101 protein-coding genes and 1 pseudogene (2 of these 102 cut by a window edge) are annotated in these 115,343 nt (G+C 57.7%); 73 read left to right on the top strand and 29 right to left on the bottom strand.

Annotated features, from left to right (window positions below; genetic code table 11):
- Positions 1-695 carry the 5' portion of an aminodeoxychorismate synthase component 1 gene (pabB, locus tag USF70_RS08845; RefSeq protein WP_320735603.1) on the bottom strand. Its footprint begins 631 nt before the window's first position, so only the first 695 of its 1,326 coding nucleotides appear in the window; it begins with the start codon at positions 693-695; its stop codon lies beyond the left edge, outside the window.
- Positions 696-756: 61 nt separating this feature from the next.
- Here pabB and USF70_RS08840 point away from each other — a divergent pair, with 61 nt between their 5' ends.
- Positions 757-948, top strand: a complete 192-nt coding sequence (locus tag USF70_RS08840) for a YoaH family protein (protein ID WP_320735548.1) — start codon at positions 757-759, stop codon at positions 946-948.
- 6 nt (positions 949-954) lie between these two features.
- Here the strand turns inward: USF70_RS08840 and USF70_RS08835 are convergent, their stop codons facing one another.
- Positions 955-1,299, bottom strand: a complete 345-nt coding sequence (locus USF70_RS08835; RefSeq protein WP_008500498.1) for a RidA family protein — start codon at positions 1,297-1,299, stop codon at positions 955-957.
- A gap of 133 nt (positions 1,300-1,432) precedes the next feature.
- Here USF70_RS08835 and USF70_RS08830 point away from each other — a divergent pair, with 133 nt between their 5' ends.
- The 5 genes from USF70_RS08830 to rnd all read left to right on the top strand — a co-directional run bounded on the left by USF70_RS08830 (position 1,433) and on the right by rnd (position 7,812).
- Positions 1,433-3,343: an ATP-dependent DNA helicase gene (locus USF70_RS08830; RefSeq protein WP_039263631.1), complete on the top strand. Its 1,911-nt coding sequence runs from the start codon at positions 1,433-1,435 to the stop codon at positions 3,341-3,343.
- Between the two features lie 66 nt (positions 3,344-3,409).
- On the top strand, positions 3,410-4,105 hold the full coding sequence (tsaB, locus tag USF70_RS08825; RefSeq protein ID WP_221702182.1) for a tRNA (adenosine(37)-N6)-threonylcarbamoyltransferase complex dimerization subunit type 1 TsaB: 696 nt from the start codon (positions 3,410-3,412) through the stop codon (positions 4,103-4,105).
- 37 nt (positions 4,106-4,142) lie between these two features.
- Positions 4,143-4,724: a Slp family lipoprotein gene (locus USF70_RS08820; RefSeq protein ID WP_033145820.1), complete on the top strand. Its 582-nt coding sequence runs from the start codon at positions 4,143-4,145 to the stop codon at positions 4,722-4,724.
- A 203-nt stretch (positions 4,725-4,927) separates the two neighbouring features.
- Positions 4,928-6,613 carry a long-chain-fatty-acid--CoA ligase FadD gene (fadD, locus tag USF70_RS08815; RefSeq protein WP_023312189.1) on the top strand — a complete coding sequence of 562 codons (1,686 nt, stop codon included), beginning with the start codon at positions 4,928-4,930 and terminating at the stop codon, positions 6,611-6,613.
- Between the two features lie 71 nt (positions 6,614-6,684).
- Positions 6,685-7,812: a ribonuclease D gene (rnd, locus tag USF70_RS08810; RefSeq protein WP_232937772.1), complete on the top strand. Its 1,128-nt coding sequence runs from the start codon at positions 6,685-6,687 to the stop codon at positions 7,810-7,812.
- A 76-nt stretch (positions 7,813-7,888) separates the two neighbouring features.
- Here the strand turns inward: rnd and minE are convergent, their stop codons facing one another.
- Genes minE through minC form a run of 3 tightly spaced genes read right to left on the bottom strand, consistent with a single transcriptional unit; the run spans position 7,889 to position 9,705 of the window.
- Entirely contained in the window at positions 7,889-8,158 is a 270-nt protein-coding gene (gene minE, locus USF70_RS08805; RefSeq protein WP_008500504.1) for a cell division topological specificity factor MinE, read from the bottom strand.
- 3 nt (positions 8,159-8,161) lie between these two features.
- The gene (gene minD, locus USF70_RS08800; RefSeq protein ID WP_029742160.1) at positions 8,162-8,974 is read right to left on the bottom strand and encodes a septum site-determining protein MinD; all 813 of its coding nucleotides are present in this window, start codon (positions 8,972-8,974) and stop codon (positions 8,162-8,164) included.
- A 23-nt stretch (positions 8,975-8,997) separates the two neighbouring features.
- A complete protein-coding gene (gene minC / locus USF70_RS08795) occupies positions 8,998-9,705 on the bottom strand; it encodes a septum site-determining protein MinC (protein ID WP_023312186.1) in 708 nt (235 codons plus the stop codon).
- A 123-nt stretch (positions 9,706-9,828) separates the two neighbouring features.
- On the opposite strand from minC, the gene USF70_RS08790 reads away from it, so the two are divergent.
- From USF70_RS08790 to USF70_RS08780, 3 genes are all read left to right on the top strand, one after another.
- Positions 9,829-10,104, top strand: a complete 276-nt coding sequence (locus USF70_RS08790) for a YcgL domain-containing protein (RefSeq protein WP_029742143.1) — start codon at positions 9,829-9,831, stop codon at positions 10,102-10,104.
- A 47-nt stretch (positions 10,105-10,151) separates the two neighbouring features.
- On the top strand, positions 10,152-10,811 hold the full coding sequence (locus tag USF70_RS08785; RefSeq protein ID WP_029742142.1) for a fumarylacetoacetate hydrolase family protein: 660 nt from the start codon (positions 10,152-10,154) through the stop codon (positions 10,809-10,811).
- Between the two features lie 93 nt (positions 10,812-10,904).
- The gene (locus USF70_RS08780) at positions 10,905-11,345 is read left to right on the top strand and encodes a YcgN family cysteine cluster protein (protein WP_033145818.1); all 441 of its coding nucleotides are present in this window, start codon (positions 10,905-10,907) and stop codon (positions 11,343-11,345) included.
- 115 nt (positions 11,346-11,460) lie between these two features.
- Here the strand turns inward: USF70_RS08780 and dsbB are convergent, their stop codons facing one another.
- Complete coding sequence (gene dsbB, locus USF70_RS08775) at positions 11,461-11,991, bottom strand: disulfide bond formation protein DsbB (protein WP_023312182.1); 531 nt, start codon at positions 11,989-11,991, stop codon at positions 11,461-11,463.
- A gap of 143 nt (positions 11,992-12,134) precedes the next feature.
- Entirely contained in the window at positions 12,135-13,673 is a 1,539-nt protein-coding gene (nhaB, locus tag USF70_RS08770) for a Na(+)/H(+) antiporter NhaB (protein WP_047061072.1), read from the bottom strand.
- 200 nt (positions 13,674-13,873) lie between these two features.
- On the opposite strand from nhaB, the gene fadR reads away from it, so the two are divergent.
- On the top strand, positions 13,874-14,593 hold the full coding sequence (gene fadR, locus USF70_RS08765; protein ID WP_023336056.1) for a fatty acid metabolism transcriptional regulator FadR: 720 nt from the start codon (positions 13,874-13,876) through the stop codon (positions 14,591-14,593).
- A gap of 112 nt (positions 14,594-14,705) precedes the next feature.
- On the opposite strand, the gene USF70_RS08760 is transcribed toward fadR, so the two are convergent.
- On the bottom strand, positions 14,706-16,238 hold the full coding sequence (locus tag USF70_RS08760; protein ID WP_023293929.1) for a SpoVR family protein: 1,533 nt from the start codon (positions 16,236-16,238) through the stop codon (positions 14,706-14,708).
- Between the two features lie 321 nt (positions 16,239-16,559).
- Between USF70_RS08760 and USF70_RS08755 the strand changes: the two genes are divergently transcribed.
- Together USF70_RS08755 and dadX are read left to right on the top strand one after the other, a co-directional pair.
- A complete protein-coding gene (locus tag USF70_RS08755; RefSeq protein ID WP_032658462.1) occupies positions 16,560-17,858 on the top strand; it encodes a D-amino acid dehydrogenase in 1,299 nt (432 codons plus the stop codon).
- A gap of 9 nt (positions 17,859-17,867) precedes the next feature.
- Complete coding sequence (gene dadX, locus USF70_RS08750) at positions 17,868-18,938, top strand: catabolic alanine racemase DadX (RefSeq protein WP_048979608.1); 1,071 nt, start codon at positions 17,868-17,870, stop codon at positions 18,936-18,938.
- A 97-nt stretch (positions 18,939-19,035) separates the two neighbouring features.
- Here dadX and USF70_RS08745 read toward each other — a convergent pair whose 3' ends face one another.
- Both USF70_RS08745 and ldcA read right to left on the bottom strand, forming a co-directional pair.
- Positions 19,036-20,769: a potassium/proton antiporter gene (locus USF70_RS08745; RefSeq protein ID WP_087822767.1), complete on the bottom strand. Its 1,734-nt coding sequence runs from the start codon at positions 20,767-20,769 to the stop codon at positions 19,036-19,038.
- A gap of 97 nt (positions 20,770-20,866) precedes the next feature.
- Positions 20,867-21,781, bottom strand: a complete 915-nt coding sequence (gene ldcA, locus USF70_RS08740) for a muramoyltetrapeptide carboxypeptidase (RefSeq protein ID WP_320735547.1) — start codon at positions 21,779-21,781, stop codon at positions 20,867-20,869.
- A 107-nt stretch (positions 21,782-21,888) separates the two neighbouring features.
- Here ldcA and emtA point away from each other — a divergent pair, with 107 nt between their 5' ends.
- Positions 21,889-22,500 carry a membrane-bound lytic murein transglycosylase EmtA gene (gene emtA / locus USF70_RS08735; protein WP_023312175.1) on the top strand — a complete coding sequence of 204 codons (612 nt, stop codon included), beginning with the start codon at positions 21,889-21,891 and terminating at the stop codon, positions 22,498-22,500.
- Between the two features lie 37 nt (positions 22,501-22,537).
- On the opposite strand, the gene ycgR is transcribed toward emtA, so the two are convergent.
- The gene (gene ycgR / locus USF70_RS08730) at positions 22,538-23,269 is read right to left on the bottom strand and encodes a flagellar brake protein YcgR (protein ID WP_023312174.1); all 732 of its coding nucleotides are present in this window, start codon (positions 23,267-23,269) and stop codon (positions 22,538-22,540) included.
- A 208-nt stretch (positions 23,270-23,477) separates the two neighbouring features.
- Between ycgR and USF70_RS08725 the strand changes: the two genes are divergently transcribed.
- Together USF70_RS08725 and USF70_RS08720 are read left to right on the top strand one after the other, a co-directional pair.
- On the top strand, positions 23,478-23,732 hold the full coding sequence (locus USF70_RS08725) for a GlsB/YeaQ/YmgE family stress response membrane protein (protein ID WP_320735546.1): 255 nt from the start codon (positions 23,478-23,480) through the stop codon (positions 23,730-23,732).
- 113 nt (positions 23,733-23,845) lie between these two features.
- The gene (locus USF70_RS08720; protein WP_320735545.1) at positions 23,846-25,948 is read left to right on the top strand and encodes a TonB-dependent siderophore receptor; all 2,103 of its coding nucleotides are present in this window, start codon (positions 23,846-23,848) and stop codon (positions 25,946-25,948) included.
- A gap of 492 nt (positions 25,949-26,440) precedes the next feature.
- On the opposite strand, the gene USF70_RS08715 is transcribed toward USF70_RS08720, so the two are convergent.
- Positions 26,441-28,126, bottom strand: a complete 1,686-nt coding sequence (locus tag USF70_RS08715) for an alpha,alpha-trehalase (RefSeq protein WP_058841376.1) — start codon at positions 28,124-28,126, stop codon at positions 26,441-26,443.
- A gap of 102 nt (positions 28,127-28,228) precedes the next feature.
- Positions 28,229-29,185 (bottom strand): AraC family transcriptional regulator, encoded by a 957-nt coding sequence (locus USF70_RS08710; protein ID WP_143346847.1) that lies wholly within the window; start codon positions 29,183-29,185, stop codon positions 28,229-28,231.
- Positions 29,186-29,300: 115 nt separating this feature from the next.
- Here USF70_RS08710 and USF70_RS08705 point away from each other — a divergent pair, with 115 nt between their 5' ends.
- Positions 29,301-30,488, top strand: a complete 1,188-nt coding sequence (locus tag USF70_RS08705) for an MFS transporter (RefSeq protein WP_047647475.1) — start codon at positions 29,301-29,303, stop codon at positions 30,486-30,488.
- Between the two features lie 47 nt (positions 30,489-30,535).
- Here the strand turns inward: USF70_RS08705 and gap are convergent, their stop codons facing one another.
- On the bottom strand, positions 30,536-31,546 hold the full coding sequence (gap, locus tag USF70_RS08700) for a type I glyceraldehyde-3-phosphate dehydrogenase (protein WP_048980942.1): 1,011 nt from the start codon (positions 31,544-31,546) through the stop codon (positions 30,536-30,538).
- A 78-nt stretch (positions 31,547-31,624) separates the two neighbouring features.
- Positions 31,625-32,605 carry a GlxA family transcriptional regulator gene (locus USF70_RS08695; RefSeq protein ID WP_320735544.1) on the bottom strand — a complete coding sequence of 327 codons (981 nt, stop codon included), beginning with the start codon at positions 32,603-32,605 and terminating at the stop codon, positions 31,625-31,627.
- Between the two features lie 149 nt (positions 32,606-32,754).
- Here USF70_RS08695 and USF70_RS08690 point away from each other — a divergent pair, with 149 nt between their 5' ends.
- Positions 32,755-33,726: a fatty acid desaturase gene (locus USF70_RS08690; protein ID WP_320735543.1), complete on the top strand. Its 972-nt coding sequence runs from the start codon at positions 32,755-32,757 to the stop codon at positions 33,724-33,726.
- Positions 33,719-34,477 (top strand): phosphate/phosphite/phosphonate ABC transporter substrate-binding protein, encoded by a 759-nt coding sequence (locus USF70_RS08685; RefSeq protein WP_320735542.1) that lies wholly within the window; start codon positions 33,719-33,721, stop codon positions 34,475-34,477. Before USF70_RS08690 ends, USF70_RS08685 begins: the two co-directional genes overlap by 8 nt.
- Here USF70_RS08685 and USF70_RS08680 read toward each other — a convergent pair.
- Both USF70_RS08680 and USF70_RS08675 read right to left on the bottom strand, forming a co-directional pair.
- Positions 34,456-35,352 (bottom strand): LysR family transcriptional regulator, encoded by an 897-nt coding sequence (locus USF70_RS08680; RefSeq protein ID WP_069302981.1) that lies wholly within the window; start codon positions 35,350-35,352, stop codon positions 34,456-34,458. The genes USF70_RS08685 and USF70_RS08680 overlap by 22 nt on opposite strands.
- Positions 35,353-35,374: 22 nt before the next feature.
- Positions 35,375-37,663, bottom strand: a complete 2,289-nt coding sequence (locus USF70_RS08675; RefSeq protein WP_320735541.1) for an FdhF/YdeP family oxidoreductase — start codon at positions 37,661-37,663, stop codon at positions 35,375-35,377.
- A gap of 1,001 nt (positions 37,664-38,664) precedes the next feature.
- Here USF70_RS08675 and USF70_RS08670 point away from each other — a divergent pair.
- The 36 genes and pseudogenes from USF70_RS08670 (at position 38,665) to USF70_RS08495 (ending at position 78,635) form a co-directional block, all read left to right on the top strand.
- Positions 38,665-39,159 carry a hypothetical protein gene (locus USF70_RS08670; protein ID WP_033145802.1) on the top strand — a complete coding sequence of 165 codons (495 nt, stop codon included), beginning with the start codon at positions 38,665-38,667 and terminating at the stop codon, positions 39,157-39,159.
- A 23-nt stretch (positions 39,160-39,182) separates the two neighbouring features.
- Positions 39,183-39,686, top strand: coding sequence for a type VI secretion system lipoprotein TssJ (tssJ, locus tag USF70_RS08665; protein ID WP_047652274.1), 504 nt, complete (start codon positions 39,183-39,185; stop codon positions 39,684-39,686).
- A gap of 28 nt (positions 39,687-39,714) precedes the next feature.
- Positions 39,715-41,058, top strand: coding sequence for a type VI secretion system baseplate subunit TssK (gene tssK / locus USF70_RS08660; protein ID WP_320735540.1), 1,344 nt, complete (start codon positions 39,715-39,717; stop codon positions 41,056-41,058).
- Positions 41,059-41,075: 17 nt separating this feature from the next.
- Positions 41,076-42,314, top strand: a complete 1,239-nt coding sequence (locus USF70_RS08655) for a DotU family type VI secretion system protein (protein ID WP_033145801.1) — start codon at positions 41,076-41,078, stop codon at positions 42,312-42,314.
- Positions 42,315-42,316: 2 nt separating this feature from the next.
- Complete coding sequence (gene tssM / locus USF70_RS08650) at positions 42,317-45,937, top strand: type VI secretion system membrane subunit TssM (RefSeq protein WP_320735539.1); 3,621 nt, start codon at positions 42,317-42,319, stop codon at positions 45,935-45,937.
- Between the two features lie 16 nt (positions 45,938-45,953).
- Entirely contained in the window at positions 45,954-46,670 is a 717-nt protein-coding gene (gene tagF / locus USF70_RS08645; RefSeq protein WP_033145799.1) for a type VI secretion system-associated protein TagF, read from the top strand.
- Positions 46,671-46,681: 11 nt separating this feature from the next.
- Complete coding sequence (gene tssA, locus USF70_RS08640) at positions 46,682-47,698, top strand: type VI secretion system protein TssA (protein WP_232937779.1); 1,017 nt, start codon at positions 46,682-46,684, stop codon at positions 47,696-47,698.
- A gap of 75 nt (positions 47,699-47,773) precedes the next feature.
- Positions 47,774-48,298, top strand: coding sequence for a type VI secretion system contractile sheath small subunit (gene tssB, locus USF70_RS08635; protein WP_008502644.1), 525 nt, complete (start codon positions 47,774-47,776; stop codon positions 48,296-48,298).
- 3 nt (positions 48,299-48,301) lie between these two features.
- Entirely contained in the window at positions 48,302-49,801 is a 1,500-nt protein-coding gene (gene tssC / locus USF70_RS08630; RefSeq protein ID WP_014884232.1) for a type VI secretion system contractile sheath large subunit, read from the top strand.
- 367 nt (positions 49,802-50,168) lie between these two features.
- On the top strand, positions 50,169-50,558 hold the full coding sequence (locus USF70_RS08625) for a T6SS amidase immunity protein Tai4 family protein (RefSeq protein WP_375372077.1): 390 nt from the start codon (positions 50,169-50,171) through the stop codon (positions 50,556-50,558).
- 179 nt (positions 50,559-50,737) lie between these two features.
- Positions 50,738-51,220, top strand: a complete 483-nt coding sequence (locus USF70_RS08620; protein ID WP_008502640.1) for an Hcp family type VI secretion system effector — start codon at positions 50,738-50,740, stop codon at positions 51,218-51,220.
- 57 nt (positions 51,221-51,277) lie between these two features.
- The gene (locus tag USF70_RS08615) at positions 51,278-51,820 is read left to right on the top strand and encodes a hypothetical protein (protein ID WP_021240381.1); all 543 of its coding nucleotides are present in this window, start codon (positions 51,278-51,280) and stop codon (positions 51,818-51,820) included.
- Positions 51,811-52,218, top strand: a complete 408-nt coding sequence (locus USF70_RS08610) for a putative T6SS immunity periplasmic lipoprotein (RefSeq protein ID WP_064672688.1) — start codon at positions 51,811-51,813, stop codon at positions 52,216-52,218. The genes USF70_RS08615 and USF70_RS08610 overlap by 10 nt, the downstream gene beginning before the upstream one ends.
- A gap of 111 nt (positions 52,219-52,329) precedes the next feature.
- Positions 52,330-52,683, top strand: coding sequence for a T6SS amidase immunity protein Tai4 family protein (locus USF70_RS08605; RefSeq protein WP_064672687.1), 354 nt, complete (start codon positions 52,330-52,332; stop codon positions 52,681-52,683).
- A gap of 188 nt (positions 52,684-52,871) precedes the next feature.
- A complete protein-coding gene (locus tag USF70_RS08600; protein WP_094934696.1) occupies positions 52,872-53,270 on the top strand; it encodes a hypothetical protein in 399 nt (132 codons plus the stop codon).
- A gap of 97 nt (positions 53,271-53,367) precedes the next feature.
- A complete protein-coding gene (locus tag USF70_RS08595; RefSeq protein WP_232937783.1) occupies positions 53,368-53,775 on the top strand; it encodes a hypothetical protein in 408 nt (135 codons plus the stop codon).
- A gap of 86 nt (positions 53,776-53,861) precedes the next feature.
- The gene (tagH, locus tag USF70_RS08590) at positions 53,862-55,625 is read left to right on the top strand and encodes a type VI secretion system-associated FHA domain protein TagH (protein WP_096151589.1); all 1,764 of its coding nucleotides are present in this window, start codon (positions 53,862-53,864) and stop codon (positions 55,623-55,625) included.
- Entirely contained in the window at positions 55,622-56,419 is a 798-nt protein-coding gene (locus USF70_RS08585; protein WP_014884226.1) for a PP2C family protein-serine/threonine phosphatase, read from the top strand. Before tagH ends, USF70_RS08585 begins: the two co-directional genes overlap by 4 nt.
- 16 nt (positions 56,420-56,435) lie before the next feature.
- Positions 56,436-57,434, top strand: coding sequence for a hypothetical protein (locus USF70_RS08580; protein ID WP_033145791.1), 999 nt, complete (start codon positions 56,436-56,438; stop codon positions 57,432-57,434).
- A gap of 9 nt (positions 57,435-57,443) precedes the next feature.
- Positions 57,444-58,256: a type VI secretion system accessory protein TagJ gene (locus USF70_RS08575; RefSeq protein ID WP_232937787.1), complete on the top strand. Its 813-nt coding sequence runs from the start codon at positions 57,444-57,446 to the stop codon at positions 58,254-58,256.
- Positions 58,249-58,812, top strand: a complete 564-nt coding sequence (gene tssE, locus USF70_RS08570) for a type VI secretion system baseplate subunit TssE (RefSeq protein WP_033145789.1) — start codon at positions 58,249-58,251, stop codon at positions 58,810-58,812. The genes USF70_RS08575 and tssE overlap by 8 nt, the downstream gene beginning before the upstream one ends.
- A 2-nt stretch (positions 58,813-58,814) precedes the next feature.
- Positions 58,815-60,686, top strand: coding sequence for a type VI secretion system baseplate subunit TssF (gene tssF, locus USF70_RS08565; protein WP_320735538.1), 1,872 nt, complete (start codon positions 58,815-58,817; stop codon positions 60,684-60,686).
- The gene (gene tssG / locus USF70_RS08560; RefSeq protein WP_048980921.1) at positions 60,683-61,726 is read left to right on the top strand and encodes a type VI secretion system baseplate subunit TssG; all 1,044 of its coding nucleotides are present in this window, start codon (positions 60,683-60,685) and stop codon (positions 61,724-61,726) included. The genes tssF and tssG overlap by 4 nt, the downstream gene beginning before the upstream one ends.
- 38 nt (positions 61,727-61,764) lie before the next feature.
- Positions 61,765-64,380 carry a type VI secretion system ATPase TssH gene (tssH, locus tag USF70_RS08555; protein ID WP_320735537.1) on the top strand — a complete coding sequence of 872 codons (2,616 nt, stop codon included), beginning with the start codon at positions 61,765-61,767 and terminating at the stop codon, positions 64,378-64,380.
- Between the two features lie 24 nt (positions 64,381-64,404).
- Positions 64,405-65,823, top strand: coding sequence for a serine/threonine-protein kinase (locus tag USF70_RS08550; RefSeq protein WP_320735536.1), 1,419 nt, complete (start codon positions 64,405-64,407; stop codon positions 65,821-65,823).
- 65 nt (positions 65,824-65,888) lie between these two features.
- Positions 65,889-68,429 (top strand): type VI secretion system tip protein VgrG, encoded by a 2,541-nt coding sequence (locus tag USF70_RS08545; RefSeq protein WP_320735535.1) that lies wholly within the window; start codon positions 65,889-65,891, stop codon positions 68,427-68,429.
- Positions 68,430-68,487: 58 nt separating this feature from the next.
- A complete protein-coding gene (locus USF70_RS08540; protein ID WP_232937791.1) occupies positions 68,488-68,922 on the top strand; it encodes a hypothetical protein in 435 nt (144 codons plus the stop codon).
- A 76-nt stretch (positions 68,923-68,998) separates the two neighbouring features.
- A complete protein-coding gene (locus USF70_RS08535; RefSeq protein ID WP_224435102.1) occupies positions 68,999-69,553 on the top strand; it encodes a hypothetical protein in 555 nt (184 codons plus the stop codon).
- A 3-nt stretch (positions 69,554-69,556) separates the two neighbouring features.
- On the top strand, positions 69,557-69,997 hold the full coding sequence (locus USF70_RS08530) for a hypothetical protein (protein ID WP_414464674.1): 441 nt from the start codon (positions 69,557-69,559) through the stop codon (positions 69,995-69,997).
- 157 nt (positions 69,998-70,154) lie between these two features.
- Positions 70,155-70,595, top strand: coding sequence for a DcrB-related protein (locus USF70_RS08525; protein ID WP_033145782.1), 441 nt, complete (start codon positions 70,155-70,157; stop codon positions 70,593-70,595).
- Between the two features lie 3 nt (positions 70,596-70,598).
- On the top strand, positions 70,599-74,972 hold the full coding sequence (locus USF70_RS08520) for an RHS repeat-associated core domain-containing protein (protein ID WP_320735534.1): 4,374 nt from the start codon (positions 70,599-70,601) through the stop codon (positions 74,970-74,972).
- Entirely contained in the window at positions 74,957-75,427 is a 471-nt protein-coding gene (locus USF70_RS08515) for an Imm26 family immunity protein (protein ID WP_094934687.1), read from the top strand. The genes USF70_RS08520 and USF70_RS08515 overlap by 16 nt, the downstream gene beginning before the upstream one ends.
- Positions 75,428-75,469: 42 nt before the next feature.
- On the top strand, positions 75,470-75,913 hold the full coding sequence (locus tag USF70_RS08510) for a DUF6386 family protein (protein WP_094934686.1): 444 nt from the start codon (positions 75,470-75,472) through the stop codon (positions 75,911-75,913).
- A gap of 201 nt (positions 75,914-76,114) precedes the next feature.
- A pseudogene (locus USF70_RS08505) lies at positions 76,115-77,500 on the top strand (RHS repeat-associated core domain-containing protein); the annotation flags it as partial.
- Between the two features lie 11 nt (positions 77,501-77,511).
- Positions 77,512-77,994, top strand: coding sequence for an SMI1/KNR4 family protein (locus USF70_RS08500; protein ID WP_048980911.1), 483 nt, complete (start codon positions 77,512-77,514; stop codon positions 77,992-77,994).
- A gap of 470 nt (positions 77,995-78,464) precedes the next feature.
- Positions 78,465-78,635, top strand: a complete 171-nt coding sequence (locus tag USF70_RS08495; RefSeq protein ID WP_232937796.1) for a hypothetical protein — start codon at positions 78,465-78,467, stop codon at positions 78,633-78,635.
- A 58-nt stretch (positions 78,636-78,693) separates the two neighbouring features.
- On the opposite strand, the gene ychF is transcribed toward USF70_RS08495, so the two are convergent.
- Together ychF and pth are read right to left on the bottom strand one after the other, a co-directional pair.
- On the bottom strand, positions 78,694-79,788 hold the full coding sequence (ychF, locus tag USF70_RS08490) for a redox-regulated ATPase YchF (protein WP_010432886.1): 1,095 nt from the start codon (positions 79,786-79,788) through the stop codon (positions 78,694-78,696).
- Between the two features lie 126 nt (positions 79,789-79,914).
- Positions 79,915-80,499: an aminoacyl-tRNA hydrolase gene (gene pth / locus USF70_RS08485; RefSeq protein ID WP_023336005.1), complete on the bottom strand. Its 585-nt coding sequence runs from the start codon at positions 80,497-80,499 to the stop codon at positions 79,915-79,917.
- A 274-nt stretch (positions 80,500-80,773) separates the two neighbouring features.
- On the opposite strand from pth, the gene ychH reads away from it, so the two are divergent.
- A complete protein-coding gene (gene ychH / locus USF70_RS08480; RefSeq protein WP_223560776.1) occupies positions 80,774-81,049 on the top strand; it encodes a stress-induced protein YchH in 276 nt (91 codons plus the stop codon).
- 121 nt (positions 81,050-81,170) lie between these two features.
- The gene (locus tag USF70_RS08475; RefSeq protein WP_320735533.1) at positions 81,171-82,211 is read left to right on the top strand and encodes a MerR family transcriptional regulator; all 1,041 of its coding nucleotides are present in this window, start codon (positions 81,171-81,173) and stop codon (positions 82,209-82,211) included.
- Between the two features lie 3 nt (positions 82,212-82,214).
- Here USF70_RS08475 and dauA read toward each other — a convergent pair whose 3' ends face one another.
- The 4 genes from dauA to lolB form a co-directional block, all read right to left on the bottom strand.
- Positions 82,215-83,894, bottom strand: coding sequence for a C4-dicarboxylic acid transporter DauA (gene dauA, locus USF70_RS08470; RefSeq protein ID WP_320735532.1), 1,680 nt, complete (start codon positions 83,892-83,894; stop codon positions 82,215-82,217).
- Between the two features lie 124 nt (positions 83,895-84,018).
- A complete protein-coding gene (gene prs / locus USF70_RS08465) occupies positions 84,019-84,966 on the bottom strand; it encodes a ribose-phosphate diphosphokinase (RefSeq protein WP_003856663.1) in 948 nt (315 codons plus the stop codon).
- 125 nt (positions 84,967-85,091) lie between these two features.
- Positions 85,092-85,961, bottom strand: coding sequence for a 4-(cytidine 5'-diphospho)-2-C-methyl-D-erythritol kinase (gene ispE, locus USF70_RS08460; protein WP_087822747.1), 870 nt, complete (start codon positions 85,959-85,961; stop codon positions 85,092-85,094).
- Positions 85,958-86,569 carry a lipoprotein insertase outer membrane protein LolB gene (gene lolB / locus USF70_RS08455; protein WP_023312128.1) on the bottom strand — a complete coding sequence of 204 codons (612 nt, stop codon included), beginning with the start codon at positions 86,567-86,569 and terminating at the stop codon, positions 85,958-85,960. Before lolB ends, ispE begins: the two co-directional genes overlap by 4 nt.
- Before the next feature lie 201 nt (positions 86,570-86,770).
- On the opposite strand from lolB, the gene hemA reads away from it, so the two are divergent.
- The 6 genes from hemA to kdsA are packed head-to-tail and all read left to right on the top strand — an operon-like array spanning position 86,771 to position 92,074.
- Positions 86,771-88,027, top strand: coding sequence for a glutamyl-tRNA reductase (gene hemA, locus USF70_RS08450; protein WP_023335999.1), 1,257 nt, complete (start codon positions 86,771-86,773; stop codon positions 88,025-88,027).
- Positions 88,028-88,068: 41 nt separating this feature from the next.
- Complete coding sequence (gene prfA / locus USF70_RS08445; protein WP_021240360.1) at positions 88,069-89,151, top strand: peptide chain release factor 1; 1,083 nt, start codon at positions 88,069-88,071, stop codon at positions 89,149-89,151.
- Positions 89,151-89,981, top strand: a complete 831-nt coding sequence (prmC, locus tag USF70_RS08440) for a peptide chain release factor N(5)-glutamine methyltransferase (RefSeq protein ID WP_143346864.1) — start codon at positions 89,151-89,153, stop codon at positions 89,979-89,981. The genes prfA and prmC overlap by 1 nt, the downstream gene beginning before the upstream one ends.
- Complete coding sequence (gene sirB2, locus USF70_RS08435) at positions 89,978-90,370, top strand: invasion regulator SirB2 (RefSeq protein ID WP_039263588.1); 393 nt, start codon at positions 89,978-89,980, stop codon at positions 90,368-90,370. The genes prmC and sirB2 overlap by 4 nt, the downstream gene beginning before the upstream one ends.
- 3 nt (positions 90,371-90,373) lie before the next feature.
- Positions 90,374-91,183 carry an invasion regulator SirB1 gene (gene sirB1, locus USF70_RS08430; protein WP_320735531.1) on the top strand — a complete coding sequence of 270 codons (810 nt, stop codon included), beginning with the start codon at positions 90,374-90,376 and terminating at the stop codon, positions 91,181-91,183.
- A 36-nt stretch (positions 91,184-91,219) separates the two neighbouring features.
- Complete coding sequence (gene kdsA, locus USF70_RS08425; RefSeq protein WP_029741601.1) at positions 91,220-92,074, top strand: 3-deoxy-8-phosphooctulonate synthase; 855 nt, start codon at positions 91,220-91,222, stop codon at positions 92,072-92,074.
- A gap of 88 nt (positions 92,075-92,162) precedes the next feature.
- Here the strand turns inward: kdsA and chaA are convergent, their stop codons facing one another.
- Positions 92,163-93,263, bottom strand: a complete 1,101-nt coding sequence (gene chaA / locus USF70_RS08420) for a sodium-potassium/proton antiporter ChaA (RefSeq protein ID WP_023312122.1) — start codon at positions 93,261-93,263, stop codon at positions 92,163-92,165.
- Between the two features lie 270 nt (positions 93,264-93,533).
- On the opposite strand from chaA, the gene chaB reads away from it, so the two are divergent.
- Both chaB and USF70_RS08410 read left to right on the top strand, forming a co-directional pair.
- A complete protein-coding gene (gene chaB, locus USF70_RS08415; protein WP_023312121.1) occupies positions 93,534-93,764 on the top strand; it encodes a putative cation transport regulator ChaB in 231 nt (76 codons plus the stop codon).
- Between the two features lie 177 nt (positions 93,765-93,941).
- The gene (locus tag USF70_RS08410) at positions 93,942-94,637 is read left to right on the top strand and encodes a gamma-glutamylcyclotransferase (protein ID WP_047061041.1); all 696 of its coding nucleotides are present in this window, start codon (positions 93,942-93,944) and stop codon (positions 94,635-94,637) included.
- 29 nt (positions 94,638-94,666) lie between these two features.
- Here USF70_RS08410 and USF70_RS08405 read toward each other — a convergent pair whose 3' ends face one another.
- The 3 genes from USF70_RS08405 to USF70_RS08395 all read right to left on the bottom strand — a co-directional run bounded on the left by USF70_RS08405 (position 94,667) and on the right by USF70_RS08395 (position 97,362).
- On the bottom strand, positions 94,667-94,906 hold the full coding sequence (locus USF70_RS08405; RefSeq protein WP_010432930.1) for a DUF1883 domain-containing protein: 240 nt from the start codon (positions 94,904-94,906) through the stop codon (positions 94,667-94,669).
- Between the two features lie 211 nt (positions 94,907-95,117).
- A complete protein-coding gene (locus USF70_RS08400; protein ID WP_047061040.1) occupies positions 95,118-96,902 on the bottom strand; it encodes a methyl-accepting chemotaxis protein in 1,785 nt (594 codons plus the stop codon).
- Positions 96,903-97,008: 106 nt separating this feature from the next.
- A complete protein-coding gene (locus USF70_RS08395) occupies positions 97,009-97,362 on the bottom strand; it encodes a DsrE/DsrF/TusD sulfur relay family protein (protein ID WP_008499522.1) in 354 nt (117 codons plus the stop codon).
- A 72-nt stretch (positions 97,363-97,434) separates the two neighbouring features.
- Between USF70_RS08395 and nasR the strand changes: the two genes are divergently transcribed.
- The 7 genes from nasR (at position 97,435) to USF70_RS08360 (ending at position 109,752) form a co-directional block, all read left to right on the top strand.
- A complete protein-coding gene (nasR, locus tag USF70_RS08390) occupies positions 97,435-98,619 on the top strand; it encodes a nitrate regulatory protein NasR (RefSeq protein WP_320735530.1) in 1,185 nt (394 codons plus the stop codon).
- A 231-nt stretch (positions 98,620-98,850) separates the two neighbouring features.
- Positions 98,851-100,098, top strand: a complete 1,248-nt coding sequence (locus tag USF70_RS08385) for a CmpA/NrtA family ABC transporter substrate-binding protein (protein WP_047061039.1) — start codon at positions 98,851-98,853, stop codon at positions 100,096-100,098.
- A 2-nt stretch (positions 100,099-100,100) separates the two neighbouring features.
- Complete coding sequence (gene ntrB / locus USF70_RS08380; RefSeq protein ID WP_047061038.1) at positions 100,101-100,979, top strand: nitrate ABC transporter permease; 879 nt, start codon at positions 100,101-100,103, stop codon at positions 100,977-100,979.
- A gap of 9 nt (positions 100,980-100,988) precedes the next feature.
- Positions 100,989-101,777 (top strand): ABC transporter ATP-binding protein, encoded by a 789-nt coding sequence (locus USF70_RS08375; protein WP_033145769.1) that lies wholly within the window; start codon positions 100,989-100,991, stop codon positions 101,775-101,777.
- Positions 101,778-101,789: 12 nt separating this feature from the next.
- A complete protein-coding gene (gene nirB / locus USF70_RS08370) occupies positions 101,790-105,776 on the top strand; it encodes a nitrite reductase large subunit NirB (protein ID WP_320735529.1) in 3,987 nt (1,328 codons plus the stop codon).
- The gene (locus tag USF70_RS08365; protein WP_320735528.1) at positions 105,773-108,298 is read left to right on the top strand and encodes a nitrate reductase; all 2,526 of its coding nucleotides are present in this window, start codon (positions 105,773-105,775) and stop codon (positions 108,296-108,298) included. The genes nirB and USF70_RS08365 overlap by 4 nt, the downstream gene beginning before the upstream one ends.
- Before the next feature lie 47 nt (positions 108,299-108,345).
- The gene (locus USF70_RS08360; protein WP_320735527.1) at positions 108,346-109,752 is read left to right on the top strand and encodes a YchO/YchP family invasin; all 1,407 of its coding nucleotides are present in this window, start codon (positions 108,346-108,348) and stop codon (positions 109,750-109,752) included.
- Between the two features lie 3 nt (positions 109,753-109,755).
- On the opposite strand, the gene narL is transcribed toward USF70_RS08360, so the two are convergent.
- Positions 109,756-110,406 carry a two-component system response regulator NarL gene (gene narL, locus USF70_RS08355; RefSeq protein ID WP_008499531.1) on the bottom strand — a complete coding sequence of 217 codons (651 nt, stop codon included), beginning with the start codon at positions 110,404-110,406 and terminating at the stop codon, positions 109,756-109,758.
- Positions 110,399-112,195, bottom strand: a complete 1,797-nt coding sequence (gene narX / locus USF70_RS08350) for a nitrate/nitrite two-component system sensor histidine kinase NarX (RefSeq protein ID WP_033145766.1) — start codon at positions 112,193-112,195, stop codon at positions 110,399-110,401. The genes narL and narX overlap by 8 nt, the downstream gene beginning before the upstream one ends.
- 309 nt (positions 112,196-112,504) lie before the next feature.
- Between narX and USF70_RS08345 the strand changes: the two genes are divergently transcribed.
- Both USF70_RS08345 and USF70_RS08340 read left to right on the top strand, forming a co-directional pair.
- Positions 112,505-113,902 carry a NarK family nitrate/nitrite MFS transporter gene (locus USF70_RS08345; RefSeq protein WP_320735526.1) on the top strand — a complete coding sequence of 466 codons (1,398 nt, stop codon included), beginning with the start codon at positions 112,505-112,507 and terminating at the stop codon, positions 113,900-113,902.
- Between the two features lie 380 nt (positions 113,903-114,282).
- Positions 114,283-115,343: the beginning of a nitrate reductase subunit alpha gene (locus USF70_RS08340; protein ID WP_320735525.1), read on the top strand. 2,683 nt of this gene lie beyond the right edge of the window; 1,061 of the gene's 3,744 nt are visible here — the first part of the coding sequence; it begins with the start codon at positions 114,283-114,285; its stop codon lies beyond the right edge, outside the window.

Raw genomic sequence — 115,343 nt, 5'->3', positions numbered from 1 at the left:
GCACTGAACGGCGCCTTGTTGCTGGCATTAAGACGGGTAAACGCCTGCCACTCATCTCCCCGGTATGTCGACTGGAAGCGCTGGGCGAGGTTAACCTGATAGCAGTCACCGCTTTGCAGATACGCCTGAACGCGCGCGAATTTTTCGGCATACTCCGCTGCGGTCATATTTGAGCGCCAGCCAGAGGTCAACGTAAACGTCTGTGCCGGGGCAGGCCGTTGCGCCTCAAGCCACGCCAGACGCGCCTGCACGTCGTGATGGCTCAGCAGTGAAACCGTTTTTTTCTGATGATCGACAATTAACGCCCAGTCATACAGCCCCACGGCCATGTCTGGCAGGGAAATATCAGCCTGCGCATGCTCCGGCAGCGTTTCGAAACGGCGACCCAGATCGTACCCAAACAGGCCCAGTGCGCCGCCCTGGAAAGGGAGGTCCGGGTTCGGCGCGGCAGATAAGTCCAGCGCGTTAATGGCCTGCTGCAGCTGCTTCAGGGGATCGTCCGTTAACGACAGGTCATCGGTTGTCAGCGTCTTTAGCGGATCGGCCACCAGAATGTCGAAGCGGCTATAGGGATGGTCCGCATGGCCGGAATGCAGCAGCATCGCAAACGGAAGATGGCTCAGGCGGGCAAACCAGAATTCAGCGGCGTCTGCACGCCAGGGCAAGGTAATAACAGTGGGGAAGCGCATGTTCATGTGTGGCATACTACCGGGCAGCGTGAAATAATTAGCGCGAATAATTTAGCAGGAGTTGACGATGTTTGCAGGTTTACCTTCTCTGAGCCATGAACAGCAGCAGAAAGCGGTTGAGCGAATTCAGGAACTGATGTCCCAGGGGATGAGCAGCGGACAGGCGATTACGGTTGTCGCCGAGGAGATTCGCGCCAGTCATTCCGGCGAGCGGATCGTGGCGCGATTCGAAGATGAAGATGAAGATGAAGAAGAGTAATCGGGCTTACACCGCCGCGATAATCTTAATCTCTACCTTATATTCCGGCTTCATCAGCGTGGCCTGTACGGTACAGCGTACAGGCGCGTGACCCGCCACCACCCATGCATCCCAGGCTTTGTTCATCGCCGCGAAATCATCTTTGTTTGCCAGGAAAATCGTCGCATCCAGAATGCGGGATTTGTCGCTGCCCTGTTTTTCCAGCACCGCGTCAATCTGCGCCAGGGTGTTAGCCGTCTGCTCGAACGCATCCGCATCCAGGTTAGCCGGTACGCCGGTGTAGTACAGCGTCTGGTTATGGATCACCACATCAGACCAGCGGGCTTCGGCATCAATGCGCACAATTGTCATAAACGTTTCCTCGTTATTTTCCGTCGTCAGGCGGCAAGACTGCCATATTGTTCTCGAGTCGTCACTATTTGGGGTGGCACAGGAGAGGATGGGCTGACATAATCCCTGTGCAAAAATACAGTGAGAGAGCACCGTGGCAGACGATTTTTCCCCTGAAGGTCAATTAGCGCAGGCTATTCCCGGCTTCAAGCCCCGTGAGCCTCAGCGCCAGATGGCGCACGCCGTTGCACGCGCCATCGATAAGGCTCAGCCGCTGGTGGTCGAAGCCGGAACCGGTACGGGTAAAACGTATGCTTACCTTGCTCCGGCGCTGCGCGCGAAGAAGAAGGTGATTATTTCCACCGGATCGAAGGCGCTGCAGGATCAGCTCTACAGCCGCGATTTGCCCACGGTGGCGAAAGCGCTTAAATACAAGGGGCGTCTGGCCCTGCTGAAGGGACGCTCCAACTATCTCTGCCTGGAACGTCTTGAGCAGCAGGCGCTGGCGGGCGGTGACCTGCCGGTGCAAACCCTCAGCGACGTTATTATCCTTCGCGCCTGGGCGAACCAGACCGAAGAGGGCGATATCAGCACCTGCGCGAGCGTGCCGGAAGACTCGCCTGCCTGGCCGCTGGTGACCAGCACCAACGACAACTGCCTCGGCAGCGACTGCCCGCTGTATAAAGACTGCTTTGTGGTGAAAGCGCGCAAAACGGCGATGGACGCGGATGTGGTGGTGGTGAACCACCATCTGTTCCTCGCGGATATGGTCGTCAAGGACAGCGGTTTCGGCGAGCTGATCCCGGAGGCGGACGTGATGATCTTCGACGAAGCCCACCAGCTTCCGGACATTGCCAGCCAGTACTTCGGTCAGTCGCTTTCCAGCCGCCAGCTTCAGGATCTGGCGAAAGATTTCACCATCGCTTACCGGACCGAACTCAAAGATACCCAGCAGCTGCAGAAGTGCGCCGACCGTCTGGCGCAAAGCGCGCAGGATTTCCGCTTACAGCTCGGCGAGCCGGGCTATCGCGGTAACCTGCGCGAGCTGCTGGCGGACAAAAACATCCAGCGCGCGCTGCTGCTGCTCGATGATGCCCTCGAACTCTGCTACGACGTGGCAAAGCTCTCGCTTGGCCGCTCCGCGCTGCTGGACGCGGCCTTCGAACGCGCCACGCTCTATCGCGGGCGGCTCAAACGGCTGAAAGAGATTAACCAGCCGGGGTTCAGCTACTGGTATGAGTGCACCTCGCGGCATTTCACCCTGGCGCTCACGCCGCTGACGGTAGCGGATAAATTTAAAGAGGTAATGGCGCAAAAACCGGGAAGCTGGATCTTCACCTCGGCAACCCTGTCGGTGAATGACGATCTGCATCACTTCACGGAACGTCTTGGCATTGAGGATGCGGAATCGCTGCTCCTGCCGAGCCCGTTCGATTACGAAAAACAGGCGCTGCTCTGCGTGCCTCGTAATCTGCCGCTGCCGAACCAGCCGGGTGCGGCGCGCCACCTGGCCGCGATGTTAAAACCGATGATCGAGGCCAACAACGGCCGCTGCTTTATGCTCTGCACCTCTCACGCCATGATGCGTGACCTCGCCGAGCAGTTCCGCGCCACCATGACGCTGCCGGTTCTGCTGCAGGGTGAAACCAGTAAAGGCCAGCTGTTACAGCAGTTTGTCAGCGCCGGAAATGCCCTGCTGGTGGCAACCAGCAGCTTCTGGGAAGGGGTGGACGTGCGCGGCGATACGCTCTCGCTGGTAATTATTGATAAGCTGCCGTTTACCTCTCCGGACGACCCGCTGCTGAAGGCGCGGATGGAAGACTGCCGTCTGCGCGGGGGCGATCCGTTTGACGAGGTACAGCTGCCGGACGCGGTGATTACCCTCAAGCAGGGGGTCGGGCGATTGATCCGCGACGTTACCGATCGCGGGGTGCTGGTCATTTGCGATAACCGGCTGGTGATGCGCCCTTACGGAGCGACTTTCCTTGCCAGCCTGCCGCCCGCACCGCGGACGCGGGACATAAAACGCGCGGTGCGTTTCCTGGCAAACCCAACGGCGGAGTAATTTACCCCGGAGTGTGCTAAGATGCGCGCCATTTTGTGACTGACCCTTGCGAGAGCGCGACGACTGATGCGAATTCTGGCTATTGATACCGCGACAGAGGCTTGCTCTGTCGCTCTGTTGAACGACGGTGCTGTTTCTGCTCATTTCGAAGAGTGCCCACGGGAACACACCCAACGCATTCTGCCCCTGGTAAAAGCCATTTTAACCCAGGGCAACACCTCCTTAACCGACCTCGACGCGCTGGCCTTTGGCCGTGGCCCCGGCAGCTTTACGGGCGTACGTATCGGGATTGGTATTGCGCAGGGGCTGGCGCTGGGCGCCGAACTGCCGATGATCGGCGTCTCTACCCTCGCCACCATGGCGCAGGGCGCATGGCGCATGACCGGGGCAACGCGCGTGCTGGCCGCGATTGATGCCCGCATGGGCGAAGTTTACTGGGCCGAATACACCCGCGACGAGCTGGGCGTGTGGCACGGCGAAGAGACGGAAGCCGTGCTCAAGCCGGAAGCGGTCACTGAGCGGCTGAAACAGCTCTCCGGTGAGTGGGCAACCGTCGGCACCGGCTGGCCGGCGTGGCCAGACATGGCAAACGACACCGGGGTGACGCTGGTAGACGGCAACATGCTGCTGCCGGCTGCGGAAGATATGCTTCCGATTGCCTGCCAGCTGCTCGCGGCAGGAAAAACCGTTGCCGTTGAACACGCGGAGCCGGTTTATTTGCGAAACACCGTTGCGTGGAAGAAACTTCCGGGCCGCGAGTGAATCTCAGTAACAGGAACTGAGAAAAAGGAGTCGCATCATGGCGGTTCGAACTAAAGTAGTACGCCTTATTATGGCAGGCGCAGTTGCCATAGCACTGAGCGGATGCGTTTCCGTTCCTGATGCGATTAAGGGCAGCAGCCCGACGCCACAGCAGGATCTGGTTCGGGTGATGAATGCGCCTGAGCTTTACGTCGGCCAGGAAGCGCGCTTTGGCGGTAAGGTCATCGACGTACAAAACCAGCAGGGGAAAACCCGCCTCGAGATCGCGACCGTTCCGCTGGACAGCGGCGCGCGGCCGGTACTGGGTGAGGCCTCTCGCGGACGTATCTATGCGGACGTCAGCGGTTTCCTCGATCCGGTCGATTTTCGCGGGCAGCTGGTGACCGTCGTCGGGCCGATTACCGGCGCCGTGCAGGGCAAAATCGGCAGCACGCCGTATAAATTTATGACCATGCAGGTCAACGGGTATAAACGCTGGCGGCTGGCACAGCAGGTGATCATGCCGCCTCAGCCGATGGATCCGTGGATGTGGGGTCCACATCCTTATCGTTACGGCTACCCGGGCTGGGGCTGGTATAACCCGGGTCCTGCACAGGTTCAGACGATCGTTACTGAGTAACTTACTGTTATTGTTAGAAAAGAGACAGCGGCTCAGCCGCTGTCTCTGTTTTTTTACGGATAAAACGAAAAAAAAGAGTGACGCGCTTCGCAACCTTAAATCTGAACAATTAATAAACTGGTACGCTGAGTTAATATAATGTTAACAAACTGTTTATTATCGGGGTTGTGATGACGACGAACACTCATTTCAGAGGTGATGCATTGAAGAAGGTTTGGCTTAACCGTTATCCCGCAGATGTTCCTGCTGAGATCAATCCTGACCGTTATCAATCCCTGGTGGAATTATTTGAACACTCGGTAAGGCGCTACGCGGACCAGCCCGCATTCGTGAATATGGGCGAGGTCATGACGTTCCGTAAGCTTGAGGAGCGTAGCCGCGCGTTTGCGGCGTATCTGCAGGAAGGGCTGGGGCTGCAAAAAGGGGACCGCGTCGCGCTGATGATGCCGAACCTGCTGCAATACCCGGTGGCGTTGTTCGGTATCCTGCGAGCCGGGATGATTGTCGTCAACGTTAACCCCTTGTATACCCCGCGCGAGCTGGAGCATCAGCTGAACGACAGCGGCGCGGCCGCGATTGTCATTGTGTCCAACTTCGCCCATACGCTGGAAAAAGTGGTCGACAAAACCCAGGTTAAACACGTCATCCTGACGCGCATGGGGGATCAACTCTCGACCGCCAAAGGCACGCTGGTTAACTTTGTCGTTAAATACGTCAAGCGCCTGGTGCCAAAATACCACCTGCCGGACGCCATCTCCTTCCGCCGCGCGCTGCATGCGGGCTACCGTATGCAGTATGTGAAACCCGAAGTGGTGGCGGAAGATCTTGCGTTTCTGCAATACACGGGCGGGACCACCGGCGTCGCCAAAGGGGCCATGCTTACCCACCGCAATATGCTGGCAAACCTTGAACAGGTGAACGCCACCTACGGGCCGCTTCTGCATCCGGGCAAAGAAGTGGTGATCACCGCGCTTCCGCTGTATCACATCTTTGCGCTGACCATGAACTGCCTGCTGTTTATTGAACTGGGTGGTCAGAACATCCTCATCACCAACCCGCGCGATATCCCGGGCCTGGTGAAAGAGCTGGCGAAATACCCGTTCACCGCCATGACGGGGGTGAACACCCTGTTTAACGCGCTGCTTAATAACAAAGAGTTCCAGCAGCTGGATTTCTCCACGCTGCATCTCTCTGCGGGCGGCGGCATGCCGGTTCAACAGGCGGTCGCCGAGCGCTGGGTGAAGCTAACCGGTCAGTATTTGCTGGAAGGCTATGGGCTGACGGAATGTGCTCCGCTGGTCAGCGTGAACCCACACGATATCGACTATCACAGTGGAAGCATTGGTCTGCCGGTTCCTTCCACCGAGGCCAAACTGGTCGATGATAACGATAACGAAGTCGCGCCGGGCGAGCCGGGTGAGCTTTGCGTCAGAGGTCCGCAGGTGATGCTGGGTTACTGGCAGCGTCCCGATGCGACCGACGAAATCATCAAAGACGGCTGGCTGCACACCGGTGATATTGCGGTAATGGATGACGAGGGCTTCCTGCGCATCGTCGATCGCAAGAAAGACATGATCCTGGTCTCCGGCTTCAACGTCTATCCGAATGAGATCGAAGACGTGGTTATGCAGCACAGCGGCGTACTCGAGGTGGCGGCGGTCGGCGTCCCTTCCGGCAGCAGCGGTGAAGCGGTTAAAATATTTGTGGTCAAGAAAGATCCTTCCCTGACGGAGGAGGCGCTGGTAACGTTTTGCCGTCGTCAGCTGACGGGCTACAAGGTGCCGAAACTGGTTGAATTCCGCGATGAGCTGCCGAAATCCAACGTCGGAAAGATATTACGACGAGAATTACGTGACGAAGCCCGTGGCAAAGTAGACAATAAGGCCTGAGCTTCACGCTAATCGCCCAGACGCCGGTTAAGCCGGCGTTTTTTATGGGCGCAAACAAAAGAGAACCCGTTTTGAATTACCAGATGATCACGACCAACGACGAGCTGGCTTCGCTGTGCGAAGTGACGCGCGACTTTCCTGCCATTGCCCTGGATACCGAGTTTGTCCGTACCCGGACCTATTATCCGCAGCTGGGTTTGATTCAGATGTACGACGGTAAACACGTGTCGCTGATTGACCCTCTCGGCATTACCGACTGGACGCCGATGCGTAACCTGCTGCTCGATACCGCCGTGACGAAATACCTGCACGCAGGCAGTGAGGATCTGGAAGTCTTTCTGAACACCTTTGGCATCATGCCTCAGCCGCTGATTGACACGCAGATCCTCGCGGCATTCAGCAATCGTCCGCTCTCCTGGGGCTTTGCTGCCATGGTGGAGGAGTATACGGGCCTGACGCTGGATAAAAGCGAATCCCGTACCGACTGGCTGGCGCGTCCGCTAACCGAGCGTCAGCTGGAGTATGCGGCGGCAGACGTGTTTTACCTGCTGCCGATTGCCGGACAGCTGATGAAAGAGGCAGAAGCCTCCGGCTGGCTCGCTGCTGCGCTGGACGAATGCCGTATGACCCAGCAGCGTCGCCAGGAAGTGGTTGATCCGAAAGAGGCCTGGCGCGATATCACCAACGCCTGGCAGCTGCGCACGCGTCAGCTGGCATGCCTGCAGCTGCTGGCAGACTGGCGCTTGCGTAAAGCGCGCGAGCGCGATCTGGCCGTTAACTTTGTGGTTCGCGAAGAGCATCTCTGGGCGGTCGCGCGCTATATGCCGGGCAGCCTGGGCGAGCTGGACAGCATTGGCCTTTCGGGCAGCGAGATCCGCTTCCACGGTAAAACCCTGCTGGCGCTGGTCGCCAAAGCGCAGGAGCTGCCGGAAGATGCGCTGCCGGAACCGCTGCTGAACCTGATGGACATGCCGGGCTATCGCAAAGCGTTTAAGGATATCAAAGCGCTGGTGCAGGCGGTTGCAACGGAAAGCAAGCTGAGCGCGGAACTGCTCGCCTCACGTCGTCAGATTAACCAGCTGCTGAACTGGCACTGGAAGCTGAAGCCGCAGAATGGCGTGCCGGAGATGATGGCGGGATGGCGCGGGGAATTGATGGCCGATCGCCTGAATACGCTGCTGGACGGTTACCCGCGATAAAAAAAATATGCCGGGCGATATACCCGGCATATTTCCCCGGTGGCGCTGCGCTTACCGGGGCGGCGAAAACACAAACCTACGGACGCGACTCTTCCGCTTCCGGGAGCGTCACGTTCAGCTCCAGAATCGAAATATCCCCGTCTTTTTGTTCCAGCTGCACCGTGACCATCTCCGGGTCAATCTGCACATATTTACAGATCACTTCCAGGATGTCCTTACGCAGCTGCGGCAGGTAGTGAGGCTCGGCGTCGCTACGACGACGCTCCGCAACGATAATTTGCAGACGTTCTTTTGCGATGTTGGCGGTGTTCTTTTTCCGCGAGAGAAAAAAGTCCAGTAATGCCATAACTTATCCTCCGAACAGGCGTTTGAGGAAACCTTTCTTCTCTTCTTCAATGAAGCGGAAAGGACGTTCTTCTCCCAGCAGACGGTCAACGGTATCGGCGTAAGCTTTACCTGCATCTGCCAATGTATCAAGGATCACTGGCTCGCCCTGGTTAGAGGCGCGTAACACGGACTGATCTTCCGGGATAACGCCCACCAGCTTAATGCGCAGGATCTCCAGCACGTCTTCCATGCTCAGCATGTCACCTTTGTTCACGCGGCCCGGATTGTAGCGGGTGAGCAGCAGGTGTTCTTTAATCGGGTCTTCGCCATTTTCCGCACGACGGGATTTAGAGGCGAGGATGCCCAGAATGCGGTCTGAGTCACGCACGGATGAAACTTCAGGGTTGGTGGTGATGATCGCTTCATCAGCGAAGTAGAGCGCCATCAGGGCTCCGGTTTCGATGCCGGCAGGGGAGTCGCAGACAATGAAGTCGAAATCCATTTTTTTCAGATCGTCGAGCACCTTTTCCACGCCTTCACGGGTCAGGGCGTCTTTGTCACGCGTCTGAGAAGCCGGGAGAATGTAGAGGTTCTCGGTGCGCTTGTCTTTGATCATCGCCTGGTTAAGCGTGGCATCGCCCTGAATGACGTTTACGAAGTCATACACGACGCGACGCTCACATCCCATGATGAGGTCGAGGTTACGCAGACCGATATCGAAGTCGATAACGATGGTTTTCTTTCCCTTCTGGGCCAAACCAGTAGCGATGGCCGCGCTGGAGGTGGTCTTGCCAACGCCTCCTTTACCCGAAGTAACAACAATAATGCGTGCCATAGAAATTCCTTGTTAAAAAGGGATCAATTCAACGGTTGAACGGTCAACGCGTCGTCTGCCAGAAGCAGGCGAGCCGCTTTGCCATAAAATTCGGCTGGGATCTTGTCGCTCAGCCAATATTCACCTGCGATGGACACCAGTTCCGCCGTCAGGTGAGTACAAAATATTTGCGCATCTCGATCGCCACTTGCACCTGCGAGCGCACGTCCACGCATCATACCGTATACGTGAATATTGCCATCTGCAATCAGCTCAGCGCCAGCACTGACGTGGCTTGTAACAATCAGATCACAGTTTGGTGCATAAATGCGCTGACCGGAACGAACCGGCACATCAATCATTCGCGTTTTTGTGACGGTAGTAACGTTTTGCACCGCAGGAGGGGGCGTTTGCACGGCAACGGGTGCCGCTCGCGAGGCTTTTTCTTTGCCCTCATTCAGAAGGGGCAGCCCCGCACGCTCAATTTCCGCTTTCAGCTCAGTATCTTTGCAGCCGCTGATGCCCACGATACGCAGTCCGGTCGAGGAGACGGCCTGCTGGAGAAGTTTCCAGTTAACCGGAGCCTCAAGACCGCTGACGTTGATAACAACAGGGGCGTGCTTCAGAAAGGCGGGAGCCTGGGCGATTTTGTCTTCTAACGCCTGACGAATAACCTCGGGTTTTGCATCATGCAAATGTACCACTGATAAGGTGAAGCTACTGCCTTTAAGCTCGATGGGCGTGTTTGACATCCTGGCCTTACTCAATTTGCTATTAACCGCAACCACTCGCTGCGATATTCCGAAGAGTATCAGGCATGTTATAGTCAGGAGTATATTGAGGCAAGCAACCACCCATTAATTCAGAGTAAAAACATGTTTTGTGTGATCTACAGAAGTACAAGCCGTGACCAGACCTATCTTTATGTCGAAAAGAAAGACGATTTTTCACGCGTGCCTGAAGAATTAATGAAGAACTTTGGCCGACCACAGCTGGCGATGCTGCTGCCGCTCGATGGTCGTAAGAAACTGATTAACGCCGATCTGGATAAAGTGAAAACGGCCTTAGCCGAGCAAGGCTATTATTTACAGCTTCCACCGCCACCCGAGAATTTATTAAAACAGCATCTTGAGGCGAACGGTAAAAAATAGTCTCAACTGTTTTTGGGCACAACACATCAACCGTTTAGGGGTCGACCATGTATCAACATCATAACTGGCAAGGTGCATTACTGGATTATCCCGTCAGCAAAGTGGTTTGCGTGGGCAGCAACTACGCAAAACATATTCAGGAGATGGGCAGCGCGACGCCAGAAGAGCCGGTCCTGTTTATTAAGCCTGAAACGGCGCTGTGCGATATCCGCCAGCCGCTGGCGCTGCCCCAGGGGCTGGGTTCGGTACATCACGAAGTTGAACTTGCCGTGCTGATCGGCGCGACGCTGCGCCAGGCCTCAGAAGAACATGTTAAAAAAGCGATTGCCGGATACGGCGTGGCGCTGGATCTGACCCTGCGTGACGTTCAAGGCAAAATGAAGAAAGCAGGGCAGCCGTGGGAAAAAGCCAAAGGGTTTGATAATTCCTGCCCGATTTCGGCGTTTGTGCCGGTGAGCGAATTTACCGGCGATCCGCAGGACACGCCGCTCAGCCTCAAGGTTAACGGTGAGATCCGCCAGCAGGGCACCACGGCAGACATGATCCATAAGATTGTGCCGCTGATTGCCTACATGAGTCGCTTCTTTACCCTGAAGCCGGGCGATGTGATCCTGACCGGAACCCCAGAAGGCGTTGGCCCGCTACTCAGCGGTGACGAGCTTGAGGTCGGTTTCAACGGCCTGTCGCTGAAAACCCGCGTGCTGTAACCCCATCTTGCCGCCTGAAGAGGGCGGCAAAACTTGCAACAACGTGCCAGACTCGTTATAAGGTGCGCTTTCTTTTGACGTGTGGACATCCTGATGAACGACATCCCTTTCTGGCAAAGCAAAACTCTCGACGACATGACTGACGCGGAATGGGAATCATTGTGCGACGGCTGCGGGCAGTGCTGCCTGCACAAGCTGATGGATGAAGATACGGACGAAATCTACTTCACCAACGTTGCCTGCAAGCAGTTAAACATTAAAACCTGCCAGTGCCGCAACTATGAGCGCCGGTTTGAATTTGAGCCTGACTGCATCAAGTTAACCCGGGATAATCTGCCGACGTTTGAATGGCTGCCGCATACCTGCGCGTATCGCCTGCTGGCGGAAGGGAAAGGTCTGCCTGACTGGCATCCGCTGTTAACCGGTTCAAAAGCGGCGATGCACGGTGAACGTATCTCTGTGCGCCACATTGCGGTGAAAGAGTCCGAGGTGCAGGACTGGGAAGATCACATCATGAACCACCCGACCCGTTAAGATTAAAAAACCCGCCGAGGCGGGTTTTTTATTGTGCGCTGTTGTGTCGGGTGGCGCTGCGCTTACCCGACCTACAAAACCGTAGGCCCGCGCAAGCGAAGCGCCGCCGGGCAAATTAGCGCCCAAAAAGATCGCGTTTCTTCGGTTTGAACGGCTGGGCAATCAGCACCAGCAGCGCCACGACGAAGTAGGCGGCAAAAATGCCCACCAGCCACTGCGGCATCTCCAGCGTCAGGAATTCCCACTGGCGAACGGAGCAGTCACCGGATGCGACAAACACCTGCGGCAGCCATTTGTCCAGCGGCAGCCAGCTTGGGAAGCGGGCGGCAAAATCACAGGTCATAAACGGTGACGGATGCAATTGCATCATGGTGTGCTGCCAGGAGAGTTCAATTCCTTTCCAGGCGCTGTAGATCCAGATGGCAATACCGGCATAGCGAAGCGGCGATTTTGGGGCAATCGCACCCACCAGGCCCGCACCCATAATGCCGAACAGCGCGCTGCGTTCGTAAATACACAGTACGCAAGGTTTCAGTCCCATTACATGCTGGAACCACAGCGCGACCATTTCCAGCGCAAAGGCGGTCAGGGCCATTAACAACCACGCTCCGCGACCGCGGGAGCACTGGTTTAAAAATCTCAACATAATCATTTCCCTGGAACATGCTTAGAAAGCGCAGTGTAAACGAATTCGTTTTTCGCGCCACCTGTACCTGGCGAAATAAAACGTAATTGGATGTTTATCGTGCGAAAAGGCAAACGGGCAGCGAACTGCCCGAGATGCATAGTTTACTGCGCCGCAAGTATACCCGCTTGTACCAGCCATTGCGTACAGGGAATGAGGGTAATTTTGACGCAAAGCAATCCGACGATCGTGAGCACCAGCGTATAGGGCAGCGCCATCCATACCATCCTGCCATAAGAAAGACGTATGAGCGGCGCGAGGGCGGAGGTCAGCAGGAACAGGAAGGCGGCCTGGCCATTTGGCGTCGCCACCGACGGCAGGTTGGTGCCGGTATTGATCGCCACGGCCAGCAGCTCAAACTGTCCGGCGCTGATAACGCCTTGCTCCATGGCCGCTTTGGCCTCGTTGATGTAGACCGTCCCGACGAAGACGTTATCTGAGATCGACGAGAGCAGGCCGTTAAACAGGTAAAACAGCGAGAGCTGAGCATCCGGTGAGGCCTGTAATACAAAGGCAATAATCGGCGCGAACAGGTGCTGGTCGATAATCACCGCCACGACGGCAAAGAACACCGCCAGCAGGGCGGTAAACGGCAGAGCTTCGGTAAACGCCTTGCCAATGGCATGTTCGTCCGTCACGCCGGTAAAGGTGGTGGCGAGAATAATGACTGACAGGCCAATCAGCCCCACTTCGGCAAGATGGAACGCCAGCGCCGCGATAAGCCAGACGCCAATGATCCCCTGAGCAATCAGTCGTAGCGTCTCCTGGCGCGTCCGCTGGCTTCGGCTCTGCACATCGAATTTATGCAGCTCCTGACGAACCGGCTCCGGGAGCTGCGCCCCGTACCCAAAGAGGCGAAACTTCTCCACCAGCAGACAGGTCGCCAGCCCGCAGATCAGCACCGGTACGCTCACCGGGGCCATTCTCAGGAAGAAATCACCGAAGTGCCAGCCCGCCGCTTTGGCAATGATCAGGTTTTGCGGCTCGCCGACCATGGTCATCACGCCGCCCAGCGCGGTACCCACGCCGGCATGCATCATCAGGCTGCGCAGAAACGCGCGGAATTGTTCCAGCACGTCACGGTTATGCGCCTCAACGTGGCTGTCATCCTGCAGGTCCTCATTTGGGCGAGAGGAGGCCACGCGGTGATAAATTCCGTAAAACCCAACCGCGACGCTGATCACTACCGCAACGACCGTCAGCGCATCCAGGAACGCCGACAGGAAGGCGGCGGCAAGGCAAAACGCCAGCGAGAGGAACATTTTCGACGGAATGCTGAGCAGCAGGCGCGTGAAGATGAACAGCAGCAGCTGTTTCATAAAGTAGATGCCGGCCACCATAAAGATCAGCAGCAGAAGCACTTCGAGATTAGACGCCAGCTCTGCTTTGACATGCTCGGCGCTGGTCATACCGACGACGACGGCTTCAAACGCCAGCAATCCGCCCGGCAGAAGGGGATAACATTTCAGCGCCATGGCCAGGGTGAAGATAAACTCCGCCACCAGCAGCCAGCCGGCAATAAAGGGATTCACGCTAAAAATGATGGGATTAACGACCAGGAAAACCAGCAGTATCAGTTTATACCAGTCAGGAGACTGACCTAAAAAATTGCGCCATAGCGCGCGCCCAAAAGAAATTTCCACAACAGACGTCCTTCCCGTCAAGTAAGACAAAACATCAGTATACGCAAAAATCACGGCCTGGAGGCGGATAAGGCTGCATTGTAAATTTCACAAAAATGAAACGGCGATCCCTCTTTTCTCTCTTTGCCGCGCTACCTGCCACTGCGTGCCTCTGGTATGATGAGTCCAATTTGCTAAAGCTGTGTAATGGAAATCTCACTATGGTCATTAAGGCGCAGAGCCCGGCGGGTTTCGCGGAAGAGTACATCATCGAAAGCATCTGGAATAATCGTTTCCCTGCGGGGTCCATTCTTCCGGCTGAACGCGAACTCTCTGAACTGATTGGCGTCACTCGCACCACGCTGCGTGAAGTGCTTCAGCGGCTGGCGCGCGATGGCTGGTTGACGATCCAGCACGGTAAGCCTACGAAAGTGAACAACTTCTGGGAAACGTCCGGGCTGAACATTCTTGAAACGCTGGCGCGTCTTGACCATGAAAGCGTGCCGCAGCTCATTGATAATCTGCTCTCCGTTCGCACCAACATCGCGACGATCTTTATTCGTACCGCTTTCCGTCAGCATCCGGAAGACGCCCTTGCGGTGCTGGCCAGCGCGAACGAGGTGGAAGATCACGCCGATGCTTTTGCCACTCTCGATTACAACGTGTTCCGCGGCCTGGCGTTTGCCTCCGGCAACCCGGTGTATGGCCTGATCCTCAACGGTATGAAAGGGCTTTACACCCGCATTGGCCGCCACTACTTTGCCAATCCGGAAGCGCGTAGCCTGGCACTGGGCTTCTACCACAAGCTGAGCAAGCTCTGTACCGAAGGTCTGCACGATCAGGTTTATGAGACGGTGCGCCGCTACGGTCACGATTCCGGTGAAATCTGGCACCGTATGCAGAAAACGCTGCCGGGTGATTTAGCGATTCAGACTCGCTAAAAGAAAAAACCTCTCATACGAGAGGTTTTTTTTCGCCCGGTGGCGCTTCGCTTACCGGGCCTACAAAACCCGTAGGCCGGGTAAGGCATAGCCGCCACCCGGCAAAAAAACACTACAGCGTATTCAACCGCGCCGGGCAACGTTCCAGCAGCTCGACGCTCCCGTCTTCATTCTGCTGCTCCAGCTGCACGTCAAAGCCCCACAGACGATGCACGTGCTTCAGCACTTCTTTACGCCCTTTATCCAGCGGCGCGCGATTGTGCGGGATATAGCGCAGCGTCAGGGAGCGGTCACCGCGCAAATCGACGTTCCATACCTGAATATTCGGCTCAAGGTTGCTCAGGTTGTACTGGGAAGAGAGGCGAGAGCGGATCTCACGGTATCCCTCTTCGTTATGGATTGCGGAGATCTCCAGATAGTTGTTGCGGTCATCGTCCAGCACGGTGAAGAAGCGGAAATCACGCATGATCTTCGGCGACATAAACTGGCTGATGAAGCTCTCGTCCTTAAAGTCGCGCATCGCAAAGTGCAGCGTTTCCAGCCAGTCAGAACCGGCGATATCCGGGAACCAGTACTTGTCTTCTTCCGTCGGCGACTGGCAGATGCGCTTAATGTCCTGGAACATGGCGAAGCCAAGCGCATACGGGTTTATTCCGCTGTACCACGGGCTGTTGTAGGGCGGCTGGAACACCACGTTGGTATGGCTGTGGAGGAATTCCATCATGAACCGCTCGGTCACTTTCCCCTCGTCGTACAGATGGTTAAGAATGGTGTAGTGCCAGAAGGTCGCCCAGCCTTCGTTCATGACCTGCGTCTGCTTTTGCGGGTAAAAATACTGGCTCACCTTGCGCACGATGCGCAGGATCTCACGCTGCCACGGCTCCAGCAGCGGGGCGTTCTTCTCCATAAAATAGAGCAGGTTCTCCTGCGGCTCGGACGGATAGCGACGCGCTTCGGCGATCGTTTTTTCCTCCTCACGCTTCGGCAGGGTCCGCCACAGCATGTTCACCTGGCTTTGCAGGTACTCTTCGCGGCTCTTCTGCCGGGCTTTCTCCTCCTGCAGGGAGATTTTCTGCGGACGTTTGTAGCGGTCCACGCCGTAGTTCATCAGCGCGTGGCAGGAGTCGAGCAGTTTTTCCACTTCGTCCACGCCGTAGCGCTCTTCGCAGTCGGTAATGTATTTACGGGCGAAGATCAGGTAATCGACGATGGAGCTGGCATCCGTCCAGCTGCGGAACAGGTAGTTATTCTTGAAAAATGAGTTGTGCCCGTAGCAGGCATGCGCCATCACCAGCGCCTGCATGGTAATGGTGTTCTCTTCCATTAAATAGGCAATACACGGATTGGAGTTAATCACAATCTCATACGCCAGCCCCTGCTGGCCGTGCTTATACAGCCGTTCCGTTTCAATAAATTTTTTACCAAACGACCAGTGCGGATAGTTAATCGGCATCCCGACGCTGGAGTAGGCGTCCATCATCTGTTCGGACGTAATGACTTCAATCTGATGGGGATAGGTATCCAGGCGATATAGCTTTGCGACCCGGTCGATTTCGGCGAGGTAAACATCCAGCAGCTCGAAGGTCCAGTCGGGTCCATCGCTCAGACGTGTGTTGTCCTTGTTCAGGGAATCAATAGTAGCCATTAGCGCGCCCTCGTTGTGGGTGCTCTCTCTGTCTGGAGAGCCTCCTTTCAAGCATAGATCAACGTGTTAAAAAGCGTGCTGGGGTAGAAATTTTTTCTTTGCGATTTCGCGTTTTTGATACGGCAAAAAAACGGTATGTCTCAGCATATTATGCTGGTTAAAAATAACGCGCAGCAGGAGATCCCAAATTAGCACTATCCCCTGATGCTGGGGGATGTGTGAGGTAAGTCACCATAAAAAAGTCATATGTTGAATAATATTTTCAACTAGGTTATCAATCTGTAATTAGAAGATTGTTCTTTTGCACATAATGGAGTGGCTATGCGTGTTGTCATACTGGGAAGTGGTGTCGTTGGGGTAACCAGCGCCTGGTATTTAAGTCAGGCGGGACATGACGTAACCGTTATCGATCGTGAATCTGGTCCGGCGCTTGAAACCAGCGCGGCGAACGCCGGGCAAATCTCTCCGGGGTATGCGGCGCCGTGGGCTGCGCCGGGCGTTCCGCTGAAAGCGATTAAATGGATGTTCCAGCGCCATGCGCCGCTGGCCATTAGCCTTGACGGCACGCAGTTCCAGCTGAAGTGGATGTGGCAGATGCTGCGCAACTGCGACACCCGCCACTACATGGAGAACAAAGGGCGCATGGTGCGCCTGGCGGAATACAGCCGCGACTGTCTGAAAGCGCTGCGCGCGTCGACGGGGATTGAGTACGAAGGCCGCCAGGGCGGGACGCTGCAGCTGTTCCGCACCGAGCAACAGTACGAGAATGCCACCCGCGATATCGCCGTGCTGGAAGATGCCGGCGTACCGTACCAGCTGCTGGAAGCCAGCCAGCTTGGTCAGGTTGAACCGGCGCTGGCGGAAGTGGCGCATAAGCTTACGGGCGGCCTGCGCCTGCCGAATGACGAAACCGGCGACTGCCAGCTCTTTACGCAACGTCTGGCGCAAATGTGCGAGCAGGCGGGGGTGAAGTTCCGCTTCAACACCTCCGTCGACAAGCTGCTGTCGGAAGGGGAAAAAATTTACGGCGTGAAGTGCGGCGACGAGGTGATCAAAGCCGATGCCTACGTGATGGCGTTTGGTTCGTACTCCACCGCCATGCTGAAAGGCATTCTCGACATTCCGGTTTATCCGCTGAAGGGCTACTCGCTGACCATTCCGGTGAAAGAAGAGAGCGGCGCCCCGGTGTCGACCATTCTGGATGAAACCTACAAAATCGCCATTACCCGCTTCGACAACCGCATTCGCGTAGGCGGCATGGCGGAGATTGTCGGCTTCAACACCGAACTGCTGCAGCCGCGTCGTGAAACGCTGGAGATGGTGGTGGGCGATCTCTTCCCGCGCGGCGGTTTTGTTGAGCAGGCGACGTTCTGGACCGGCCTGCGTCCGATGACCCCGGACGGCACGCCGATCGTGGGCCGCACGCCGTTCAAAAACCTGTGGACCAATACCGGACACGGCACGCTCGGCTGGACGATGGCCTGCGGATCGGGCCAGTTGCTGAGCGACCTGATTTCCGGGCGCACGCCGGCAATTCCGTTTGACGATTTAAGCGCCGCGCGCTATCAATCGGGGTTTACGCCTTCGCGTCCACAGCACCTGCACGGCGCGCATAGCTAAGGAGTTGTCATGTCCCGTCCTGTTCTGGCCCAGCTGAACCTGCAGGCCCTGAAGGATAATCTGCAAATTGTTCGTCGGGCGGCTCCGGGGTCGCGCGTCTGGTCGGTGGTGAAAGCGAATGCCTACGGCCACGGTATCGATCGTATCTGGAGCGCGCTGAGCGCGACCGACGGTTTTGCGCTACTGAATCTGGAAGAGGCCATTCTGCTGCGCGAGCGCGGCTGGAAAGGGCCGATTCTACTGCTGGAAGGGTTCTTCCATGCGGACGATCTGCCGCTGCTGGATAAGTACCGGCTGACCACCAGCGTTCACAGCAACTGGCAGATTAAGGCGATCCAGGATGCGAAGCTCCATGCTCCGCTGGATATCTATCTCAAGGTGAACAGCGGCATGAACCGCCTGGGCTTCCAGCCTGAGCGGGTGCATACGGTCTGGCAGCAGCTGCGCGCCATGAAAAACGTGGGCGAAATGACGCTGATGGCGCATTTTGCCGACGCGGAAAAACCCGACGGTATTGCCGATGCCATGGTCCGCATTGAGCAGGCGGCAGAAGGGCTGGATTGCCCGCGCTCGCTGTCGAACTCGGCGGCAACGCTGTGGCATCCCGAGGCGCACTATAACTGGGTGCGTCCGGGGATCGTTCTGTACGGTGCGTCTCCCTCTGGCGAGTGGCAGGATATCGCCAACAGCGGCCTGAAGCCGGTCATGACCCTGCGCAGTGAAATCATTGGCGTGCAGACGCTGAAGGCTGGGGACACGGTGGGCTACGGCAGCCGCTACCGGGCAAAGGGCGAGCAGCGGATTGGCATCGTGGCGGGCGGTTATGCCGACGGCTACCCGCGCATCGCGCCGACCGGCACGCCGGTCTGGGTCGATGGGGTTCGCACGGGAACGGTGGGCACCGTATCTATGGATATGCTGGCCGTTGATCTGACGCCATGCCCGCAGGCGGGCATTGGCTCACCCGTCGAGCTGTGGGGTAACGAAATCAAAATTGATGACGTGGCTGCCGCGGCGGGCACGGTGGGGTATGAATTGATGTGCGCGCTGGCACCGAGAGTGCCGGTTGTGACGGTGTAACATATATTTATGTCGGGTGGCGGCTTCGCCTTACCCGACCTACAAAACCCTCGAACGTAGCCCGGGTAAGCGTTAGCGCCACCCGGCAAAAAAACAACTACTCGGTTTCCTCTTCCATCGGTCTTAAACCGACTTTCCGCACCGCGTTATCTTCTTTTTCGGCAACGGTCCAGATCATCCCGGCAAACTCTACCTGATCCCCCACGACCGGGGCAGCGCCAAGCCGCTGCTGGATGATTTCGCCCAGCGTTTGCGGGTTATCACCGTCTTCAGCACCTTCATCCAGGCCGTAAATCAGCGCCACATCCGCAAATTTGGCGCTGGCTTCCAGAATAAAATCGCCGAAGAAGCGCTGGTCCAGGGCCACCGGAGGCGACTGGCTGAACAGCTTGCCCAGCGCGGGCAGGTCGCGCTCGCGACCAATCACGCAGAGAATATCCCCCTCGCGCAGGCGGGTGCTGCCGGTAGGGTGCAGCAGGACATTATCGCGGAACAGGGCGGCAATGCGCGTTTCGGTCGGCATGTGCAGATCGCGCAGCGAGGCCCCCACGCACCATTTGTCGGCGCTCAGCTGATAGACAAACTGTTCCCACGGGTTCTCCGGATGAATATCGAGCCCCACGCGGGAGACCGGCCAGCCCACGGGCGGGACCACCACTTTGGCTTTTTTCGCCGCCCACCCGAGCGAGGTTCCCTGGAACAGCAGGGAAATCAGCACCACGAAGAACGCCACGTTAAAGAACAGCCGCGCGTTATCCAGACCGGCCATCATCGGGAACACCGCAAGGATAATCGGCACCGCGCCGCGCAGGCCTACCCAGCTGATAAAGACCCGCTCGCGCAGGTTGAAGCCGCGAAACGGCAGCAGGCCTGCAAATACCGACAGCGGACGGGCGAAGAAGATCATCCACGCGGACAGCAGCAGCGCCGGAACGGCGATCGGCAGCAGGTCCGATGGCGTAACCAGCAGGCCGAGCACCAGGAACATGCCGATTTGCGCCAGCCACGCCAGGCCGTCAAAGTTCTGCAAAATGGCATGGCGGTTGCGAATAGGGCGGTTGCCCATCAGGAACCCGCAGAGATAGACGGCGAGAATGCCGCTGCCGTCCAGCGCCGTGGTGACGGCAAAAATGAGAATGCCGCCGCTCAGCGCCAGCAGTGGGTAAAGCCCCGCGGGAAGCGATATACGGTTGATCGTCTGCTGTAGCAGATAGCCCCCCGCCAGTCCGATAACAATCCCCAGGCCGAACTGCTGCAGGATATGTAACGCAAACATCCAGCTCAGCCCGCTTTCATGCTGCTGAATCATCTCGATAAGCGTAATGGTGAGAAATACCGCCATCGGATCGTTACTGCCGGATTCAATCTCAAGCGTGGAGCCGACACGTTCGTTAAGCCCTTTACCGCCGAGCAGGGAAAACACCGCTGCCGCATCGGTTGAGCCCACGATGGCGCCAATCAGCAAACCTTCCATGATATTGAGATGGAAAAGCCACGCGGCCATCATCCCGGTGAGGCCAGAGGTAATCAACACGCCGACCGTGGCGAGCGACAGCGCAGGCCCTAAGGCCACGCGGAAGGAGCTCGCCTGGGTACGCATCCCGCCGTCCAGCAGGATCACAGCCAGCGCGAGGTTACTCACCATATAGGCGAAGGGGTAGTTATCGAATGGGATACCGCCAATGCCATCAATGCCGGCCAGCATGCCGATGGCGAGGAAAATGACAAGAATAGGTATGCCGAGACGCGATGAAAATGAACTTAATAAAATACTGCTGGTTACAAGGACGGAACCCAAAATGAAAAGGCTGATTATCGCTGCGGCATCCAATGTTCTCTTACTCCCACCTCAATGTTAACGCTGTTACTAAAACCCTAACATATTAACAACGGCAACAGCGTTTTATTAAGGGGGTATAACGGCTTTTTTATGCCTTTATGACAGGATGGCCGCTGATGGTCAGCCGAGTGCCGGAATCGTTGTGGATCAGGGAGGCATGCGCCCCCAGCGCCAGGGTGACGGTTTGCTGCTCATGGCCGAAATCCAGACCGGTGATGACCGGAATATCCAGCCGCGAGCGAACGAAGTCGACCATGGTCTCCAGGGAGTAACCCGCGTCATAGTCATTCGGAGCAGAGCCGCTGAAGCTGCCCAGCACAATCGCGGACTGGCGTTCAAGAATACCGGCATGATAAAGCTGCAATAGCATGCGCTCGACGCGGAACGGATGTTCGTTGATATCTTCCAGCACCAGAATGCCGTCCTCGATTTGCGGCATCCACGGCGTGCCGATGAGCGAGACCAGCATCGCCAGATTGCCGCCCCAGAGCTGGCCTTCACATTCCCAGTGCGGCCCATTGCCTTGCCACTCCACGCTGTAGGTAGAATTGCGCAGCGCGCGCCAGAAATGTTCCACGGTAAACGCATCCAGCTCCGGTGCGCCGAAGTTACCGGCCAGCATCGGACCGCTGAAGGTGATGACGTTATGCAGGGCCAGCAGCCCAAGCTGGATGACGGTGAAATCGCTGTGGCCGCAGATTAGCAGCGGATTCTGCTGCTGGCGCAGCGCCAGCCCCTGCCAGTCAATGCTCTCCAGCAGCCGGCTCGCGCCATATCCGCCGCGCACCGCAAGCACAACCCGGTTTTCGCCCGTCAGGTTCACCAGACTATTGATATCATTCAGCCTCTGCCCTTCGGTACCGGCAAAACGCTGCTGGCGGCGGGGGATAATCGTCTGATTTTCTACCTGATGGCCAGATTCCAGCAAACGCTGAACGCCCCGCTGCGCCGCGTCCTGGTTAATGCAGTAGCCCGACGGCGCGATGAGATGAAACTGAGACATGGCAATTCCTTGCTGAATGAGAAACTAATTGTCTATATCATGCCGCTTATACGCTGCCTGCTTCAAGAGGCGGCGCACCGCGATGACCGGCTATAAGGATAGATGACGTGAAATTGAGATGGTTTGCTTTTTTGATTGTGTTGCTTGCTGGCTGTAGTTCAAAACATGATTATCAAAATCCGCCCTGGAACCCGGAAGTGCCGGTGAAACGGGCCATGCAGTGGATGCCGATCAGTGAGCAAGCCGGGAAGGCCTGGGGCGTCAGCCCGCGTCTCATCACGGCGATCATTGCGGTGGAGTCAGGCGGTAATCCCACGCTTGTCAGCAAGTCCAACGCGGTGGGGCTGATGCAGCTTAAAGCGTCAACGGCGGGGAGAGAGGTTTATCGCTACATGGGCTGGAGCGGCCAGCCGTCGACCAGCGAGCTGAAAAACCCGGAACGTAACATTTCAATGGGCACGGCCTACCTGAGCATCATGGAGCATGGCGTGCTGAAGGGGATTAAGGATCCAGAGGTGATGCAGTACGCGCTGGTGGTGTCTTACGTTAACGGTGCCGGCGCGTTGCTCAGAACCTTCTCCTCTGACCGCAAAGAGGCGATAGAAGAGATTAACGACATGGACAAAGACGAATTCTTTGAACATGTGGCGAAAAATCACCCGGCACCACAGGCGCCTCGTTATATCTGGAAAGTACAGAAAGCGATGGATGCCATGTAATACCGCAGACGGGCGGCGGTCACGCTGCCCGATTTCTTCACAGAACCTTATTTGCGCGTTCCCGCGCCTCTCGCTCCAGGGAATAGATAATACGCTGAAGCTCACGCTCCGCGCCGGGCCCGACGTTGAGGAAACGGAAGCTCAGACGCGGCGTGGTAATGGTTTCATTTTTGCTGTCCACGACGGTGCGGTCGCTGATGGCAATCAGCTGTGCATCGAAATAAAAGCGACCCCAGCCCCCCATATCCAGTTCGATTTGCGTAAACCGCATGCCCTCTACCAGCCCGTCCGGTTTCGGCGTATCCATCAGCGCGCCCATGCCGCCCAGCGACAGATCGAAGAGGCGGAAGCGGATCTCTTTTTTGTCCGGCATTTTGGCCTTACAAAAATAGGCGGGATGGAGCGGGGCGCTGATGCGGAAATATTCACGACGCTGAACAAACCAGAGATTGGTCGGAAGCGGGGTAACAAAAGCCGGCAGTCCCTGGTATTCGCTCAGTTCCAGCCGCGACAGGACAAACTCCACTTTGGCGCCCTGCGTTTCGGCCATCACCGCGATATTCTCCGCTTTCAGCGCCGCGCGGTTTTCATACTCCTGACTGCCTAAATCAATCACCAGCCGATCCTGCGAGGCGTCAAGGATCTTGCTGATGAACTGATTATTCGACCAGCTGATGCGCAGCGGCACTTCACCTTTTTGCAGGTCGCGTAATACCCCTAATACAGCCAGCGGATTTTGCTTGAGGAACTGCTCACTGTAATGACTCACGCCGGATGGCTCCTTGATTGATGACAGACTGTCTTAGCGTTATCGGCAATCTGCAATGAAACTTAATACAAACCGGTGAGTTTTTTTTGCCTGTTTAACCAAAGATAAGTCGGTGAGATGAAAATGGTTTTCCGGCGATGACCTATACTTAAGTTAGCTGTGCAGAAGGTTTTCTGCGCACGCGTTAAACCTGCAAGAGGGCATCGCTATGGGTATCATCGCCTGGATTATCTTTGGTCTTATTGCTGGCGCTATCGCTAAACTGATCATGCCGGGAAACGATGGCGGCGGCTTTATTCTGACCTGTGTACTCGGGGTCGTTGGTGCGGTTGTGGGCGGCTGGCTGGCGACGATGTTTGGCTTTGGAGGCAACATAAATGGTTTCGACCTGCACAGTTTTCTGGTCGCTGTCGTGGGTGCCATTGTGGTGCTGGGCATATTCAGGTTACTGCGACGAGCATAAATTGACGTAAACGGCTCTCTGCGGAGGGCCGTTTTTTTTGCCTGAGTATTGATTTGTTAATCTAAATGATAATAATTGTCGTTCCGTATTGCATCTAACAACAAGACGACATTATGAATACCTCACGTTTTACGCTTTGCGCTCTGGCAGGGGCCGTCACGCTGGCATTGCAGGTCCCGGCGTTCGCCGAAGAATCCACCATCGTCGTCACAGGTTCAGAGCAGGGCAGCGCGCTGCCGGCCTGGACGAACAGCGCCACGAAATCGGCCGTTGCCGAAAGTAAAACGCCGCAGGTCATCACGACCCTCACTGCGCCGGAAATTGAAAAGCGTCACGCGAATTCGGTGAATGAAATCCTGCGCTATGCCCCGGGCGTCTCAACCGAGGTGCGGGGGAATACCTCCTACATGAGCGAATATAAAATTCGTGGCTTTACCGTTGACCAGGAGTTCTACAACGGGCTGCAGCTGCCCTATAACGTCACCGGCAATACCAAAGCGCGCATCGATCCGCTGCTGATCGACAGCGTTGATATCCTGAAAGGCCCCTCATCGGTCCTTTACGGCGGCGGTTCGCCGGGCGGGCTGGTGAATATTCAAAGTAAAAAACCGCAGCGGGAAGCCCGGACCGAAATCGGCGTTAACACCGGAAACCGTAATCTGAAAGAGGGATACCTCGATTCAACCGGGCAGATTGCCGACAGCGACTGGAACTACCGTCTGCTGGGCAAAGCGACGGAAAACGACGATCAGCCGCACACCACCCGGTATGAAAACTACCTGGTTGCTCCATCCGTCACCTGGCAGCCGGACAGCAAAACCCGCCTCACCCTGGACGCGCTGGCGCAAAACACCCCGAGCCTGACACCGTCTAACCCGCTGCCGCTCGCCTACCTGCACTCGAAATATGCGGGCAAGCGCGATTATGCCGGAGACGAATGGAGCGGGTTTAAGCAGCGTCAGTGGATGCTGGGCTACAGCTTTGAACATGAATTTGACAGCGGCTGGGGCTTTAATCAGAAAGCGCGCTATTTCGATGTCGATACCCACCAGCGCAGCGTCTACGCGACAGGGACGGGAAGCGAGGCGTATCAGCTCAACCGCTTTGCCTACACCACCGATGAAGACCTTAAGAGCTTCAACATCGACAACCAGGTGACCAAAACCGTTGCCCTTGGCGACTGGAAACACCACCTGCTGGCCGGGTTTGACTATCAGAAGCTGAACTCCCATTTCCATTATCGCTACGCGTCGGCGACGCCGGGCATCGATATGCGGCATCCTGACTATTCGCAGATCCAGGAAAGCGCGCTGGGGCTCTATACCGCCCAGAAAAACCGTCTCAGCTACCAGCAGAACGGCTATTACTTACAGGATCAGGTAGAGTTTGGCGGCCTCAACCTGCTGGGCAGCCTGCGCTACGACGATTACCGCTCCGTTACCACCAACTACCTGCAAAACGGTGATAAAGCCTGGGTATCGCAGGATCGCGTCACCAAACGCCTGGGCGCGCTTTACGCCTTCGATAACGGGATTTCGCCGTTTATCAGCTATTCAGAAGGTTTCGCGCCGGTGTCACCGCAGGGTACGCTCGTGGCGAAAGACGTCAAACCGACTACCAGCAAACAGGTGGAAGGCGGGGTGAAATATTTGCTGGCCGACTACGCCACCACCTTTACCGCTTCGGTGTTTAACATCCGGCAGAAAAATGTCGTCACCTCCGATCCGGGCTTCCTGAACTATCGTCAGACCGGGGAAGTGGAATCCAAAGGGGCAGAGCTCTCCGCCATCAGCCGTCCGACGGACAACCTGACGCTGATTGCCAACTATGCGTACACCCACGCGATCAACCGGGAAGATGACAAGTACAAAGGCAAACGTCCAACGCAGGTACCGGAGAATGCCTTCAACCTCTGGGGGGATTACACCTTTGACAACACGCCGCTGAAAGGACTGATGCTGGGGGCTGGCGCACGCTACACCGGGCCGATGGAAATCTCTCCGGCAAACGATGCGGGTAAGCTGGGGGGCACCACGCAGTACGATCTGGCGGCTTCCTACCGGATGGGCGAAATCCTGCCCTCGCTGGCAGGGCTAACGCTCAAAGCCAGCGCGCAGAATATCACTAATAAAGAGACGCTGACCTGCTACGACGCGACCAACTGCTGGATTGGGCGTGACAGGACGTATCAGCTAGGGGCGAGTTATAGTTTCTAAGGAACCAGGGAAACCCTGTCAAAAATGCGCAATCGGACTGCCCCCTCTCCCTTGAGGGAGAGGGCTGGGGTGAGGGGGAACATACGGCTGTGGTGGTCATTCCGTTCACTTTATGTTCCTTGCTACTCTGTAACGATGTGACCGGTGAACGTGCCAGGGTGGCTCAGTCGCCGCCACCCTGGCAACCCGGGCTCCCGGCGGTAAATCGCCGCTTCGCGGTGCCCTCGGCGTATTCCTTCCGGCTTATCGGGGACGGGCGGAGGTAACATCCCTGTAAAGCCCGCCCTCTCGGCGCATCCATGCGCCTCGCCCCGGCCGGAAGGAAATGCCTCAGCGATTTACAGCCGGACCATGGCATTGCTGAAAGCGTTCAGGCGTTCTGAAACAACGTTATTGCTTCTGCTCAAAACTTACTGGCTAACCTTCTCCCGGAGGATTAGAGCCAGCACGCGCAGGCCGGGTAAGGCGTAGCCGCCACCCGGCAATACTCCCTTACTGCGCCGCAGCTTTCACCGGCGCAGCCTCCTCATTCGCCGCAGGCTGATTCTCCGGCACGCTGTCGCACGGTTTTGCTTTCGGACAGACCCGATCCAGCATTTTCAGCGTCACGCCGTTGCTCCAGCCGAAGCCGTCCTGCAGCGGATACTCGCCGCCGCCGCCGCCCGTACCGGTTGTCGACACGTCATACTTCTCGACCAGTTTCTTTTCCCTGTCGTAAGTATGCTGAACGTTCTTCAGGAAGCGCCAGGTCACGTCCATCGAGACCTTCTCCTGTCCGTAATTCTGCAGCCCTTCCGCCGCCACCCACTGCAGCGGGGCCCAGCCGTTTGGCGCATCCCACTGCTGGCCGCTATTGACGGTGGTGGTCGCAATACCGCCCGGCTTCAACAGGCGCGACGAGGTTGCCGCGGCGACTTTATCGGCCCGGTCCTGCGCCGCCGCCTTCACGTAAAGCGGGAACAGGGCTGCCGCCGTGAGCTGATTGCGTACCTTCTTGCTTTTCAGATCGTAATCCGCGTACCAGCCCTCTTTATCATTCCACAGGTGGCTCTCGATGGCTTTCTGACGCGCCGTTGCCAGCGCCTCGTATTTACTTGCGCTGGCGGCGTCGCCACTCTCCTGGCTTGCCCGCGCCAGCAGTTTTTCCATCTTGAACATCAGGGCGTTCAGGTCCACGGGGACAATGCTGGTGGTCCGGATGGTGCCGAGCTTTTGCGGATCGTCCATCCAGCGCGAGCTAAAGTCCCAGCCCGAGGCCGCAGCGGAACGCAAATCACGGTAGATCTCGGTCGCAGGCCGGTTAGGGTTACTTTTGGCGGTATTCACGTCGTCAAGCCAGGACTCCGGGCGCGGGGTATCGCGGTCGTCCCAGTAGCGGTTGAGGATAGCGCCGTCGTCCAGCTTCACCACGCGTTTGTTAGCCTGCCCCGGCTGAAGGGCGTCGACGCCGTCCATCCAGTAGGCATACTCTTTCTCCATCTGCGGGCGGTACTTCTTCAGCGCATCGCTGTCGTGGGTCGCCAGCAGTTCAACCATCATTGAGAAAAACGGCGGCTGGGAGCGGCTCAGGTAATAGCTGCGGTTGCCGTTGGGAATGTGGCCGAAGGTGTCAATCTCATACGCAAAGTTATCCACCATGTCGCTGATTTTGTCCCAGTGTTCGCTCTCCGCCAGGCCCAGCATGGTGAAATAGCTGTCCCAGTAGTAGACCTCGCGGAAACGGCCGCCGGGCACAACGTAAGGTTTGGGTAACGGCAGAAGGGAATCCCATTTGTTGCTGGCTTTATCCGTGGTGCGCGTCAGCACGGGCCAGAGATCGTCGATGTGCTCACGTAAACTTTGTCCAGCAGGCGGAACATATTTTTCCCCTTCCGCAGGGAGCGTAAAGTTCATCTCGACAAAGTGGCGTAAGTCAAAGCTGGACTGCGCGTGCTGCATCCGGTAATCCGCCAGAATCATCAGCGGGTCGCTTTTGGGGACGGCATCAGCAAAGGTTTTCTGATCGGGAAACAGTTTGGCGCTTTGCACATCGTTAAACAGAGGGCCCAGCAAAATATCGGGTGAGGTTGTCTGGGCTGCGGGGCTATCATCGGCATAACCGCAAGTCGTGACGCCGAGCAGCGCGCCTCCTAACGCAAGGGGCAAGAACGCGGGGCGTAGTGTACGAGGTCTTATCATCAGTTCGTCTCCTGTCTTCACTAAACAGCGTGACCGCTGTTGTCAATCACCTGAAAACCTTAGACGAATATTGCCCGCTTCGCGTTAATAATTGCCTGCCCGTCAGACCTCTTCCGGCGTCTGGCTGGCTTCCCGCAGCGTGCCCGGCGCATGTCCTATGATGCGCTTAAATGCCCGGCTAAATGCCGCCAGAGAGCCGTACCCCAGCCGCAGCGCGACGGTTTCAATCGGCTGATTTTCGTGGCGAATGTACTGGATGGCCAGCCGCATCCTCAGCTCGCTGAGATATTTTGCCGGGGTGGTTCCCGTCGCGGCCAGAAACCGTTCGGCGAACACGGAACGGGACGTGCCCGCTTCTTTTGCCAGATCCGCCACGCTCCAGTTCAGGCCGGGCTGCTGGTGCATGGCGTAAATGGCCCGGCTCAGGCGCGGGTCGCGCAGAACCTGCACCCAGCCGGTGGCTTTACCACAGCCGCCATCAACCCAGCCGCGCACGATTAACGCCGCCACCACGTCGGCCAGACGCGCAAGGATCCCGGCGTATCCGGCCTGACGCGACACGGACTCCCGCTCCATCGCCGCCAGCAGCGGGTGGATCTCCGGCCAGGTGGACATCAGCCGGCTGACCATCATCACTTCCGGCATTGCCTTGATCAGCGGCTGCATCCCGCCCAGCTCAAAATCCATGCATCCGCTAAAGATGATGGTGTTCTCGCTTTCCGGGCAGGGCTCGCAGGTGATGGCACACACCGAGCTGCAGATGGGCTCGCTGGGAAAGGCATTGATGGGCGTAATGGTTGCCCGCTCGTCAGAGAGCAGGGCATGGGAATTACCGCAAGGAATAAAAAGGGCATCGCCGCTGCTCAGTTCGAACGTCGCACCGCTTTCCATTCGCAGCAGGGCGCTACCGTGGCTCACAAAATGAAACTGCGCCCTACCGGGCGCCTGATGGAACGCGACGCCAAACGGCGCGCTGGCCTGGATCCGCCGGTATTTCACACCTGACAGACGCATGCCGCGTAAAAGTTCGCTGATCAGATCGGGTGACTGTACGGTCATGGCGCAACTCCGGACGAATAATCAATAAGTGGAGATTATATGTCATAGATCGTCCAGGGTGAACCTTCTATGCTTTTGCGACAGTTGTCACATTTTTATAACGGGAGAAAAACAGATGAATTCATGTGTCGCGGCGAGCGAGGCTGTAGCGCCTGCAAAACCCGCCTGGCGGGCCGTCTATTCACTGGGGCTGGGGGTGTTTGGTTTGATTACGGCAGAATTTCTGCCCGCCAGTCTGTTAACGCCGATGGCCGCGAGCCTGGGCGTGAGTGAAGGAATGGCCGGACAGGCCGTCACCGCCACCGCGCTGGTGGCGCTGGTGACCGGACTGCTGATTACGCCGGCGACCAAAAGCATCGACCGCCGCTGGGTGCTAATGTTTTTCTCGGTCCTGCAAATTATCTCCAGCCTGCTGGTGGCCTTTGCACCGACGCTGCACGTGTTGCTGATGGGACGCCTGCTGCTGGGTATCGCCATCGGGGGATTCTGGGCGATGTCGACGGCGACCACGATGCGTCTGGTTCCGGCAGATAAAGTGCCGAAGGCGCTGGCGGTGATCTTCTCCAGTGTATCGATAGCCACGGTGGTCGCGGCGCCGCTCGGCAGCTATCTGGGCAGCCTGATCGGCTGGCGCAACGTCTTTGTGCTCTGCATTCTGCCGAGCATGCTGGCGCTGCTGTGGCAGCTCTGGGTCCTGCCGTCCATGAAGCCGGAGAGCAGCGGCAGCCTGAGTACGCTGTTCCGCGTGCTGCGTCGTCCGGGGATGATCGGCGGCATGCTGGCGACCATCCTGATTTTCAGCGGCCATTTCGCCTTCTTTACCTACCTGCGCCCGTTCCTGGAAACGGTGGGGCAGGCGAGCGTGGAGACCATTTCGCTGATCCTGCTGGGCTTTGGGCTGGCCAACTTTGTCGGCACCTCCGTTGCCGGGCATCTGCTGGCACGCAATCTGCGCCTGACGCTGGCGCTGGTGCCGTTCGCGATGGGCGTTCTCGCGCTCACCATGGTGGCGTTTGGTCATCTGGCGATGCTGGACGGGTTCCTGGTCGCGCTGTGGGGCTTTGCATTTGGTCTGGTTCCGGTGGGCTGGTCAACCTGGCTTGCCACAACCGTTCCGGATGAAGCCGAAAGTGCAGGCGGGCTGCTGGTGGCCTCAATTCAGCTGGCAATAAGTGCCGGTGCGGCCGGGGGCGGTGCGGTATTTGACCTCAACGGCGCCAGCGGTGTATTCGCGGGCAGCGGTCTTTTGCTGGTAACGGCGATGGTGATTGTGTTTATGGGAGTAAAGGTGAAGGCGGAGTGAATTATTTGCCGGGTGAGCGCATGCGCCACCCGGCATCACGGTAAGACTTACAGCCCTTTCTTATCCATCCACACCGCCAGATCCACCAGACGGTTTGAGAAGCCCCACTCGTTGTCGTACCACGCCAGGATCTTCACCATGTTCCCGCCAATCACCAGCGTGGAAAGCCCGTCGATAATCGAGGAGCGTGGGTCGCCCTGGTAATCGCTGGAGACCAGCGGTTCATCGCTATAGCCCAGAATGCCTTTCAGAGGCCCGCTGGCGGCCGCGTTGCGGAACGCGTCATTCACCTCTTCGGCGGTTACGTTACGGCTGAGCGTTACCGTTAAATCCACAATCGACACCACCGGCACCGGCACGCGCAGGGAGTACCCGGTCAGTTTGCCGTCCAGGGAGGGGATCACTTTCCCCAGCGCTTTTGCCGCGCCGCTGGAGTAAGGCACAATCGACAGCGCCGCCGCGCGCGCGCCGCGCAGATCTTTCTCCGGCTGATCGTGCAGCGCCTGGCTGTTGGTGTAGGCGTGCGTGGTATTCATCAGGCCATGCTCAATCCCGAACTGCTGATGCAGAACCTGAGCGGCCGGTGCCAGACCGTTCGTGGTGCAGCTCCCGTTACTCACCACCGCGTGACGGGCGGGATCGTACTGCTCGTGATTAACCCCCATCACAATCGTCAGGTCGTCGTTCTTCCCGGGGGCGGAAATGATGACGCGCTTAGCGCCGCCGTGGGTAATATGCACCGCCGCTTTTTCCCGCTCGGTAAAGAAACCGGTGGCCTCAATCACCACGTCAACGCCGACGTCACGCCACGGGATATTCGCCGGATCGCGTTCGCTAAATACGGCGATCCGCTGCCCGTCTACCTGCAGCGCGCCGTCTGCCGCTTCAACCGGGGCGGGAAGCTTGCCCAGAAGGGAATCATGTTTCAGCAGGTGGGCGAGAGTTTTACTGTCCGTCAGATCGTTAATGGCCACAATCTGCAGATCCGGGTTACCCAGCGCCGCGCGCAGGAAATTACGTCCGATACGGCCGAAACCGTTAATACCGACCTTAACCATGGTGCACTCCTTATCTCTGTTGTCTAGAGTCACTGTAGGCGTCGGGCCGGTTGGCGTAAACGACAAAAAAGGATCAGATTACGCCATCTTGCGGCAGTGGAAGCGCTGGCGGTACTCGCCGGGCGTGAGGTGAAGCTGTTTCTCAAAGATGCGGCGCAGGTTAATGCTGGTGCCAAACCCGCTTTGCTCGGCAACGCGCTCAAGGGAGTCATGGGTCTGTTCAAGCAGCTGGCGGGCCGCGGCCAGACGCGCTTCGGTCACGTAGCGGGCCGGAGAAACTCCCGCGTCGCGGGTAAACACGCGGGTGAAATTACGCGGGCTCATTGCCGCTTTCTCGGCCAGATTTTCCACGCACAGGTCGGCGGTGAGGTTTTGCAGGATCCAGGTTTGCAGTTCGCTTATCGGGCCCGATGTGCCGGGCTGCTGCAGGCTGTAACGGCTGAACTGCAGCTGGCCGCCGGGACGGCGCAGATACATCACCATGTCCTGCGCCACGTCGCGGGCGAGGGTAAATCCGTAATCGTCTTCCACCAGCGCCAGGGTCAGATCGAACCCGGAACTCACGCCGCCGGAGGTCCAGATGGGGCCATCCTGAATATACAGTGGACCGCCTTCGACGTGGATAGCGGGATACTGGGCTTGCATCGTCTCCAGCAGCCGCCAGTGGGTGGTCGCGCGGCGACCGTCCAGCAGGCCGGTCTGGGCCAGCAGTATCGCGCCGCCGCAGATGGAGGCTACCCGCCGGGCGTGCGGCGCAGCGAGGTGCAACCAGTCCACCACCGCCGTGCTCTCCAGCTCGTTCATGCCGCGTCCGGTGATGATAATGGTGTCCAGCGGTTCACGCGGATCCAGCTCCGGCAGGCGATAGTCCGCCAGCAGATTCAGGCCGGACTGGCCGTGGATCACCTGGTGAGGCTGGGTGGTGGCGATGATAATCCGGTAGCGGGGCTGCGCAAGACCTTCCGGATGCAGCCGGTTGGCCTGCATCAGAATGTCGGCGATACCGGCGGCTTCAAACAGCATGCCGCCGTCGGGAACAATAATCAGGATCTTCTTCATGTCCTGAAAAGTACCTTTATCACAGAATAAGTCAAGCAGCGCGTGCGCCCCACGTTTCTGGCAAAGCAATGCGATTTAAGTTGTTTGTTATTTCAGGCGTTATCCCCGATCGTCAAAGAATTATCTCTGGCGAAACGGCGTCTGAAGGAATGAGTCAACGAAGCTCCCTCTATTTACATCCGCAACAACGCGAACAAATCCGCCATCTTGCATCGGGTTTTTTATGGCGCAGCGAACTGCCCACGTGGCTGTTGATTATCACGATTTATGCAGGCTGGTTTGCCACGCTGGCGTTCTGGCAAACGCTCGGCCTGCTGCCCGCCACGTTGCTGCTGATCGGGTTTACCGCCTGGTACATGTCCCTGCAGCATGAGCTGATCCACGGGCACCCCACGCGTTTTGCCTGGCTCAACCAGCTGTTTGGCACGCTCCCGCTGGCGGTCTGGTATCCGTATGGCCTGTACCGGGACTCCCATCTTGCCCATCATCGGCACCATAGCCTGACCCATCCGGTGGATGACCCGGAGTCGTACTATTTTACCGACGAGAGCTGGGCGCGCTTTTCCCCCTGGCAGAAACGTACAATTCGGGCGCGGAATACCTTCGCCGGGCGGCTGGTGCTGGCCCCGCTGCTGGATATCCTTCAGACGCTGGGCACCGCCGTGGCGGCATTTCGTCACCTTCACCTGCGGGCGATGGCGATGTGGCTGGTTCACGTTTTGCTGCTGGTGGCGCTCTTCGCCTGGATGACGCGTACCGGTTTTTCACCCGTCTGGTTTGTACTGGCCGTCAGCTATCCGGCGCTGGCGCTGACCAAGGTCCGATCGTTTTTCGAACATCGCGCGGCGGACGACCCGCTGGCGCGCTCCGTCATTAACGAGGCCGGGTTATTCTGGCGGGTACTGTTTTTGAATCTCAACTACCATTCAGTGCATCACGATCTGCCGGGCGTTCCCTGGTACGGGCTGAAAGCGATCTACCAGCAAAACCGGGAGGCGTACCAGCAGCGAAACCACGGTTTTCTCGTCAGGGGCTATGGTGAATGGCTGCGTCAGTTCTGGGCCAGGCCCGTCGACGTCACCGTTCATCCCGCAAAACAACAAGGGGAAGGGTATGAGTAACCTGCTGGCGTTTCCCATGTATGCCGTGGATCGCGCCGATACCCGCGCGCTCTGGCTGGCGGTAAAGGGGCTGCTGGCCGCGCGCGGTGTGACCGTCGATCGTGACCCCGGCTGGCCGGAGTCCGATCTGCTGAGGCACTGGCAACAGCCTGCGCTTATCCTCAGCCAGACCTGCGGTTATCCGCTGGTCACGCAGCTCCCGGACGTGCAGGTGGTCGGCTGTTTTCACTACGCGGCGCCGGGCTGCGAAGGGATCCAGTACCGCAGCTTTCTGGCGGTGCGCGAGGAGGATCGGCACCTGACGCTGGCGGGTTTTCGCGGACGTCGGGCGGTCTGTAATTCCCCGGATTCCCAGTCCGGCTACAATGCGCTGCGAAAAATAGTGGCTCCCCTTGCGAACGACGGTCCCTTTTTCGCGCAAACGTCCTTCAGCGGCAGCCATCGCCAGTCGCTGATTGATGTGAAACGCGGGGCGGGGGATATTGCGGCCATCGACTGCGTGACCTGGGCACTGCTGCAGCGCCATGAGCCGGAACGCCTTGCGGGACTGGCGGTCATTGGCCGCACCCCGCTGACGCCGGGACTGCCGCTGATCACCTCGCATGACACCTCGCCTGAAACGCTTAACGCCATTCGCGATGCGCTTCACGAGCTGGTGGATGCGCCGGAATACCGGGAGGTGCGCGACGCGGTGCTGATCGGCGGTTTTAGCGTGGTGACGCGGGAGGCCTACGCCTCATTGACCGCGTGATAAATCTCCTGCGCGTCGGTAAAACAGCGCAGCGCCAGCGAGGAGACGGGCTTCTGCCTGCGCATAATCAGGCCGACGGGAGCCTCAATGTTCGCGTCGGCGATGGGGACAATCCTGAAGTTGCCGTTCAGTGCCTCCAGCCCGTTGTTCAGCGGCATGACGGCGCAGCACACGCCGCTCTGAACCGCCTGAATGATCTGAAACGTTGAGTCGCTTTCGAAAACGGACGTGGGTTCGATGCCTGCAGATTTAAAGCTGGCCTCCATATGCGCCCGGTAGTGCATCCCTTTAGTCAGGAACCCCAGCGGAAAATCCGTCAGGTCGTGCCACGTCAGCGCTGCCTGGCCGAGCTTGAAATGGCGAGTGTCGTGCAGCAGGCCCATCTTCGTTTTTGGCAGCTGGATAATGTCAAACAGGCTGGTGTCGATGCTGTTGAGGTAGCAAATTCCCAGCTCAAGCTGATTGCGGCTGACGCCGTCGGCAATCTGCGCTGAGGACATGGAATAGAGGCTGTAGGTCAGCTCCGGGTATTTTTGGGTTAGCTGGCGAATAAAGATCATCGGATCCACGCTCGCCAGCGGCACCATCCCCAGACGTAATTCGCCCACCACCTGGCCTTTGCACAGCGCGGCTTCCGCCTGTAACCCGTCGTGCGCGGCAAGCAGGGCGCGGGCCCACGCGAGGATGCGTTCACCCTCCGGCGTAAACCCTTCAAAGCGCTGCCCGCGCACGATCAGCACCAGCCCCAGCTCCTCTTCCAGGCTGCGGATGCGCATGGAGAGGGTCGGCTGGGTGACGTTGCACTGCGAGGCCGCTTTACCAAAGTGCCGGGTCTCGTCGAGTGCGATTAAATATTTTAACTGTTTAATATCCATCATTATCTCTGCGCGAGCAGCCTTACAGCATGCGGATCTCTTTCGAGCGCAGGGTGATGCGAACCGGAACGGATTTATACGACGGCGTACCGCTGTCCTTATCCAGATAATCAAGCGGTACCAGCACGTTGGCCTCCGGGTAATAGGCGCCGACGGTGCCCGGCGCGATGCTGTACGCCACCACGGTAATGTCCTTCAAACGCTGGACGCTGCCGGGGAGGGCGGTTTCGATATCCACGCGGTCGCCGTGTTCCAGGCCTGACTGCGCCATATCGTCTTCGTTCATAAACAGCACGTCGCGGCGGCCAAACACGCCGCGGTAGCGGTCGTCCAGCGCGTAAATGGTGGTGTTGTACTGGTCGTGGCTGCGCAGCGTGATTAACCGCAGAACGTGCTCACCTTCGCCGCTGGCGTTCTCGTGAACGCCGTCGAACACCGAGAACATCGCTTTTCCCGTCGCCGTTGGCCAGATGCGTTGCGTCGGCGGCAGCGGCATGCGGAAGCCCCCGGGAACGCGGATCCGCGCGTTGTAATTCTCAAAGCCCGGAATGGTCTGCTCGATCAGATCGCGGATCCGGTCGTAATCTTCTACCAGCGTCAGCCAGTCAACGCGGGTTTCCGGCAGCGTGGCTTTCGCCATGCCGGCGACGATAGCGGGTTCCGAACGGAGCAACGGTGAGGCGGGCTTCAGCTTGCCGGACGAGGCGTGCACCATCGACATGGAGTCTTCGACGGTAATGGACTGACGGCCGGTGGCCTGGAGATCCAGCTCGGTGCGGCCGAGACACGGAAAGATAAAGGTCTCTTTGCCCACCAGCAGATGGGTACGGTTGAGCTTGGTCCCGACGTGCACGCTCAAATCCAGGTTACCCATCGCCGGAAAACCCCGCTCGTGATCGGGCATCGCGACGGCAAAATTACCCCCGAGGCAGATGAGCGCCTTCGCGCGGCCGTCGATCATCGCCCGCGTGGCCTGCACCGCATCGTGTCCGTGGTGAGACGGCGGCTCAAAGCCGAAAACGTCCTTCAGACGGTTCAGGAAGGCCGGGGTAGGCTTCTCGCTGATCCCGACGGTGCGGTTCCCCTGAACGTTAGAGTGGCCGCGCAGGGGGCAGATTCCCGCGCCGGGCTTGCCGATATTTCCGCGCAGCAGCAGCAGGTCTGCAATCAGGCGGACGTTCGCCGTACCTTTATTGTGCTGGGTAATACCCATTCCGTAGGTAATGATGGTGGCATTTGATTTCGCATAGGCGTCGGCCACCTTTTTGAGCGCCGCCCGGTTCAGGCCCGACTCGCGCTCGATCTCGTCCCAGCGGGTTTGCGCGATATCGGCGGCGAAGTCCTCACTGCCCTGGGTGTGTTCGGCAATAAACGCATGGTCGAGCACGTCACCGCGTTCGGCCTCCATTTCCAGCAGATGTTTGGCAATCCCTTTCAGCGCGGCGGCATCGCCCCCGGCCTTCACCTGGAAATAGGTCGAGGCGATATCCGTTGAGCCGTAGGTCGCCATTTCAATCACGCTTTGCGGGTCGGCGAAGCGTTCGAGGGCGCGCTCGCGCAGCGGGTTAAAGACGATAATCGGCACGTTGCGCCGTGCCAGCTCGTGGAGAGTCCCCATCATTCGCGGATGGTTGGTGCCGGGGTTGTGGCCGATGGAGATCACCAGCTCGGTCTTATCGAAGTCGTCCAGCGAGACGGTGCCTTTCCCGATGCCAATCGAACGCGGCAAACCGACGCTGGTGGCCTCGTGGCACATATTCGAGCAGTCGGGGAAGTTATTGGTGCCGTATTCGCGAGCGAACAGCTGGAACAGATACGCCGCTTCGTTAGAGGCGCGTCCGGAGGTATAGAACTCGACCTGGTCCGGTTCGAGCCCGCGCAATACTGCGCCGATGCGGTGAAACGCCTCTTCCCAGTCGACGGGCCGGAAGGTATCGCTTGCCCGGTCATAGCGCAGGGGATGCGTCAGTCGACCGTAGCCTTCCAGTTCAAAGTCCGATTTTGCCAGCAGCGAGGAGACGCTGTTTTCGGCCAGAAACGCGGGGGTAACGCGTTTGCTGGTCGCTTCCCAGGTCACGGCTTTTGCGCCGTTCTCGCAGAACTGGAACGTCGACTTGTGTTCTTTATCCGGCCACGCGCAGCCCGGGCAGTCGAAACCGTCAGGCTGGTTGGTGCGCAGCAGCGTGGCGGGAGCGTCCAGGGCATCCATTTGGGTACGTACCGCGATGGCCGTCGCTTTTAACGCGCCCCAGCCTCCGGCAGGACCGTCATAGTGTCTGATACCCGGCACCGAGCGTCTTTTCTTATTCATACCCACTCCTGATTTCTTCGGTCACACAACGTCTGAACCCATAAAAACGCTGCAAAGGACAATAAGTGAAAGCAATGACGACCGGATGGCTATGCGCATGCGGTGTAGAAAAATGCTTTATCTTAAATTCGTTTTATTACAGCGATTTATCAGATCTGATGCTTAAATATTTAAAGAAATTATAACGAAATTTTATCATTTTAATAATAAATCTTATCTATCACACGGTAGGCAAGATAGATGGGGCGAGCAGGAGAGGATGTAGCAACAATAAAATTTCGAATGAAGGCTGCGGGCGGCAGCAATAAACACGGGTCGCAGCTGGCGGGCTATTGCGAGCATTTTTGGCGGGGATAATGTCAGGATGGTTAACTCAGGCTTAATGATTAAAGGATAAAATTCAGGCCTGGTTGGGTAATTGTCGCAACGCGAAATATAAAGTTATTTTGAGGCGTAAAATTAACGTCGTGCAACATAAGTGAAATAGTCACATTCACGTTAACGCGTGCATTCAATATTAAAGTTACCCTGATAGTGCAACAAATAATTCATCTTTCATATATTCTGCTGACCTCACCAATACGCGAATTCTACTAATTATGGTAGTGGCGATAATAGCCGCATTGCGTTAATGAAAGTGGTTCTCTTTTGTGTTTTTTGTATATAAAACAAATGATTGCAATGTTGTGTGGCTAAGAAATAAAAGGGCGTAGGTCATATCGGGTTTTTTCATAGGATTAATCCTATAATTTTCCGACTGCTTCATTTACCAACAGTTACGTACCGGTAAATATTGAATTGAGACGAAGCTCATGTAAACTTGTTTACCGTTTGTCAAAATATGTCAGGAAGACACTGGGCCTTATTCTGAAGGGCTCGTGCGGTAGCTATGCCCTTAAAATAGTAACGCCCCGAAAATATCCTGGCTATTTTAACAATAGCACCTAAGTCAAACTTCACTCCCTTATCTTCATCATCGAAATATCGCTACGGAAAAGCATATGAAAATGCGCGTACTGTTTTCACTTCTGTTTGTAATGGCGGTGGCGGGCTGTAAAGCGCCGCAGAAACCTGTGATCAACGACGATACGATCGAGACCAGCCAGGTCAACGGCGTGACCTTAACCCACCGTCACGCTGTGACGCCGCCGGCGGAGTTCAACCCGGTCAACGAACCGTATCGCGCCATGTATCCAGCCTCCCTGATGAGCCGTCCTGACTTCGGCGGCAAAGTTATCCGCACTCTCGACACCGGAAAAACGTACGTGGTGCTGGGTCAGGTTGAACATTACTGGATGGCGCTTGCCGATGAAGGCAACGATCAGCTGATTGGTTACGTCCCGATGCGCGCCGTGATCAAGGCCGACCTGTACGACGCCGCCGTGCGTAAACAGGCCATTCGTCCGAAGGCGCGTAAAAAAGCGACCTGTGTCGACGTCGATGGCAACAGCAAAGCCTGCAAAGACAGCGCTAACGGTACCTGGATCCTGAACTAAACGGCTTGCATGAGCGCATTTTTATGAATAATAAAAATTTTCATAAGCTGTGGTTATTCTTTTACGCGGTGATTTTCGCCCTGGTCAGTGGTTGTACGTCGTCTTCACACAGCGACCCCTCCCGCTACAATCTGCAGTTTCAGGCTCATCCACAAATCAACGAATCTGCGCCGCTTAAGGTCCGGGTGTTGTTGCTGAAATCCGATGCGGATTTCATGTCCAGCGACTTCTACTCCCTGCAGAACAACGCGTCAGCCACGCTTGGCGCGAATCTGCTGAACAGCGACGTGTTCTTCCTGATGCCGGGACAGCTGTCCAAAACCCTCAGCGGGCAAAGCTCTCCGGAGGCCCGCTACATCGGCGTGATGGCGGAGTATCAGGTGCTGGATGGCAAAAAATGGCGCGTTTCACTCCCTCTGCCTGTGCCTGGCGAAAATCATATCTACCAGTTCTGGAAATGGTCCGCGGATGAACTTCAGGCCAACGTTTTTCTCGACGTGAACGGCATTCGGGTCATCAGCCAGTAACGCGCTTCAACACAGGAAACACATCATCATGACGAAAGCAGAAAAGGTCGTCTGGACCGAAGGCATGTTCCTGCGTCCACACCATTTTCAGCGGACTGAAAGCTATCTGCTCAACCATGTTCGTGAATGGGGTGCGCTACAGCGATCGTATCTCTGGGGCTTTCTTGACGTTGAACTGGATGAAGCGATGCTTCGTCAGGGATGCATTGCCCTGAGCTACTGCAGTGGCTTGCTGCCGGACGGCACCTTTTTCCAGGTGCGTAACGGGCGCAACGGCCCTGCGCCGCTGAAAATTCCTGACAATCTCACCAACGAAAAGGTGGTGCTCGCGCTGCCGGTTCGTCGTGGCGAGAGAGAAGAGGTGATTTTTAGCGAAGAGCCGGCCTCGCTGGCGCGCTTCATCGCTTTCGAGCAAGAGGTGGAAGACGACAACGCCATGTCGGTGGGGGATGCCACCGTCCAGTTTGGCCGTCTGCGTCTGACCCTGATGCTGGAAAAAGACCTCACGGCAGAATGGACCGCCATCGGCGTGGCGTTTGTGACGGAGAAACGTAACGACAACCACGTGCGGCTCGATAACAGTTACATCCCGCCGATGCTCAACGCCAACAACAGCCCGCAGATCTACAGCATGATCAACGATCTGCACGGTCTGCTGGTCCAGCGCAGCCAGCAAATTGGCGGTCGTCTGCGCCAGCCTGGCCGCTTTAACACCTCCGAACTGATTGAGTTCACGCTGCTGTCGCTGGTTAACCGTCATCTGGGTGAGGTTTCTCATCTAAAAACCCTCCCGCTGCTGCATCCGGAAACGCTCTGGCGCAGCTGGCTGCCGTTTGCGACCGAGCTCGCCACCTGGACGTCGCAGCGTACCGCCGAAAGCGTGCTGCCGATTTACGATCATGACGATCTGGCTAACTGCTTCAGCAAACTGATGCTGATGCTGCGTCAGGGACTGTCGCTGGTGATGGAAGACCACGCGATCCAGCTGCCGCTTAACGAACGCTCCCACGGCCTGAACATCGCCACGGTGCCTGAAACCAGCATGGTGCGCGAGTTCGGCTTCGTGCTGGCGGTTAAAGCCAATGTGCCAGGCGAACACCTGCAAACCTATTTCCCGGCGCAGATGAAGGTCGCGCCGGTCTCGAAAATCCGCGATCTGGTTCAGCTTCAGCTGCCGGGCATTATGCTGCGCGCCATGCCGGTCGCGCCGCCGCAGATCCCGTGGCATGCCGGCTACAGCTACTTTGAACTGGAGAAGGGCAGCGAGCTGTGGCACGAGATGGATAAGTCCGGCGCATTCGCCCTGCATCTTGCAGGGGAGTTCCCGGGGCTGGATATGGAGTTTTGGGCCATCCGTAGCCCGACAGAATAATAAAGCGAGCGCTTAATATGCAGGAACGACAGGACACCGGCAGTGATGCCGCGTTTACCGGAGCCAGTAGCAACAATCAGCTGGTGGCGGCCGCCAATCCGCTGCTCAACGCGATTCCGCAGATCCGTCATTCGGTCTCCCATGACGATCAGGTGGCGTTACGCCAGCGTCTGATCGATGAGATTCGCCGTTTCGAAGTCCGCTGTCAGCAGGCGGGGCTGCCCTACGAAGTGATCGTGGGGGCACGTTACTGCCTGTGTACGGCGCTCGATGAGGCCGCCGCGCTCACCCCCTGGGGCAGCAGCGGCGTCTGGTCAAGCAACGGTCTGCTGGTGACCTTCCATAACGAAACCTGGGGCGGCGAGAAGTTCTTCCAGCTGCTGGCGCGCCTGTCGCAGAACCCGCGCGAGCATATCCTGCTGCTGGAGATGATCAACTACTGCCTGCTGCTGGGCTTCGAAGGACGCTATCGGGTGCTGGATAATGGCCGCACGCAGCTTGAAACCATCAAGCAGCGGCTGTGGCAGATGATCCGCGGCGTGCGCGGCAGCTATCCGCCGCCGCTTTCTCCCCATCCGGAAGATCGTCCGGTACTGCGCAAGCTCTGGCGGCCGATGGTTCCTCTGTGGGCCTGCGTGGCGCTGGCCGGGTTTATCGCCTGCCTGTTTTATATCGTGCTTAACTGGCGCCTTGGCGATAACACCAACCCGGTGCTGGCGAAGATTTACCAGTCCCAGCTGCCGGAAACCACTATTCAGCAGCCGGCCCGTCAGCTTCCGGCGGTGCTGAACCTGCGCGGCTTCCTGAAGCCTGAAATCGAGGCGGGCCTGGTCGCGGTGAAAGACGAAGCGGATCGCAGCGTCGTTATCCTGAAGGGCGACGGGCTGTTTGCCTCTGCCTCTACCGTCGTGCGTGACCGCTATGAACCGGTCATCAACCGCATTGCGCAGGCGATGAATAACGTCAGCGGCAAAATTCTGGTGGTGGGCTACAGCGACAACGTGCCGATCCGCAGCGCGCGCTTTGCCTCGAACTATGAACTCTCTCTGGAACGCGCCCGCTCGGTACAGAAAATGCTGCAGGGAAGCCTCTCTCAGCCTGGCCGCGTGAAAGCGGAAGGGCGGGGCGAGATTAACCCGGTGGCGCCGAACACGACGCCTGAAAACCGCGCCCGTAACCGCCGTGTGGAAATTACTCTGCTGGTGTCGCCTGAAAACACTCAGGCTGAGCTGAACGGATTGCCGCAAGGAAACTAAGGATGCTGACTACACTTCTTTCCATCTTGACCAACCGCATTCTGTGGAGCTTCCTCGGCGTAACGGCGCTTGCGGCGGTGATCTGGATGATTGGTCCCCTGTTGTCCATCGTGGACACCCGACCGCTCGAGTCTGAGCAGAACCGCATTATCAGCATTGCCGTGGTCTATCTGCTCTGGGCGCAGGGCCACATTCTGCCGCGCCTGTACAACGCCTGGCTGAACCGCAAGCTGATGGACAAGCTAAAAGAGAACACCGCCAGCCCGGAAGCGGCGGATCCGCAGAAGCGGCTGAACAGCGAGGAGCAGATCCTCGCCAGCCGCTTTGATGAAGCCGCGCAGATGCTGAAAAAAGCGCACTTCAGCAAAGCGGGCCAGGGCGCCCAGTGGACGCAGCGCTTCAGCACGCAATATCTCTATCAGCTGCCGTGGTACGTCATTATCGGCGCGCCGGGATCCGGTAAAACCACGGCGCTGGTTAACTCCGGGCTGCAGTTCCCGCTGGCCGATCGCTTCGGTAAGACCGCGCTGCGGGGCATTGGCGGCACGCGTAACTGCGACTGGTGGTTTACCAATGAAGCGGTGCTGCTGGACACGGCGGGCCGCTACACCACCCAGGAGAGCGAGCAGGTGCAGGACGCCGGCGAATGGCTGGAGTTCATGGGGTTACTGCGCAAGTATCGCCGCCGCCAGCCGATCAACGGCGTCATCATCACCATCAGCATTTCTGACCTGCTCACCCAGTCCGCCGAGGCGTCCCGCCAGCAGGCGGTGAACCTGCGCCAGCGTCTGTCCGAGCTGCATGAACAGCTGGGTATCCGCTTCCCGGTGTACGTGATGGTGACCAAGGCCGACCTGCTTAAAGGTTTCCGCGCCTGGTTTGCCGACTACGACAAAGCGCAGCGCGACCAGATCTGGGGCTTTACGCTGCCGTGGGAGCAAACCAAACACGCCGATTACGACCTGATGGGCAACTTCCAGCAGGAGTTTTCTCTGCTCCAGCAGCGCCTTGATGCCGGGCTGCCGGAAACCATGCTGAAAGAGCATGACGCGAAAACCCGCGCTGAAGCGTATCTCTTCCCGCAGGAGTTCGCCGCGCTGCGTCCGCTGCTGGCGGATTACCTGAGCACGGTCTTCGCCCGCTCCAACTTCGAAACCGAGTTCTCTCCGCGCGGGATCTACTTCGCCAGCGGGACGCAGGAAGGTATGCCGTTCGACCGCGTGATGGGCGAACTGAACCGCGCGCTGTCGCTGCCGGAAGGGGGAGAGGCGGATAACTGGGATTCGGTCAGCAAAGAAGCGCCTATCCCGGGGGCAAAAGGTCAGAGTTTCTTCATTAAGAACCTGCTGCAAAACGTCATCTTCCAGGAAGCCGGGATCGCGGGCGAAAACCGCTGGTGGGAGCTGCGCAACCGGGCGGTGATCTGGTCCGGCTACGCGGCGCTGCTGGCCCTGCTGGTCGTCCTCGGCGGTCTGTGGCTGACCAGCTATGCCAAAAACAAGGCCTATCTGGAAGAGGTGGATGCGAAGGTGCCGCTGCTGGACCAGCAGAGCAAAGCGCTGCAGAACCAGACCCAGCGTGACCTGTTCGATCTGCTGCCGCTGCTGAACGGTCTGGTGGACCTGCCGAAAAGCGACGCGTTTGATGTAAACGATCCGCCCGTCTCCCGCCGTATGGGGCTCTACCGCGGAGATGACGTCAGCGATGCCTCGCAGTCTCTGTACCAGAAAGCGCTGGATCAGATGCTGTTGCCTGCCGTCGCTATGCACATCACCACCTGGCTGCGCAACGACAACGGTAGCGATGTGGAATATAGCTATGAAGCGCTGAAAGCCTATCAGATGCTGTATCAGCCGAAGCACTACGACGGTAAATTCCTGCATTCGTGGGTGATGCTCAACCTGCAGCGAAATCTGCCGCAGAACGTCACGAAGGCGCAGCTGCAGCAGCTTGAATGGCACCTGACGCAGCTGCTGGAACCGAAAATCCAGGCCTCGCCGTACGCGCAGGATGAATCACTGGTGGCCCGCGAAAGAGCGATGATCGGCCAGCAGCCGCTCTCCACGCGCGTTTACGGTCGTCTCAAACGCCTGCTTGAACATGATGACAACCTCAAGCCGGTCTCCCTTTCCGATCTGGGCGGACCGCAGAGCGAGCTGGTGTTTTCACGCAAAAGCGGCAAGCCGGTGAGCGAAGGCGTGCCGGGTCTGTATACGCCGGACGGCTACTGGAAAAGCTTTAACGGCCAGATTGACAGCGTCACCACCGCCCTGCACGAGGACGACGCCTGGGTGCTGGGGGCCGCGACGGCGCAGGAAGATAAACAGCAGATCGATAACGCCGTGCGCCAGCTCTACATGCGCGATTTTATCGCGAACTGGGATCGCTTCCTCGCCGACATCCAGCTCAATAACAGCGCCGATCTTTCCCAGCGCATCAACACCGCGCGCCTGCTCTCCGGCGCAAACTCGCCGCTGCGCCGTCTGGTGCAGAACCTGAGCCAGGTCCTGACGCTGTCACGCAATGCGCCAGCGCCGGCAGATGCGGATAAAGCGCAGGCGCAGAGCAACCGCGCCACCCGCACGCTGGAAGCGCTGTTCAGCAACAATGACGCTGCGCCGACTCAGGCCGCCGTGGTTACCCAGGCGCCGGAACAGCTGGTCACCGACCACTACGCGCCGATGATTGAGCTGGCGCAGCCGCTGGAGAAGGGCGGGAAGACCATCGTGTTTGATGATTTTCTCAAGCAGGTGGATGAGCTCTACCGCTACCTGACCGCCGTCCAGGACGCGGCCAACAGCGGCATGCCGGCACCGGGCGGCGAGGCGATCAGCCGCCTGCAGGCCAGCGCCGGTCGCCTGCCGGGCGGGCTGCAAACCATGTTCAGCAATATGGCGGTGGGCGCCAGCAGCGATACCCAGCGCCGCGACCTCGAAAACGTGCGGAAGCGGATTAACGTTGAGGTGGGCGGATTCTGCCGTCAGGCGATCGCCGGCCGTTACCCGCTGGTGCGCAGCGCCAGCACCGAGGTCACCCCTGACGATCTCGCGCGCATGTTTGCGCCGGGAACCGGGCTGATGGACGCTTTCTTCCGCGACAATCTGACCAATAAAGTGGATACCACGCAGGCAAACTGGCGCTTTATGCCTGGCATCGACGGGAAAACGCTGCCGGGAAGCGAAGGGTTGCTGAGACCGTTCCAGCAGGCCCAGTCGATTCGCGACGCTTTCTTTGCTAATGGCGCCACGACGCCCTCCTTCAAGGTGACGGTTCGCACCGTGCGAATGGATAACTCCATTCTGAACCTGACGCTGGACGTCGACGGCCAGCTGCTGCGCTACAGCCACGGTCCGCAGGCCGTACAGATCATGAACTGGCCGGGGCCGGGCGGCACCAACCAGGTACGCATGCAGCTGGGGCTGGCGAACGGCAGCACGGCGACGCTGGTCACCAACGGTGCCTGGGCGCTCAACCGCTTCTTCGATAAAGCGAGCACCAGCCCGGGCGCGGGTAGCCTGAGCCGTCAGGCCACCTTCAACGTCGACGGACATCAGGTCACGCTGGAGTTTGCGCCAAACAGCATTCGTAACCCGTTCCAGCTTCCCCGTTTCTCATGCCCATAACCGCAAGGACAGCCGTATGACGAATACCCCTGCGATGAACCGCTACAGCTGGTATGGCAAATTACCCAGCGCCGGAGATTTTTTGCAGCGTCGCTTTCCTGACACTTTACAGCGCCAGTGGTCACACTGGTTCCAGGTCGGCCTGCTGGCCTGGCAGCAGGAAGAGCAGCGCAGCGGCGAGCGCCAGTTTAACAAAGCGCCAGTCTGGAATTTTGTGGTACCGCCCATGCTGGGCAGCCAGATGATCCAGATGGGCTGTCTGCTGCCCGGCCGCGACAGCGTTGGCCGACAGTATCCGGTTTGCCTGCAGCTGAGCTTCGCCCCGTCAGAGTGGTCGACCAGCCTGCTCAGCCAGGCCGAAAGCTGGTACCAGCAGATTGGGCGCCTGGGGCTGCACGCGGTGCGCAACAGTTTTTCCGCCTCACAGCTGGATGAGATGCTGATGACCATTCCGGCGCCGCAGCCCGTCGAGCCGCAAAAGCGTTCCGACATCCTTGATGTGATTGGCTATGACGAGGACGGCCAGAGCACGCTGGGCTGGCCTCAGGCGGCCGAGTGTTTTGATCCGCTGCGCCAGACCAGCTACTGGTGGACCAACCGCTGCGACGGCTACCCGCTGTACACCCACGTGCACAGCGGTAACTTTACCGGGCAGCTTTTCACCCTGCTGTTCGACCCGGCAGGGGGCGCCCGTCCGGGGCGTCACGGTCTCTATCCGCCCATGTTTGAATAAGCAGGGATCTCATGAATATCGAAGAATTTCTCGCGCCAATCAGTCCCGAAAAACCCTGCGGGGAAAACCTGGAGTACGACGCCGACTTCCAGATCATGAATCAGGCAAGTCTTGGGAAAGCGGAACAGCAGTTTGGCGACACCATTATCCCGGCAGAGCCAGCTGACTGGAACACGGTGGAAAAATACGCCACCAGCCTGCTGACCCGCACCAAAGATCTTCGCGTACTGCTGGCGTTAACCCATGCCTGGACGCGCCGCCGCGGGCTGGCGGGCTACGCGGACGGATTATTGCTGGTGCAGGAGGCGATCGCCCGTTACTGGGAGACGCTCTATCCGCTGCTGGAAGAGTATGGCGAAACCGATCCGTTCTATCGCATTAACGCCCTGGCAGGGCTGAGCGATAAATCCGACCTCACCGTCGCCGTGCGAAACGCCTCGCTTCTGCGTTCAAACGGCGATGAAATTTCGCTCCGGGATGCCCAGGCCCTGCTGGACGGCAGCAAGACGGAATGCCCGGACTATCCCGGCGGCCGTCCACGGCTGATTGACGAGCTGGCCCGCGGCGACCAGCCCGGCACCGCCGCGGTTATCGTCATTAACGAACGTCTGCTGGCGATTCGCGAGCTTCTCACCGGGAATCTCGGTGAAAGCGGCGTGCCCGAGATGGAACAGCTGCTGAAAACCGTCGGACTGGTCGCCAGCGCGTGTCAGGTAACCGACATCAGCAAGCTGCTGCCGAACCGTGAGGCGCAGGCAGAACCCCAGGCCGAGCAGCAGTCGACGGCAGCGCAGCCCGTTCAGCCGGTCACCGACTGGCGCAGCGTGCAGATCACCAGCCGCGCCGACGCGCAGCTGATGCTGGAAAAAGCGAAGCAGTATTTTGCGCAGTACGAACCGAGCCACCCCGCACCGCTGATGATTGAACGGGTGCAGCGGCTGTCAGAACTTAACTTTATGGACATTATTCGCGACCTGGCGCCAGACGGCGTTAACCAACTTGAAAACATCTTTGGGCGCCGCGAATAACGCGTCCAGGCATTATGACGACAGGCATGGAGCCTGCCGTTTCACCTTCACCGCGCATCTTTGATGGAGAACATCATGGCAATGAGTAACAGTGGGCAGAAATTCATCGCACGTAACCGTGCCCCCCGCGTGCAGATCGAGTATGACGTAGAGATCTACGGTGCAGAACGTAAGATTCAGCTGCCGTTTGTGATGGGCGTCATGGCCGATCTGGTCGGCAAACCGGTTGAAAATCTGCCGGCCGTCGACGAGCGTAAATTCCTCGAAATCGACATCGACAACTTTGACGAACGCATGAAGGCGCTGAAGCCGCGCGTGGCGTTCCAGGTGGATAACACCCTGACCGGCGAAGGCAAGCTCAACGTGGATCTGACCTTCGACAGCATGGACGACTTCCTGCCGGATGCGGTGGCCCGCAAGGTCGAGCCGCTGAACAAGCTGCTGGAAGCGCGTACCCAGCTCTCCAACCTGCTGACCTATATGGACGGCAAAAACGGTGCGGAAGAGCTGATCGCTAAAATTCTGCAGGATCCGACGCTGCTCAAATCCCTGAGCCAGTTGCCGAAAAATGACGAAAGCGCGAAAGGTAGCGAGGAATAATCGATGAGCAACCAGACTCAACAACACGAGCAGCAGGCGGGTCAGGCGTTCAGCCAGGATGAATTCAGCGCGCTGCTGAACAAAGAGTTCCGCCCGAAAACCGATCAGGCCCGTTCAGCCGTCGAAAGCGCGGTCAAAACGCTGGCGCAGCAGGCGCTGGAAAATACCGTCACTTTCTCCAACGACACCTACCGCACCATTCAGAACCTGATCGCCGGTATCGACGAGCAGCTGTCGCAGCAGGTAAACCAGATCATTCACCACGAAGAGTTTCAGAAGCTGGAGAGCGCCTGGCGCGGTCTGAGCTACCTGGTGAACAACACTGAAACTGACGAGATGCTGAAGATCCGCTTTATGAGCATCTCCAAGCAGGAGCTGGGCCGCACCCTGAAGCGCTTCAAGGGCGTGGGCTGGGACCAGAGCCCGATCTTCAAGAAAATCTACGAGCAGGAGTACGGTCAGTTCGGCGGCGAGCCGTTTGGCTGCATCGTGGGCGACTACTACTTCGACCATAGCCCGCAGGACGTTGAGCTGCTGGGCGAAATGGCGCGCATCGGCTCTGCGGCGCACTGTCCGTTTATCACCGGTACCGCGCCGGGCGTGATGCAGATGGAGTCCTGGCAGGAGCTGGCTAATCCGCGCGACCTGACCAAGATCTTCCAGAACACCGAATACGCGGCCTGGCGTTCGCTGCGTGAATCCGAAGATGCCCGCTATCTGGGCCTGGTGATGCCGCGCTTCCTGTCGCGCCTGCCGTACGGCATTCGCACCAACCCGGTCGACAGCTTTGACTTTGAAGAGCAGACCGACGGCGCGAACCACAACAGCTACTCCTGGGCGAACGCCGCGTATGCGATGGCCGCCAACATCAACCGCTCCTTCAAAGAGTACGGCTGGTGCACCTCGATTCGCGGCGTGGAGTCCGGCGGGGCGGTGGAAAACCTGCCGTGCCACACCTTCCCGAGCGATGACGGCGGCGTGGACATGAAGTGCCCGACCGAAATCGCCATCAGCGATCGTCGTGAAGCTGAGCTGGCGAAAAACGGCTTTATGCCGCTGGTTCACCGCAAAAACTCCGACTTTGCCGCCTTCATCGGCGCGCAGTCGCTGCAGAAACCGGCCGAGTACCACGACCCGGATGCCACCGCCAACGCGCGTCTGGCCTCTCGTCTGCCGTACCTGTTCGCCTGCTGCCGCTTTGCGCACTACCTGAAGTGCATCGTGCGCGACAAAATCGGCTCCTTCCGCGAGCGCGAAGAGATGGAGCGCTGGCTGAACGACTGGGTCATGAACTACGTCGACGGTGACCCGGCGAACTCCTCTCAGGAGACCAAGTCCCGTAAACCGCTGGCGGCTGCGGAAGTGCAGGTGCAGGAGATTGAAGACAACCCGGGCTACTACGCCGCGAAGTTCTTCCTGCGTCCACACTACCAGCTGGAAGGTCTGACCGTTTCCCTGCGTCTGGTATCTAAACTGCCGTCGCTGAAGACGAAAGATGCGTGATGAGTGTAGCCGGCCCATTGGGCCGGCTACTTTTCGGTCAATACGAGATAGCTAATGAATTAGACAGTGAAAGCGTTGATACGAAAATTCATCAGCTATTTAGCCATTTATACGTTGCTAATAATTTCATTCATGTTGTTTGTGACGGTATCCGGCTACTATCTGTTTATCTTTGACTGGCCGGCAGAAGTCCCGCGAATCGCAATGCATGGATTTTTATGCACTGGACTTAATGCATTAGCGATAGGGATATACGTTGTCGCAGAAAAATGGAAAGAGAAAAGTTAGTATTTTACGCGGACTGATGCGCTGTGGGTCTTATGGCAAAGGATATAAGGTGAAACGTTTATGTTTTTTCCTCGTATTTATGACTTTTTATGTGTATTCCGGAAATAACTATCCTGATTTTTATCAGCAGCAAACATACCGGCAGGTTTTAAAAGATTTTGTTCTGGCGCGCTGCCTGGCGCAGGTAGCAGATAAAGGCAGCCAGTTTTCTGCTGATGCTGCCCGCAGTGCGAGTGCATTCATTGAGTGGATTCCTTTTGATGCTGAAAATGGCACTGAGAAAATGGATGCGCTCATTGGAAAATACAAAGATCACATTAACGGCTTTCATGCCGAACGAAAGCCCGATGTAAAAGGCGTTACGTTAAATTGCCTGCGTCTTTATCATAGTGACGAACTTAACAAGCTGGTACCTCAATTAATTATCGGAAATCCTGATCGCACTTGGATTGAGGATAACCCGCAGTAGTAAAGACTTCACATTCTTTCCGTTCATTCAGGGGGAATGTAAGACTGTCAAATGACACGGGTCATTTGATATGAGGCAGAGGTAAAATATGGACGGTTTTATTCAGCCCCATGCTTTCCTGTTTGCCATATAAGTGCTTTTTCGAAAGCAATATTGTTCATCCACGAAGAGTAGATATTATGGCTATTGATATGTTTCTGAAGGTCGAGGGTGTTACGGGCGAATCTAAAGATTCTAACCACACCGGCTGGACTGATATTACCTCCTTCTCCTGGGGCGCTTCCCAGCCAGGTAATATGAGCGTTGGCGGTGGCGGCGGTGCCGGTAAAGTTAACTTCAACGACCTGCACGTTAACGCGCTGATCGACAAATCCACCACCGCTATCCTGAAACACTGCGCCAGCGGCAAACACCTGACCAAAGTTGAGCTGTCCGTCTGTAAAGCCGGCGGCCAGCAGGTGGAATACTCCCGCATCACGCTGGAAGATGTGCTGGTCACCTCTGTTCAGTACACCGGTGCTGACAACGGCGATACCGTTGGTGTGACCTATGCATTCCAGGCTGCGAAAGTGAAACAGCAGTACTGGGAGCAGACCACGTCTGGTGGTAAAGGTGCTGAAAGCAGCGCTGGCTGGAACATCAAAGAAAACAAAGAAGCGTAATTGCGTATTTGGCCGGGGAGTTTTCCCCGGTCATTATCAACCGGGAAGGAAGATAGCATGGCAAGTTTGCAGGAAGGAGGCGCCCGTCCTCTCACCATTGGCGAAATAGCACTGGCTCGCTCGGTTTTTGGTGACGCAATAAAGTACTCAGAAGTTAAAGTCCATAATAAAAGCTATTTGCCGTTTAATATGCAGTCGACAGATGTCGCAATGACTCCCAATGGTGAGCTCTATTTTCGCGAGCCGCATTATCGGGATGACTTCTCGATAGAGGTTCCGCGATATAAACACTGGTTTATTCACGAAATGGTGCATGTATTGCAGCATCAGATTGGAATGAATGTTCGAACCCGAGGCGCATTCAGTTGGGCAGCAAGTTATAATTATTCTCTGCCCCCCGATAAAAAATTATCGGACTTTGGTATGGAGCAGCAGGCTTCTATCATTTCAGATTTTTATTATTTGATAAATTACGGTCTGGGTGATTTCCGAAACATTGCAGGTTTTGAGGGAATTATCGGACCCGACCTGAAGGATAAATATCTGCAGGTATTATCGTTGTTTATTCAAAATCCTAAAGACCGGCGGGTATGGTTATGAAACAGTTACTCAGTGTTGTAGCAATCGCATTAACGGTGAGTGCCTGTGTATCTCATCCTGCACAATATAAGTCGCTTTCGGTTACGCTAAAGGACAACGAACCCTGCTTTGCTATTCCCGCTAACTCCGGGTTAGACGCGCCTGTCACCAGCCATTCGCCCACCATAATGAAACGCGCGGGAAATGAATGGAAAGCGGTATCGCCGCCGTCAACGTTTAGCCCTGAGGTGACGTTAACGACCCAACAGTGTCACCAGTGGAAGGGGATTGCGTGGCAAGCCGGAGAATATGATGTTGCTCTGAAAGTGTCAGGGAAAAACGATTCTATTCGCTATGCTGCCCGTTTCACCTTACAAGAAGGTCCTTCAGGCCAGTTTAAGCTTACGCAGACCGAATAGAATGAGTTAACCCCAAACGCCGCGGCTCACGCCCGGGCGGATGCCGATATTATCGGCATTGATGACTACTGTTTACCGGGCACCTACCAACGCAACGTTCTGGAGCATGAAATGAAACGTTTACTGCTGCTCGCGTTGGCTTTAAATGCCTCTGCTGTTTATGCCCAAACGCTGCCTGATATCAGCGCTTTTTCTCAGCAACAAATCTTTGAAAACTGGGTGCAAAACCGGTGTATCGGTAAGATTGCGGACAGCAAAGCCCTGAAAGCTGATGCCGAGGCTAGTGCCGCCGCATGGCTCGAAGCTAGCAATTTGCCTGCTGAAAATTTTGAAAAAGCAGACAAGGTGATTGCTTCTCTACTGAAAGAGAAAGTGGGTGGCACTCAGCCGGGGCATTATCAGGTTTTGAAGTGCAGCTTAATCGCCAATAGCGATGCGATTCGTCCGCTGAATGCCCTAAAATAGCATTTCACCCTTTATTTATGCGTTAGACATAAGGAGTTTTCCATGGCAAATCAGTCAAACGTTGCTCCGGGTTACTGTGTGGTACAGCAACCGGGTACGCTGGATTTCAAGGCAAGACAACTGTTTGGTAATTCACGTGAGGATTTGTAGGAGAACAAATGATAATTTAATATTTAGCGGAGAATAGCGTGATTATTGATAACATGTACTCTGCTTTTATTATCTGTGTTTTTGCCATTTTTATAATCCTTATGCTAACGTTCTATGTTGATTACCGGAAACATTCCGGTCAGGTTGATAAAATCTATGAGTTGCTAATTCAAAAGAATTTTCTCAAGGAAGAGGATTATCAAACTTGGAAAAATCTTGGTTTTTGGGGGTTTGGTTTTCGCACTACAATTTTATCAAGGCTTGTGAAGGGCAAGCGTATAAAGTTGACGGAATCACGTTGGCTTGAGCCTCAATCTTGCAACAATGTTTTATCTGGCTTCGAATTATCTTGGATTAATTCATATAACAGAAAAGTTAAAGTTGCCACGGCTTTGTTTGTACTGCTTTTAATACTTGCGGGCGTTAATGAAATTTAATTATACATTGAAGATTTAAATATTTTTTTGGGCTAGTGCTCGCGCTGACGCTCCGGATATATGTAATATTATCTGCCTGGTGCTAGTTAAGGTAAATATGGATGACTTGTTTTTGTTTTTTGTTGTAGTTTTGTTAATGGTTGTTGTAATGATGGATTTGTTCAGTTCTCGTTATTTCAAAAAACACGAGGCTGATTATAATCGGTTACTTTCAGACTATCGGCGCAAGGGATATGATCTGGATCTTGTAACCAACTATGCTTCTTTTTTTGGTTCGCTGGCCAATTATCAAAAAATAATCTGGTTTGTTCGCCTTTATAAAGGCGTTGAAATGAAATTCTCGCGTGAAAGGCTTGTTCAGGAAGATGCTTATAAATATGTACAGTCGTTACCTGAAGAAAGAATTGGTTGGATGCTAAAATTACATCGCCGTTATAAGTTACAGGCGTTAATATTCACTCTATGGCTCATTGTTGGATTATATTTTATCACCTTCATTAAATAGTTTTGATATTCAATTTCTCAAACGCCGCCGTTCTCGCCCCGAGAGCGGCAGCGTTTGAGCGCTAATCATACCAGCAGGAATACGCCATGCGATTCACGATTATTTCTACGAAACCCGGTCATCAGCCGCCGCAAAGCAGCTGTGATTTTTACGCCCCGGGCGGCACCATTGGGCGCGGTACGGATAACAATCTGGTGTTGCCGGACAATGACCGCACCATCTCTCGTCTGCAGGCCATTGTTCACGTTGACGCTCAGGGCGAATGCCGCGTGACCAACCGTGGCAGCGTCACCCGCGTGGTATTAAATGACATTCCGCTGGAGCGAGGGCGTCAGGTTGAGCTGCAGGATGGCGACATTCTCGGTATTGATGACTACCGTATCGAAGTGACCGAACTGATCCACGATACGCAACCCGTAAGCCGTATGGCGGCCAGTATGCATCAGCAGGCGCGTCCGGCAGCCGCACCCGCGCCCGCTGCGCAACCGAAGCCGGCGAGTGCCGCACCGCGCGGGAAGGCCGAGCCAACCGCCGTGCCAACGGAGATCTGGGATAGCCTGATGCAGGAGTTCTCCATCTCCGACAGCATCTCCAGCAACCGTACAAAACCGCAGCCTGCTGCATCGCACGATCCGTTCTCCCAGCCTGCGGCCCCGGAGCGTAACGCGGAAGATCCGCTGGCGATGTTTAACGACAGCGATCCAAAGCTCGAGCGTAAGAATGTCGACCCGGACACGCTGTTCAGCGACGAAGCGTTGTTCAAAAAAGAGAGTATTTTTGACGACGTCACCCCGTCAACGCTGGTGCCGCCGGGCGAGAATAGCCCCGTGAAGCCAGAAGACGAGGCGACGGATGAGCTCGATCCGCTGGCCCTGTTTGGCGGTAAGGCCAGCGCGCCAGCCGCGCGTAATGACGACCCGCTCGGACTGATGGGCGGCGCGCCATTGACCCATCCGGATGACATTATTGCCGAAAAGCCTGCGCCAGTGCCGGAACCCGAGCAGGAAGAGGACGTGCTGGCCGATTCTCCGCTGTTCGCCCCTGAGCCGCAGGAAGAACCGCGTGCTGAAGAAGAGCCCGCGCGGCCGGATTACGCAGGCTTCACCATGCCTACGCCACAGGCCGTGGCGCGCAGCAGCGCTCAGGCACCGAAGGGCCGCCTGCGCATTGACCCGGTCAATAACGCTGCCGCCCCAACCGCCACGGCAAACAGCGGTGAGAAGGGCGAAGTGCTGCAGGGCGAGCTGCTGGAGGCTCTGCTGGAGGGGATGGGGCTGAGCGAAATGCAGCCCGTCCCCCAGTTTGACCGGGAAAATATGCGTCAGCTCGGGCAGATCCTCGGCATGTTCTCTCAGGGGACCGTGGCGCTGCTCTCCTCGCGCTCCATCCTCAAGCGTGGCGTGAAGGCCGATATGACCATGGTGCTGGACGATGCCAACAACCCGTTCAAGCTGTTGCCGACCGGCAAAACCGTGCTGATCCAGATGTTCGGCACCCCGATGCCGGGCTTTATGCCGCCGACCAAATCCGTGCGCGACGCGCTGATCGACCTGCAGGCGCACCAGCTGGGCATGATCTCCGGTATCCGCGCCATCATTGCCGCGATGCTGCAGTCCTTTAACCCGGAACAGCTGGAAGAGCAGGCGAAGCAGAACGGGATGACCTCGCGTCTGGCGCTGCCGGGCAGCCGCAAAGCCGCCCTGTGGGACTATTTTGTGCGCAGCTATGGCGAAACGGCTGGCGAGATTGAGGATGATTTCCACACCCTGTTCGGCGAGGCCTTCCTTCATGCGTACGACATGGAGGTGAATCAGTACAAAGACTCACAGAGCGGATCGGAAGACAAATGAATATCGCAACGGCTTCTCTCTCCCGCCAGGGGACGCGCGCCAGCAACCAGGATCAGACGGGAGAAACCATAGGGGAACGTTCAGCCTGCTTTGTCGTCTGCGACGGCATCGCGGGCCTGCCGGGCGGTGAGGTGGCTGCAGAGCTGGCCCGCAACAGCATTATCTCCCGCTTCGATGGCGACAAACATCTTAATGCGCAGCATATCCGCGACTACGTGCAGACGGCTAACCGCACCATCCTCAGCGAACAGCAGGCCGTTCAGGACTATCGCCGGATGGGCACGACGCTGGTCAGCCTGTTCATTGACCGTGATTACGGCCTGGCCTACTGGGCGCACGCCGGAGACAGCCGCCTGTACCTGTTTCGCCGGGGATGGCTGTGGCATGTGACCACCGACCACAGCCTGGTGCAGCAGATGAAAGACGCCGGGCACCAGACCGACAACCTGAACAGCAACCTGCTCTATCTGGCGCTGGGAATTGAAAACGGCGGGCCGGAAGCGAGCTACAGCGACGTGGTGCAGGTTGAAGACGGCGATGCATTCTTACTCTGCACCGACGGGTTCTGGCACGGCGTTAGCGAAGAGCAAATGAAGCAGTCGCTGCATATGGTCAATACGCCGCAGGAGTGGCTGACCTTAATGAACCAAATCATTCAAAAGAATGGCGAACAGGAGGGGAATGCTCAGGATAACTATACTGCCCTGGCGGTATGGATGGGCAACCCTCAGGACACCACTTTGCTGCACACCCTCTCTGACGCAGCGCAATTTCTTCCCTGCGGAACTGATTAGACACACAAGGAACGATATGAAACTTTGGCTATCGGGTTTGGCACTTCTGGCGGTCACCTCCACCGCGCAGGCTGAGAATTTCCGCATCGTGCAGTCTCCTGCGCAGAAGCTGGATATCTGGATCGACAACATTAAAGACAACACGCCGCAGAGCTGGTGTAAGCCTGAGGTGGCGCTGCGTATTGTGGCGAACGGCAAGAAAGACGTCTCCGTGCTGGAGAACTTTGTGCCGCGTCTTGGCTCCCTGCTGGAACACCAGTGCAGCAAAGTGAATAAGCTTAGCTGGACGCTAAACGATCCGGCGGGTACCACGCTGGCGCAGGGTACGGCAGGCAAAGCGCAGGACTGGGCGCTGGTGGTGAAACAGGACCAGGCCGCGCCTGCTGCGACCGTCACCGCAACCCCAACCAGCGGCGCGCTGCTGCCGCCGGACCAGAACGTGGCTTCCCGCACCGTCGCGGCTGACCGCACGCCGTGGCAGGAATTCACCCTGCAGGACGGCTGCCACCTGCGCACCTTCTGGGAAGGTGGCGCTTCCGCTCCGGCGCTCTTTATTCCGGATTCTGACACCACCCGCTGCGGTAACGGCAGCTGGCTGAGTGGTCACACCGTGGTTTCGCAGTCCCGCAACGGCGGACAGAAAGAGATGGCGGTGACCTACATCCACGGCTTCCCGGTGACGGGTCTGAATCAAAGCGCCGATCCTGAAAACGCGCTGATCACCTCCGTCAACAAAGAGCGCATGGTGTTCAGCACCCCAAACAGCGACCAGAGCTGGATGATCCTGCCTTACGATAGCGCCCTGAACAGCTGGAAAAGCAACGGCACCGTAGCGGTGGAGATTTCCCGTGAAATCGCCAGCGATGATGCAAAACTGCAGGCGCGTATTGCGGCGGTGAAAAAAACCTGGAGCGCCTGGGTCGCACCCGGCACTCCGCTGAATATCGTCCTGATTGACACCCTGCGTCCTCAGCTGCGCGACCCGGCCGTTGGCGCATGGCGCGCGGCGAATTAAGGAATGGCTATGAATACGCTCTATCAACACCTGGCGGGCGAGTCGCTCAGCGATGCGCTGGCGCGCCTTGAAGCTGAAATCAAAGCCCGTCCGGCGGATGCCGATCTCCGCGCCGCGTTCGTGCAGTTTTTAACCCTCAGCGGCAACTGGACGCGCGCGCTGACCCAGCTGAAAAGCTGGCTGGCGCTGAAGCCTCAGGCGAAGCCCACCGTCACGCTGCTGGAGCAATCCATTCAGGGCGAGCTGCAGCGCGCGCAGGTGATGGCGGGACAGGCGCGTCCGGCTATGCCTGAAACCCAGTGGCCGTGGCTGACGACCCTGGCCGCGGCGCTGAGCGAGGAGGGCGAGCGCGCCCGGGCGCTGCGTCTTGACGGCCTCGATCGGGCTGAAGCCATCCCCGGCCAGATTATCCTCGAAAACGAGGAGACGCAGGCGTTTGACTGGCTGATGGACGGCGATGCCCGTCTCGGCCCGGTCTGCGAAACCATCGTGAACGGCCGTTATTTCTGGCTGCCGTTCAGCGCCATCGCGGAGATCCGTTTCCAGGCGCCCGCCAGCGTGACCGATCTGGTCTGGCGTCACGCGCTGGTGCGCCTGACCGACGGTACGGAGCAGGTGTGTCAGATCCCGGCGCGTTACCCGTTTGCTGCCGATGCCACTGATGCGGTCAGGCTGGGCCGCACCACCGAATGGCAGCCGCTCGACGAAGACGGCACTCTTTACGAAGGCAGGGGCCAGAAGGCCTGGCTGAGCGAGCAAAGCGAATACCCGCTGCTGTCCTTAAGCCTCGTGACGTTTGCGACGGATGGAGCCGATGAGTAATCCCGCTGGCGAAGGCGATCTGCTGCGCAGCGGCTGGCAAGCCCGCAGCAAGCAGGAGAAGGTGGGGGCGCGCGACAAAATGCAGCCCTCGCTGCTGGATCGTCTCACCGATAATGAGCCGGAAAAAAAGCGCGAGTCGGCCAACAGCAATCTGATCACCCACGCCGCCCTGCGCCGCAACGTCCTGCGCGATCTGCAGTGGCTGTTTAACACCATCAACCACGATGCCTCCGGCGATTTGAGCGCCTTGCCGCACGTGAAGCGCTCGGTGGTCAACTTCGGCGTCGCGCCGCTGGCCGGGAAAAGAATGTCGGATATCGAATGGCACGACATTCAGCGCAAGCTCACCGAGGCCATCATCAATTTTGAGCCGCGCATTTTACCGCAGGGGCTGCAGGTCCGCTGCGTGTCGGATACCTCCTCGCTGGATCTGCACAACGTGCTCTCCATCGAGATCAAAGGGCGTTTATGGTGTGTGCCGTACCCGCTGGAGTTTCTGTTTCGTACCGATGTCGATCTGGAAAACGGCCATTTTGAACTGAAAGATGCGGGGTAATCATGGAAAGTAAACTGCTCGAATACTACAACCGCGAGCTGGCCTACCTGCGCGAAATGGGGACCGAGTTTGCCGAACGCTATCCTAAGGTCGCCGGACGGCTGGGCATGCGCGGCATCGAAGTGGCGGACCCGTATACCGAACGTCTGATGGAGGGCTTCGCCTTCCTGACCTCCCGCGTGCAGATGAAAATGGACGCGGAGTTTCCGCGCTTCTCCCAGCGTCTGCTGGAGATGATTGCCCCTAACTATCTCGCGCCCACGCCGTCGATGGCGATTGCGGAGATTGAGCCCGACAGCAGCCGGGGCGACCTGAGCAAGGGCTTCATTGTGCCGCGCGGTACCATGATGGACAGCCTGGCGCTGAAAAAAACCGGCGTGACCTGCAGCTATACCACGGCGCACGAGGTCAACCTGCTGCCGCTGAAAATCGACAAGGTCGAGCTGGGCGGCGTGCCCGCCGATCTGCCGCTCGCGCAGCTGGGGCTGAGCCAGCGGGGGATCGGCAGCGCCTTACGGATCCGCATCGCCTGCGACGGCCCGCAAAACCTCGGGCACCTGGATTTCGACCGTCTGGAATTTTTCCTCGGCGGTCCGGATATTGAAGCGCTGAAGCTGCTGGAGCTGGTGATGGAGCATCACGCCGGGATCGTCTGCCAGACGGTCAGCCCGCAGCCGCAGCGACAGCTGCTGGCGTCGGACGCGCTGCGCCAGGAAGGCTTTGAGCCTGACCAGGCCCTGCTTCCGGACGATCTGCGCAACTTTGACGGCTATCGCCTGCTGCAGGAGTATTTCGCGTTTCCGTCCCGTTTCCGCTTCATTAGCCTGAGCGGTCTGGGCAAGCTTATCGAGCGCTGTGAAGGCGAAAAAGCCTTCGACATCTTCATTCTGCTGGATAAGTCGGATGAACAGCTGGAGCGCGTGGTTGATGCCAGCCATCTGGCGCTGCACTGTACGCCTGTCATCAACCTGTTCCCAAAGGTCGCGGCGCGTCAGAAGCTGAATGAAGGCCAGCATGAATACCATCTGGTGGTGGATAACATTCGTCCGCTGGATTATGAAATTTACGCGGTCAAAAAAATCTATGGCAGCGCGGACGGCCAGCGCGATGACCAGACGTTTCGTCCATTCTGGAGCACCTGGAGCGGCGATGCGGGCAACTACGGGGCCTATTTTTCCCTGCGCCGCGAACAGCGCGTGCTGTCCGAGCACGCCCTGCGCTACGGCACGCGCACCGGCTATATCGGCTCGGAGGTGTTTGTTTCGCTGGTGGATGAACAGCACGCCCCGTGGCAGGACAACCTGCGCTATATCTCTGCCGAGGTGCTCTGCACCAGCCGCGATCTGCCGCTGATGCTGCAGCAGGAGCTCGGGCAGTTCATTATGGCCGACTCCATGCCGGTGAAATCCCTCACCCTGCGCAAAGGCCCGACGCCGCCGCGTCCGGCGCTGGCGGAAGGGTTCAGCACCTGGCGGCTCATCAGCCAGCTGCAGATGAACTACCTCAGCCTGATGGACAGCGAAAACGAAGACGGCGCGGCCGCGCTGCGCCAGCTGTTAGGGCTATACGCCAACCTGGCAGAAACGCCCGTTGCGCGTCAGGTGGAAGGGGTACGCCACTGCGTGCTGGAGCCGGTTCACCGCCGCGTGCCTGAACCCGGCCCGGTCGTTTTCGCCCGCGGGATCGGCATTACCCTGACGGTCGATGAGCGTGCCTTTTCCGGCGCCAGCCCGTGGCTCTTTGGCAGCGTGATGGAACGTCTCTTTGCCCGCCTGGTGTCCATCAACAGCTTTACGGAGTTCACCCTGAAAAGCCAGCAGCGCGGCGAGATTGGCTACTGGGCGCCGCGCATGGGTAAAAGGGCGCTGATATGAGTGACGCTGCCACTGCACCGCTGCGCGTGCATCGCCTGACCCGGCTGCCGGACGCGTTCTGGCAAGGGGTTCGCGAGACGCCCTGGCGCTACGACCTGTTTCAGCTGTTAAGGCGCATTGATGCCCAGGGCGGCGAACGCTACCCGCTGGGACGCGCGCCGCTGCCGAAATTTGAGCCGCTGCGCATCGGCCAGCAGCCGTCGATGAGTTTTGCGCCGTCGACGCTGGCTCAGGTCCGCCAGCGGGAGGAAAGCGGGCTGCACGAGGTGTCTATCCTCAGTTTCGGCCTGTTTGGCCCGAACGGCCCGCTGCCGGTCCATATGACCGAATACGCCCGCGAGCGAATTTATCATCATCAGGACACCAGCCTCAGCGCGTTTGCCGACCTGTTCCATCATCGCCTGGCGCTGCTGTTTTACCGCGCCTGGGCGGATGCGCAACCCACCGTCTCCCTCGATCGCGCTGATAACAGGCGCTTTGAGGGCTATCTGGCGTCGCTGATTGGCATGGGCCAGCCGGGACAGATGAACAAAGGCAGCCTGAGCTCTCATGCCCGCTTTACCCACGCCGGACACCTGACCCGGCACGGGCGGGATCCGGAGGGGCTGGAGAAGATCCTGCGCAGCTATTTTAACGCGCCGGTTAAGCTGGTGAGCAACGTGCCGCAGTGGATGCCGCTCTCCACGCGCGAGCAGGCGCAGCTGGGAGCAGGACGCCGCATGCCGCGCATGGGGGAATCCGCCTTTCTCGGCGTTGCCGTCCGCGACGTGCAGCACAAGTTTCGCATCGAAATTGGCCCGCTGAGCGCGGAGGAGTACAACCGTTTTCTGCCGGGTGAAGCGTGGGTCACCGAGCTGCGCGACTGGGTGCGTCAGTACGCCGGGGTGGAGTTTGAATGGGAAACGCGGGTGATCCTGCGTGAAGACGCGGTGCAGGGCACCACGCTCGGCAGCAATGGGCGATTAGGCTATAACACCTGGCTGGGCCTTCAGCCGCAGCCTGTCCCGCGTGGCGATCTGGTGTATCGCGCAGAGCGGTAATCCTTCCGTATACCGAATCATTGTTAATGGAAACTAACATGTCAGAAATTAGCCGTGCCGTGCTTTTCGGCAAACTGGATACGCTGTTATTTACCTCTCTGGAAAGCGCCACTGCGTTCTGCAAGCTGCGCGGCAACCCGTACGTTGAGCTGGTGCACTGGCTGCATCAGCTGATGCAGCAGCAGGATGGCGATCTGCAGCAGGTCATCCGCCACTTTGCCCTCGATGAACAGCAGCTGACCCGCGATATCGTGGCCGCGCTGGATGTCCTTCCGCGTGGCGCCAGTTCCGTTTCCGATCTCTCCGAGCATATCGACAGCGCCGTGGAGCGCGCCTGGGTGTTCGGCTCGCTGAAGTTTGGCGTCAGCCGTATTCGCGGCGGTCATTTGCTGATCGGCATGCTGAAAACCTGGAATCTGGCCAACGTGCTGAAAAGCATCTCGTCGCAGTTCACCCGCCTGAACGTCGAGGTGCTGATTGAGCAGTTCGACGCGATTTGCGCCAACAGCAAAGAGACGCAGCAGGCCGCTGCCGCCGCAGACGCACCGGCGGGTACGGTACCGGCGGCGCAGGGGACGCTGGCCCAGTACGGCCAGGACCTGACCGCCCGCGCCCGCGAAGGGAAGATTGACCCGGTTGTCGGGCGCGACGAGGAGATCCGCCAGATGGTGGATATCCTGATGCGTCGCCGCCAGAACAACCCGCTGCTGACCGGAGAAGCCGGGGTCGGGAAAACGGCGGTGGTGGAAGGGCTGGCGCTGCGTATCGCCGACGGCGACGTTCCGGAGCCGCTGCAAAATATTCAGCTGTGGCTGCTGGATATCGGCATGCTGCAGGCTGGGGCAGGCATGAAAGGCGAGTTCGAGGCCCGGCTGCAGGCGCTCATTAATGAAGTCCAGTCCAGCGCCACGCCGATCATTCTGTTTATCGATGAGATCCACACCCTGATTGGCGCAGGCGGCCAGCAGGGAACCGGCGATGCGGCGAACCTGCTGAAGCCTGCCCTGGCGCGCGGACAGCTGCGCACCATCGGCGCCACTACCTGGGCGGAATACAAAAAATACATCGAGAAAGACCCGGCGCTGACCCGTCGTTTCCAGACGGTGCAGGTCCACGAGCCGGACGAAGCGAAAGCCATTCTGATGCTGCGCAGCACCGTGTCGCCGCTGGAGACGCACCACAAGGTGCTGCTGCTCGACGAAGCGGTCAGCGCGGCGGTGAAGCTGTCGCATCGTTACATCCCGGCGCGTCAGCTGCCGGATAAAGCCGTTGCGCTGCTCGACACCGCCTGCGCCCGCGTCGCGGTCAGCCAGAGCGCGCCCCCTGCGCAGCTGGAAGACTGCCTGCGCCACCTTGCCGCGCTGGACGTGGAAATTGAGATTGCTGAACGCGAAGCGCGCGTGGGAGCCGGTGACGCCGATCGCGTAACCGCTTTACTCGCCGAACGCGACGCGTATGAGACAAAACGCGAAGCCCTGGCCCAGCGCTGGGAAGAAGAGCGCAGCCTGGTGCAGGAGATTATCCGCCTGCGCGCGGCGCTGTTCGCGGCGGGCGATGACGATAGCGCCGAGCTGCGCGGCCAGCTGGCGGAACAGCAGCAGGCGCTGAACGCCCTGCAGGGCGATGAGCCGCTGCTGTTTGCGGCGGTGGATGAAAACGTGGTTGCCGCGGTGGTCTCTGACTGGACCGGGATCCCGCTGGGCCGGATGGTGAAAAACGAGATCGACGCGGTACTCAACCTCGCCGACACGCTGAACCAGCGCGTTATCGGCCAGCGTCACGGTCTGGATCTCATTGCCCGCCGCGTGAAAACCTCGCGGGCGAAGCTGGACGATCCCAACAAACCGGTGGGCGTCTTTATGCTGTGCGGCCCGTCCGGGGTCGGTAAAACCGAAACCGCGCTGGCGCTCGCGGAATCCCTGTACGGCGGCGAGCAGAACGTTATCACCATAAACATGAGTGAGTTCCAGGAAGCGCACACCGTTTCCACCTTAAAAGGTGCGCCTCCGGGGTACGTAGGGTATGGTGAAGGCGGCGTGTTGACCGAGGCCGTGCGCCGCCGCCCGTACAGCGTGGTGCTGCTGGACGAAATTGAAAAAGCGCACCCGGACGTCCACGAGATCTTCTTCCAGGTCTTTGATAAAGGCTGGATGGAAGACGGCGAGGGGCGCCACATCGATTTCCGGAACACCATCATTATTCTGACCTCCAACGTCGGCACCGACCTGATTAGCGCCATGTGCGCCGATCCGGAGCTGATGCCGGAGCCTGACGCGTTAAGCGGCGCCCTGCGCCAGCCGCTGCTGGAGGTCTTCCCACCGGCGCTGCTGGGCCGCCTGCTGGTGGTGCCGTACTACCCGCTCAGCGACGAGATGCTGGGGCAGATTGTTCGCCTGCAGCTCAAGCGCATTCAGCGTCGTCTGAAAGAGAATCACAGCATTATTTCTGAGTTTGACGACTGCGTGGTGGAACAGATTGTTCAGCGCTGTACCGAGGTGGAGTCCGGGGGCCGCATGGTGGATGCTATTCTGACCAACACCTTGCTGCCTCAGATGAGCCAGATCTTACTTACCGCCAGCCGCAGCGACGAGCAGTACCGACGTCTGCACGTCACCTGCGAGCAGGGCGAGTTTCACTGTCAGTTTGCCGCGTAATAATCATCAAGAGAACTGTAAAAGATGACGGATAATGATAACAATCGGACTGTCCCAAACGCGCTCCCGGTCGGGTACCGCTTCAACGAGTTTGAAATCAAAGAGGTGATCGGCGGCGGCGGTTTTGGCATCGTCTATCGCGCGTGGGATCACCAGCTCGAACGCACTATCGCTATCAAAGAATTTATGCCTTCCTCACTCGCCGTGCGCGGCGACGACATGACCCTTGTGCTGCGCAGCGAGCGTTTTGGCAAAGCGTTTTCCGCAGGCCTGAACAGCTTTATTCAGGAGGCGCGTCTGCTGGCGCGCTTTAACCATCCGAACCTGCTGCACGTCCTGCGTTTCTGGGTGCAAAACGACACGGCCTACATGGGGACGCTGTTTTACAGCGGCACCACGCTTTCGCGCCTGCGCGAGGAAAAGCTGGAGCTGATCAACGAGGCCTGGATCCGCCGCACGCTGCCGATGCTGTTCGGTGCGATCAAGACCATCCATAACGAAGGCTATCTGCACCGCGACATCTCGCTGGATAACATTCAGATCCAGGATAACGGCCTGCCGGTGCTGCTTGATTTCGGCTCCGCGCGCCGCACCATCGGTAACCTTTCCGATGAAACGGAAACCATGCTGCGCCCGGGCTTTGCGCCGATCGAGCAGTACACCGACGATAACGAAAGCGAGCAGGGCCCGTGGACGGATATTTACGCCCTCGGCGCGGTGCTGCGTACCCTGATTGTGGGTTCTCCGCCGCCGGTCAGCGTGGTGCGCTCGATTCAGGATACCTGCAAACCGCTGGTGGAAATCATGCCGCAGGGCTATTCCATTCCGCTGCTGCAGGCCATCGACCGCGCGCTGGCGCTGCACATGGAGGACCGTCCGCAGTCAATCGACGAGTTCGCCGCGCTGATTGAGATGCCAGTCGCAGGGATCAACGACGTGCTGACGGCGAAAAAGCCCGGCACGATGCTGGTTCCGGTCGAAGACGAAAAACCGGCTTCGCTGCTCGACTGGCGCCGCTACAAGATCCCTGGCATGGTTGCCGCAGGCGTGCTGGTGGGTATTGTCGCCGGGGCGATGCTGTTCAGCGGCGGTAACGATGCTCCCGAGCAGGCTGCACAGGCACCGGCAGAGACGCGTCCGACTGAGACCTCCGCAAACGCGCCGGACGTGAAGCCGGAAACGGCGAAGGTTAACGAGCAGGCGACGGCCCAGCAGACTCCGCCGCCTGTGGAGAGCCCTGTTGCGCTGGTCTATATCCGCATCCTCGACGGCGAAACGCTGAAAGTGAACGGCGAGCCAAAAGCGCTGCGTCCGGCGACCAACGGCTATGCATCGCTCAAGCTACCGGCCGGTGAGGTGAAGATTGAACTCCAGGGCAACGGAAGAACGCGTGGCCAGACGCTGGATATCACCAAGCCGGGCACCTGGCTGGTGAACCCTTAGAATTACGCTCAGTCACAGATGCGAACCTCTTTTCTGAATCGCATAAGCTAGATGGAATAAAGATTATGCTCAACCGAATTACCGTTCAGCTCCCGGTGGAGGGGCTTCTGTTCTGGAAACTGACGGGCCGCGAGGCGATGTCCGAGTCGTTCGCGCTGACGCTGACCGTGCTCGGCACGGACGCGCGCATTGACCGCAGCAAGCTGCTGGGCCAGCCGGTCACGGTGACCATCCCGACGCAGAACCTGCTGACGTCCCGCTATGTTAACGGCAAAATTACCCGCGTGGCGGTCAGCGCCGTCGAGCTGACGGGCACCCGCTATGCGGTGTACCAGCTGACGGTTGAGCCGGACCTGTGGCCGATGAAGCGCGACCGTAACCTGCGTATCTTCCAAGGGCAGACGGTGCCGCAGATTGTGAAAACCCTGCTGGGCGAGCATCAGGTTAACGTTGAGGATAAACTCACCGGCAGCTACCGGGTGTGGGACTACTGCGTGCAGTATCAGGAGTCGAGCCTGGACTTCATCAGCCGCCTGATGGAGCTGGAGGGGATTGCCTATCACTTCAGCCACGAGGCGGACAAACACACCCTGGTGCTCGCCGACGCCGCCACGCAGCATCAGCCGTTCAGCGGCTATGAGGTCATTCCTTACCACCAGACGCCGTCCGGCGGCAGTACGGACGAAGAGGGCATCAGCCAGTGGGCGCTGGAGGACAGCGTGACGCCGGGGATTTACAGCCTCGACGACTATGACTTCCGCAAGCCGAACGCGTGGCTGTTCCAGGCCCAGCAGAACCCGGCGTCGCCGAAGCCGGGCAGCATCGACGTGTACGACTGGCCGGGTCGCTTTGTGGACAAAGGCCACGGGGAGTTCTATGCCCGCATCCGTCAGGAACGCTGGCAGGTGGAGCATCAGCAGATTCAGGCCACCGCCACGGCGGCGGGGATTGTGCCGGGCCACACCTTCACGTTAACCAACGCGCCGTTCTTCAGCGACAACGGCGAGTATCTGGTGACGGCGGCGGGTTACCACTTCGAAGAGAACCGCTACGCGAGCGGCGAGGGTGAAACCATTCACCGCACCGATTTTACGGTCATCCCGTCGGCGGTGGTGTACCGTCCGGCGCAGACCACGGCGTGGCCGCGCACCTACGGCCCGCAGACCGCGAAAGTGGTGGGGCCGAAGGGCGAGAGTATCTGGACGGACAAATACGGCCGCGTGAAGGTGAAGTTTCACTGGGACCGCCTGGCGAAGGGCGATGACACCAGCTCCTGCTGGGTGCGCGTGTCGAGCGCGTGGGCGGGCCAGGGCTACGGCGGGGTGCAGATCCCGCGCGTCGGCGATGAGGTGGTGGTGGACTTTATCAACGGCGATCCGGACCGTCCGATTATTACCGGTCGCGTGTACAACGACGCGAGCATGCCGCCGTGGGCGCTGCCTGCCGCCGCGACGCAGATGGGCTTTATGAGCCGCACGAAAGACGGTTCCGTCGACAATGCCAACGCCCTGCGGTTTGAGGATAAAGCGGGCGCAGAGCAGGTGTGGATCCAGGCCGAGCGCAACATGGACACCAGCGTTAAAAACGATGAAACGCACAGCGTCGGCGGGGCGCGCAGCCATTACGTGAAGAAAAATGAACTACATCGCGTGGAAGCGAACCAGACTCAGGCCGTGAAAGGCGGAACCGAGATCCTGACGGGGAAAGGCAAGCTGGATGCGGCGGTGGAGCAGTATGTGATTGCTTCCGGGACGAAGCTGCGGCTGGTCTCAGGTGAAAGCGCCATTGAGCTGAATGCCAACGGCAAGATTAACCTGATCGGCAAAGAGTTTAACTTCTTCGTGGAAGGGGATGGGTATATCACCACGGGCGGTAAGCTGCATCTGAATACCTCTGGCACCAAGCCGGGCACAACGGCACCAGGATCGGGGCATAAAGGGGATATTGATGCGGCGGTGCAGGCGAAATTTACGCCGGGAAAGGAGAATAAGGCAGGTGCGGCTGCAAGCGCGCCTGCCGAAACCTCTAAAACTGCAACACCCCCATCATCAGGTGTGCCTTCAAGCGGATATGGCAAGGATGTAGATAGTCTTGTCGATAAATCACCGACCATGAAAAATGACATAGCTACGTTAAAGAAACGAGGCTGGACATTTGAAGAAGGTGAAGCAGGTAAGGGGACGTTTGCCAATCGTCAAAAGCGAGTTATTACCGTTGATAAAAACGAGCTCGGTAATCCGAATGCGGTTGTTCAGTCTCTGTCACATGAAAGTGGTCACGCTTTATATGAACCCAACATTGATTTTTCTTCGCGCGACGCCTATCTCAACAGCACACTCAGTGATGAAGGCGCTGCAACGTTAAACAATATCCGGGTCCAACGCGAAATCATAGCCAACAAGGGTGGGGATATTGGTATTGCGGGCAATCCGGTAAATCAGACACAATATAATCGTATCTATGATTCTCTCGAACGTGGGGCTATAAAGGAAAGTGAAGCGCGTACGCAGATAGGCCGTATCTTTGGCAAAGGCGAACAAACGTCCACCACGGGGCAATATTACGAAGATTATTATGGCGGTTGGTATGATAAAAATTATCCATAGTCTAAAAACGTGTGCGGTGCTTGCGGCTTTATTAACGACGGGAATGGCAGGAGGTAACATGCAGAAACAGGATCTTTGGCAGTTCATTGCAAAAATGAGCGCATCACTCAAAACGTTGTCCGTTAACAGTCTGGATAACGCTCCGTTGTCATTCAGGCTAACGAAACAGAATGAATATATCAATTTCTACAATGCCGACGATATCAAACTGGCGGATGGAACGAACATTACTGCAATTGATTTACGTTTAAGTAAAGAAAGTGACGGTATGGCACCGTTACTGAATTTTTCACCGTCCGGCCAGTGCATCACTCTCGATACCGTTAAAAAGCATTATCCGCAACTGACGTTAACTGATTATCCACGAGGCCGCTCTGAGAACGAAGTGACCAGTTATACAGCGCCAAAAGATATGAATGGACAAAAGGTGAGCTTCAGTTTCACCGTGAAAAATCCTGACTGTCTGGGTTCAGTCGTCATAAGCGCCGAATAAGAAACGCTGCTTCCAAGTCCTGGCGGTGTTTCCAGTGGTGAGAAGCGCAATAAATATTCATTGAATGACAACTAATGTGAAAAAACACACTCCGACATTTCTTTGTTCTGCCCTGATGTTTACCTGTCTGAGCAGCAATGCGGTTTTGGCAGAAGCTATGCCGCCCGTTCTGACAAAACAGGATCTTTCCGTCAAGGTCAAAGGCCAGCCTGTCGCATTAGGCGACAGATGGACTCCTGATATTGCCCGTAAAATTGACGTGCCGCTTGAAGGCCATTTTGTCGGTGAGGTTCCTTTTGACGGAACCCAATATAAGTTCTTCCAGCATCAAAAGGCTGGTTTAGAAATATTCACTTCCAATCTCTGGTGGGATAAAGCAGAAAGAAGCGTTGATGATTATATCGTCTCCCAGATTACGCTGACTGCCTCAGATATTTTAACGCCGCGTGGAGTTCATGTGGGTTCAACAATCAGAGCACTGAACAATGCATACGGCGATGGCCAGGTTGAAAATGATTCCGGGGAGCAGTGGATTTCCTATGAATTGGGTAAGAAATTGCTCTCTTTTGAGGTTAAAGACAGTAAGGTTGTGAAAATAACCATGAATTACGAAAATGGTTCTTCAGAGTGATTTATGACCAAAAAATATCTGGCAGCCGTATTGTTCACGGCTTTATTGGCTGGCGTTGTTGAAACGTCATCGGCGCTTGAATTATCGCAATACAATAAGCTCGAAACGGTTAGCCGCATCGTTAACGACAGCGAAGTAACATACAGTCTCAGGACGTTGCTGGGAAATCATTACCAGACCTTTATTGATAACTTTGATGTCTTCGGTGAACCGCATACCACCGCAGGTGGCGGATTGTTTGTTGAAGGCTGGCTAAAAGATCTCTATCTGGAGAACGCGTCAGCGCTGGTTATCGATCCTGACGGCAAAATCTTTGCGGCCTGGGTGGTTCCGGAGTCGGACGTTATTCATTACCAGTCTTCAGATAATAGCCCGGTTATTAATGCCGATATTCAGCAGTGGGCTGCCAGATTTGATGCGATGCATTTTGCAACGAACAACTAATCAAGATTATGCACCCGCGAAATTGGTTGTCAGCAAAGGCGGCCATGTTTTAGTCGAACAGTCAGGTCAATGGCGTAAATAATAAAACAGCCAGCCAGAGGGCCAGCATGGATTGCCCTTTTTGTTTCTCACAATATTAATCATCCCGAGTTCACTTATGAAATACACCCTCCAGGAAGGTTCGTTTTCCCTTTTTCCTGCTGCCTGGCAGGATAACAGCATGAACATTATTCGCGATGACGAAAGCGGGCTGTCCGTGGTGGTCAGCCGCGGCGTTATCCCCGATGGCAGCGACTATGAACAAGAGTTCCACCGCCAGTGGGATGTGCTGCGTCCTCAGATGGGCGAAATTGCCCAGAGCGAATTCCGGAAGGTAAAAGCCGGGCCTGACGGAAAAATTAACGGGCTGGAAGTTGAAACCACCTTTGACCGTAACGGGCAGCGCCTGTGGCAAAAACAGCTGGCCGTGCAGACGCCGGGCAAACCGGTATTGATGATTTTTACCCTCTCGGCACTCAGGGCATTCACCGAAGAGGACGAGGTGCGCTGGAGCGCGCTTAAGCAGAGTCTGACGCTAAACGACAACCGGAATGTGTAAGGCATGAGCGATAACAAGGCGGCCCGTAAGGGCGACGAGATTATTCACTCCAGCATTTTTGCTGACATCACCAGCATTGTGGCGGAGGGTGCCGCCTATGCGGTGATCGGCGCGGCGGTAGGCGCAGCTGCAACCGTAGCGGCGCCATTGCTGGGCGCAGGGGCGGCCGCAGCGGGCGTGGCGGCAATTGGATCCAGCTGTCTGTTAAGCGGAATTATCGGTGGCGTGCTGGCGAACGTCGCGGGGATCACCGACGATATCAGCAACGCCGCTGAGGGGTTAGGTAATGCGCTTTTCCCGCCGTCGCCTGCGGGTAAAATCACTACCGGTTCCAGTAACGTTCTCACCAACGCAATCCCCGCCGCGCGCGCGGCAGGCACGCTGACGCCCGCCGATACACCGTCCCCCGAGCCGCAGTCGCCGGGCAGCTTTGCCGATTACGCGGGCATGCTGCTATCCGCCGCCGGTCAGTTTGGCAGCGAAATGTGGCAGCCGAGCGTGGCCTCTGCCGCCGCGGGAACCTCGCCGCTGGAAGAGGACAAGGTGGCGTGCGAAAAGCACTCCGGGCCGCAGTATCTGGCGGAAGGCTCTAAAAGCGTCTTCATCAACGGGCAGCCCGCGGTGCGTGCCAAAGATCGCACCACCTGCGAAGGCACCGTTTCCGACGACGTCTCCCCGAACGTGATCATCGGCGGCGACACGCTCACGGTCCGCGATATCAAAAGCGGTAAAACGCCGGGTCTGGCGCTGGGGATGATTGCGCTCTCGCTGCTGCGCGGGCGTCCGGGTAAGATCCTGAAAAACATGCCCTGCGCGCTGGCGGCGGCCGGCGGCGGGATGCTGGCCGATATGGCAGTGAATGCGGTGTTTGGCTCCTCGCACCCGGTTCACGCCGCCACCGGCGTGAAGGTGCTGAATGACGACGACGAGCTCGATTTCTCGCTGCCGGGGCGCTTTCCGCTTCGCTGGCAGCGCAGCTATAACAGCCTGACCACCCGGGAAGGGCTGTTCGGTCTGGGCTGGGCAACCACCTTTGACAGCTATCTGGCGCTGGAAGACAACAACGCCACCTGGTTCGACGAAACCGGGCGCGAGCTGAGCTTCGAGCTGCCGCCTGTCGACCGCGCGTTTTACAGCATCAGCGAAGGCATCATTATCCGCCGCAATGAGAACGGCGACGTGGCGATTGCCGACGATGACGGCGCGGTGTGGCGTCTGTATAAACCGACCCGGGCGAATCCATCTATCCTGCGTCTGGCCTCCCTCAGCGACGAATACGGCAACGCGCTGCTGACGGAGTGGGACGAGCACGGCAGGCTGGTCGGCCTTCACGACGAGCCGCGGGCGATAGACGTCACCCTGCGCTATGACGATGAACGTTTCCCGCAGCGCGTTACCGCTGCCAGCCATTTTGACGGCAGCCAGGCCTGGCCGCTGATGAAGTGGGGCTACGACGCGCGCGGCCAGCTGGCGAGCGCGACGGATGCCTCCGGCGTGGTGACGCGTGAATACCGCTATAACGAGCACGGGCTGATGGTCTGGCACCGGATGCCGGGCGGTCTGGAGAGCGAATACCGCTGGAAAAAATTCGACCACTGGCGCGTGGTGGAAAACCGCACCAGCACCGGCGACGGGTGCCGCTTTAGCTACGATTTAGCCGCCGGGCTGACGACTGTTGAGCACTACGACGGCCAGACGCGCCGCCACTACTGGAACGCGCAGAATCTGATTGTCCGCTACGTTGACGAGCGCGGTGAAAACTGGCTCTACGAGTGGGACGAGAACGAGCTTCTGACGCGCCGCATCGATCCGCTCGGCAATGCCGTTACCTTCGTCTACGACGAAATGGGCAACCGGGTTCAGGAGATCGACGCCGACGGCAATACCCGCACCACCGCCTGGCTGGAGCACCGTGCGCTTCCCGCGGCCATTATCGAAGCCGACGGCAGCGCCACCCGGTTCTGGTACGACGAACATCACGGGCTGAAGCGCGTGGTGGACCCGATGGGGCAGACCACGCAGCTGCGCCGGGACGAGTTCGGCCAGGTCGTTGAAGAGGTTGATGCCGCCGGAAACAGCCGCTACCAGGAGTACAACGAGGCCGGGCAGATCGTTCGTTCGACGGACTGTTCAGGGCGTATTACCCGCTACCGCTATCACCCGCTGGGCTGGCTGGTGGCCGAGACTGGCGCCGACGGGGAAGAGACGCGATATCGCTACGACGCCGCAGGGCGTCCGGTGCAGCTCGATCGCCCGGAAGGCTGGACGGAATCGCTCAAATGGAACGAACGTGGCCTGCCGGTGAAGCATGCGGGCGCCGACGGTAAGGAAAGTGAGTTCAGATACGATGAGGCAGGACGCTTAACCGCAACGCGTAATACCCAGGGTGAAGAGGTCCGTCGCCGCTGGGACAGCCGCGGGCGTCTGATTGCCCTGGAAAACGAAAACGGCGAAGCGTATCAGTTCCGCTGGGGCGCGGACTCGCTGCTGCTGGAAGAGGTGGGGCTCGATGGCGTAGCCTCGCAGTATCGCTATGACGCGTGCGGACGCACGATAGCACGCACGTTTGCCGCCGGTCATCCTGAGGCCATCACCCATGCCTTCGCCTGGAGCGCGAGCGGCCAGCTGGTCGCCCGCATCACGCCGGAGGGGCAGACACGCTATCACTACACGTCGTCCGGGCTGTTAAGCCGGATTGGGCTGCATCCTGCGCTTGCAGCCGACGCGTGGACCACCGCGGCAGAGCAGGAGCTGGCCTTTGAGTATGACGCGCTCGGTCGCGTGACGCGCGAGGAGGGCGAGCACGGCGAGCTGGCGTGGGAGTATGACGCGCTGGGCAACCGCACCTCCGTCACGCTGCCCGATGGCCGCGAGCTGAAGCAGTTATACTACGGCAGCGGGCATCTGCTCAGCATTGCTCTTGATAAGCTGTCGGTCTCCGACTTTACCCGCGACGAACTCCACCGGGAGACCAGCCGCACTCAGGGGCTGCTGACCACCCGTAGCGAATACGATCGTCTTGGGCGACTGCATCGCCGGGACGTCTTTACCGGCAACGCCCAGCGCCCGTCGCCGCGCCGCTGGTCCCGCCGCTGGGATTACGACTACCGCAATAACCTGGTGCGGGAAGAGCGGGACGATAACCCGTTCAGCTGGTACCGCTGGCAGTACGACAGCGCCGGGCGTCTGCTCGTTCAGGACGGCACGCTGCCCGGACAGGAGCAGTGGCGCTGGGACGCTGCCGGCAACCCGCTGGAAGGGGCTGCTGAGAAGGTCACGCACAACCGCCTGACGCAGCTGAACGGCATTCGCTGGCGCTATGACATCCACGGCCGCACCGTGGAGAAAGATAACGGTCAGACCCGCTGGCACTACCGCTACGACGGTGAGCATCGCCTGACGGAAGTCATCAGCCAGCCGCGGGACCGCAACAAACCGCAGACGCAGGTCAGCTTCCGCTACGATCCGCTCGGGCGACGTATCAGCAAAACGCGACGCCAGATGCTGGGCGGACAGCCAACCGGTAAGCAAGTGACCACCCGGTTTGTCTGGGAAGGGTTCCGCCTGCTGCAGGAGGTACACGGGGATGTGCCGCTCACCTACGTCTACAGCGATCAGGACAGCTACGACCCGCTGGCGCGTATTGACGGCGTGGATGCGCCGGAGATTTTCTGGTTCCACTGCCAGCCCAACGGCACGCCGGAGCGGATGACGGATATCGAAGGGCAGGTGCGCTGGGAAGGGGTGAACAGCGCCTGGGGCAAGCTGCTGCGGGAAAGCGAGACGCAGGTATCAGGATATTCTCAGAACCTGCGCATGCAGGGGCAATACCTGGACCGTGAGACAGGGCTGCACTACAATCTGTTCCGGTATTATGACCCGGACTGCGGGCGGTTTACGCAGCAGGACCCGATAGGGCTGGCGGGGGGGATAAACCTTTACCAGTATGCGCCGAATGCGCTGGGGTGGGTGGATCCTATAGGTTTAACCGCTTGCAAAAATGGGAGTCCTAAACGGTCAGTGAGAAACATGTCTTTTGCTGACTGGATTAAAAGAAAGGCAAAAGGTGGGAATAACACCCATGTTTATTTAGGATATAGAGACGGTAAACCTGTCTATGTAGGTATCAGTAAGGATGTTGATATCCGTGCTGTGCAGCATGGTGAAAGGTTCGACAAATTAGTTAGAATTACTGAAGAACCGTTAAATCGTGGTCATGCGCGGAGCATAGAACAAGCAGTTATTCACAACAACCCTCATTTTGAGAACTCTATAAATAGCATAAGTCCGACAAGGAAGTTATACTCAGATGCTGTTTCGTGGGGCGAAAATTGGCTTAAAAATAATGGGATTAATGTAAAATGGCCGACAGATTAACAGTAGTGTCAGGAAATGAAAGGCAAAAAAAATGGCCTAAACAAGGTGATTTTTTTTACTTTCAGTTAAATGATGGTCGATTAGGCTATGGTATGGTCTCCTTGGGTAAAATAGATGTCGGTCCATTCAAAAATGCTATAGTTATATATATATATGACTATTTTACATCTTCGCTTCAAGAAGATGCTGTATTGGCAAAAGATAATTTGCTATTGCCGCCAATCATTACTGATAATTCATGCTGGAAAAACGGTTACTTCGTAACATTTAAAACTATCGAAACGAGCGAAGTGGATATCTTACCACAACATTATTTTAAAAACCCTGTCAGAAATAAAATATATGATGAGCATGGCGTAACAATTGACTCACCAACTGAGAATATACCAATCGGTGAAGAGTCGATTCAATTCTATAAAAGCGTTATAAAATCTATAGAAAGCTTTGTTAACTAATAGACTAGGCCGGGGAGATATTTCCGGCCTTTTACTTACGGCATGAGAAAAATCATAAGCATACAAACAGATACTGCCACATTAGTTATTTATGATTTGATGTCATTAAAGCATAGAATTAATGATGATGCAGATTGGTGGAGTCTTCCAGAAGATGAAGTTGAAGAAATAAATAAAGGGAATCTATTATTTCTCAATCTTGGAGATGATGGTGCCTATAAAGTTCATATTAAAAATGATGTTGATGAATATACCGGGTCACTATTTTTAAGCGTACCTTCTGGAAAGGTTTTCATTGGGGCGGGAGAAGATGTCACAGGCGGAGATCTTGAGCCTGATGACTCAGATGCTATTTCAGGTGAGTTCATTTCTTTAGACCCTGGTAGTTACGAAGTTAAATATAAAAAGCAAGGTTCAGATGTTCTAGTTTCCTTTACAAAAGCAACGATTACTGGAAACTCATTAGAAGAGGGAGTTTATCTCTGAATGCAAATCCACGCCTTGGCGTGGATTTTTTCATCCCAAAAAATGTTAAACAATTAGTTCATTATGTAGCCATTTTTAACAATATTCTTTTCCCATTCTGCACGCAGCTTGCTTGCTTTTTTCGCGCCTTGCTTACCCTTCCCTCCATAAGCTTTCAATATACTCGCGACGAACATCCCATCCTGGTAATAGCCCCCGTGACTGCTGACCACCCGCAGCGAATACGATCGTCTTGGCCGACTGCATCGCCGGGACGTCTTTACCGGCAATGCCCAGCGCCCGTCGCCGCGCCGCTGGTCCCGACGCTGGGATTACGACTACCGCAATAACCTGGTGCGTGAAGAGCGGGACGATAACCCATTCAGCTGGTACCGCTGGCAGTACGACAGCGCCGGGCGCCTGCTCGTTCAGGACGGCACGCTGCCCGGACAGGAGCAGTGGCGCTGGGATGCAGCCGGTAACCCGCTCGAAGGTTCCGCTGAGAAGGTCACGTATAACCGCCTGACGCAGCTGAACGGCGTTCGCTGGCGCTATGATATCCACGGCCGCACCGTGGAAAAAGATAACGGCCAGACCCGCTGGCACTACCGCTACGACGGTGAACACCGACTGACGGAGGTCATCAGCCAGCCGCGGGACCGCAACAAACCGCGGACGCACGTCAGCTTCCGCTACGATCCGCTCGGTCGCCGCATCAGCAAAACGCGACGCCAGATGCTGGGCGAACAGCCAACCGGCAAGCCGGTCACCACCCGGTTTGTCTGGGAAGGGTTCCGCCTGCTGCAGGAGGTGCATGGGGATGTGCCGCTCACCTACGTCTACAGCGATCAGGACAGTTACGATCCGCTGGCGCGTATTGATGGCGTTAATGCTCCGGAGATCTTCTGGTTCCACTGCCAGCCCAACGGCACACCGGAGCGGATGACGGATATCGAAGGGCAGGTGCGCTGGGAAGGAGTGAACAGCGCCTGGGGCAAGCTGCTGCGGGAAAGCGAGACGCAGGTATCAGGATATTCTCAGAACCTGCGCATGCAGGGGCAATACCAGGACCGTGAGACAGGGCTGCACTACAATCTGTTCCGGTATTACGACCCGGACTGCGGGCGGTTTACGCAGCAGGACCCGATAGGGCTGGCGGGGGGGATAAACCTTTACCAGTATGCGCCGAATGCGCTGGGATGGGTGGATCCGTGGGGGTTGGCATTAAAGGGAGTTGACTTTACAGGAAGCCCAGATCTTTTCCCTACCAATGGAACGAAACAGAATATTGTATCTATTACAATGCAAGGAACTCGAGATAGAGATTTCACCGAGGCTTTCAAGGCCGCCGGTATTTCTAAAAGCGAAGCAACTGGATATACATGGCATCATGTCGATGACTTTGACCCAGCCACAGGAAGGACAACAATGCAATTAGTAAAAACTTCTGCGCATGAAGCTACTTTCCCACATAAAGGCTCAGTCTCACAATTCGAGAAATATTTTGGCGTAAAATATGGTTCCCAAGAAGCCATTGCTGTTTCTCATTCTAAAGGCTGGTTGAAGGGGCGTGTCCCGAAAAAATTGCGTGCAAACTGTCACCAGTGAGGTATAAATCTATGAATCATTTCAGTAACTGTGAAAAAAAGATTGGACGTGCAGATATTGCTAAAACGGAAGAGAAATTATCTATTACTCTTCCGGATGATTTCGTTTCACATTATCTGCAATTTAATGGTGGCATCCCAGAGAAAAGTTGGTGGGACGGTGATGAAGATTTTGAGCCAATAGAGGTGGCTGCGTTTAAGCCATTTGTTTATAATAGTCAGACAAATAATGCCCTTGGATCTTTAATTGACGGTTGCTATATCAGCATGGTGGATAGGGAAGTGATTCCTAAAAACCTGCTTCCTTTCGCAAATGATTGGGGAGGTAATTTCTTCTGCCTGGATTTAGATAATTACTCAATTGTATATTTTGCTACAGATTCTTTTGATGAGGATTTGACTATGCAAGAGAATCACACAAAACTTCAAAGATATCTGACAAATTCATTTGCTAACTTTGTTAACGGATTAGTAGCAGAAGAGGATCTTTCTTAAAGAATACTTAAGAATTTAATCGATTTATTTAATTCGATTGCTGTTATTTTGCTATTCATATTGTTAATAAAACTCTGTGACACAAGTCATAGGGTTTTATTATAAAACACCATGGCGCTTGGTGGTATGAACATCCCCAGGATCCCAGGTGAAATAAATTACATTAAAACATGAAAATATTCCAGTTAGCAACATATATTAAATAATATTAATTGACTTGTTAATCTTGGTATGACAACGGCACTCACTCGTGTTATCTAGGCTCAGTCTCTTAGCTTATTTATAAAATGGCTGAAAACTTATGAATGTGAGAGCACCAACCTGGAAGCAATTAATGAAATAACGGGTTATCTCGCAAAAAAGAGACTAACAAATATCAATGCTGGAAATCTTTAGTCAAAGAACCTAAGAAAGTTGTGTAGAATAATATTATCCCAAAAATAACCTTCCCGGAGTCTGAGGAAGGCTCAATGACTGAGAACTTAAAATGGGACCTTGTGAATTACTTGCTTGAAGATGCGTATAGTAATTTTCTTCAAGAGCCATTCTTTTTTGACGGATTAATTAATGTTTATGAAGCTGGGCATATGCCCTGTGGGTGGTCAGTTACTTGGCCAGCGGGTAAACTCGTTATCTATTGATAGATCACGCGCAAAAAAAATCCACGCCAAGGCGTGGATTTTTTTCATTCAAAACAACTCAAACGTTAAACAAGAAGTTCATCACATCGCCATCTTTAACGATGTAGTCTTTACCTTCCGCACGCATCTTGCCTGCTTCTTTCGCGCCTTGCTCACCCTTGTAGGTGATAAAGTCTTCAAACGCGATAGTCTGCGCACGAATAAAGCCTTTCTCGAAGTCGGTGTGGATCTTACCGGCCGCCTGAGGAGCTGTCGCACCAACAGGAATCGTCCACGCACGCACTTCTTTCACGCCAGCGGTGAAGTAGGTCTGAAGGTTCAGCAGCTCATAGCCCGCGCGGATCACGCGGTTCAGGCCCGGCTCTTCCAGACCCAGCTCGGCCATGAACTCTTCACGGTCGGCGTCGTCCAGCTCAGCGATGTCGGATTCAACGGCAGCGCAAACCGCCACAACCACAGAACCTTCAGCCGCCGCGATTTCACGCACTTTGTCGAGGTACGGGTTGTTCTCAAAACCGTCTTCGTTAACGTTGGCGATGTACATGGTTGGCTTCAGGGTCAAGAAGCTCAGGTATTTGATCGCCGCTTTGTCTTCTTCAGTCAGGTTTTTCAGCGCGCGCAGCATGCCCGCGTTTTCAAGCTGCGGCAGACATTTTTCCAGCGCAGCCAGTTCCGCTTTCGCGTCCTTGTCGCCGCCTTTGGCTTTCTTCTGCACGCGGTGAATAGCGCGTTCGCAGGTGTCGAGGTCAGAGAGCGCCAGCTCGGTGTTGATGACGTCGATGTCGTCAGCCGGATCCACTTTGTTGTTAACGTGGATGATGTTGTCGTTCTCGAAGCAGCGCACAACGTGGCCGATCGCTTCGGTTTCACGAATGTTGGTCAGGAACTGGTTACCCAGGCCTTCACCTTTGGATGCGCCTTTTACCAGGCCCGCGATGTCCACGAATTCCATGGTGGTTGGCAGAATGCGCTGCGGCTTCACGATTTCCGCGAGCTGGTCCAGACGCGGGTCCGGCATGGGCACAACGCCGGTGTTAGGTTCGATGGTACAGAACGGGAAGTTCGCCGCTTCGATACCCGCTTTGGTAAGCGCGTTAAACAGGGTGGATTTGCCCACGTTTGGCAGACCGACGATACCGCATTTGAATCCCATTTCTAAATCACCTTAATATCTTGATAATCAATCCGTTAACGATAACCGATTGATGAAAAGTAAATAACTACGCCTATTATACACGTAACCCGCATGACGCGCGGTAAAAAAGCCGAATCGGGCGGATTATTGCGCTTTGAAAGCGTGTAAGCGGTTTGTCGCTTTGGTTAACCCATCTTTCAGCCAGATTTCAGTGCAGCGCGCCGCTTCGTCTACCGCCTCGTCAATCAGTTTCTGCTCAGAAACCGGGGGCTTACCGAGTACGAAACCGACAACTTTGTTTTTATCGCCCGGATGGCCGATTCCAACGCGCAAACGGTGGAAATTCGGGTTATTGCCCAGCTTGCTGATGATGTCTTTGAGGCCGTTGTGGCCGCCGTGCCCGCCGCCAAGCTTGAATTTTGCCACGCCGGGCGGGAGATCCAGCTCATCGTGTGCGACCAGGATTTCATCCGGATTGATGCGATAAAACGTTGCCATTGCCGCCACCGCTTTACCACTCAGGTTCATAAAGGTGGTGGGCACCAGTAAACGAACATCCGCGCCAGCAAGGTTGATACGTGAGGTATACCCGAAGAATTTAGGTTCTTCACGCAGGGGAGCACGTAACCGCTCGGCCAGCAGATCGACGTACCATGCCCCGGCGTTGTGGCGGGTGGCCGCATACTCTGCGCCGGGGTTGGCGAGGCCGACAATCAGTTTAATCGTCACGATTCAATTCCTAATGGGTTCCAGATCTGGCGCGTAGTTTACTGTCTGGCGCGCCGCTTGACAAAATTCTGCGATCTTCCCAGCGAAATACGAATAATTTCTGATTTGAACCATTAGAATTTCAAGCTGTTCAAAGCCTTATTTGTAAACTTTTGTTTGGGACTTATCTGTAATTGTGATCATTCACGCAACTCATAAAAGGGGCGTTGTCTATACTTTACACACAAGGATTAGGGGCTTTTCCCCTGACAACCCAAAGTTCCGGAGGTGACACATGAAACGTAAAAACGCTTCGTTACTCGGTAACGTACTGATGGGATTGGGGCTGTTCGTGATGGTAGCCGGCGTGGGTTATTCCATTTTAAACCAGTTACCTCAGATTAACCTCCCGCAATACTTCGCGCACGGCGCGATATTGAGCATCTTCGTTGGTGCGGTATTGTGGCTTGCAGGGGCGCGCGTGAGCGGCCATGAGGAAGTCTGCGATAAATACTGGTGGGTGCGCCACTACGACAAACGCTGTCGTCGCGATCAGCATAAGCACAGCTAGTGCTACGATAAAGAACGCCGAAACGGCTCCCGAGGGAGTCGTTTTTTTTTGCATCAAGGGTTGACCCTCACGTAACGTAAGGCTCCAGAGTGGTGCCACTGGCAAAGAAAAAGGAGCAGTTATGTTGATTCAGGTGGGTGAACTGGCGAAACGCGCCGGGATCACCGTGCGGACATTGCACCACTATGAGCAAACAGGGTTGTTGCTGCCTTCTGCCAGAAGCGCGGCAGGTTACCGGCTTTACAACCTGGCGGATGTCCAGCGTCTGCATATGATCCAGGCGCTGGCAAAAGCGGGGCTGGAACTTGCTGAAATCAGGGATTTCCTGGAACAGGAGTCGCTGTCGTTAACCGAGTTACTCGATGCGCAAATCACGCTGCTGGATAAACAGCTGCGCAGCATACATACGCTGCGCGACCGGCTGGTGGAGCTGCGAACCGGGCTTCTCGACGATGCGACGCCGGATCTGGAATCCTGGCTACAGACTCTGGAGTTAATGAATATGTACGATCGCTGGTTTAGCAAAGAAGAGTTACAGCAGCTGCCGTTTGCGGTGCAGAAGGATGCGCTGGCGGCTATCTGGTCAGGGCTGGTTGCAGAGGCCAACACGCTGCTGGAGCACCATATACCCGCTACGGATGCCCGGGCGATGGATCTGGCGACGCGCTGGATGGAGCGCCTTGAGCAGGACACGGCGGGCAAGCCGGAGTTTCTCACCCGGCTGAACGAGATGCACAGCGTTGAACCGCAGATGCAGGCGCAGACCGGCATCACGCCGGAGATGACGGATTACATCACGCGCGCGTTTGCTGAGTCTAAGCTCTGCATATGGGAGAAGTATCTCACTGCCGAAGAGATGGCCTTTACCCGGGCACACTACTTTGACCGCATGATGGAGTGGCCGCCGCTGGTGGCGAAACTGCATCAGGCGCAGCGGGAAAATATCGATCCTGCCTGTGAGGAGGCGCAAAAGCTGGCTGAAAACTGGCTGGCATTGTTCCAGTCTTACGCGGGCAAGAACCCGGAAACTCAGCAAAAGTTTCGCGCTGCCATGCAGCAGGAGCCGCACCTGATGAAAGGAACCTGGATGACGCCTGCCGTGCTTGCATGGCTCCAGCAGGCGATCGGGGTGATGATGCAGAGACGTTTCTCTGCATCATGAGACTCACAGATCCGCTAACGCGGCTTCACGGTTAGGGTAGAAGGAGAGTCGGCCAGGGATCGGCTGTACGCCCGCGCGCGCCATGGTGCGCAGCGGCTGAAACTCCAGGTTACTCACCCGCAGCTCGCAGCCTTCCGGCAGACGTTTCACAAAGCGCTGGAAGGCATCCAGGCCGCCTGCATCCAGCACCGGTACGGCATCCCATTTCAGCACCACAACCCGTTTGCCCGCGATGCGGGACTCCAGATCGCTGAACAGACCTTCCGCCGCGGCGAAGAACAGCGGACCAATCACGCGCAGCACCAGCACATCGTCAGGCACCTCGACGTTAACCGGGGAAAGGCGCGTCATCTGCGCGATACGGCGCATAAACAGCAGGGAAGCCAGCACGATCCCGACGCTGATGGCGATAACCATATCGAACAGCACGGTCAGCGACATGCAGATCAGCATCACGATGATGTCGTCTTTCGGCGCGCGACGAAGCAGGTTCACCACCTTGTGCGCCTCGCTCATGTTCCAGGCCACCATCAGCAGCAGGGCGGCCATGGCGGAAAGCGGTAGCCAGGAGAGCAGCGGGGCGAGGATCAGCAGGGCGAGGATCACCAGCACGGAGTGGATAACCGCCGAAACCGGTGAGGTTGCACCCGCGCGCACGTTGGCCGCAGAACGGGCGATGGCTGCCGTTGCGGTAATACCGCCGAAGAACGGCGCGACGAGGTTGCCTAATCCCTGACCGACCAGTTCGCTGTTGGCTTTGTGCTTAGTGCCGGTCATGCCGTCCAGAACGACGGCGCAGAGCAGGGATTCAATTGCCCCCAGCATTGCCATAGAGAACGCGGCGGGAAGCAGGGCGCGTAGGGAATCCCAGCTTAGGGTAAAGCTAGAGCCGGGCATGTCCCACGGTAGCACCAGCTGCGGTAGCAGTTGCGGAATGCCGCTCCCCTGTGAACCGTCCGCCAGAACATAGTGGAACTGCGAGCCGATAGTCGCGACGTGACCACCGAGCATATTGACGATCGCCATCACCGCGCAGCCCAACAGCAGCGCGGGCAGATGGCCCGGCAGACGAATACCGAGGCGAGGCCAGACGATCAGCGTGCCCAGCGTCACAATCCCGATGGCGGCGTCGCCCAGGTTGGCCGTCGGCAGCGCCATAAACAGCGCCCCCACTTTTTGCAGGTAGTGCTCCGGTACGTGGGGCATCTTCAGGCCGAGGAAATCCTTGATCTGCATGGTTCCGATGGTGATACCAATCCCCGATGTGAATCCCAGCGTCACGGAAAGGGGAATATATTCAATCAGGCGACCAAAGCGGGCCAGACCAAACAGAATCAAAAAGACGCCGGACATCAGAGTGGCGACCAGTAGGCCTGCCAGACCAAACTGCTGTGAAACCGGGTAGAGGATCACCACGAAGGCGGCGGTCGGGCCGGAGACGCTGAAGCGCGAGCCGCCCGTCAGGGCAATGACTATCCCGGCAACGGCCGAGGTGTACAGACCGTACTGCGGCGCAACGCCGCTGCCAATCGCCAGCGCCATCGCCAGCGGGATGGCGATAATGCCGACGGTGATCCCGGCAATCAGGTCACGGACAAAGCGTGACGAGGTGTACTTCTCTTTCCAGCAGGCGTCGATGAGGGCGCGAAAGGGCAGAACATGTGAGGAGGCTACGTTTTTCACAATTATCTATCATCCGTATGCGCATCATCTGTCATGTGAATGGCAGGTGAAGGAGGCATTAATCATACAAATAAAACCCGGAGACAAAAAAACCCGCCGCAGCGGGTTTTTCGGCCGTGTTCGATTAGTGTTCGAACATTGCTGAGATGGATTCTTCGTTGCTGATACGACGAATCGCTTCGGCCAGCATCCCGGACAGGGTCAACGTACGCACGTTTGGCAGTGCTTTGATCTCGTCGCTCAGTGGGATGGTATCGCATACCACAACTTCGTCAATGACGGAGTTGCGCAGGTTGTTTACCGCGTTACCGGAGAAGATCGGGTGAGTCGCGTAAGCGAACACGCGCTTGGCACCACGCTCTTTCAGCGCTTCAGCTGCTTTACACAGCGTACCGCCGGTATCGATCATGTCGTCAACCAGCACGCAGTCACGGCCAGCAACGTCACCGATGATGTGCATGACCTGAGAAACGTTAGCGCGAGGACGGCGTTTGTCGATGATCGCCATGTCGGTATCGTTCAGCAGCTTAGCGATAGCACGGGCACGTACCACGCCGCCGATGTCCGGAGAAACCACGATTGGGTTATCCAGGTTCAGCTGCAGCATGTCTTCCAGCAGAATTGGGCTGCCGAATACGTTATCAACCGGAACGTCGAAGAAGCCCTGGATCTGCTCTGCGTGCAGGTCAACGGTCAGTACGCGGTCAACGCCGACGCTGGACAGGAAATCAGCGACAACTTTAGCGGTGATTGGCACACGTGCGGAACGGACGCGACGGTCCTGACGGGCATAGCCGAAGTAAGGGATTACAGCAGTGATACGGCCTGCGGAAGCGCGACGCAGGGCGTCGACCATAACAACCAATTCCATCAGGTTGTCGTTTGTTGGAGCACAGGTGGACTGGATGATGAAAATATCACCACCGCGTACATTTTCGTTAATTTGTACGCTGACTTCGCCGTCGCTAAAGCGACCTACGGCGGCGTCGCCGAGGGAAGTGTACAGGCGGTTGGCAATACGTTGTGCTAGTTCCGGGGTGGCGTTACCAGCAAAAAGCTTCATATCAGGCACGAGAAGAACCTCAGGCATGCGTCCAGTGGTGGATAGCGTTCGCCGCAAACTGTGCGGGCCAGGCGAAGGCTATCCAGGCGGTGTATTAAAGAGCGCGATGCAACGTCTGGAACAGGGTGACGTTGTCACCGAAACTCAGTCTGCGCCAGAATGGTCTGCTGTAGGGGGGAGGTGTTCATCCCGCGAGCTACAAAACCATGCAGCCAAACCGGCGCTTGCTCAAGCACCTGACGAGCGGCGGATTCGGTGTCAAATTCAGCAAAGACACAGGCTCCTGTACCAGTCAGGCGCGACGGCGCGTATTCTAACAGCCAGGAAAGCACCGCATCAACCTCGCGAAAACGTTTTCTTGCGATATCCTCGCAATCGTTGCTGAATTCACAATTTAATAACGTTTCTATTGACCGAACCGGGGTATTCCTTTTCAGGTCAGGATCTTTAAAGATGACCGGGGTCGGAATGCTCACGCCAGGATGGGCAACCAGATACCACTTCTCCAGCGGTTCAGCCGGGGAGAGGATCTCACCCACGCCTTCAGCAAAGGCCGCATGACCGCGCACAAACACCGGGACATCCGCCCCCAGCGTCAGGCCCAGGGCTGCCAGTTCGTCCTTCGACAGCCCGCAGCCCCAGAGGTGGTTCAGCGCAACCAGCACGGTGGCGGCGTTGGATGATCCACCGCCCAGACCGCCGCCCATCGGCAGGCGTTTCTCGATACGGATATCCGCACCGCTTCCCGCGGTCAGACGGCCCGATTCCGCCGCGGCTTTCATCAGCAGACGCGCGGCGCGCACGATCAGGTTGTCCTCATGCGCCACGCCTTCGACCGGCGTTAGCAGGCAAATCTGCCCGTCCTGGCGCAGTTCAATAGAGATCGTGTCGCCATAGTCAATAAACTGAAACAGCGTCTGGAGGGTGTGATAACCGTCAGCACGCTGGCCGGTAATGTATAAAAATAGGTTCAGCTTTGCCGGAGAGGGCCAGTGGGTCATCATTTAACGATCCAGTTGTCCATTTTCAGCTTGATACGCTGGCTGCCCTGGGTCAGCTCCATGTTTGATGGCAGCGACGGTTTACTCTTGCTGTCATAGGCGCTGTACACCACTTTCCAGGTTTTGCCGTTCTGGGTGTAGTTCACCTGGCTCAGACGGTACTGGTCGTCAAGGGTGTAGTCCGTTGCCTCACCCGGCAGGCCAAGGATCCACTGGCGCAGGCTGTTGAGCGGGATAGGCATCCCGGTCAGCTTGCCAATCATCTCTTCGGCATCGGTCGCGGTATAGTGCTGGCCTTTGTTATCGGTGATCTGCGCTTCGCCCGGTTTGGCGATAAGCTCCAGTTCGGTGCTGCCCAGCGGGTTCAGCAGCAGAAGGCGGTAGTTGTCCTGCCCCGTCTGCTGCCAGAAGAAGCGGGCATAAACCTTTTGTTCGTCAGAGAGATAAGCGAAAGCGCCGCGGGTCTGGTACTGGTTTAAATTACGGACGTCCTGCTGGTGCTGACGCCACTGCGGTGAATCAGGGCTTTTGCCCGGGCCTTTTGGTTGGGTGACGGTACACGCGGTCAGAACCAGTGCTGCCAGCGGCAGCAGGCGAATCAGTCGGGTCATAATGAGGACAAATCCTTGAGATACGTTGCAGTTATAACTGTTAATGCTAGCGTCGAAGGGGGCTACCGTCTACGTTCAAATTATCTCAAAGGGTTGTGTAACCTATTACTCCGAAAGGAGGCAGTCCCTTTTATTGATCTCGCGCATCCTGTATGATGCGTTCTGCTAACCTTATTAACGCTGGTACTACTCCCGCTCAACATGACCCTATTAGCACTCGGCATCAACCACAAAACGGCTCCGGTTTCGCTGCGAGAACGCGTGACGTTTTCGCCGGATACGCTTGACCTGGCGCTGGACAGCCTGCTTGCACAGCCTATGGTGCAGGGTGGCGTGGTGCTCTCGACGTGCAACCGTACCGAGCTGTATTTAAGCGTGGAAGAGCAGGACAACCTGCACGAAGCGCTGATCCGCTGGCTATGTGACTACCACAACCTCAATGAAGACGAGCTGCGCAACAGCCTGTACTGGCATCAGGACAACGATGCCGTCAGCCATCTGATGCGCGTCGCCAGCGGGCTGGATTCGCTGGTGCTGGGCGAGCCGCAAATTCTGGGTCAGGTGAAAAAAGCCTTTGCAGATTCGCAAAAAGGGCATCTGAAGGCCAGCGAGCTGGAGCGCATGTTCCAGAAGTCGTTCTCCGTGGCGAAGCGTGTGCGAACCGAAACCGACATTGGTGCCAGTGCGGTTTCTGTTGCTTTCGCGGCCTGCACCCTTGCACGCCAAATCTTTGAATCCCTTTCTACCGTCACCGTGATGCTGGTGGGGGCGGGCGAAACCATCGAACTTGTGGCGCGCCATCTGCGCGAGCATAAAGTGAAAAAGATGATTATCGCTAACCGCACCCGCGAACGCGCGCAGGTGCTGGCGGATGAAGTGGGTGCAGAGGTGGTTGCCCTGAGCGACATCGATGAACGCCTGAAAGAGGCTGACATTATTATCAGCTCAACCGCCAGCCCGCTGCCGATTATCGGAAAAGGAATGGTGGAGCGTGCGCTGAAGTCCCGCCGTAATCAGCCGATGCTGCTGGTGGATATCGCCGTCCCGCGCGATGTTGAGCCGGAAGTGGGCAAGCTGCCTAACGCCTATCTCTACAGCGTGGATGACCTGCAAAGCATCATTTCGCACAACCTTGCCCAGCGTAAAGCCGCGGCAGTTCAGGCGGAAACCATCGTTGAGCAGGAAACCAGTGAGTTTATGGCCTGGCTGCGCGCGCAAAGCGTCAGCGAGACCATCCGCGAGTACCGCGGGCAGGCGGAGCAGGTGCGTGATGACCTGACTGCCAAAGCGTTAGCAGCCCTTGAACAGGGCGGCGACGCAAATGCGATTATGCAGGATCTGGCGTGGAAACTGACCAACCGCCTGATCCATGCACCAACCAAATCTCTTCAGCAGGCTGCCCGTGACGGGGATGATGAACGCCTGACTATTCTGCGCAACAGCCTCGGGCTGGAATAGCGCCCTATACCCATTTTCTAAGACAAGGTGCACTTACGCCTATGAAGCCTTCTATCGTCGCTAAACTGGAAGCTCTGCACGAGCGCCATGAAGAAGTACAGGCGCTGCTCGGGGATGCCGGGACCATTGCGGACCAGGAACGTTTTCGCGCGCTCTCGCGTGAATACGCGCAGTTAAGTGATGTTTCTAAATGCTTTACCGACTGGCGACAGGTTCAGGAAGATATCGAAACCGCGCAGATGATGCTCGACGATCCTGAAATGCGCGAGATGGCGCAGGAAGAGTTGCAGGATGCGAAAGCGCGTTCTGAAGAGATGGAGCAGCAGCTTCAGGTGCTTCTGCTGCCGAAAGATCCGGACGACGAGCGTAACGCGTTTGTGGAAGTGCGTGCCGGTACCGGCGGTGACGAAGCGGCGCTGTTTGCCGGGGATCTGTTCCGCATGTACAGCCGCTACGCCGAATCGCGTCGCTGGCGCGTGGAGATCATGAGCGCCAACGAAGGCGAACATGGTGGCTACAAAGAGGTTATCGCCAAGATCAGCGGCGACGGCGTGTACGGTCGTCTCAAGTTTGAATCCGGCGGTCACCGCGTGCAGCGCGTGCCGGCCACCGAATCTCAGGGCCGCATTCACACCTCCGCCTGTACGGTTGCGGTGATGCCGGAGCTGCCGGAAGCTGAACTGCCCGACATCAATCCGGCGGACCTGCGTATTGATACGTTCCGCTCCTCTGGCGCGGGCGGTCAGCACGTTAACACCACCGATTCCGCTATCCGTATTACCCACCTGCCGACCGGCATCGTCGTCGAATGTCAGGACGAGCGTTCGCAGCACAAAAACAAAGCCAAGGCGTTGTCCGTGCTGGGCGCGCGTATCCACGCAGCCGAAATGGCGAAGCGCCAGCAGGCGGAAGCGTCTACGCGGCGTAACCTGCTGGGCAGCGGCGATCGCAGCGACCGTAACCGCACCTACAATTTCCCGCAGGGGCGCGTAACCGATCACCGCATCAACCTGACGCTGTACCGTCTGGACGAGGTGATGGAAGGGAAGCTGGATATGCTGATCGAGCCTATCGTGCAGGAATACCAGGCCGACCAGCTGGCGGCGCTGTCCGAGCAGGAATAATGGATTTTCAGCGCTGGTTACGTGAGGCGGCCGGTGAGCTTTCAGAAAGCGAAAGCCCGAAACGCGACGCCGAGATTTTGCTTGAGCACGTGACGGGTAAAGCCCGCACGTATCTGCTGGCTTTTGGCGAAACCGAACTGACCGCGGAACAGGAAGCGCAGCTCGCCGCGCTGCTTGCTCGCCGTAAAACCGGCGAGCCGGTGGCGCATCTGGTCGGTGAGCGTGAGTTCTGGTCGTTACCGCTGTACGTCTCGGCGGCGACGCTGATCCCGCGTCCGGACACCGAGTGCCTGGTGGAGCAGGCGCTGGCGCGTTTACCTGCGGCGGCCTGCAGCATTCTCGATCTCGGTACCGGCACCGGTGCTATCGCGCTGGCGCTGGCCACCGAGCGGCCCGACTGCGCGGTAACGGCGGTGGATGTGATGTCCGATGCGGTGGCGCTGGCGCAGCGTAACGTGGAACGTCTCGGGCTTCGCAACGTGACGGTGCTGCAAAGCAGCTGGTTTGCCGCGCTGGAGAATCGCTCATTTGCGATGATTGTCAGCAATCCTCCCTATATCGACGAACATGACCCGCACCTTGCGCAGGGAGACGTGCGCTTCGAACCGCTGACGGCGCTCGTGGCCGCCAACGCGGGATTAGCCGATCTCGAACACATTGTGACAACGTCACGGGAACATTTACTTCCCGGCGGCTGGCTGCTCGTGGAGCATGGCTGGACGCAGGGAGAGGGCGTTCGGGCACTGTTTACGCAAGCTGGCTACGCCGCTGTCGAAACCTGCCGCGACTACGGCGGCAACGAGCGCCTGACGCTGGGGCAGTGGCTATGAGCCTGTTTACCGTGCTCATTACCGTCCACCTCATTTCCGTTGCGCTGACCGTCAGCTTTTTCATCGTCCGTTACTGGTGGCGCTACAGCAACAATCCGCTGATGGATGCCCGCTGGGTGCGTATCGCGCCGCACTGCATCGACACGCTATTGCTCCTTTCCGGCGCCGGACTCATGTTGAAGACCGGCTATCTGCCATTTACTGATAAAGGTGCATGGCTGACTGAAAAGCTGTTTGGCGTTATCATCTACATCGTTTTGGGTTTTATCGCGCTTGGGCGTCGTCGTCCGCGCAGCCAGCAGGTCGGGTTTATCGCCTTTCTGCTGGGTCTGGTGGTGCTGTACATCATCATTAAACTCGCCACCACAAGAATACCGTTACTGGGGTAAGTCATGAGGTCCTTAGCCGATTTCGAATTTAATAAAGTGCCGCTTTGCGATGGCATGATCCTGATTTCTGAGATGATTCGCGACGATTTTACGTCGCAGTTTGTCTACGATGAGCTGGAGAATCTGGTCAGCCTGGCGCGTGAAGAGATTAATCAGGCTCGCCCGCAAGACTGGCAATTAGAGAAGCTGCTGGAGCTTTTCTACGGCGAATGGGGTTTCTGCGACACGCGGGGCGTGTATCGCCTGTCTGACGCGTTATGGCTGGACCAGGTCTTAAAAAATCGTCAGGGCAGCGCCGTGGCGCTGGGCTCTATTTTGCTGTGGGTCGCGCACCGTCTGGATATTCCGCTGGTCCCGGTCATTTTCCCGACGCAGATGATCCTGCGCGCTGAGTGGCTGGACGGTGAAATGTGGCTCATTAATCCCTTCAACGGCGACACGCTGGATAAACATACGCTGGACGTGTGGCTGAAAGGCAATATCAGCCCGGTGGCTGAGCTCTTCAACGAAGATCTCGACGAGGCGGATAACGCCGAGGTCATTCGCAAGCTGCTGGATACGCTGAAGTCCGCGTTGATGGAAGAGCGTCAGATGGAGCTGGCGTTGCGCGCCAGCGAAGTGCTGCTGCAGTTCAACCCGGAAGATCCCTACGAAATTCGCGATCGTGGGCTGATCTACGCGCAGCTCGACTGTGAGCACGTGGCGCTGAATGATTTGAATTATTTCGTCGAGCAGTGTCCGGAAGACCCCATTAGCGAAATGATTCGTGCGCAGATCAACGCGATCTCGCACAAACAAATTACACTGCATTAATCTTAATTCCGATTCACACCTGAATAAGGCGATCCTATGAAACAAAAAGTGGTTAGCATTGGTGATATCAAGGTAGCAAACGACCTGCCGTTCGTACTGTTTGGCGGCATGAACGTGCTGGAATCCCGCGATCTCGCCATGCGTATCTGCGAACACTACGTGACCGTGACCCAGAAGCTGGGCATCCCGTACGTGTTTAAGGCCTCTTTTGACAAAGCCAACCGCTCCTCCATCAACTCTTACCGTGGCCCGGGCCTGGAAGAGGGAATGAAAATTTTCCAGGAGCTGAAGCAGACCTTTGGCGTGAAAGTGATCACCGACGTGCATGAAGCCTCACAGGCGCAGCCGGTGGCAGACGTGGTGGACGTGATTCAGCTTCCGGCGTTCCTGGCGCGCCAGACTGACCTGGTTGCGGCGATGGCGAAAACCGGTGCCGTGATTAATGTGAAAAAACCACAGTTCGTCAGCCCTGGTCAGATGGGTAACATCGTCGATAAGTTTATCGAAGGCGGAAACGACAAGGTGATCCTGTGTGACCGTGGCGCAAACTTCGGTTACGACAACCTGGTTGTCGACATGCTGGGCTTCAGCGTAATGAAAAATGTCTCCGGCCAGTCTCCGGTGATTTTCGACGTGACCCACGCCCTGCAGTGCCGCGACCCGTTTGGCGCCGCGTCCGGCGGCCGTCGCGCTCAGGTGACCGAGCTGGCGCGCGCCGGCATGGCGACCGGCCTGGCCGGCCTGTTCATTGAAGCGCACCCGGATCCGGCTAACGCTAAATGCGACGGCCCATCCGCGCTGCCGCTGGACAAGCTGGAGCCGTTCCTGAAGCAGATCAAAGCGATTGACGATCTGGTGAAGAGCTTCGACGAGCTGGATACCAGCAACTAATAAAAAAACCCGCTTCGGCGGGTTTTTTGTTCTCCCTCTCCCTGTGGGAGAGGGTTGGGGTGAGGGCATCAGCCCGCACCGGATAAAATTATGCAAATATCGTCATCAGATACGCAATAAACAACGCCATATGCGCCGCGCCGTTCAGCACGTTGGTGCGCCCGGTTGAGAACGAAATCTGGCACAGCAGCAACGAGGCGACCATCACAATCATCTCCGGCGCGCCCAGCGCAAACTGCAGCTCGTTGCCCGTCATAAAGGCAATCAGCGTCACCACCGGTACGGTAAGTGAAATCGTCGCCAGTACGGAGCCGAAGAACAGGTTCATTGCGCGCTGTACCTGATTATTCAACACCGCTTTCAGCGCGCCCAGCCCTTCAGGGGACAGGATCAGCAGCGCCACCAGGAAGCCGGTAAACGCCACCGGCGCGTTCAGCTCGGTTAACAGCGTCTCCAGCGGGTTAGCGTTCATCTTGGTGACGGCAATCACCGCAATCAGATGCACGATCAGCCAAACCGTATGCCACGCGCTGCTGTGGGCCGACGGCTTGCCGTGGTGCGGGTCATCATCGTCGCCGTCATCTTCATGCTCGTACACAAATAGGCTCTGGTGCGTTTTGGTCTGAATCAACAGAAACACGCCGTACATGGCGGCGGAAATCAGTGCGACCAGCAGCGCCTGCCCGGTGGAAAAGTTTGCACCCGGCAGCGCCATCGGGAAGACCAGCACGATAATCGCCAGCGGGAAGAGGGCGATAAGATACTGTTTAATGCCGAACAGGTTCATATACTGGGTCGCAAATTTGCGCCCGCCCAGCAGCAGAGAGAAGCCCACCAGGCCGCCCGTTACAATCATGATGATCGAATAGAGCGTATCGCGCATCAGCGTTGGCGCAGCATCGCCGGTCGCCATAAGGGCGGAAATCAGGCTGACTTCGAGAATAACAACGGAAAGGCTGAGAATTAACGATCCGTACGGCTCGCCCAGACGGTGGGCCAGGACGTCCGCATGGCGAACAACGCTAAATGCGCTGGTTAAGATGCCGACCAGGGCAAGAATATTGATACCAACCACCACTGGCAGTGACTGACTGCTTCCCCAGAAGAGCAGCACAGCCAGTGCCAGAACCGGGAAAATGAGTGACGTCTCCTTGTGGCGGGTCTTTACCGCCTCGTGTGTTGCTGTCATGTGCTTCTCCATCAATGCAGGTGCTTGTAATTATAGATAGATTTTTGAGGTCATTAAATTAACAGATCTCTGTTAAATACCCTTTATTTTTTACTTAATTTTACCCTTTGCCATTATTTTCATTGATGATGGGTATAATGCAGATTCTTTGTTGATTACTCATTAAATAACAATAAATTAAAAATGTAATGTACTCATAAATTATTGCCGTGTGGCACGATGGCGTATCGTCGTCCACACTTATCTCTTTAACCAAAAGAGAGGTTAGTGATGCCCTATAAAGCGAAACGCGAATTACCGGATAACGTACAAAACGTGCTGCCCGCTCACGCGCAGGATATCTACAAAGAGGCGTTTAACAGCGCCTGGGATCAGTACAAAGACAAGGACGATCGCCGGGATGATGCCAGCCGTGAAGAGACGGCCCACAAAGTCGCCTGGGCCGCAGTAAAACATGAATATGAGAAAGGAGACGACGATAAATGGCATAAAAAGAAATAGCCGTGAAATGATTCGCTGCCTTCATTTTGACTTTTCAGGCGGTTGAACTTCCGTTGTATTGCAACTGGTCCGCTAATTGCTTATCGTTATTTAACTGCTGGCAAAATGACCAGCATAAAATGCCCGGAAGGCGAATTACAGATGTCGCAAGGAAGCATGCAGTGGCGGAGGTGGAAAGTGTTAACGCGTGATTTCTTAATGAAGGCAGATTGTAAGACGGCATTTGGTGCTATTGAGGAATCGCTTCTCTGGTCAGCTGAACAACGTGCGGCGTCACTCGCTGCCACGCTTGCCTGCCGCCCGGATGATGGCCCGGTATGGATTTTTGGCTACGGCTCCCTGATGTGGAACCCGGCTCTGGAATTTGTCGAATCGGCAACGGGAACGCTGCCTGGCTGGCATCGCGCATTTTGCCTGCGCCTGACGGCCGGACGCGGCAGCGCGTGCCAGCCTGGCCGTATGCTTGCACTGAAAGAGGGCGGGCGCACCACGGGCGTGGCGTATCGCCTGCCGGATGCCACGCTGGAAGAGGAGCTCACGCTGCTCTGGAAGCGCGAGATGATCACCGGCTGCTATATGCCGAGCTGGTGCAAGCTGGAACTGGACGACGGACGCACCGTCAACGCGCTGGTGTTTATTATGGACCCGCGCCATCCGCTGTATGAAGCGGATACCCGCACGCAGGTGATTGCCCCGTTGATTGCCGCTGCCAGCGGGCCTCTGGGCACCAACGCGCAGTATCTCTTCTCCCTCGATCAGGAGCTGACCCGCCTCGGCATGAAGGACGATTGTCTGAATGAGCTGGTGGTGAAGGTGAAGGCGCTGCTGGAAGGGAACCCGCTCAACAGCGCGCTGCGACCGGGTTTTGCCTGACAATACGCCCGGCTGCCGGGCGTTTAAACTTATGCTGCCACGTAGCTGACGGAATGCTCCAGCGACTGGCTGTGGCTATCGATCAGCACATCCCACGTGCCGGTATACGGCACGGTAAGCCAGGCCTTATCGTCCTGTACGGTGAGAATATCCGCCTGGGACTGTTTTTGTGCTTTCGAACTCATCAGATGAATACGACAGCGTTCTGAGCAACGCACCACTACCGTATCCCCGCCAAACAGTTTCAAACTTGTTTTTACCAGTGCCATTTTTTACCCCGTAGTCTTAAACAACGCTCTCCCTGCTGCCATATCCGAGCGTGATGTTGTTCACAATTCACTCATGGCATAACACCAAAGGGGAGGGGGCGAGATGCTGATTTCGATCAAAAAATGGCATAACGATTAAACAAAAATGACAAAATTCCTCAAAATTTACGCTGGCGCGCGTTTTACCCGCTAAACGCGCGCCGGAAGAAGATTAAATGCGGAAATGCCCGGCTGTTTCAGCAAGGTCGCCCGCCTGGCTCTGCAGGGCACCCGCGGCAGCGGCGGATTCCACCACCAGTTCGGCGTTCTGCTGAACCATTCTGTCGAGATGGGTCACCGCGTGGTTGATCTCATGAATCCCTTTCATCTGCTCGCTGGTGGCGATGGAGATTTCGCGCATGATGCCAGAGACGCTGCCGATGCTGGAGCGGATCTCATCCATGCTTTCCCCCGCCAGATGCACGTAGCGGGAGCCGGTTGCCACGCTGTCGGTAGTGGAGTCAATCAGCGATTTGATCTCTTTCGCCGCCTGAGCGCTACGGCTCGCCAGGTTACGCACTTCACCTGCTACGACGGCAAACCCGCGTCCCTGCTCACCCGCACGCGCCGCCTCGACGGAGGCGTTCAGCGCCAGAATGTTGGTCTGGAAAGCAATGCCGTCAATCACGCTGGTGATATCGCCAATTTTTGCCGACGCGACTTCAATGGACTGCATGGTGCTGATCGCCTGCGATACCACCTCGCCGCCGCGCGCCGCGGCCGCTGAGGCCTTGCTCGCCTGGTCGTTCGCTTCTGCCGCCGATTCATTCGACTGCGTCACGGAGGCGGTGATCTGCTCCACGGCGCTGGCCGTCTCGCGCAGGCTGGATGCCGCCTGCTCGGTACGTCCGGAAAGATCCTGGTTACCTGCGGCAATCTCCTGCGCGGCGTTTTTCACCGATTCGCTGGCGTCACGGAGCTGCACCATCACCACCGACAGCTTATCGCTGAAGGCGTTAAAGGCCTGCGCAATCTGCGCGACCTCGTCCTCGCCGTTATCCGGCAGGCGCTGGGACAGATCGTTAGTGCCGTTAGCAATGTTGTGCATCGCGTCGCGAATGTCGGACAAACGCTTGAGCAGGCGGGCAATCAGGAAATGCACAATCGCCGCGCTCAGGAGTGCGAGGATCACCAGCGAAATCCCCGAGGCTTTAAGCAGGGAACGCATGCCGGAGGTGGCGTCCCCGCTGTCGAGCGCGATGACTAACAGCCAGTTTGTGCCCGGCACGGCTGTCGCCACGAAGGTTTTTTCCGCGTCGTTCAGCGTTCCGTCGACGGGGTTACCGCTTTTCAGCGCAGCAAAATCAATGCCCTTGATCGTCTCACCAAACGGTTTCAGCGTCAGAGCCGGATCGTTAGCGGCAATCACGCTGCCGTCGCTGTTCAGAAGCAACCCGCTGCTGGCCGGGGTGGGATGGATCCCGCGCACGTTAGCCACCACGCTGTCCATCGCCACATCGCCCGCCACGACCGCTTTGAGCGTGCCATTTTCTTTCACCGGCACCGCAAAGGTTACCACCAGTTTACCGGTTCCCGCGTCAACATAGGGCGCGGTGACAACCGGACCGTCCGTGCTGACCACCTGCTGATACCACGGGCGAATAGTCGGGTCATAGTCCGCCGGAACGCCCGCCGGTTCAGAGAATTTCGCCGTTTTGCTGGCGTAGCCAACATAGACGTTGGTGAATCCACCCGCCTGCGCAAGCTGTTTAAACACCGGAACCGGGTCGTCATTCAGCGCAACGGTCTGCGCGGAGGCGATCACCGTCATCTTGCTTTTTACCCAGTCGGCAATCGCCATGTTATGGCTGGCGCTGGTGCTGGTCAGGATATCGCGCTGGGACTGCTGGTTATCCTGGCGCGTGACCTGGAAGTTAATGACGGTATTAAGGAGAAGGGCGACGACCAGACAGCCTGCCGTCGCCACGATGATGCGTGCACGAATCGATCTGAACATAAGTGAAATACCTGCTGTGTTGTTTCCATGCCTATCGGCAACCCCGCAGGTAAACTTGATGCTGAAACCGCGTCCATAAGAAAATAATATTTTTACGGGTTTATTATTAAAAAGTTAATACTTTATCGGCGGACAGCGTCCACTCGGCCAGCTCAACCAGCGTACCAATCTCTACGCCATCAATCAGCGGCAGACCGGTAATGCCGCGACCGTCGGTGCAGGTCTTGCACAGCTTCACCGGCACGTTTTGCGCGGTGAGGATCTCCAGCATCTGCTGAATGTTATAGCCTTCTGCCGGTTTTTGACCCTTCAGCCCCGCGGTGACCGCGTCCGACATTAAAAAGAGTCGTAACGCCAGGTCGCTCTCTTTTTCACGCAGCGCAATCGCCAGGCGCAGGCTGTTAAAAAGGGATTCGCTGCCGTAAGCCGCACCGTTGGCGACGATCACAATCTTCTGCATGTTGACTCCTGTTCTTATAAAGGCACGAATATTGCTTAGCTTTCCCGAGTTTCGCTGTTCTGGAGAGTAAGCATGACATTAATGGCTGGCATTTCGCCAGGCGCTGGCGAATGGCTCGAGCGCGCAAAGATGATGCGCCGGGAGCAGCTCAGCAAGCTGGCACAGCTTGGCGTGCTTGTGCACGGCATTAGCCAACTGGTGCATATGTTACAGTGCGAGCGTGGGGCGTCCAACGTCTGGCTCTGCTCACAGGGTAAGCTCTACGCCCCTGAATGCAAAGCCAGCCGTGCGCTGGCGGATGAAAACCTCGCTGCACTTTATGACATTCTTGAAAAACAGTCGCCGATCCCGGGAAGTACCGTCTGTGAACGTATCGGCGGCGCGCTTCAGTGCCTTGATATGCTTCCCGCGCTGCGCGACGGTGTTATTCAGCAAACGGTAACGGCGCCGCAGGCGATGGAACACTACTCCCGCATGCTTCGCCATCTGCTCAGTATCGTGCCGCAGCTCAATGACAGCATTGACGATCCGCAAATCGCCGGGCGTTTTGTTGCCCTTTATAGCCTGATGCAGGGGAAAGAGCTGGCGGGACAGGAACGGGCCCTGGGGGCGATTGGCTTCACGCAGGGCTTTTTCGATGATGTGACTCGCCAGAGGCTGGTTGACCGCATCGACGGGCAGCAGGCCTGCTTTGAAATTTTTCTCTCACACAGCTCCGCTGACGTCCAGACCACCTTTTCTCTGCACTGCCAGCCCGATCGTGAAACGGAGCAACTCCGGCGCGTAGCCTGTACCCGCCAGCCTGCCGCGGATGATGGCCTTACCGCTCTGGCCTGGTTTGCTCTGCAAACCGCGCGCCTTGAGCATCTGCGCACGCTGGAGGAGACGCTCATCGCCGATCTGATGACGGCGGTGGACGAGCGTATTTACCGTAACGATGAGTACGTGCCTCCCGCCGATGAGCAGGACGACCCGCTGATACAGTATCCGGAAAAACCGTTGCTCACCCTGGTGCGCCAGCAGGCACGCGAGATAGAACAGCTCTCGCGCCAGCTTGCATCGCTGCGCGATACGCTTGAAGAGCGCAAAGTCATTGATAAAGCGAAAAGCGTGCTGATGACCCACCAGAATATGAGTGAGGAACAGGCCTGGACGGCGCTGCGCAAAATGGCGATGGACAAAAACCAAAGGATGGTGGATATCGCCCGCGCGCTGCTAATGGTGAAGAATTTATGGCAGGTAACACCAAAGGAGTAGCTGCACGGTCAGCGGGCATTTTGTGCCTGATTAAGGTGCGTGCAGGCGAGGGGAGTTCGGTTAGCGCCCCGGAAACTGCGGGTTAAAACCTGGCATTCACTTTGCATTATCGGATTAACCATTTTTGACGATGCGCCAACGGCGGCGCATGCGTCTTCGGGATAAAGGCGTCCACTGGTGCTTCGGCATCGTGGGCGCTTTTTTTTGGTTTTTTTTCAGGAGTGGTTGGTCATGGCGGATTTGTCGAGACGGCGTTTTTTGCAGGCCAGCGTGCTGGCGAGTGGCGCAATGCTGTTACCGGGTATCATGCAGGCCGCATGGGCGGCAGGCTCGGATAAACCGGAGCAGGAAACGGTGCGCATCGGGTTTATCCCGCTGACCGACTGCGCCCCGGTGGTTATCGCGGCGCTGAAAGGCTTTGATAAAAAATACGGTATTACCATCGTGCCCACCAAAGAGGCGAGCTGGGCGGCTGTGCGCGACAAGCTGGTGGCGGGCGAACTCGATGCCGCGCACATTCTCTACGGCCTGCTGTACGGCCTGGAGCTGGGCATCGCCGGCAAGCCGCAGCAGATGGCGAACCTGATGACGCTCAATCAGAACGGCCAGGCGATTACGCTTTCCAGCGATCTGGCGGAGAAGGGCGTACGAGACCTTGACGGGCTGAAAAAGCTCATTGGGCAGCAGGCGCCCGGCACCTACACCTTCGCGCACACCTTCCCGACCGGGACGCACGCCATGTGGCTCTACTACTGGCTGGCCAGCGCGGGCATTAACCCCTTTGACGACGTGCGCACGGTGGTGGTGCCGCCGCCGCAGATGGTGATGAACATGCGCATTGGCAACATGGTTGGCTTTTGCGTCGGCGAGCCGTGGAACGCCCGGGCAATCAACGACCGCATCGGTTTTACCGCCGCCACGTCGCAGTCTATCTGGGCCGATCATCCGGAAAAAATCCTCGGTACGCGCCGCGACTGGGTGGAGAAAAAACCGCACACCGCGCGTGCGCTGGTGAGCGCGGTACTGGAGGCGGCGCGCTGGATCGAAGCCTCCCCGGAAAACAAACGCGAGACCGCGCAGATCCTCTCCCGCCGGGCGTGGCTCAACTGCAAAGAACAGTATCTCACCGGACGCATGCTCGGCGAGTACGACAACGGCCTGGGCCAGCGCTGGCAGGACGCGCACCCGATCCGCTTCTTCAACGAGGGGGCCGTCAGCTACCCGTATCTCTCCGACGGCATGTGGTTCTTAACCCAGTTCCGCCGCTGGGGCTTGCTCAAATCCGCGCCGGACTACGCGGGCATCGCGCAGCGCATTAACCAGACCGCGGTCTGGCAGGATGCCGCCACGGCGGTGGGGGGCATCAGCACACCGACTTCACCATTACGCAGCAGCACATTGATGGACGGCACCGTCTGGAACGGTACCGACCCGGAAGGATACGCCAGCCGTTTCGCCATTCACCGTAAAGAGGCCTGATTATGCAGCATCTGCAAAAGACGAATTCACACGAGACGCCGGAGAGTGGGGAGGTGATTGTCCTGCCTCCGGTGCAGGTTCGCCGCCGTACGCCGACGTTTGCGCGTCGGATTAACGCGATCCTCCAGCGCATCATCCCGGCGTTTCTCGGTCTGGGACTGCTGGTGGTGCTCTGGCAGCTGGCGGCGATTAACAGCAAAGGTTTCCCGACGCCGCTCAGCACGCTCGATTCCGCCATCACCCTGTTTGCCGATCCGTTTTATCGCGACGGGCCTAACGATATGGGCATCGGCTGGAACGTGCTCGCCTCATTACAGCGCGTGGCGGTGGGCTTTGGCCTGGCCGCGCTCACCGGGATCCCGCTCGGCTTCCTGATTGGTCGCTTCACCTTTTTCTCTCGCATGTTCGGACCGCTGATCGCGCTGTTACGCCCGGTTAGCCCGCTGGCCTGGCTGCCCATCGGCCTGCTGCTGTTCCAGAAAGCGGAGCCCGCGTCGAGCTGGACCATTTTCATCTGCTCCATCTGGCCGATGGTGATCAACACCGCCGAAGGCGTACGCCGCATTCCGCAGGACTACCTCAACGTGGCCCGGGTGCTGCAGCTTTCCGAGTGGACCATCATGCGCCGCATTCTCTTCCCGGCGGTGCTGCCCGCGGTGCTGACCGGGGTGCGTCTCTCCATCGGCATCGCCTGGCTGGTGATCGTCGCCGCCGAGATGCTCACCGGAGGTTTAGGGATCGGCTTCTGGATCTGGAACGAGTGGAACAACCTCAACGTCGAAAACATTCTCATCGCCATCGTCATCATTGGCGTGGTCGGGCTGCTGCTGGAGCAGGGGCTGATGCTGATCGCCCGTCGCTTTAGCTGGCAGGAAAAATAAGGAGCGAACATGAAACCATTAATTCAGGTCCAGGCCGTGAGCCAGCGTTTTTCCACCGCCAGCGGCGAGTTTCTGGCGCTGCAAAACGTCTCTTTTGATATCCACGAGGGCGAAACCGTCAGCCTGATCGGGCACTCCGGCTGCGGCAAATCGACGCTGCTGAACCTCATCGCCGGTATTACCCTGCCGACGGAAGGCGGGCTGATCTGCGACAACCGTGAAATCGCCGGGCCGGGTCCGGAACGTGCGGTGGTCTTCCAGAACCATTCGCTGCTGCCGTGGCTCACCTGCTTCGACAACGTGGCCCTGGCGGTCGATCACGTGTTTCGCCACAGCATGAGCAAGGCGGAGCGCAGGGAGTGGATCGAGCATAACCTCGACCGCGTGCAGATGGGGCACGCCCTGCACAAGCGACCGGGGGAGATCTCCGGCGGCATGAAGCAGCGCGTCGGTATTGCCCGCGCGCTGGCGATGAAGCCGAAAGTCCTGCTGATGGATGAACCCTTCGGCGCCCTCGATGCGCTGACGCGCGCGCATCTGCAGGACTCGGTGATGCAGATCCAGCAGGCGCTGAACACCACCATCGTGCTCATTACCCACGACGTGGACGAGGCGGTGCTGCTCTCCGATCGCGTGCTGATGATGACCAACGGCCCGGCGGCCACCGTCGGGGAGATCCTGCGCGTGGACCTGCCGCGCCCGCGCAACCGGGTGCAGCTGGCCGACGACAGCCGCTATCACCACATGCGCCAGCAGATCCTCCATTTCCTCTATGAAAAGCAGCCGAAAGCGGCGTAACGAGGGGTTTTGATGCGACTGGTCATTATCGGAAATGGCATGGCGGCCACGCGGCTGATTGCCTCGCTCACCGGGCGTGCTGACGGTCGTTTCGCTATCACCGTCATCGGTGACGAGCCGGAGCATGCCTATAACCGCATCCAGCTTTCGCCGGTCCTGGGCGGTGAAAAGCAGGCTGCAGACATCTGTTTGCAGGATGACGACTGGTACCAGTCGCGCGGCGTGACGGTGCTGCGGGGTGAAAAGGCGATCGCCGTGAACGTGGACGCGCGGGAAGTGCAAACCACCGCCCGCACGCTGGGCTGGGACGCGCTGGTGTTTGCCACCGGATCAACGCCCTTTATTCCGCCAATCCCCGGCTGCGATACGCCGCATGTGTTCACGTTCCGCACCCTGGAGGATACCCGGGCCATTCGGACGATCGCCGGTCCGGCGGTGGTGCTGGGCGGCGGCGTGCTCGGGGTTGAGACGGCGGCAGCGCTGGCGCGCTCAGGTGACAACGTCACGCTGGTTCATCGCGGCCCGTGGCTGATGGAGCAGCAGCTGGATCGGCAGGCGGGAATGCTGCTGGAAGAGGCGCTGGCGGCGCGGGGCGTGCGCTGTGAGCTCGCCTCGGGCATCGCAGCGGTGAGCGGGAATAGCGTGACGCTGCTCAACGGGCGCCACGTCGTCGCCGCGCGCGTGGTGCTGGCGACCGGCGTGCAGCCCAGCGTCGCGCTGGCGCAGGCCAGCGGCATTCGCTGCGCGCGCGGCATCGTGGTGGATCACCAGATGCAAACCTCCGAACCGAACGTCTACGCCATCGGCGAGTGCTGCGAAATTGACGGGCAGACGTTTGGCCTGGTCGCCCCCTGCCTGGCGCAGGCGGAAATCCTGGCCGCGCGGCTGGCCGGGGACGCTACCGCGCCGTTTACCCTGACCGACAGCGGGATGCGCCTCAAGGTGACGGGCGTGGAGCTGTTCAGCCTCGGCCGTGCGGCGGAGCAGGAGGGCGACGTGGTCTGGAGCGCATGGGATCCGATGACCCGTCACTATCGTCGTTTATTGATCCATCAGGGGGCGCTGGCTGGCGCGCTGTTGATGGGCGACTGCCGCAGCGCGGCAACGTTTACCGATTTACTGGCAACGGCTGCGCCCGCCCACGCGGACTGGCTGTTCGATCGTTTCACTACGCAACCGCAGGTTGCAGGACAGAATGCTATGACAAAACCTACTCTGGTGGTGGTTGGGCACGGTATGGTCGGCCATCATTTCCTCGAAGACTGCGTTAAGCGCAATCTGCATCAGCAGTATCAGATCGTCGTCTTTGGCGAGGAGCGCTATGCCGCCTACGACCGCGTGCATTTGTCGGAATATTTTGGCGGCCGCAGCGCGGCGTCGCTCTCGCTGGTGGAGGGGGATTTCTTTGCCGACAGCGGCATTGAGCTGCGCCTGTCACAGCAGATCGTCGGCATCGACCGCGACGCGCGCGTGGTGCGTACCGCCAGCGGGCATGAGACCCACTGGGACAAGCTGGTGCTGGCGACCGGCTCATACCCGTTCGTTCCGCCCGTGCCGGGCAACGATTTGCCGGGCTGTTTTGTCTACCGCACCCTTGACGACCTGGACAACATTGCTGCACATGCGGCGGGCTCGCGCCGCGGCGTGGTGATTGGCGGCGGCCTGCTCGGACTGGAGGCGGCGAATGCCCTGAAGCAGCTCGGGCTGGAAACCCACGTGGTGGAGTTTGCGCCCAACCTGATGGCGGTCCAGCTCGACAACGACGGCGCGGCGATGCTGCGCAAGAAAATCGAGGCGCTGGGCGTCGGCGTTCACACCAGTAAAGCCACGACGGAGATCGCCACCGCGGACGGCGGGCTGGTGCTGCGCTTTGCCGATGGCGAACAGCTGGAAACGGACATGGTGGTCTTTTCGGCGGGCATCCGTCCGCAGGACGCGCTGGCGCGCAGCAGCGGGCTGGCTATCGGCGAACGCGGCGGGATCTGCATTGACGACGGCTGCCAGACCTCCGATCCGGACGTGCTGGCCATCGGCGAATGCGCCCTGTGGGAGGGGAAAATCTTCGGTCTGGTCGCGCCCGGCTATCAGATGGCGCGCGTGGCCGCCGCCGCGCTGGCGGGAGAGGATAAAACCTTCACCGGCGCGGATATGAGCACTAAGCTCAAGCTGCTCGGCGTGGACGTGGCCTCGTTCGGCGACGCCCACGGGCGCACCCCGGGGGCGCTGAGCTACCAGTGGACGCACGGCCCGCAGCAAATCTACAAGAAAATCGTGGTCAGCCACGACGGCAAAACGCTGCTCGGCGGCGTGCTGGTGGGCGATGCCAGCGAATACGCCACGCTGGTGCAGATGATGCTTAACGGCATCAGCCTGCCGAAAGAGCCGGAAACGCTCATTTTACCCGCGTCGTCAGGCAGCGCGCCAAAAGCGCTCGGCGTGGCGGCGCTGCCGGAAAGCGCGCAGATCTGTTCGTGTCATAACGTCAGTAAAGGCGATATTTGCCGGGCGGTGAGCGCGGGCGCGGCGGATATCGGCGCCGTTAAGCAGTGCACCAAAGCGGCGACCGGCTGCGGCGGATGTAGTGCACTGGTGAAGCAGGTGATGGAGTCCCAGCTGGCGGAGCAGGGCGTGGAGGTGAAAAAGGACATCTGCGAGCACTTCCCGTACTCGCGCCAGGAGATTTACCACCTCGTGCGCGTCAACCATATCCGCACCTTTGACCAGCTTATCAGCCGCTACGGACAGGGGCACGGATGCGAGATCTGCAAGCCGCTGGTGGGATCGGTGCTCGCCTCCTGCTGGAACGAGTATCTGCTGAAACCGGCGCACCTGCCGCTGCAGGATACCAACGACCGCTACTTCGCCAACATCCAGAAGGACGGCACATACTCCATCGTGCCGCGCATGCCCGCAGGGGAAGTGACTGCCGACGGGCTGATTGCCATCGGGCAGATTGCGAAACGCTACAGCCTGTACAGCAAAATTACCGGCGGACAGCGTATCGATCTTTTCGGCGCCACTCTGGAACAGCTGCCGGCGATCTGGCAGGCGCTGGTGGAGGCCGGGTTTGAAACCGGACACGCCTACGGTAAATCCCTGCGCACGGTGAAATCCTGCGTCGGCTCGACCTGGTGCCGCTACGGCGTGCAGGACTCCACCGGCCTCGCGGTCCGGCTGGAGCACCGCTACAAGGGCCTGCGCGCGCCGCACAAAATCAAAATGGCGGTCTCAGGCTGCACCCGCGAGTGCGCGGAGGCGCAGAGCAAAGACGTAGGGGTGATTGCCACCGATAAGGGCTGGAACCTCTATCTGTGCGGCAACGGCGGGATGAAGCCACGCCACGCGGATCTCTTCGCCAGCGATCTGGACGACGAAACGTTAATTCGCACCATCGACCGTTTCCTGATGTTTTACATCCGCACGGCGGATCGCCTGCAGCGTACCAGCACCTGGATGGACAACCTGGAAGGCGGCCTCGACTATCTGCGGGAGGTGATCCTCAACGACAGCCTCGGCATCGCCCACGAGCTGGAGCAGGAGATGGCCCGGGTGGTGGAAACCTACCAGTGCGAATGGCAAACCACGCTCAGCGATCCCAGCCGCCTGGCGCTGTTCCGCACGACGGTGAACGAGACCGCGCCGGATGAAAGCAAGCGCTGGCAGGAAATTTGCGGCATCGACGATATCCCCGAGCAGGCGGGCATCGGCGCGCGGCTTGGACGTAAGCCGATTGCGCTCTTCCGCTTTGGTAAAACCGTTTACGCCCTCGACGATCGGGAGCCGGGCGGCGATGCGAACGTGCTTTCACGCGGCATTCTTGGCGATGCGGCGGGCGAGCCGGTGGTGATATCACCGCTCTACAAGCAGCGCATTCGCCTGCGCGACGGCTGTCAGGTAGAGAACGGCGAACCCGCGGTGCGCGCGTGGCCAGTGAAGATTGAAAACGGCAAGGTGTGGGTTGGTAGCGACGCCCTGGTAATGCGTGCGGAGGCCTCATGACGGAAACCCGAACAACGTGCCCCTACTGCGGGGTGGGCTGCGGCGTGGTCGCCCGCGCGGAAGGTGAAGCGGTCAGCGTTCATGGGGATAAAACCCATCCTGCGAACCTGGGGCGCCTGTGCGTGAAAGGATCGGCTCTGGGGGAAACGACGGGCTTACAGGGGCGGCTTTTGCGCCCGGTCGTTGACGGCCTTGAGGTGGACTGGGCGCAGGCGCTGAGCGCGGCAGGAGAGCGCCTGCGGGAGATTATCGATAAATGGGGGCCGCAGGCGGTGGCGTTTTACGCCTCCGGCCAGCTGTTGACCGAGGATTACTATGCCGCCAACAAGCTGATGAAAGGATTTATCGGCGCGGCAAACATCGATACCAACTCCCGGCTCTGCATGTCCTCGGCTGTGGTGGGCTACAAGCGCGCCTTTGGCGAAGACGTGGTGCCGTGCGGCTACGAGGATGTGGAAAACAGCGATCTGGTGGTGCTGGCTGGCTCGAACGCGGCCTGGACGCATCCGGTGCTCTACCAGCGGCTGGTGCAGGCGAAGCACGACAACCCGCAGATGAAGGTGGTGGTTATCGATCCCCGCAGAACCGCCACCTGTGATATTGCCGATCTGCATCTGGCGCTCGCCCCCGGCAGCGACGCCGGGCTGTTTGTCGGTCTGCTTAATGTGATTCAGGGAACGGATGAGTGGCCCGTTGAGCGCGTGGCGGCGTTTTGCGGCCTCTCGCCGCAGGATATAGGCACCTTTTACGACTGGTTTATGACGGCGCCCCGGGCCATCACGCTCTACACCATGGGGATCAACCAGTCCGCCAGCGGCAGCGACAAGTGTAACGCCATCATTAACGTTCATCTTGCCAGCGGGAAGTTCAACCGTCCGGGCTGCGGCCCGTTTTCGCTGACCGGACAGCCAAACGCGATGGGGGGAAGGGAAGTGGGCGGGCTGGCGAACCAGCTGGCGGCGCACATGAACTTTGAGCCGGACGATCTCTCGCGGGTGGCGCGTTTCTGGGGAACGGAACGGCTGGCGCAGACGCCGGGCCTGATGGCGGTGGAGCTGTTTGACGCCATTGCCCGCGGCGAGGTGAAGGCGGTGTGGATCATGGGCACTAACCCCGCCGTGTCGCTTCCGGACAGCCACGCGGTGTGTCAGGCGCTGGCGAACTGCCCGCTGGTGATGGTTTCTGAGGTGATGAAGGATACCGATACCAGCCGGTTCGCCCATATCCGTTTTCCGGCGCTGGGCTGGGGGGAGAAGGACGGGACGGTGACAAACTCGGAACGCCGCATTTCGCGCCAGCGCGCGTTTCTGCCCGCTCCGGGCGAGGCGAAGCCGGACTGGTGGATCGTCGCGCAGATGGCGAAACGGCTGGGCTACGGCGAGGCCTTTGCCTGGCAACATCCGCACGAGATTTTTTGCGAACATGCGGCGCTGACGGCCTTTGAAAATGACGGCGCGCGGGCATTGAGTCTTCATGAACTGGCTGCGCTAACCCGCGAGGAGTGGGATCAGCTTGAGCCTTATCAGTGGCCGACGGGGAGTTTTCCGCGCCGAAACATCGTTCCCGTTAACCCTCTGTCGCACGGCGCGACGGTCAGCGCGTTATACCCGCTGATTCTCAACTCGGGGCGCATCCGCGATCAGTGGCATACCATGACCCGAACGGGATACGTGGCGAGGCTGATGCAGCATATCGCCGAACCGTTTGTTGAGGTTAGCCCGGCAGACGCCGTTCGGTTTTCCCTGTGCGACGGCCAGCTGGCGCGCATCAGCTCGCCGCGCGGCGTGATGGTGGCAAGAGTGCGAATCAGCGACGGGATACGGGAAGGCGAGGCGTTTGCCCCGATGCACTGGAACGCCGGGTTTGCCCGCCAGGGAAAGGTGAATGCGCTGGTGGAAGGGCGCTGCGATCCGGTTTCGGGCCAGCCGGAGAGTAAACAAACCGCCGTCAGGATCCTGCCCTGGCAGCCCGCCTGGCAGGGGGAACTCTATGCCCGGGAATGGCCGGAAATGCCCTCTTCGGCTTACTGGTGGCGTAAAGCGTCACGCCTGACGGTGGCGGGCGATCAACCGCTGCTGCCGTGGGTAATGGAATACGCCAGCGCTCGTGGCTGGCAGCTGCAGGTTGCGCAAACCGGTGAACGCAGCAGCGTGCTGGCCTGGCATGAAGGCCAGCTGATGCTGGGCTTCTGGGAGGGCACCGCGTTACCGGCGCTGGCGCATGCGGTGATTGAAGCCGCTTTTCAATCCCCACCCGTGCTTCTCGCAGAACGCCACGCCTTGTTGAACGGACAGAGCGTCGGGAAGGCGGCGGATCCGGGACGCATCATCTGCAGCTGTTTCAGCGTCGGGGAGAATGCGATACGGGAGGCGATCGTCGGCGGGTGTGATTCCGTCACCGCGCTGGGGGCGACGCTGCGCTGTGGTACGAACTGTGGCTCCTGCGTGCCGGAGCTGAAAGGGCTGTTTCAGGATAATCCTGAAATGTCCGCCAGAACTGCATTTCAAGGCTTATCGCGTTAACATAATAGGAGTTTATTCATAAACACAGGTTCTTATTTACGACGTTGATGGCTGTATCGTCCCGCATTCGTTTGCTGTTATTACTCTCCCTTGTTACGGTCGGAGCCGTTCACGGTGCGCCGAATTCCTTTATCCAGCAGGCGCAAAATCCCTTTGATAATAATGGGGATAGTTTGCCCGACCTCGGCATGGCGGCGCCAACGGGCGAGGGGGAAAAACACCTGGCCGAAATGGCGAAAGCCTTCGGTGAAGCCAGCATGACCGACAACGGCCTGACAACGGGCGAGCAGGCGCGTCAGTTTGCGTTTGGCCAGGTGCGCGACGCGGTGAGCGGCGAAGTGAACCAGCAGATTGAGTCCTGGCTTTCGCCCTGGGGGAACGCCAGCGTGAACTTGCTGGTGGATAACGACGGCAAATTTAACGGCAGCAGCGGGAGCTGGTTTATCCCCTGGAACGATAACAACCGTTACCTGAGCTGGAGCCAGCTTGGCCTGACCCAGCAGGCGGATGGCCTGGTCAGTAACGCCGGAATAGGCCAGCGCTGGGTCGCCGGGAAATGGCTGCTGGGTTACAACACATTTTACGATAACCTGCTGGACGAAAACCTGCAGCGTGCCGGGCTGGGCGCGGAAGCGTGGGGGGAAAATCTGCGTCTGTCAGCCAACTATTATCAGCCCTTTGCTGGCTGGCGCGATCGCTCTGACGTCCAGGAGCAGCGCATAGCGCGCGGCTATGACGTCACCGCTAAAGCCTGGCTGCCGTGGTTCCATCATCTGAATACCAGCGTGAGCTTCGAGCAATACTTCGGCGATAACGTCGATCTCTTCAACAGCGGAACGGGCTATCACAATCCGGTGGCGGTGAATCTGGGGCTTAACTATACCCCCGTGCCGCTGGTCACCCTGACCGCCGCGCACAAGCAGGGCGAAAGTGGCGCGAGCCAGAATAACCTCGGGCTGAAGCTCAACTATCGCTTTGGCGTGCCGCTGGTGAAGCAGCTTTCCGCCGGTGAAGTCGCCGCCACGCGTTCCCTGCGCGGAAGCCGCTACGACTCGCCGGAGCGCAATAGCCTGCCGGTGATGGAGTTCCGCCAACGTAAAACGCTGTCCATCTGGCTGGCGACGCCGCCGTGGGATCTGAAAGGGGGCGAGACCGTTATGCTGAAGCTTCAGGTTCGCAGCGCGCACGGCATTCGTGAGATCCACTGGCAGGGGGATACGCAGGCGCTGAGCCTGACGTCGCCGGCCAAAAGCAACAGCAGCGACGGCTGGAGTGTAATTATGCCTGCCTGGGATGACAGTGAAGGGGCGACAAACCGCTGGCACCTGTCGGCGGTGGTGGAAGATGAGAAAGGCCAGCGCGTCTCGTCCAATGAGATCGTGCTGACCGTCGTGCAGCCGCTGGTCGCATTGCCCGACAACGACCCGCGCTGGAAGCTTCTGCCGGAGGAGTAATCCTTAAAAAATGCGTTCCTGATGCACCCACACCGCGGCTTCAACGCGGGATTTTAGCTTCATTTTCTTCAGCATATGCTTCACGTGCACTTTGACCGTGCTTTCGGTGATGTCCAGGCGGCGGGCGATCATTTTGTTCGGCAGCCCCTGGGCAATGAGTTTGAGAATATCGCGCTCGCGCGGGGTTAACTGGCTGACGTCGCGGTCAGAGGTGGCGCGATTGGCGCGCAGGCTGGCGGCCAGCACTGGCGTTAAGGCTTCGCTGAGAACCATCTCGCCCGCCGCGGCCTGCTGCAGCGCCTTAAGCAAGTCTTCCGGCTCCATATCCTTGAGCAGATAACCATCCGCCCCGCGCTTCAGCGCCGTGACCACATCCTCTTCATGGTTCGACACGCTAAAGACGACGATGCGCCCGGAAAGCGATTTTTCCCGCAGCTTGTCGAGGGTTTCCAGACCGTTCATGCCGGGCATATTCAGATCGAGCAGGATCAGGTCGGGATCGAGGGATTCGGCAAGCTCAATGCCCTGTTCACCGTTGCTGGCTTCGCCAACCACCGTGATATCGGGCGCCATGCTGACCAGCTGTTTCACGCCAGTACGCAGCATCGGATGGTCGTCGATCAGCAGGATGGATGCCGGTTCCTGATTAGTCATGGGTTTCTCCTTGAGCAGTTGTAAGCGGTTTCTCGGGAATAAAGGTGACTACAACTTCCGTGCCACCCGTCTCTCTCCGGCGAACCTGGCAATCACCGCGCAGGCTTTGGGCGCGGTCTCGCATAATAATTAAACCATAGTGGTTAGTGCGTTCAGCATTTTCCGGCACGCCGCGGCCGTTGTCGTGAACCGTGAGCTTCACCTGATTGCTGTGCTGGCTGACGGTGACCGTTACCGCCGTCGCCCCGGAATGTTTAAGCACGTTGCTCAGCGCTTCACGGGCGATCTGCAGTACATGTATGGCCTGGTGGGAGGGGACAAACCGCGGCGGCAGCTGGTAGTCCAGCTTCACCGGGAACCCCAGCCGGGCGCTAAATTCGTGACAGCTGGCCTCCAGCGCCGGACGCAGGCCCGGCTCGGTCAGCTGCAGACGGAAGGTGGTCAGCAGCTCGCGAAGCTGTATCCAGGAGGTGTTCAGCTCGTTGCGGATCTGGCTGAGCAGCTGCTTGTTGCTTTCGGGCATCTCCGCATCCTGCATCTGCAGGCAGCTCACCTGCATTTTCATACAGGAGAGCGACTGGGCGATCGAGTCGTGAAGCTCGCGGGCAATGGTCGCGCGCTCTTCCATGACGATCAGCTGCTGCTGCTTTTCCTGATGTCTGTCGAGCGCCAGCGTGGCCGTTAGCTGTTCGACCAGCGTATCGACCAGCTGCTGCTGGTCGTGGCTAAGGTGACGCCCGGCTGGTAGCGTTGCCAGCAGAATACCGTACTGAGTGTGGCTGTCGGTCAGGCGCCACTTCAGGGTGGTGCCACCGGACGTCAGCGGCGGCAGGCCGCGAGGGCAAAGATGGCAGCCTTTGTCATCGCAGGACATATCCGACTGACAGGTAAATTCCTGATGGTTATCTTCGTCTTCCACGTCGTAGACGCGCAGCTCAAGGTCGTGAAGCAGGGTCAGATTTTGCAGGCCGTTCAGCACCGGAGAGAGGCGTTCGCATAGCGGCACCTGCATGTGCAGACGACGGTTGGCCTGCCACAGGAAGGAGAGGATCTCGTTTTTCTGCTCCAGTCCGGCCGTTTTTTCCTGAACGCGCTGTTCCAGCACCGCGTAGCTCTCGGAGAGCTCTGCCGACATGGTGTTGAGCGCCTGGCCGAGCATGGCCATCTCGTTGCGCCCGCTGATGTGCGTGCGCTGGGTAAAATCGCGTGCGGTCACCGCGCGGGCCATTGCCAGCAGCTGTTTCCACGGGTTCAGCAGCCGCGCGCGGAGCCAGACGATGGTGAAGATCAGCAGCAGCCCCATAAACAGCGCCATGGCGCGGTGCACCATCACCACCCGGTCGATGCGTAATTCGGTGGTTTGGTCGAAAGAGGAGACCAGCGCATCAATGCGTGAGACGAACCCGGCCACGTCCTGCGCAACGGTTTCGGTGCTGCGCGCCTGTTTCAGCCCGGGCTCCAGCTGGGTGTGCCAGTAGCCCTGAAGGGCTTTAAGCTGATATTGCTGACCGGCGCGGATGGCGGCGTTTTCCAGTTCGGGGCTGAAGACCGTGCGCTCCATTTCATCAATCAGGGGCCGATCGTCCTGCGTCAGGGGAACCGACGCCAGCAGGCGATAACTCTGCATGCGTAGCGAGCCTGCCTCGTTGATGGCATGCGCATTACCCTGTACGCCCTGTACCAGCCAGCCGGAGATCGCCATGCCGGTCACGCCGATGGCGGTGGACAGCAAAACGATAAGGGCTAGCTGATTCACGAGCGTCAGCGGAGATAAACATCTTTTTAACATAGAGGTGGCGTGCTCCTGACGTGGCCTGCTTGCAGGAATGGCGCTATTCTGGTGCATACCCTGGAGTATACCCATACCAATAAAGGATTACCCCTAAATTGCCAACGGAGTAGAGAGAAGGAGGTGGGGGTAGCCAGGAACCCTCAGTGCCGTGAAAAACCACGTCTTTTTTACCGAATTAGCCTACTCACTAAGGGTGAGGCCTTATTTTGCGCCGCAAAACCTCCCACTTTTCCTTTGATTTATATCAACTTACCGCCGCCCTAAAACCCTAATGTTTGCAGCATCATTCGAGAATCAGAGGTGTCTATGAGTCACTCATCCGCTCCCGAAAGGGAAAATGGTGCCGTTATTACAGACTGGCGTCCAGAGGATCCGGCGTTCTGGCAACAGCGCGGCCATCGTGTAGCAAGCCGGAATCTGTGGATTTCCGTGCCGTGTTTGTTATTAGCGTTTTGCGTATGGATGTTGTTTAGCGCGGTGGCGGTCAATCTGCCGAAAGTTGGGTTTACGTTTACGACCGATCAGCTGTTCATGCTTACCGCGCTGCCGTCGCTGTCAGGCGCGCTGCTGCGTGTGCCTTACGCGTTTATGGTGCCGGTGTTTGGCGGTCGTCGCTGGACGGCGTTCAGTACGGGCATCATGATCGTCCCCTGCGTCTGGCTCGGCTTCGCGGTGCAGGATACCTCTACGCCGTTCAGCGTGTTCGTGATTATTTCCCTGCTGTGCGGTTTTGCGGGTGCGAACTTCGCCTCCAGCATGGCGAACATCAGCTTCTTCTTCCCGAAAGCGAAGCAGGGCGGTGCGCTGGGCATTAACGGCGGCCTGGGGAATATGGGCGTCAGCGTGATGCAGTTGATTGCCCCGCTGGCGATCTCTGTTTCTATTTTCGCGGCCTTTGGCGGCGGTGGCGTTGAGCAGGCGGATGGTTCTTCCCTCTATCTGCAGAACGCCGCCTGGATCTGGGTACCTTTCCTGGTGGTCTTCACCCTCGCAGCCTGGTTCTTTATGAATGACCTGTCCGCGTCGAAGGCGTCGCTGAGCGAACAGCTGCCGGTGCTGAAGCGTGGACACCTCTGGGTGATGGCGCTGCTGTATCTGGCCACCTTCGGTTCGTTTATCGGCTTCTCTGCGGGCTTCGCGATGCTGTCGAAAACGCAGTTCCCGGAGATTCAGATCCTGCACTTTGCCTTCTTCGGGCCGTTTATCGGTGCCCTGGCGCGTTCGCTGGGCGGCATGGTCTCTGACCGTCTCGGCGGTACCCGCGTGACGCTGGTGAACTTCGTCGTGATGGCGGTATTCTGCGCGCTGCTGTTCCTGACGCTGCCCGTCGACGGGCAGGGCGGTAACTTCATCGCCTTCTTCGGCGTGTTTATGGTGCTGTTCCTGACGGCCGGGCTGGGGAGCGCGTCTACCTTCCAGATGATCTCCGTGATCTTCCGTAAGCTGACGATGGATCGCGTGAAGGCGCAGGGCGGTAGCGAAGAGCAGGCCATGCGCGAAGCGGCGACGGATACGGCCGCGGCGCTGGGCTTTATCTCTGCCATCGGCGCGATTGGCGGCTTCTTTATCCCGAAAGCGTTCGGTATCTCTCTGGACCTGACCGGCTCTCCGGCCGGCGCCATGAAAGTCTTCCTCGTCTTCTATATCGCCTGCGTTGTGATTACGTGGCTGGTATATGGCCGAAAAACCAAGAAAAATAAGTAAGTGTGATTATCCGTTTACGCGGCCTTCGGGCCGCGTTTTTTTTGCCAGCATAATAGTTACAACATACTTACGGCTTTTACGGCAGACGCCTGCGGTGACACTGCGATCGCCATCGCTTTGCAGGTGGCTCTACCCCTTAATACCTGAGATGTTAAAGTTTGACTGGCTTTTTGTACGATAAAATAAAAATAACTCTATATTTCATGATGATATGAATTTTTTGAAGATACCGCTTTAGTGGTATTTGGTGTAATCCCTCGCCTGAAAGTCCCTCCTCGTCTTGATCGTTATCAATTCTCCCCCTCTTTCAGGGCGTTAACTTCGCTGCAAATCAGCAATGTCGATTTAGAGAGCCACAGGCTCCACACAGGAGATACCCGATGAGCAAATTTTTGGACCGGTTTCGCTACTTCAAACAGAAGGGTGAAACTTTTGCCGATGGGCACGGCCAGGTTCTGGATACCAACCGGGACTGGGAAGACGGTTACCGCCAGCGCTGGCAGCATGACAAAGTCGTCCGTTCGACCCACGGCGTGAACTGTACCGGCTCATGCAGCTGGAAGATTTTCGTTAAAAACGGTCTGGTGACCTGGGAAATGCAGCAGACCGACTATCCGCGCACCCGCCCGGATATGCCAAACCACGAACCGCGCGGCTGCCCGCGCGGTGCCAGCTACTCCTGGTATCTCTACAGCGCCAACCGCCTGAAATACCCGCTGATGCGCAAGCGCCTGATGAAAATGTGGCGTGAGGCGAAAGTACAGCACAGCGATCCGGTGGATGCCTGGGCGTCCATCATCGAAGACGCTGACAAAGCAAAAAGCTTCAAGCAGGCTCGCGGTCGCGGCGGTTTCGTTCGCTCCTCGTGGAAAGAGGTAAACGAGCTGATTGCCGCCTCCAACGTCTACACCGTCAAAACCTACGGTCCTGACCGCGTGGCGGGCTTCTCGCCAATTCCGGCGATGTCGATGGTCTCTTACGCTTCCGGGGCGCGCTATCTGTCTCTAATCGGCGGTACCTGCCTGAGCTTCTACGACTGGTACTGCGACCTGCCGCCTGCGTCTCCGCAGACCTGGGGCGAGCAGACCGACGTGCCGGAGTCCGCGGACTGGTACAACTCCAGCTATATCATCGCCTGGGGCTCAAACGTACCTCAGACCCGTACGCCGGACGCGCACTTCTTTACCGAAGTCCGTTACAAAGGCACCAAAACCGTAGCAGTGACCCCTGACTACGCGGAAATCGCCAAGCTTTGCGATCTGTGGCTGGCGCCGAAACAGGGTACCGACGCGGCGATGGCGATGGCGATGGGCCACGTCATGCTGCGTGAATTCCATCTTGATAAGCCAAGCCAGTACTTCACCGACTACGTTCGCCGCTACACCGACATGCCGATGCTGGTCATGCTGGAAGAGCGTGAGGGCTACTATGCCGCTGGCCG

The sequence above is a fragment of the Enterobacter sp. 237C8 genome, from assembly GCF_034106865.1.
Classification (GTDB): domain Bacteria; phylum Pseudomonadota; class Gammaproteobacteria; order Enterobacterales; family Enterobacteriaceae; genus Enterobacter; species Enterobacter asburiae_B.
This window is presented reverse-complemented; position numbering and strand designations above follow the sequence as displayed.

Bases quoted from the DNA above. Each gene is read 5' to 3' on its own strand.
- USF70_RS08840 (WP_320735548.1), top strand. From the start codon at position 757: ATGTTTGCAGGTTTACCTTCTCTGAGCCATGAACAGCAGCAGAAAGCG.
- USF70_RS08835 (WP_008500498.1), bottom strand. From the start codon at position 1,299: ATGACAATTGTGCGCATTGATGCCGAAGCCCGCTGGTCTGATGTGGTG.
- tsaB (WP_221702182.1), top strand. From the start codon at position 3,410: ATGCGAATTCTGGCTATTGATACCGCGACAGAGGCTTGCTCTGTCGCT.
- USF70_RS08820 (WP_033145820.1), top strand. From the start codon at position 4,143: ATGGCGGTTCGAACTAAAGTAGTACGCCTTATTATGGCAGGCGCAGTT.
- minE (WP_008500504.1), bottom strand. From the start codon at position 8,158: ATGGCATTACTGGACTTTTTTCTCTCGCGGAAAAAGAACACCGCCAAC.
- minD (WP_029742160.1), bottom strand. From the start codon at position 8,974: ATGGCACGCATTATTGTTGTTACTTCGGGTAAAGGAGGCGTTGGCAAG.
- minC (WP_023312186.1), bottom strand. From the start codon at position 9,705: ATGTCAAACACGCCCATCGAGCTTAAAGGCAGTAGCTTCACCTTATCA.
- USF70_RS08790 (WP_029742143.1), top strand. From the start codon at position 9,829: ATGTTTTGTGTGATCTACAGAAGTACAAGCCGTGACCAGACCTATCTT.
- USF70_RS08785 (WP_029742142.1), top strand. From the start codon at position 10,152: ATGTATCAACATCATAACTGGCAAGGTGCATTACTGGATTATCCCGTC.
- USF70_RS08780 (WP_033145818.1), top strand. From the start codon at position 10,905: ATGAACGACATCCCTTTCTGGCAAAGCAAAACTCTCGACGACATGACT.
- dsbB (WP_023312182.1), bottom strand. From the start codon at position 11,991: ATGTTGAGATTTTTAAACCAGTGCTCCCGCGGTCGCGGAGCGTGGTTG.
- fadR (WP_023336056.1), top strand. From the start codon at position 13,874: ATGGTCATTAAGGCGCAGAGCCCGGCGGGTTTCGCGGAAGAGTACATC.
- USF70_RS08760 (WP_023293929.1), bottom strand. From the start codon at position 16,238: ATGGCTACTATTGATTCCCTGAACAAGGACAACACACGTCTGAGCGAT.
- USF70_RS08755 (WP_032658462.1), top strand. From the start codon at position 16,560: ATGCGTGTTGTCATACTGGGAAGTGGTGTCGTTGGGGTAACCAGCGCC.
- dadX (WP_048979608.1), top strand. From the start codon at position 17,868: ATGTCCCGTCCTGTTCTGGCCCAGCTGAACCTGCAGGCCCTGAAGGAT.
- ldcA (WP_320735547.1), bottom strand. From the start codon at position 21,781: ATGTCTCAGTTTCATCTCATCGCGCCGTCGGGCTACTGCATTAACCAG.
- USF70_RS08725 (WP_320735546.1), top strand. From the start codon at position 23,478: ATGGGTATCATCGCCTGGATTATCTTTGGTCTTATTGCTGGCGCTATC.
- USF70_RS08720 (WP_320735545.1), top strand. From the start codon at position 23,846: ATGAATACCTCACGTTTTACGCTTTGCGCTCTGGCAGGGGCCGTCACG.
- USF70_RS08715 (WP_058841376.1), bottom strand. From the start codon at position 28,126: ATGATAAGACCTCGTACACTACGCCCCGCGTTCTTGCCCCTTGCGTTA.
- USF70_RS08710 (WP_143346847.1), bottom strand. From the start codon at position 29,185: ATGACCGTACAGTCACCCGATCTGATCAGCGAACTTTTACGCGGCATG.
- USF70_RS08705 (WP_047647475.1), top strand. From the start codon at position 29,301: ATGAATTCATGTGTCGCGGCGAGCGAGGCTGTAGCGCCTGCAAAACCC.
- gap (WP_048980942.1), bottom strand. From the start codon at position 31,546: ATGGTTAAGGTCGGTATTAACGGTTTCGGCCGTATCGGACGTAATTTC.
- USF70_RS08695 (WP_320735544.1), bottom strand. From the start codon at position 32,605: ATGAAGAAGATCCTGATTATTGTTCCCGACGGCGGCATGCTGTTTGAA.
- USF70_RS08690 (WP_320735543.1), top strand. From the start codon at position 32,755: ATGAGTCAACGAAGCTCCCTCTATTTACATCCGCAACAACGCGAACAA.
- USF70_RS08685 (WP_320735542.1), top strand. From the start codon at position 33,719: ATGAGTAACCTGCTGGCGTTTCCCATGTATGCCGTGGATCGCGCCGAT.
- USF70_RS08680 (WP_069302981.1), bottom strand. From the start codon at position 35,352: ATGGATATTAAACAGTTAAAATATTTAATCGCACTCGACGAGACCCGG.
- USF70_RS08675 (WP_320735541.1), bottom strand. From the start codon at position 37,663: ATGAATAAGAAAAGACGCTCGGTGCCGGGTATCAGACACTATGACGGT.
- USF70_RS08670 (WP_033145802.1), top strand. From the start codon at position 38,665: ATGAAAATGCGCGTACTGTTTTCACTTCTGTTTGTAATGGCGGTGGCG.
- tssJ (WP_047652274.1), top strand. From the start codon at position 39,183: ATGAATAATAAAAATTTTCATAAGCTGTGGTTATTCTTTTACGCGGTG.
- tssK (WP_320735540.1), top strand. From the start codon at position 39,715: ATGACGAAAGCAGAAAAGGTCGTCTGGACCGAAGGCATGTTCCTGCGT.
- USF70_RS08655 (WP_033145801.1), top strand. From the start codon at position 41,076: ATGCAGGAACGACAGGACACCGGCAGTGATGCCGCGTTTACCGGAGCC.
- tssM (WP_320735539.1), top strand. From the start codon at position 42,317: ATGCTGACTACACTTCTTTCCATCTTGACCAACCGCATTCTGTGGAGC.
- tagF (WP_033145799.1), top strand. From the start codon at position 45,954: ATGACGAATACCCCTGCGATGAACCGCTACAGCTGGTATGGCAAATTA.
- tssA (WP_232937779.1), top strand. From the start codon at position 46,682: ATGAATATCGAAGAATTTCTCGCGCCAATCAGTCCCGAAAAACCCTGC.
- tssB (WP_008502644.1), top strand. From the start codon at position 47,774: ATGGCAATGAGTAACAGTGGGCAGAAATTCATCGCACGTAACCGTGCC.
- tssC (WP_014884232.1), top strand. From the start codon at position 48,302: ATGAGCAACCAGACTCAACAACACGAGCAGCAGGCGGGTCAGGCGTTC.
- USF70_RS08625 (WP_375372077.1), top strand. From the start codon at position 50,169: ATGACTTTTTATGTGTATTCCGGAAATAACTATCCTGATTTTTATCAG.
- USF70_RS08620 (WP_008502640.1), top strand. From the start codon at position 50,738: ATGGCTATTGATATGTTTCTGAAGGTCGAGGGTGTTACGGGCGAATCT.
- USF70_RS08615 (WP_021240381.1), top strand. From the start codon at position 51,278: ATGGCAAGTTTGCAGGAAGGAGGCGCCCGTCCTCTCACCATTGGCGAA.
- USF70_RS08610 (WP_064672688.1), top strand. From the start codon at position 51,811: ATGGTTATGAAACAGTTACTCAGTGTTGTAGCAATCGCATTAACGGTG.
- USF70_RS08605 (WP_064672687.1), top strand. From the start codon at position 52,330: ATGAAACGTTTACTGCTGCTCGCGTTGGCTTTAAATGCCTCTGCTGTT.
- USF70_RS08595 (WP_232937783.1), top strand. From the start codon at position 53,368: ATGGATGACTTGTTTTTGTTTTTTGTTGTAGTTTTGTTAATGGTTGTT.
- tagH (WP_096151589.1), top strand. From the start codon at position 53,862: ATGCGATTCACGATTATTTCTACGAAACCCGGTCATCAGCCGCCGCAA.
- USF70_RS08585 (WP_014884226.1), top strand. From the start codon at position 55,622: ATGAATATCGCAACGGCTTCTCTCTCCCGCCAGGGGACGCGCGCCAGC.
- USF70_RS08580 (WP_033145791.1), top strand. From the start codon at position 56,436: ATGAAACTTTGGCTATCGGGTTTGGCACTTCTGGCGGTCACCTCCACC.
- USF70_RS08575 (WP_232937787.1), top strand. From the start codon at position 57,444: ATGAATACGCTCTATCAACACCTGGCGGGCGAGTCGCTCAGCGATGCG.
- tssE (WP_033145789.1), top strand. From the start codon at position 58,249: ATGAGTAATCCCGCTGGCGAAGGCGATCTGCTGCGCAGCGGCTGGCAA.
- tssF (WP_320735538.1), top strand. From the start codon at position 58,815: ATGGAAAGTAAACTGCTCGAATACTACAACCGCGAGCTGGCCTACCTG.
- tssG (WP_048980921.1), top strand. From the start codon at position 60,683: ATGAGTGACGCTGCCACTGCACCGCTGCGCGTGCATCGCCTGACCCGG.
- tssH (WP_320735537.1), top strand. From the start codon at position 61,765: ATGTCAGAAATTAGCCGTGCCGTGCTTTTCGGCAAACTGGATACGCTG.
- USF70_RS08550 (WP_320735536.1), top strand. From the start codon at position 64,405: ATGACGGATAATGATAACAATCGGACTGTCCCAAACGCGCTCCCGGTC.
- USF70_RS08545 (WP_320735535.1), top strand. From the start codon at position 65,889: ATGCTCAACCGAATTACCGTTCAGCTCCCGGTGGAGGGGCTTCTGTTC.
- USF70_RS08540 (WP_232937791.1), top strand. From the start codon at position 68,488: ATGCAGAAACAGGATCTTTGGCAGTTCATTGCAAAAATGAGCGCATCA.
- USF70_RS08530 (WP_414464674.1), top strand. From the start codon at position 69,557: ATGACCAAAAAATATCTGGCAGCCGTATTGTTCACGGCTTTATTGGCT.
- USF70_RS08525 (WP_033145782.1), top strand. From the start codon at position 70,155: ATGAAATACACCCTCCAGGAAGGTTCGTTTTCCCTTTTTCCTGCTGCC.
- USF70_RS08520 (WP_320735534.1), top strand. From the start codon at position 70,599: ATGAGCGATAACAAGGCGGCCCGTAAGGGCGACGAGATTATTCACTCC.
- USF70_RS08515 (WP_094934687.1), top strand. From the start codon at position 74,957: ATGGCCGACAGATTAACAGTAGTGTCAGGAAATGAAAGGCAAAAAAAA.
- USF70_RS08510 (WP_094934686.1), top strand. From the start codon at position 75,470: ATGAGAAAAATCATAAGCATACAAACAGATACTGCCACATTAGTTATT.
- USF70_RS08500 (WP_048980911.1), top strand. From the start codon at position 77,512: ATGAATCATTTCAGTAACTGTGAAAAAAAGATTGGACGTGCAGATATT.
- USF70_RS08495 (WP_232937796.1), top strand. From the start codon at position 78,465: ATGACTGAGAACTTAAAATGGGACCTTGTGAATTACTTGCTTGAAGAT.
- ychF (WP_010432886.1), bottom strand. From the start codon at position 79,788: ATGGGATTCAAATGCGGTATCGTCGGTCTGCCAAACGTGGGCAAATCC.
- ychH (WP_223560776.1), top strand. From the start codon at position 80,774: ATGAAACGTAAAAACGCTTCGTTACTCGGTAACGTACTGATGGGATTG.
- USF70_RS08475 (WP_320735533.1), top strand. From the start codon at position 81,171: ATGTTGATTCAGGTGGGTGAACTGGCGAAACGCGCCGGGATCACCGTG.
- ispE (WP_087822747.1), bottom strand. From the start codon at position 85,961: ATGATGACCCACTGGCCCTCTCCGGCAAAGCTGAACCTATTTTTATAC.
- lolB (WP_023312128.1), bottom strand. From the start codon at position 86,569: ATGACCCGACTGATTCGCCTGCTGCCGCTGGCAGCACTGGTTCTGACC.
- hemA (WP_023335999.1), top strand. From the start codon at position 86,771: ATGACCCTATTAGCACTCGGCATCAACCACAAAACGGCTCCGGTTTCG.
- prfA (WP_021240360.1), top strand. From the start codon at position 88,069: ATGAAGCCTTCTATCGTCGCTAAACTGGAAGCTCTGCACGAGCGCCAT.
- prmC (WP_143346864.1), top strand. From the start codon at position 89,151: ATGGATTTTCAGCGCTGGTTACGTGAGGCGGCCGGTGAGCTTTCAGAA.
- sirB2 (WP_039263588.1), top strand. From the start codon at position 89,978: ATGAGCCTGTTTACCGTGCTCATTACCGTCCACCTCATTTCCGTTGCG.
- sirB1 (WP_320735531.1), top strand. From the start codon at position 90,374: ATGAGGTCCTTAGCCGATTTCGAATTTAATAAAGTGCCGCTTTGCGAT.
- kdsA (WP_029741601.1), top strand. From the start codon at position 91,220: ATGAAACAAAAAGTGGTTAGCATTGGTGATATCAAGGTAGCAAACGAC.
- chaA (WP_023312122.1), bottom strand. From the start codon at position 93,263: ATGACAGCAACACACGAGGCGGTAAAGACCCGCCACAAGGAGACGTCA.
- chaB (WP_023312121.1), top strand. From the start codon at position 93,534: ATGCCCTATAAAGCGAAACGCGAATTACCGGATAACGTACAAAACGTG.
- USF70_RS08405 (WP_010432930.1), bottom strand. From the start codon at position 94,906: ATGGCACTGGTAAAAACAAGTTTGAAACTGTTTGGCGGGGATACGGTA.
- USF70_RS08400 (WP_047061040.1), bottom strand. From the start codon at position 96,902: ATGTTCAGATCGATTCGTGCACGCATCATCGTGGCGACGGCAGGCTGT.
- USF70_RS08395 (WP_008499522.1), bottom strand. From the start codon at position 97,362: ATGCAGAAGATTGTGATCGTCGCCAACGGTGCGGCTTACGGCAGCGAA.
- nasR (WP_320735530.1), top strand. From the start codon at position 97,435: ATGACATTAATGGCTGGCATTTCGCCAGGCGCTGGCGAATGGCTCGAG.
- USF70_RS08385 (WP_047061039.1), top strand. From the start codon at position 98,851: ATGGCGGATTTGTCGAGACGGCGTTTTTTGCAGGCCAGCGTGCTGGCG.
- ntrB (WP_047061038.1), top strand. From the start codon at position 100,101: ATGCAGCATCTGCAAAAGACGAATTCACACGAGACGCCGGAGAGTGGG.
- USF70_RS08375 (WP_033145769.1), top strand. From the start codon at position 100,989: ATGAAACCATTAATTCAGGTCCAGGCCGTGAGCCAGCGTTTTTCCACC.
- nirB (WP_320735529.1), top strand. From the start codon at position 101,790: ATGCGACTGGTCATTATCGGAAATGGCATGGCGGCCACGCGGCTGATT.
- USF70_RS08365 (WP_320735528.1), top strand. From the start codon at position 105,773: ATGACGGAAACCCGAACAACGTGCCCCTACTGCGGGGTGGGCTGCGGC.
- USF70_RS08360 (WP_320735527.1), top strand. From the start codon at position 108,346: ATGGCTGTATCGTCCCGCATTCGTTTGCTGTTATTACTCTCCCTTGTT.
- narL (WP_008499531.1), bottom strand. From the start codon at position 110,406: ATGACTAATCAGGAACCGGCATCCATCCTGCTGATCGACGACCATCCG.
- narX (WP_033145766.1), bottom strand. From the start codon at position 112,195: ATGTTAAAAAGATGTTTATCTCCGCTGACGCTCGTGAATCAGCTAGCC.
- USF70_RS08345 (WP_320735526.1), top strand. From the start codon at position 112,505: ATGAGTCACTCATCCGCTCCCGAAAGGGAAAATGGTGCCGTTATTACA.